Origin of the sequence: Nocardia sp. NPDC056611 (assembly GCF_042792755.1) — a bacterium.
GTDB lineage: Bacteria > Actinomycetota > Actinomycetes > Mycobacteriales > Mycobacteriaceae > Nocardia.
Genome location: NZ_JBHTVV010000001.1, coordinates 718636 through 831620 on the forward strand (window position 1 = coordinate 718636; position 112985 = coordinate 831620).

Genomic DNA, 112985 nt, shown 5'->3' on the forward strand with positions numbered 1-112985 from the left:
GGCCTCGCGGGAGCGGCGGCGGGTCTCACCGGACTGCCGGTTCGCCCCCACCCGCGGCGGTCCGGCGGCGACCCGGCCGGTGGCGCGGCGGGACGAAGGGGCGGAATCGGTTTCGGTGGGTTCGGTCACGCCCGCGCCCGTTGTGTCGTCGCCGGGCCGGAAGCGGCGTCTGGCGGGGTCCTTGGCGTCGGCGGGCCGGGTGCGCTGGGCGCGGGCGCCGCCGGGCCGGGTGGCGCGGCCCCGGAGCGTGCGGGCCTCGCCGTCGACGCCGTCCTTGCCCTCCTTGCGGTGCATGGCGATCCGGACCCCGCCGACGATCAGCACCAGGGTGGTGGCCAGCGCCATCGTGGGGAACCGGTTCACCAGCGGGATGGCCAGATTCAGCAGGATCTCGCGGAGCTTGAAGCTGCGGGCGGAGCCCAGCAGGAGTTGGTACGACACCGGCACCGCGATGAACAGCAGTAGCGGCGGCAGCACCAGCGCGGTGAACAGTCCTCGGAAGCGGACCGCGAGCACGGCCAGCAGGCAGCCGATCACGTACAGGCTGGCGAACGTGCCGGTGAGCTCGTCGCCGCCCATCGAATCGATCAGGAACCCGACGAACGTGCACGTCACGGCGATCAGGACCGCGATCGGAGCCGAGACGCCGGGAACCGACGGCAGGATCGAACGGTGCGGCGGGGGCACCTCGGTTCGCTCGCGTTGGGTAACTGCCACGTCAAGCACACTAAGGCATGTCGGTGTTTCACGAGGCAGGCGACATCGGGCAGGTATTCCGAATCGTGTGAACCAGGAGTTAGCTACGGCGTGTGCGCCCTGGGACCGAGCGGTTGCTCAGGCCTCATCCGCCTCGTCGCCGCGGAATCGATATTCGTCTCCGGCGAAGCCGACCGCGCGGGGCCAGCTGTCGATACCGCGGACCTCCGGCGGGGCGGCGTCCGCGACACCGAGATCGTGCATCTTGCGGGCCGTCACCAGCACGCGCGACTCCATCGACGCGACCGTGTGGTTGTAGGCGTCGACCGCCTTGCCCAGCTGGGATCCCAGCCGGTCCAGGTGGCGGCCGGTGGTGCCGAGCCGGGTGTAGAGCTCGCGGCCGAGCTGCTGGATCAGGGCCATGTCCGCCGACATCGCCTCCTGCCGCCAGCCCAGCGCCACCGTGCGCAGGAGGGCCATGAGTGTGGTGGGCGTCGCCAAGACCACATTGCGACCGAAGGCGTACTCGAGCAGTCCGGAATCGGCGGTGAGCGCCGCGTCCAGGAACGGATCACCGGGCACGAACAGCACCACGAAATCGGGGGAGGGGTCGAAGGCCGCCCAGTACTCCTTGGCCGCCAGCTGATCCACGTGATTGCGCAGGTGCCGCGCGTGCAGGGCCAGATGACCGGCGCGCTCGCGCGGGTCCTCGGTTCCCGCGGCGTCGAGGAACGCGGTGCACGGCACCTTGGCGTCCACCACGATCTGACGGCCGCCGGACAGCCGCACCACCAGGTCCGGCCGCACCACCGTGTCGCCGCGGCGGGTCACCTGGGTGTCGAAATCGCAGTGCCGGGCCATCCCGGCCAGCTCCACCACCCGCTCCAGCTGGATCTCGCCCCAGCGGCCGCGCACCTGGGGCGCGCGCAGGGCGGCCACCAATTGACCGGTCTGGGTGGACAACTGGTGTGACATCCGCTGCATGCCCGCGACCTGTTCGCGCAGGCCCGAATACGCGTTGATGCGGTTGTGCTCGACCTCCCGGATATGCCGGTCCAGGCTGCCGACCGCGTCGCGCAGCGGTTCCACCAGCGCGCCGATCGCATGCGACTGCCGCCGCGCCGCGTCCTCACTGGCCGCCCCGAGCGATTGCCGCAACAACTGCTCGTTGTCCCGCATGGCCGCCAGTCTCGCCTCGGCCATCGCACCCCGCTGCCCCGCCCGCGCGGCATGCCCCAGCCAGCCCAGGGCCAGCCCCGAAACGAACACCAACAGCAGCGCGAACAGCATCGGTGCGGTCATGGCCTGTGATAGTGCCGTACGGGACCGACAATCCGGTGAAGCTCGCCCGCCTCCCCGTGTCTTCGGCGGACGGCGGAGAGCCGTCGAGTGTGCCGGATCCGTGCCGTCGGCGGGGCGCCGAGCCGACTCCGGGCGTACCCGGCGAGTTACCCGGACCGTCGCGAAATCAGTTGTCTCCTCGGCAGACGCTGAATCGCCCGGGCATACATCGGCGTGTTTCAGTCGACTCGCCAGGGTGTAGCCCAACCTGTCGGAGCGATCGCCTAGCGTTCTCCGGCATGCGGATCCTGCACACCTCCGACTGGCATATCGGGCGCACCTTTCATGGCGTCGATCTGCTGACGGATCAGGAGTGCTCGCTGGCGGCCATCGCGGAATTGGTGCGGGTCGAGGGGGTGGACGTGGTCGTGCTGCCGGGGGACGTGTACGACCGTTCCATTCCCAGCGCGGATGCGATCGCGGTGTGCAATCGGGGATTCGAGGCAATTCGGGCAGCGGGGGCGGCGATTATCGCGACCTCCGGAAATCATGACTCGCCGACTCGGCTGGGTGCGCTCGGGAGTTTCGCGGCGGCGGGCGGATTGCATTTGCGCTGCCGGATCGCGGATGTGGCGCGGCCGGTCGTGCTTTCCGACGAGTTCGGTGACATTGCCTTTTACGGCATTCCGTACTTGGAGCCGGAGATCACCCGGGCGGAATTGGGTGTACCGCAGGCGCGTTCACACGCCGAGATTCTGGACGCGGCCATGGGGCGGGTGCGCGCGGATCTGGCGGGGCGGGCCGGGGCGCGCTCGGTGGTGCTGGCGCACGCGTTCGTGGTGGGCGGTGAGGCGACGGGCTCGGAGCGTTCCATCTCCGTGGGCGGGGTGGAGACGGTGTCGTTGTCGGCGTTCGACGGCATCGACTACACCGCCCTGGGGCATCTGCACTCGCCGCAGACGCTGTCGGAGTCGGTCCGGTATTCGGGATCGCCGCTGCCGTATTCGTTCGGCGAGCGCTCGCACCGCAAGGCCGTGTGGATCGTGGATCTCGACGCCTCCGGGCTCGCGGAGGTGCGGCGCCACGACCTCCCGGTGGTGCGTGGCCTGTCCCAGCTCACCGGACCGCTGGAATCCCTCCTGGAATCGCCGGAGCACGCCGAAGCCGAAGCCCACTATGTATCGGCGACCCTCACCGACGCCGCGCGCCCCGTGGACGCCCTGCGCCGGCTGCGCGACCGCTTCCCGCACGCCGTCCATGTGGAATGGCAACGCCCGGACGGCAACCCGGAACTCCGCTACCGCGAACGCGTCCACGGCCGCCGCGACACCGAGATCGCCCAGAGCTTCCTCTCCGACGTCCGGGGCGTCCCGACCGCGGGCGAGATGACCTGGCTCGAACGCGCCCTCTCCGCCGCCACCCGCGAAAAGGACGGCCTCCGCCGGGTTTCCGCGCCGGATGAGCGCCTGGCGTCGCCAGCCGTGGCAGCTCCACCGGCGGTGGCTGCCCCCGCGGAGAGGGCGACGGTAGCGGCCGAGGCCGTCGTTGCGGAGACGCCTGCGGTGCCGACCGAGCTGGGTGCCACCCGAAGCGCCTCCGTGTCGGCGGAGCCGGATGTCGCCGAGCCGGGGGCGGCGGAAGCGGAGCGGGTGGTCAGCGCGGCCGGGTTCGACGGGTCGGTGCGTGGGGCGGACGCGGCGGAGGCCGATGCCGCGCTCGGGCTGTTCGATGTGGAGGAGTTCGGTCTCGGGACGGGTGAATCCGGCGAGGCCGCGGACGGAATGACTGCGTGAGCCCTGTGGCACGGGGCATTTCGGCGTGTCCCGCCGCTGCGGGCGCGCGATCGGTTGTCGAATGGGTCGAAGCGTTGCGGGAAGGGGTCACGGCATGCGGCTGCATCGGCTGGAGCTGACGGCGTTCGGGCCGTTCGCCGAGACGGCCGTGGTGGATTTCGACGAGCTGGGCGCGGACGGGCTGTTCCTGCTGCACGGGCAGACCGGGGCCGGGAAGACCACGGTGCTCGACGCCATCGCCTTCGCGCTGTACGGGAAGGTGCCCGGCGCGCGCGAGGAGGGCAAGCGCCTGCACTCCGATCACGCCGACGAGCAGACCCCGCCCCGGGTGCTGCTCGAGGCCACGGTCGGCGGCCGGACCCTGCGCCTGATCCGATCCCCGGAATTCCAGCGGCCCAGCAAACGCGCCAAATCCGGCTGGGTGAAGGAGAACTCGGTCGCCACCCTGGAATGGCTCGACGGCCGCGGCCAGAACCTGTCCCGCATCCCCGATATCGGTGACGAGGTGCTGCGCCTGCTCGGCATGAGCGCCGACCAGTTCTTCCAGGTCGTTCTGCTGCCCCAGGGCGATTTCGCGCGCTTCCTGCGCGCCGACAACGAGGAACGCGAGAAGCTCCTCGAAAAGCTCTTCGACACCGAACGTTTCGGCACCGCCGAACAGTGGCTCATCGATAGGCGCCGCGCGAGCACCGCCGAACTCGACACCCGCAAGCACGGCATCGATGCCCTGATCGCCCGCGTCGGAACCGCAGCCGGTCTACCCGCCACCGACTCCGCCGCCATCCTCGAATCGGTCGCCTGGTCGCAGTCCCTGCTGACCGCCGCCCACGCCACGCTGACCGCCACCTCCGCGGAACTCCAACAGCGCCAACAGGATTCGTCGAAGGTTCGCGCCGCCGCCGAGGCCGAGCGCCGCCGCCACGACCTGTTCCGCCGCCGCGCCACGGCCCGGACCCAGCTCGCCGACTTCACCGCGACCGCCACCCACCGTGCGGCCCGCCAGTCCGAGCTCGACCGAGCCCGCCGTGCCGAACCGGTCGCCGCCGCCCTCGCCGAGGCCCGCACCGCCGCCGTCGCCCTGCGCCGCCGCGCCGACGACGCCACCCGCGCCGCCGAGCAACTGGCCGACCGCCTCCTCGACCCCGCGACCGCCGAACTCCCCGGAACCACGTGGGCCGCGGCCGACCTGGCCGCCGCCGAGCTCGCGGGCACCGACCTCGCCGCCGACCTGGCCGACCTCCCCGCGCCCGGAATCCAGCCGGGAACGGACGCCGGTCGGCCTGTCGAACACGATGCGCCCGGTCGTGACGGCGAAGCCTCCTGGGGCAGCGGCAACGTGGTGGACCCGGCACGGCCGTCGGCGGCCGATACACCAGGTCAGGTCGCCGGTGACGAGCCTTCGCACCTTCGCGCGAACCACCGTGGCACGCAGATCGATACGGGTTCGGGCGGCGCCGGTGGACTGAACGACCTGCCCCGGGCCGGTTCCGGTGGCGGGCTCGAGGCGGCGGTGCAGCGGTGGAGTGCGCAGGTGGGTGCGCTGGATGAGGTGCGCGCCGATGCCGAGTCGGCGAATCGGCTGACTCGGGAATTGTCGGGGCTGCGCACCGAGCAGAAGGACCTGGCGGGTCGGGCGGCGACGTTGATCGCGCGGCTGAGCGAGTTGCCGGAAGCTGTTGCGGGGGTGGAGGTCCGGTTACGTGGGGCCGCGGATGCGGCGGCCGCGCTGGCCGGGCTGGAGGCCGAGTGTCTGCGGTTGCGGACGTCGGCGGCGGCCGCGGTCGAGCTGGAGCGGAAGCGGGGTGAGCTGGCGCGGGCGGCGACCGGGTTCGAGCAGGCGAGGACCGCGCACGCGGAGGCGTGGAAGCGGACGCAGGCGCTGCGGGAGCAGCGAATGGCCGGGATGGCCGCGGAATTGGCGGAGGCGCTGGTCGAGGGGGAGCCGTGTGCGGTGTGCGGGTCCGACGCGCACCCGAATCCGGCGCGGCCCGCGGAACACGCGGTGTCCAAGGCGGACGAGGACGCGGCGCTGGCCACCGAACGGGCCGCGGAGGCCGCCCGGGAGCGAGCGGGGCAGCTGGTCGCGGAGCTGGAGCGGGCCGTCGAAGTGCTGGTCGAGCGGGGCGGCGACGTCGACAAGGCGGACCTGGCTGCGGCGCTGGATGATTCGACGCGTCAGTTCACCGCGGCCGAGCGGGCGGCGGGGCTGGTGGACGGGCTCACCGCCGAACTGAACACGCTGCGGGCGGATCAGACCCGGCTCCAGAACGAGGCGCGCGAGTGCGAGAGCCGTATGAGTGCGACGACCGAGCGGATCGTGGCCACCGATCGTCGGCTGGCCGAACTCACCGAGCGGCTGCGCGCCGCCGCCGGAGCCGACGGCACGGTCGAGCGGCGGCGCGCCCGGCTGGCCGCCCTGGTCGAGGAGGCCGGTGTGGTCCGCGCGGCCCGCGTCGACGCCGTCACCGCCCGCGAGCAGGTGGCCGCGGCCGCCGTGCGGGTCGAAAAGCTGTCGTACGAAGCGGGTTTGGTGGAATCCGCGCCCCCGGTGATGGGGGAGTCCGGCCCGGATTACACCGTGCTGGGCGAGTACGCCCGTGCGGTCGATGCCGCCTCGCGCACGACCGCGCAGCAGTCGGAGATCGAAGACGAACTCGTGGCCGCCGATCGCGCTCGGGCCCACGCCGAGGCCGTCCTCGCCGAGCCGGAGATCCGCGCCGCCGGGGACACGGAACCGGGTGATCCGGGTGAACTGGAAAACGCTGTGGCCCAGTCGGAATCGGAGCTGAACCGGGCGGTCGCGGCCCACGCCGAAGCCGAGCGGCGGGTCAGGCAACTCGCGGACCTCTGCGCGCGATTGCAGTCCGACGTCGAACACATCGCCCCGCTGCAACGCGCTCACGACGAACTGGCCCGCCTGTCCGAGGTGGTCGCGGGCCGCGGCGAGAACAACCGCCGCATGTCCCTGCGCTCCTACGTCCTGGCCGCCCGCCTGGAGGAAGTGGCCCTGGCCGGATCGGTCCGCCTGCGCCGAATGTCCGGCGGCCGCTACGAATTCGTCCATACCGACGCCGCGGGCCCCCGCGGCCGTCGCGGTGGCCTGGGCCTCGACATCCGCGACGACTACACCGGCGCGGTCCGCCCCGCCAAAACCCTCTCCGGCGGCGAGACCTTCATGGCTTCCCTGGCCCTGGCCCTGGGCCTGGCCGACGTCGTCTCCGCCGAATCGGGTGGTCTGGTCATGGACACCCTCTTCATCGACGAGGGTTTCGGCAGCCTCGACGCCGACACCCTCGACTCGGTCATGGGCGTTCTCGACGAACTGCGCTCCGGCGGCCGTGTGGTCGGCGTGGTCAGCCACGTCGACGAAATGCGCCAGCGCATCCCCAGCCGCCTCCACGTCATCCGCGGCCGCACCGGCTCCCGCCTGGAAACCTCGGTCGGCGTCTGACCGCCTGTCCGCGCGGCCCTCTCGACGTCGGACGTCGATCATGCCGTCGGCCTGATGTCCCTGACGTGTTCGATCCCAGGCCTCGCGGTGTCGGTCAGCTGCGGGCGAAGCGGACTTCGGCTCGGGCTCGGGCCTTGGCGGCTTCGACCTCGCGGTCCTTGGGCGGGGCGTTGGTGGTCAAGCCCTCGAGGAGGCGGATGGTGGCGGCGGTGATCTCCTCGACGGCGAGGTCGAAGGCTGCCTGATTGGTTTGGGAGGGTTTATTGGTTCCGCTGATCTTGCGGACGTATTGCAGGGCGGCCGCGTGCACCTCGTCCGGGGTGGCCGGCGGCTCGAAGTTGTGCAGGGTGTGGATGTTGCGGCACATGGTTGCGAGCGTACGCCGGGGCACCGACACCCCCGGTCGGAGCGATGTCGCAGGTCGGGAGGGTGCGGGTCAGGCGGCTTCGTGGTCGAGCAGCCAGCGTTTGACGGGCAGCCCGTAGCGGAAGCCGCCGAGGCCGCCGTCGGTGCGGATGACGCGGTGGCAGGGGACGAACAGGGCCGCGGCGTTGCGGGCGCAGGCGTTGGCGGCGGCGCGGGTGGCGGCGGGGCGGCCGGAGATGACCGCGAAGTCGGTGTAGGTGACCGGCTCGCCCGCGGGAACCTTGCGCAGGATCTCCCAGGCGTGGGTGAGGAATGGCCCGGAGACCTGCCGGACGGGAATGGCGTCGATGGCGGTCAGATCACCGGCGTGATAGTCGGCGATGGCCCGCGAGACCGGCCCGAGCGAGTCGCGGGCCCGCAGTTCGGCGGGCCGGATGCTGGGGTGGATGAGCACGCGCAGCTCCTCCGCGGAGGCGGTCCAGCCGGAGGCCAGGACCACCCCGTCGGCGTCCACTACGGCCGTGAACGGCCCGGCCGCGGTGGTCGTGGTGGCGTAATCCGCTGGTGTGTGGGTGTTTTCGGAGCTCATGAGGGGTGTCCTCCGGGTGGGAGTCGGCGGCGTGCTCATTGGGCGGCGCGTCGGCCGAGTGGTTCGATTTTCGCGGAGGCCCGTGGCTCGGGATTGGCCAGGGCGTGCTTCCACAGGTGCATGGTCAGGTAGGACCGCCACGGCGACCAGCGGGCCGTCGCGGTGAGGTCCACGCCGAGCAGCGCGGCCCCACGCCGCACCACCAGGTCGGACGGCAGCAGCACGTCAGGGTCGGCGAGCAGGCGCATCGTCACGTAGTCGGCGGTCCACGGCCCGACGCCGTCGAGGGCCAGCAGGTCGCGGCGCAGTTCGGCGGCGGTGCGGCCGGAGTGCAGCACCAGGTCTCCGGAAGCGAGGGCCTTGGCCGCGCCGACGATGGCGTCGATCCGCCGTCCGGGGCCGGTGAGCACCTCGGAGCCGTGTTCGGCGATGGCCTCGGCGGTGGGGAACAGGTGCGGGATGGGCCCGTCGATGGGCTCGCCCAGGTGCTGCACCAGTCGCGCGGTGTGGGTATTAGCGGCCGCCACCGAGATCTGCTGCCCGATCATGGTGCGCAGCAACAGCTCCGGACCGTCCAGGCAGCCCGGCACCCGGATGCCGGCGGGCAACGCGATGTCGTTCGCCCGGACACCGCCGTTCGACCGCGGCACGCGACCGTTCGCCGGCGGTACGGCACTGCTCGCGCCCGCGGCGCCGTTCGAGCGCTGCGCGGTCGGATCCGCCTCCGGAACCTCGCCGGGTAGGCCCACACGTAACGGCATCCCCGCCATACCCGCCGTCAACGCCTCGTCGATACCGATCGGATCGGCGTCGAGGTCGAGGAAGTGCCGGATGCGCGCCACGGTCGGCGCGAGGTCCCGCATGTCCTGCAACGACAGCGCCGCCCGCACGTGCCCGGGCTGAATCGACAGCCGAATGGTGGTGTGACCGTGGGGCGTTCGCAGGCTGCGCGTGTACACCCCGTTCTCGTACAGCTCCAGCCCGGGCGCCGCGTGCGCGGCGAGGAACCATTCCAGCCACGACCGGTCCAGCGGTTCGCGGTAGGGCAGGCGCAGGGTGAGCAGCCCGTTGGTGGCGGGCAGGGTGTCGCCGTTGCGGCGCCGGGATTCCTCGCGCAGCGCGGTGGGGCTGACCGCGAAGACCTCGCGCACGGTGTCGTTGAACTGCCGGATGCTGGCGAATCCGGCCGCGAACGCGATGTCGGACATGGGCAGCCGGGTGGTCTGGATGAGCAGGCGCGCGGTGTGGGCGCGGTGGGCGCGCGCCAAAGCCAGTGGGCCCGCGCCGAGTTCGCCGGTGAGTACCCGGGTGAGCTGGCGTTGCGAGTAGCCCAGGGCGTTGGCGAGGGCGGGCACGCCGCCGCGTTCGATGACGCCGTCGCCGATCAGCCGCATGGCCCGGGAGGCCAGGTCGGCGCGGGTGTTCCACAGTGGCGACCCGGGGGCGGCGTCGGGCAGGCAGCGTCGGCAGGCCCGGAATCCGCCCTGCTGGGCGGCGGCCGCGGTCGGCAGGAAGGTGACGTTGGCCCGTTTGGGGGTGATGGCCGGACAGGAAGGGCGGCAATAGATTCCGGTGGTGCGTACCGCGGTCACGAAGTGTCCGTCGAACCGGGAGTCCCGGGTGGCCACGGCGCGGTAGCAACGCTCGAAGTCCAAGTCGTTCGCACTCACGCATACCACCATGTCAGCCCCAGCCCGCCCGCGCTAGCGGAAATCGGCCATGAGCGTCGGCGGAAAACCGTCACCCGGGCTCAACAGCAGCGGTTCGCCGGATTTTTGTCCGCGGCCGCGTGCCGGTCGCGCCAGTAGTCCCGTTCACTGGGAATCTCGCAGCCGGGGTGGTGCAGGCGCTGATGCTGCACGTAGCGGGCGTAGTCGTTGCCGCCGAGGATCGAGTTGAACCACCAGGCAACGGCTTTCACGGCCCGGACGAGGGCGAGCCCCGTCCGCCGCAGCGGACCTGCGGTGGACGGGGCGTCGGGGGTGGTCATCGGCGCGTCAATGTCTCGCGCCGGGTGCGACGACCTTGCCCTCGGCGATCAGGGCGTCCCATTCCTGCTGGACCTCCCGCTCCGACTTGGTGGCGATGAACCCCTTGGGGCCGAACAGCTTCGAGGGCACTTCGTCGGTCTCGGTGGTCGAACTGCCGCCCGCGCGGATGGCCTTCACGCACACCCAGACGCCGACCAGGGCCACGATCAGCACCATCACCGCGAACACGATCGACAGCGTGCCCTGGATGAAGGTGTTGCGGATGATCTTGTCCATATTGCTGATCTGCACGTTCAGCGCGTCGACATCCTTGATGCCCTTCGGCAGCTGACCGGTGTCACGGGCCGCGATGTAGGCGTTCTGCTTGTCGATCGTGTTGTAGTGCAGCGTCCAGTAGCCGATCTTCGGGTCACCGGAGAAGATCTTCTGGAACGAGGCCGTCATGGTGACGATCAGGTCCCAGACCAGCGGAACCGCCGGAATCCAGGCCCATTTCAGCAGGCCCTTCTTCACCACGATCACCAGTACCACCGTCAGCGCGATGGCCGCGAGCAGCTGGTTGGAGATGCCGAACAGCGGGTACAGCGTGTTGATGCCGCCCAGCGGGTCGGTGACGCCCATCAGCAGCACCGAACCCCACGCGGCCACCACGAGTCCGGAGCAGATGAACACGCCCGGCCACCACGACGGGTCGCGGAACTTCTTGGCGACGCCGCCCAGGTTGCCCAGCGAGTCCGAGAGCATGAACCGCGCGACACGGGTGCCCGCGTCGATGGTGGTGAGGATGAACAGCGCCTCGAACATGATGGCGAAGTGGTACCAGAACGCCTTGAGACTGTCGCCGCCGATGAACTTGTGCATGATCTCGGTCATGCCGATGGCGAGGGTGGGCGCGCCACCGGTGCGGGAGTAGACGCGGGACTCGCCCGTGCCCGCCGCCACGTCGTTCAGGTACTGCGCGTCGATCGGGTTGCCGCTCAGGCCGAGCTTGTTGACGCTGTCGGCGGCCGCCTGCGCGGAGGTCATGTTGGGGGTGTTGATCGCGAAGTACAGGTGCTGGTCCAGGATCGACGCCGCGATGATGGCCATGACCGCGACGAACGACTCCATGAGCATGCCGCCGTAGCCGATCATCCGCGCCTGCGACTGCTTCTCCAGCAGTTTGGGTGTGGTGCCCGAGGACACCAGCGAATGGAAGCCCGACAGCGCGCCGCACGCGATGGTGATGAACAGGAACGGGAACAGGCTGCCCGCGAAGGACGGTCCGTTGGAGTTGCTCGCGAACTGGGAGACCGCGGGGGCCTTCAGCACCGGCATGGTGGCGAGCACGCCGAGGGCGAGCAGGCCGATGGTGCCGATCTTCATGAAGGTCGACAGGTAGTCGCGCGGGGCGAGCAGCATCCACACCGGCAGCACCGACGCGACGAAGCCGTAGATGATCAGCATCCAGGAGATGGTGGTGCCCGACAGCGTGAACAGGTCACGGCCCCAACCGGATCCGGCGACCCAGTTGCCGGAGATGATGGCCAGCATCAGCGCCGCGAAACCGATGATCGACACCTCGCCGACCTTGCCGGGGCGCAGGTAGCGCAGGTACAAGCCCATGAACAGGGCGATCGGGATGGTCATCGCGATGGAGAACACACCCCACGGGCTGCCGCCCTCGAGGACGTGGGTGGTCTTGTTCTCGGTCGCCGCAAGGGCATTCACGACGACGATGCCGAGCACGGCGAGCAGGATCATCATGATGACGAGCACGGCGACGATGGCCGCCACGCCGCCGACCACGCCGAGTTCGTCGCGCGCCATCTGGCCCAGCGAGCGGCCGCGGCGCTTCACCGACGCCCACAGGACCAGGTAGTCCTGCACCGCACCGGCGAGCACCACGCCGACGATGATCCAGATGGTGCCGGGTAGGTAGCCCATCTGGGCGGCGAGCACCGGGCCGACCAGCGGGCCCGCGCCGGCGATGGCGGCGAAGTGGTGGCCGAACAGGACCCGCCGGTCCATCGGCATGTAGTCCTTGCCGTTCTCCATCTCCTCGGCGGGAGTGGCGACATCGTCACGCGGCTTGGTGATCTTGTATTCGATGAGCCGGGCGTAGAACTGGTACGCGAGCACGTACGTGCACAAGGCGGCGATGACGATCCACACCGCGTTCACGTTCTCGCCTCGCACGAACGCGAGGATGGCCCAGGCGATCGCGCCGACGACGGCGATGGCGAGGAAGATGCCCTTCTTCGCCGGTGTCATGGGTGTCCGGTCCACGACGCCCACCGGTGGCAGGTCGGGATCCGTCCGGAGGTACTCGATGGTCGCCATGCGCCAACTCTCCCGTGCGGTACAACGGTCACTGATTCAAATGGTCACAACGTAGCCCAACCGACATGCGTCTGAACCGGCTTTGACCAGCCGTTCACCTGCATCTCGTACCGCCGGGTTCGGTTGGCCCGGGGGACGCTGTACCGGGGTCGGCGGGGGTGTTGCGATCCGGTGCGATGCCCGCGAGTTCGCGTGTTTTCGACGTGTCGCGGGTAGCTCCCCGTATGCTGCCATGCTGGTTCGAGATCCACGTCACGGTGGTGGCATTAGTTCGTTTAGTTCACGGATATATCCTTCCGGCCGCCCCGTCGCCCGAGTCATGACCCCGCCGCGATCGTCCGCGACCCGAGGAGACGCGATGCCGCAGCACCCCCGCCCGGCCGGTGTACGGGAGATCGGCGGTGCGCGCGACGGTTTCGACCGGCGGACCCTGCTGCGCTCGGCCGCGGCCGGTGCGCTGCTCGCCGCCGGCGGCTGCGCGGGCGGGGACGACGACGCGGTCACCTTCTTCTTCCAGGCGCGGCCGGAGGAGGCGCGGGCGCGGCTGCGGATCATCGACGAATTCCAGCGGCGGCGACCCGACATCCGGATCCGCACCATCATGTCCGGGCCGGATCCGTTGCAGCAGATGCTCACCTACTGCGCGGGCGGCAAATGCCCGGACGTGCTGATGGCGTGGGAGCTGTTGTACGCGGGGCTCGCGGATCGCGGGGTGCTGGCCGACCTGCGTGAATTCCTGGATCGGGAACCGGATTACGCGGCGCGGCTGCGGGCGGACGGGTATGTCACGCTGCGTGACACGTTCGCGTGGGGCGGCGGGCAGTACGCGCTGCCCGAGCAATGGTCCGGGGTGTTCCTCTACTACAACCGGAAGCTGTTCGCCGACGCCGGGATCCAGCCGCCGGTGCGCTGGTCCGCGGCGTGGAGCTTCGACGAGTTCCTGGCCGCCGCGCGGACCCTCACCCACCGGGACGCCGACGGGCGCACTCGCCAATGGGGTTTCGTGGACGCGTGGGTGCCGTACTTCTCGGCGGCCTGCTTCGGGATGAACAACGGCACCGAATGGTTCAGCCCGCCGGTGCGGCCGGACCACACGAATCTGGGGGACCCGCGGTTCGCGGCCGGGCTCCAGTTCTACGCCGACCTCGCGGTGCGGCATCGGGTCGCGCCCAGTGTCGGCGACCGGCAGTCCGTTTCGGCGCAGGACCTGTTCCGCAGCGGGAAGGCCGCCATGCTCCTGGGCGGGCACTGGCTGTACTCGGAGTTCGCCGACCGGGACGGGCTGGACTTCGACGTGACCGTGCTGCCGGTCGGGCCGCACGGGGGACCCGGGGCGATCACCGATATCGGCAGCACCGGGCTGGCCATCGCCGCGAGCAGTCCGCGCCGGGAACAGGCGTGGGAGTTCGTGAAATTCGCGACCGGGCCGGAAGGGCAGGCCATCATCGCCGAATCGGGGCTGTTCGTGCCGGTGTTGCGGTCGGCCATGCGGTCGGCGGGATTCGCGGCGGCGCATCCGGGGGTCCGGAATCTGGAGGTCTTCACCGAGGGGCCGGAGAATTCTCGTCCACTGGCGGTGACGCCCTTGTGGGGCAAGGTGGAAGCATTGCTCGAGCGGGGCTGCAATCGCGTGTTGCGGGGTGCGGCGTCGGCGGAATCGCTGGGTGGGCAGACGTCTTCGGATATCGACCAGTTGTTGCGGGCGGCGGTATGAGACGGGGATCGGAGCTGGATCGGCGGCGGGCGCGGGCCGGGACGTTGTTCGTCGCGCCGAATGTGGCCGCGATCCTCGTGTTCATGCTGTTCCCGCTGGGGTTCTCGCTGTATCTGAGTTTTCACTCGTGGGATCTGTTCAGTCCGCCGCGGTTCGTGGGGGTGGCGAATTACCGGCGGTTGATCTCCGAGGATCCGCTGTTCTATATCGCGCTGCGGAATACGGCCGTGTTCACGGTGCTGACCCTGGTACCGACGGTGGTGATCAGCCTTGCTGTGGCCGCGCTGCTGAACCGGAAGTTGCGGGCCATCGGGGTCTTCCGCACCATCGCGTTCCTGCCGTTGGTGGCGTCGACCGTGGCGATGGCGGTGGTCTTCCGCTTCATCTTCGCCAGCGATGACGGTCTCGCCAATATCCTGCTGGGCTGGATCGGCGTGGGCCCGATCCCGTGGTTGACCGACCCGCACTGGGCCATGGTGTCCTTGAGTCTGGTCACGGTGTGGAAGTCGGTGCCCTTCGCGACGGTGATTCTGCTGGCCGCCATGCAGGGCGTCCCCGAAAACCTCTACGAGGCAGCGAAGATCGACGGTGCCCGTGGCTTCCGCCGGTTCGTCTCCATCACCCTTCCCCTGATCCGAGGCGCTCTGTCCTTCGTCCTCGTCATCACGGTCATCAACTCCGTCCAGGCCTTCGACCAGGCGTACGCCCTCACCGGCAGCAACGGCGGCCCCGAAACCGGTACCTATGTGCTGGGAATCATGCTGTTCCAGAACGCCTTCCGCTTCTACGAAGTCGGCTACGCGTCGGCCCTGGCCTGGGTGATCTTCGCGATCCTGCTGGCCTTCACCCTCATCCAGCAGTGGCTGTCCCGTCGCGCCGAGGTGGACCGATGAAACGCCGCCTGACCTCCGCCGTCCTCACCTACCTGGCCTTGATCGCCGTGGCCTGGTGCGCCCTCACCCCGATCCTCTGGTCCATCTCGGCCTCCCTGAAATCCGACGGTGAACTGACCGACGCCGCCCCGCTGCCGTCGCACCCCCAATGGTCCAACTACCGCGAAGCTTTCGCTTCCATCCCCCTTGGCCACATGCTCCTGAACACCGTCATCTACGCGGCCTGCGTGACCATCGGCCAAGTCTTCTTCTGCTCCCTGGCCGGCTATGCCTTCGCCCGCCTGGAGTTCCCCGGCCGCGAGGCCCTCTTCCTCGGCTACCTGGCCACCCTCATGGTCCCGCTGACCGTCACCGTCATCCCGCAATTCCTGCTGATGCGCGCGTTCGGCTGGATGGACACCCCCTGGTCCATGATCGTCCCCGGCCTCTTCGGCAGCGCCTTCGGCACCTACCTGATGCGCCAGTTCTTCCGAACCCTCCCAGTGGAATTGGAAGAAGCCGCCACCCTCGACGGCTGCACCCCCTGGCAAACCTATTGGCGAGTCCTCCTCCCACACACCAAACCCGCCGTCATGGTCCTCGCGGTCCTCACCTGGATCACCGTCTGGAACGACTTCCTCTGGCCCCTGATCATGATCCAACGCAACGACTACGCCACCGCCACCCTCGGCCTCGTCCGCCTCCAAGGCCAATACTCCACCAACTGGCCCCTCCTCATGGCAGCCGCCACCGTCATCCTCCTCCCCCTCCTCCTCGTCTACGCCCTCGCCCAACGCGCCTTCGTCCGAGGCATAGCCCTCTCCGGCCTCGGCGGCCGCTAGCCGATAACCCGCGTGCTCTAACGCGCCATTGTTCCTGGTCACAGCTATTGGTAACCTTGGGTATCCGACTAGGAGTTCCTGGATATCTGGAGGTTGCGACATGGCCGGCTCGAAGACTCCCATCGAGATCGATGAAGAAGCTCTGGCGATCGCTGCCGAGGTGCTGGGCACGAAGACCAAGAAAGACACGGTCAACGCCGCGCTTCGCGAAGTGGGGCAGCGGCTGGTACGCGTCCGTGCGCTTGCCCGGCTGGGCGAGATGGCTGATCGCGGCGACTTCGATGAATTCCTCGACAACAAGGCGGCCTACCGCAAGTGACTCCAGCCCTCTATCTCATCGACACGTCGGGCCTTTTTCGGATCCTGCAGGACAAGCTTCGTCAGTCATGGATGGATCAGCTGACGGCAGGAGTCATCGCGACCTGCCCCGCCGTCGAACTCGAATTCCTTTATTCGGCAAGGTCATTGGCGGACAGGCTGGAGAAGCAGCGACTGCTGCGGGACCTGTTTGGATGGGTTGCGATGCCGGACCGGGTCTACGAACGCGCGGAAGCCGTTCAACAGCTGATGACCGAGCATAGAACGCATCGGTCGGCCGGGCCCGTCGACCTGCTCATCGCCGCCACCGCGGAACATCACCGGCTCACAATCCTCTGTGACGACCATGATTTCGCCACCATCGCGCGCATCACCGGCCAGCCGGTTGTCTTTGTCGCCGACCCTCCTCGCTAGCCGAACGATATTGGATAGACGGCACCGATGCCAGGAACCTGAGCATGGAGTAACTCAGTTGGTAGAGGTCATCCAGGCTGTGTAGACGTCGCGGGTTTGATCCCGCCTCCATGCCCGCCCCACAAGTCGTCCCAGCGCTATCCGCGGTAACCGGTGCCGGGGATGCGGACCCGGTACTGCGAACATAGATAGGTTTCGGGGACCGCCTCGGTCGCCGGGACATTCCAGATGTCAGGCTCGGCCCTGACCGCCAGATACTGCTCCTTGGCCTCGCGATAACAACGCATACCCATGATCGGGCCGTTCACCGGAGAGTAATCGGCATACAGGCAGGTGTAGCAGCACACCAGCGATGTGCCCTCCGGCAACGCCGTGATCAGTTTCAGTAGCCCGGTTTCAAAAGTGTGGCAATCGGTTTCGTACGCTGTGCCGTTCAGCGCCAAGCTGAGCCGCAGCGTGTCGCGCTGTGTATCCGGCGTGAGATTCAACGTGAACCGGACGACCTCCGCTCGCCGAACCCCCGAGACCGCGACAGTGCACGGCAACTCGCCGGTGAGCCTGCATCGTGTGAGTGCGTCGAACCGATCATCGAGCGACAGCACCTCCCGCGCCCGGGGGTCCGGCGGATCCGGCTCGATGCAATCCAAATCACCCCCGCTGAGCGGTATCCCCCGAACCACCGTCGAAATCTCGTACCCTCCCGCCCACCCCGCCACCGCATACGGTTCGATCCGCCACTTGATCGCCACCCGCCCCCGCCCATCCTCGTAACTGCCAGGAAACGACCACGCCCGCATTCGATCCTCCACGAAACCAATTGTCCTGCTGTAGGTCTGGTTGCCGCTCGCTTTCGAACACGAATCCAGGCGGTCCGGTAGGGCAGGATTGGCGGATGTTCGCCACCGCGTTCCTCCAGTACTCCGGCAAGGGGCCGATGCGGCACGAGGAGACGCTGCTGGAGCAAGGGTTGGCGCGGCGCGGGATTCCGGTGCGGTACTACACGATCAAGCGGATCCATAGGCCGAAATAGCCTGAAGCAAGCCTGGCGAGTATAGTTATTTCTATACTTCTGCGGGTGGCAGACCAAGAGTGGGACATCTACGTGGTCGATGAGGTCCGTGAGTGGATCACACAGTTGGAAGAACCCGACTATCGGCGGGTGGTGCAGGCGGTCGATCTGCTAGCGGAGCTCGGTCCGGGTCTGGGACGTCCGCTGGTCGACACCGTCGTGGGTTCGTCGATTACGAATCTGAAGGAGTTGAGGTCGGGCACCGTACGAATCCTGTTCGCCTTCGATCCGTGGCGGTCGTCGATCATGCTGGTGGCGGGCGACAAATACAAGCGATGGCAGTCTTGGTATCGGGTGGCGATTCCACTGGCGGAGCAGCGGTACGAGAGCTATATGACGCAGCGGCGGAAAGAGATGGAGGGTCACGGATGAGCGGATACTCGCGGTGGAAGGACGTCCGCGGGGAGTTCGTCGAACGGGCGGGTGGCGAAGAAGCCGTTGCCGCCGGGAAAGAAGAGCTACTCGCGGAGATGATCGGCCATCGGCTTGCCGAGATTCGGCGCTCCAGAGGGATGACGCAGCAACAGCTCGCGCAGCGGATGGGCGTGACCAAGGGGCGTATCTCCCAGATCGAGCAGGGCAGCATCGCCGGCTACGAACTGCTCGCGCGCTACGCGGCCGCCCTCGGCGGCCGCCTGCACCAGTCGATTCACTTCGAGGACGGCGAGATATCGGCGATCGCCTGATACTCCGACATGGCTTCGAGCGATGGGATCCCATGCTCACTCCGATGCGAGCCGGTATCGCCTCTGAGGTTGCAGTTCGACGTGCCCGCGTGGTCCATTGAGCGGCCACCGCGGCCCCGAACGTGCCGGCCACGCCGACCCCCGCAACTGCCAGGCTGATCAGCTCGGACTCCATGCAGGAATTTTCAGGTCATTGTGGCCGGTCGCGCCCGGCTCATCAGTTCGTGGTAACTGCTGGGGGATTCCAGTTGCCGTCGATGATCTTCTGGTCGGGCCAGTAGGTTCGGAGCATCAGGTTGAAGTCGCCGGTGGTGGGGGCGGGGAGCCAGTTGGATTCTTTGGCGGGGCCCGGGGTTTCGCGTTGGATGTAGATGTCTACCGAGCCGTCGGGGTTCTTGGGGAGGAGTTCGCCGCGGAGGGCGTAGCGGTTGATGGGGTTGGGGACGAAGAAGCCCTTGCCGTCGTACATGGTGAGGGACCAGAAGCCGTGGACCGGGGGGATCTTGTCGGCGGGGAAGTGCAGGACGTAGTTGTGGTCGGCGTTGAGTTGGTTGTTCTTGTCGTCGACGTGGGCTCCCGGGTAGAGGGCGTCCTGGGGGAGGTTCGCGCCCAGGCCGGCGTAGGAGACGATGGCGCGGGCGCTGAAGTCGGTGCCGTAGTTGCCGATATCGGTGCGCGCGGTCTTCCAGCCGTTGACCGGCTTGTTCTGGATGTCGGTTTCGATCTTGCCGAGGGCCGTCGGATACGCCTGCTCCCAGCGGGTGCGGTCGGCGCTCGGCAATGTGGACAGGTCCAGTTTCTGGTTCGGGCTCCAGCCGATGTCGGAGAACTGGCGCAGCGCGTCCTTGTCGTCAGGGCGCGTTTGGGTGTGGGACAGGCTCTCGTAGTACAGGTCCCAGTACTGCTGCGGGGTCAGTTTGTGGATGTACTCGGCCACGGGCTGATTCGACGGCCACTCGGGGTGCAGGTCGGCGTTCTGCGGCGGGCTGTAGGGCTGGTTGTAGGAGCTGAGCGGGACCACGGTCATCTTGTCCTGGATGGCGGTCACGTTCGGGATGTCGTCGGGGCCGTCGATCTGGATCCGGCCGAGCATCCAGCCGCCGTCGGTCGGCAGCCGGTATTCGTGGACGCCCGCGGGGAGGTCGCCCTTCCAGTTCGGGCCGACGATGGCGAACTGGTAGCCCTTGCCCGCGTCGTCGATGGTGCGCGGTCCGGCGGAGTGGTCCACATTGGTCCACATGTCGAGAATCGGGAACAGGTGGTACCGATCGCCCATCGCGGGCACGCTGACCACCAGGGGTTCCTTGGCGACATCGAACAGCATCGACGTGTAGAGGGTGTCCACGTTCGGGCGGACGACATTCTTGAAATTCGCGTCCGGCAGGAAGTTCAACGGCGCCAGCTGATTCATCGGGGCGACGCCCTTGGCGGGATCCGGGGCCGGGACATTGGTCTGCTGCCGCCGAGTCAGCTCCATGGTGACCAGCGGGTAGGTGTAGACGTACGCGTTCACCGCGGCGTCGTCGCGATCGGCGGCGGTCGGCGACGTGGACTCCGAGGACGAGGAGTCCGACGAGCAGGCCGCCGCGGTCGCCGCTACCGCGACCGTCGCGAGTAGGGCGAGGGTCGTGCGAGCGGGACGGAACCTCAGTGTTCTGGGCAACGCATCCTCCATCGGTCGAGTGCGCAGGACCTGCACTTCTGACAAGTGCAGCTAATTTGTAGCAATGATATTGCTCGTTAATTGAAATCGATGAGATCGGCGCAGGCCAGCTGATCCAGCCGCCCGCGCGAGTGTATGCCTCCGCGAGTGTGCCCACTGGCGGGTGTTATGGCGATGGCGAACCAATGGCAATCGATCGCGGTGATCAATCCTGGTCGAGTATCGACACCAGTGCGGCCGTGATCGCGTCACGGAGGGCATCGTGCTGTGGACCGAGGAGATGTTCGGAGGCGTTGCGGGCCGCACCGTAGAGGTGAACCGGGCCGGTGCGGAGGTCGTCCTGTTCCCATCGGTAGCGGGCGTGGACATGGCCGTGGAGGTGGTGCCAACTATTGCCGAGGACTTCGTAATTGATACGCCAGAAGTCGGGATCGGCTGCACGGCACGCTGTTTCGATCGCTTCGCCGAGAATGATCAGGTCGTGCATGAAGGCCACACGGTCAGGACGGGGGAGTTCGGTGAGTTGATCGGCCTGGCCGTCATGGATCAGCAGGCAGTAGCCGGGGAGGTGTTGGGTGGAACCGATTACCGCCCAGCCGGTTCGCATGCGCGTGAGGACTGTCGGGTTCGTGCCCTGGCGAGCCGCGCCGAGCGGATTCGTACGGTAGTCGATAGGCATGCCGCTGATTTCGTCGCTCATTTCCCCTCCGAGCAAGGACGAATCGTCTGTCGAATCATTCCTCGAGAGCGAAATCGGCGCTCGCGGTTCAGGAAATCGATCGGTGTTATGGGAACGATCACGTTCGGGTTTAGACGCTGGTGGCAATGGCCGGCGACAGGGCATTCGAGGTCGCCGCGGTTTGTGGACGAATAGCGTGGGTATCGGTTTGTTACATGCGAGAGATGACGGAATCGAGCAACGCCGGGCTTCCGTTGCGGAGGTCGGTTGCCGCGAGTGCCATGGGCAATGCCACCGAGTGGTTCGACTACGGGGTGTATGCGGCCACCGCCGGATATCTCACATCCGCCTTCTTCCCGGGATCGCTGGGCACGCTCGGGACGATGCTGGGGTTCGCGGTCTCGTTCCTGCTGCGGCCGCTGGGCGGCATGGTGTGGGGACCGCTGGGCGATCGGATCGGGCGGAAAGCCGTGCTGGCGACCACGATCCTGATCATGTCGGCGGCCACCGGGGCCATCGGTCTGCTGCCGACTCACGCCGTGGCCGGGGTGTTCGCGCCGATTCTCCTGATTCTGCTGCGCGTCGTGCAGGGCTTTTCCACCGGCGGCGAATATGGCGGCGCCGCAACATATCTTGCCGAATGCGCGGAGGATCGCCGCCGCGGATTCCTGGGCAGCTTCCTCGAATTCGGCACCCTCGCGGGATTCGTCGGCGGTTCGGCGGTCGTGCTGGCCTGTCAGCTGGCCCTGGGCTCGGACGCCATGTACGCGGGCGGCTGGCGCATTCCCTTCCTGCTGGCCGTGCCGCTGGGCCTGACCGGCTGGTACCTGCGCGGCAGACTGGACGAGTCGCCGGTGTTCACCGAGCTGTCCGAGGCGGAGACCCCGCCGGGCGGGCTGCGCGCGGTGCTCACCACCTACCGGCGTGAACTACTCACCTTGATCGGCCTGGTCGTGGCGCTCAACGTAGTGAACTACACGCTGCTCACCTACCAGCCCACCTACCTGCAGCGGACCATCGGCCTGGGCGAATCCACCACCACCGCCATGATGTTGATCGGCCAGCTGGTGATGATGGTGTCGCTGCCGTTCTTCGGCCGGCTGTCGGATCGGGTCGGCCGGCGTCCGATGTGGCTGGTCTCGCTGGTGGGGCTCGCGGTCGCCGCCATACCCATGTATTGGCTGATGGGGCGCGGAACCGTCTGGGCTGTCATCGGATTCGTGGTGCTCGGACTGCTGTATGTGCCGCAGCTGTCGACGATCAGCTCCACTTTCCCGGCGATCTTCCCGACTCACGTCCGGTACGCCGGATTCGCCTTGGGCTACAACGTGTCCACCGCTCTGTTCGGCGGTACCGCGCCGCTGGTGAACGAGGCCGTCATCGAACACACCGGTTGGTCGTTGTTCCCGGCGGGCTATATGGTCGCGGCTTCTCTCATCGGACTGGTCGCCTGCGCCTTTCTCCGCGAAACCGCCGGAACCTCGCTGCACGGCACCGAGATTCCCGAAACCGAGCTCGTCCCCGCGATGGAAAGGTGACCGCGATCGCGAATTTCGCGGCGCGGCGGCTACGTGTCGGCAATCGGGCCTTGAATAATCCGGTGGATGGACATGATCCGCTGGAATCGGCGATCCGTACTGGCTTCGATCGCCTTGTTCTCGCTCGGAGCCGGGGTCGGGGCGCGGTCGGCGGTGGCGCGGGCAGCCGCGGGGACCCGGTACACGATGACCGCGTTCACCAACAGCAGTGACTCCGAGCTGTACGTCTATGAATCCCAGGACGCGACCAACTTCGAGCTGCTCGGTGCGAATGCCTATCGGCCCCCGGCCGGGCTGGTTCGAGACCCCAGTCTGCTGAGACATACCGATGGGTCGTATTACCTCACCTACACCACGGCCGGGGACGGCCATACGATCGGATTCGCGCGCAGTACCGACCGGATCAACTGGACCCATGTGTCCGACTACCCGGTGCCGGTGCCGGTTCCGAAAGCCGAAGCCGCGTGGGCGCCAAAGTGGTTCACCCACATGCCCGGCTTCGTCGGTGTACTCGTCTCCATCTCGCAGGGGCACGGGTTCACCCCCTACCTGATGATCGCGACCGACCCGGCTCGCCCGATCTGGAGCCCGCCGATTCCGCTGATCGGAATCGGACCGCAGCAGCCCGGTCACCTCGGCTTCATCGACACCACCATCGTGGCGAACGACGGGAGCTACTACGCGTTCGCCAAGAACGAATCCACCAAGTTCATCGAACTCGCGGTCGCCCCGCATCCGCTCGGGCCGTACCGGTTCATCGGCCTCGGCGACTGGGCCGGATGGGGCGCGCCCCGGGAAGGACAGTGCGTGGTCGCACTACCAAGTGGCGGCCATCGGATCTACTTCGACGCCTACACCGAAGGAAAGTACTTCTACAGTGACAGTGTCGACGGATTTCGCACCTGGACAGCACCCGTCGAGCTACCGGAACTGTCGGGAACGGTCCGTCATTTCACGGTGCTGTCCGAGCAGACGATCGCGCGGTAATCCTCACTCCGTGGCGGCCGCGTAGCGCCGGGCGAGGGTGCGCAGATGCGCGACGAGTTCCGGCGGCTCGGCGACGCGGAAGTCCATCATCAGCATGCTGAGGTAGATGGCGATCGTCTCCAGGCGGTCGGCCCCGGTCAACAGCAGGCAGGAGGAGTCGTCGAGCGGCTCCACCACGCCGACCGTCGGGTTGATTCGGGCGATGACGGTCTCGGCGGGCTCCAGCACCGTGACCCGGGCGTGGACTTGCCAACCGGTGGAGGCTATTTCACGCAGCACGAAGGCGACGAGATCCGAGTCGGGTAGCGCTCGTGCGGCGAAATGGCGTGTACCGGGCCGGATCTCGGACATCGACGCCACGGGCAGCGCCTGCCAGGCATGCGTGGCGAGACTGTAGGCGACCAGATACCAGCGGCGTTGCCAGCTGATCAGCCGGTAGGGCTCCAACTCCACACCATCGGCATGCAGGGTGGTGGCGCCGCGGATGGCGGTCGCCAGGGTGGCGAGGGTCTCGGCGGGCACGGGAGCGTCCGGCTCCCGGGAGCCGGTGACGGCCGGGCCGATATCGGTCACCGTGCGCAGGGCGGTGACCTTCCGCTGCAGCCGTTTCGGGAGGATGCGATCCAGCTTCGATTGGGCGCGTTCGAGATTGGCCTGGATATCGGTGATCCCGGTGCTGCCGTCGGCCGCCACATTCATGGCGACGGCCACCGCGACGGCCTCGTCGTCATCGAGCAGCAGCGGAGGCATGGTGGCCCCCTGTCCGAGTCGGTAACCGCCGACCGGCCCACGGGCGGCGTGCACTGGGTACCCGAGATCGCGCAGCCGAGCGATGTCCTGACGCAGCGTGCGGTCGGTGACATCCAGGCGTTCGGCCAGGTCACGGCCGGTATGGGTGCCTTCCTGAAGGAGCGTCAACAGGCGGAGCAAACGGGTTGTGGGGGAGGTCACATCGATTTCTTTCGCTCGGCTCCTTGATTAGGAAGAAATCTAGCCTAATCAGGTCATACCTTTATCTCAACGGATCGAAACGACCTGAGAGGCAAGAACAATGAACGCGAACCCGCAGACCGACAACTCGCCCGCCGCCGCCCTCGCCCCGGTCTGGCGCGACGTGCTCGCCGCCTCCCACCAGGCGCTCGCCGACGTCGTCGCCGGAGTCGGCCCGGACCAGTGGGACAACCCCACCCCCTGCTCCGACTGGACGGTCACCCAGGTGGTCCAGCACGCCGCGGGCGACCAGCTCGCCTACGCCAAGTTCCTCGGCATCGGCGACGGCCCCGCCTACAACCCCTTCGAGCCGTCCGGCAGCATCGACGGCGGCGCGGCCGAACTGGTCTCCGCCGCAATCGAACCCACCGCCACCGCCTGGGCCACCGTCACCGACGGCACCGAGACCGTCCCCACCCCGCTCCCGCACGGCGAACTCCCCACCCCGGTCGCCGCCGTCATGTGCGCCCTCGACGCCGCCGTCCACGCCTGGGACATCGCCATCGGCACCGGCCAGCCCTCACCCCTCACCGACGAGCTGGCCGCCCACCTGCTCACCGCGTCCCGCGGCCTCATCGAGCCGCTGCGCGACTACGGCGTCTTCGCCCCCGTCGTCACCGACGCCCCCGCGACCGATACCCCCGTCGTCGCCGAACTGCTCGCCTACCTCGGCCGCACCCCGCGCGCCTGAACGGCGTGGCAGCCCCGGACCTGGGGTGATCGCCCGGTCCGGGGCGACGGGTAGACTCCCACTCTCGTGAGTCTCACCCTCGGAATCGTCGGCCTGCCCAACGTCGGAAAGTCGACGCTGTTCAACGCTCTGACGCGCAATGACGTGCTGGCCGCGAACTACCCGTTCGCCACGATCGAGCCGAATGTCGGCGTGGTGCCGCTGCCGGACCCGCGGTTGGGCAAGCTGGCTGAGATCTTCTCCTCCGAGCGGCTGGTGCCCGCCGTGGTGTCGTTCGTCGACATCGCGGGCATCGTGAAGGGCGCGTCCGAGGGCGCGGGGCTGGGCAACAAGTTCCTCGCCAACATCCGTGAGGCCGACGCCATCTGCCAGGTCGTGCGCGTGTTCGCCGACGACGACGTGATCCACGTCGACGGCAAGGTCGACCCGCTGTCCGACATCGAGGTCATCGAGACCGAGCTCATCCTCGCCGACCTGCAGACCCTCGAGAAGGCCGTGGTCCGGCTCGAGAAGGAAGCCAGGGTCAAGAAGGACCGCAAGCCGGTCGCCGACGTCGCCAAGCAGGCGCAGGAGATCCTCAACGGCGGCAAGACGCTGTTCGCCGCCCGCGCGCAGATCGACACCGATCTGCTCAAGGAACTGTCGCTGCTCACCATCAAGCCGTTCCTCTACGTCTTCAACGCCGACGAGTCGATCCTCACCGACGAGGCCAAGAAGGAAGAACTGAAGGCCGCCGTCGCCCCCGCCGACGCCGTCTTCCTCGACGCCAAGGTCGAAGCCGAACTCCTCGAACTCGACGAGGAATCCGCCCTCGAACTCCTCGAGTCCATCGGCCAGACCGAACCCGGCCTGCACGCCCTGGCCCGCGCCGGCTTCCACACCCTCGGCCTCCAGACCTACCTCACGGCCGGCCCCAAGGAAGCCCGCGCCTGGACCATCCACCAGGGCGACACCGCCCCCAAGGCCGCCGGCGTCATCCACACCGACTTCGAACGCGGCTTCATCAAGGCCGAAATCGTCGCCTTCGACGACCTCGTCGCCGCCGGCTCCATGGCCGCCGCCAAGTCCGCGGGCAAGGTGCGGATGGAAGGCAAGGAGTACGTCATGGTGGACGGCGACGTCGTGGAATTCCGCTTCAACGTCTGAGCCTCGCACCATCGAAGAACGCGTAGTCGGCGGTCGAACCGCTACGTGCGCAGACTGATTGAGCCCCGCCCGGTGTTCCGGGCGGGGCTCGGCTGTGTCTGGGCTGTCGGTGGTGGCCGGTTCGGTCAGCGCGGTGTGCCGCCTTACAGCGCGCTCGCCAGCCTTGCCCGATGCGACGGCCCGGGCCCTGCCGGAGGGTTCCTGCATCGGGAGCCGATGGTGATGACGAACGCTACGCGTCGCAGTTCAGGTCACGCGGGTGGCTCGGCGGGGTGCATGACGGCGTCCCACCACGATTCGAGCCGACTCGGCTCCGGCCACACCACTGGCTCGTCGTTGTCGGAACCGCGGGTGATGACCGGGCGCTCGAATGTCACTTCCCTGCTCGAGGAACGGGTCCGTCGCGGTGTGGTTCATGGCCCTGTTTCTCGGAAGGAACGCACTGTCGTGGCGCCGGCGGCCATCCTGTTCTTCAGCGGGTTAGTCCGAGTAGTGCCGCGGTGATTCCGAAGTCGGGCCCGAAATCGTCGATGCGGCCCGTGCGGCAGCCGTCGGCTCGCATCTGGATGCGTTCGCAGAAGAGGCTGAGCATCTCGCCGCTCCCGATGGCGGTGCCGAGCAGGGCGTGGCTGCGGACGTAGCGCTGGTCTCGGTTCACGGATCGGTCGATGTTCTCGAAGAGCAGTGGCGTGATGTCGACGATGTCGGTCAGACCGGCGGCGTTTGCGCGTAGTTGGGCGGTGACGGTGGTGAGTGCGGAAAGGGTTCCCGCGAGCTGATCCTGGTATTGGCTGAATGCTCCGCTGGTGTTGCCGAGTGTCGCGTTGAGCTGATCGAGGGTGGCCTGCAGGCCTGGGGATTGCTGGGCCAGTAATGTCACGAGCTGCGTCATCTTGTTGCCGAACTCGCGGGCTGATTGGTCGTTGTCGGCCAGCATGGTGGTCAGCTCGTTGAGCTTGACGATGATGCCGGCGATCGCACCGCCGTTGTCGGCGCCGGCTTTCAGCGCCCCGGACAGAGCCGCGAGGGTATCTCGGATCCTTTCGCCCTGCCCATTGACCATCGGGTAGAGCACCCGTCCCGAGAGGGGCCCGTCGTCGGAACCGGTCTCGGGTTTGAGAGCGGCGGCGAACTCATCGATTGTCTTGATCATCGTGTCGAGCTCGACGGGAGTGCGGGTCTGCTCAACAGGCAGGTGCGCGTTGGTCGGCAGTGTCGGGCCGCCGGTGTATCGGGGTGTGAGTTCGATGTGCCGGTCGGTGATGATCGAGGGTGAGACCATTGCTGCCACTACATGTTCGGGCAGCTGAACGGAGGGATCGATGCTCATGTAGACGTCGTTGTAGGCCCCGTGTGAGACGATCTTGTCCACGGTCCCGACCTCGAGTCCGAGCACCGTGACGGGGTTTCCCTCGAAGATGCCTGCGGTGTTGCGGAAGTCTGCCGACAGGTGATTCGAGGGTCGGATCGGCCGATCGCGCGCCGAGCCCCAGTACAGCAGGGCCGCGGCAGCGACCGCAGCGACGAGGCCGATGCGGAGCAGTGGAGTTGGGGCATGCGGTATGGACATTGCGGGTGAGCCTCTCGCCGGCCACAGCGCATGGAGAACTCACCACCGGTAGGCGATGGTCGGTGAGCTGCGGCTCGCATGGTGTTCTTGGAGTGTCGAATCGATCGATGAAGCCGCTGCTGCGAGATTCAACAGCGGCTGTGTGAAACCGTCGGGGTGTGAACAGATTCGGCTACCTGATGCCGCATCCGGCAAGGCTTGTTCGCGGAACGGACGGCTCGGCGCTTCCGATCACGGTCCGTTGAACAGCCGTTCACACGGCAGGCGTGGTAGCACAGGACTGGCGTCGATGGCGTCAGGTATCAACTCGATTGTGCACCAAGGCTTTCGTGTCCAATCGAGGATCAAGTTGCGTACCGCCGCCACGGTGGCGGCGTAGTCGAAGACTATGCCAGCCAACCAGATTCGCACGTGCACATCACCTTCGGGCGATATCCAGTCCTCGGCAGTCACGGCCGATCGCCGTCCCAAGCCATAAGCGTGTCGACCTTTCCGGGCGAGGCGCCGGCCGGCTCTCGAAGCACGGCGGCCGGGCTGGTTGCGGCGGGGGATCAGGCGTCGATCGCCTGGTAGAGGGCGCGGACGTAGGCCTCGCTTCGAGGTGAACCGATGAGGCCGGCGCCCATTTTGTTCATCGCGTAGGTGATGGTCATGCGGCGGGTCAGATCCATCACGACCATCGAGCCGCCCCAGCCGCCCCAGAAGCAGATCCGTTCATCGGGGATGTACGGGACGAGTCGCTTGTGCGGCAGGCCGTACCCGATGCCGAAGCGCATCGGGACGCCCAACACCATGTCGGGTCCGTTGCTCTGTTCTTCGAAAATCAGCTCGATCGTGGCCGGGCTCAGCAGCGTGATGTCGTCGACGGTTCCGCCGCGTGGAATGACGGACATGATGCGCGCGAGTGAGCGAGCGTTGCCGTGGCCGTTATAAGCGCCCAGGTCCGCGCGCCGCCACGCTTCGGTGTTCGCGGCGTCCGCGTCCAGCGGGGGTGTGCCGAGGGTCTTGCGCAGCAGGTTGTCCTCGGGCAGCGCGGTGAGTTCGAACGGAAGCGGCGGCGGGGCCACGACATCGGAGATGCGGGGCCAATCGGCTTCGCGTGCACCGATCTGGAAATCGGCGTCCAGGGGACGGGCGATTTCCTCGGTGACGAACTGCGCGAGGGTCTTGCCTGTGACCCGGCGAACGACTTCCCCGAGCAGCTGTCCGAAGTTCTGGGCGTGGTATCCCGACGCGGTTCCTGGTTCCCACCACGGTGCCTGCGCGGCCAGGTGCGAGCTGGCCAGATCCCAGTCGTAGAGGTCGTCGAGGCCGAAGGGGGGCTCCCAGCCCGAGACACCGGAGGTATGCGAGAGCAGGTGGCGCAGTTCGATGTGTTCTTTGCCGTTGGCGGCGAATTCGGGCCAGTACGTCGCTACGGGTGCGCGCACGTCGAGCAGGCCGCGGTCCACGAGCATCAGCACTGCCAGGCTGGTGACGGTCTTGGTGCAGGACCAAACATTGGTGATGGTGTCTTTTTCCCAGGGTCTGGTTCGTTCGCTATCGCGGTAACCGCCCCACAGATCGACCACGGTCTCGCCGTCGATGTCGATAACGATCGAGGCGCCCAGTTCTTCGCCCGAGGCGATGTTCTGCTCGAATGTTGTTCGTAGCTGGTCGAATTGGGGGCTACAGTGCCCGGACGCAGTCATGAAAAGATTCCCTTCGGGGTATAGGTCGGATCACCCAGCAGCGCCGCCACCGCGAGAGCGGCCTTGGCTGCGTCGGGGTTGTCGCCGGTGATCAGGTCGGCGTAGATGAACGATTCGCCGATGCGCGCGATCAGATAGGCCAGGTCGTGCGCGGACAGTGGATGGATGAGATGACCGCGGTCCAGTTCCTGCTGGACGACGCGCTCGATGGCGTTGACGATTTCGTGCTGGACCGGGCTGTCCTTGGTGGTGAGCAGCCGCAGCGCTCGCTCGGGTTCGCGGCGCAGGAACGTCCTGAAGAACGGCGCGTCGATCAACGCTTGCCCGAACACGCGCGTCACGTCGGCGATCCGGGCCACGCCGGTGCGGTTGGTCGCCTCCACCGCGGCGCGGTGAGTCGGTTCGGCCAGCGACCACAAGATCGTCGCGAGCAGCTGGTCGCGATTGCCGACCCAGCGGAACAAGGTCGACCGGTCGACACCCAGTTCGGTGGCGAGTTTCTGCATGTCCAGCCGGTCGCCGGCGAGGAATTTGCGCCGTGCGAGGGCAACCGCCTGGTTGCCGAGAGCATTGTTGTGACCGAGACCACTCATAGATGCAACATACTCACATCTGATGCAACGAATCAAGTATTTGTTGCGCGAGGGCTCACCCCCGAGGACGTAGTCACCCGCCCGCACGGGCGTCAGTGGACGAGCGGCGATCAGGAGATCGCGCGGATCCATGTACGGATCCGGGTGCGTTACCTCGACGCAGTGGCCCGGTGTTGTTTCGAGCGCTGTCGTTCAGAGTCAAATTCTTGTCGCGTGCAGACAAGTTCTTGTTGCCGGTGCTGCCAAAACTTGGTGGTCATCACCGCTTCGGTGGCAGCCAGGAAGGCGATGGCGCCATTCCCGGGCTCGAGCCGAGCACCGGCTCACCTGCCGCACCGCGGACGATGCGGCGCGGCCGATGTACGAAGGAGACGCTGACCGATGTTGAGCACCATGCATGACGAGCCGCTCTCGCTCGCGACGCTACTGAGATACGCGGCGACAACCCACGGTGAGAGCACCGTGTCCACTTGGACCGGTTCCGGCGTGCGGACCATGACCTACCGCGAGATGGGTTCGGAGGCGGCACGCCTGGCGAATGCGCTGCGCGGCTTGGGCGTCGGGGTTGGTGACCGGGTCGGCACCTTCATGTGGAACAACAACGAGCACATGGTCGCCTACATCGGTGTGCCCGCGATGGGTGCGGTGCTGCACGCCCTCAACATTCGGTTGTTCCCCGAGCAGTTGGTGTATGTGGCCAACCATGCCGAGGATCGGGTTGTGATCGTGGACGGCTCACTGGTGCCGATGTTCGCGCAGTACCTGCCCGACTTGAAGACGGTGCGCCACGTGATCGTCGCGAACGGGGATGGTGCTGCGCTCGCAGCCCCCGAGGGTGTTCAGGTGCATTCCTACACCGACTTGCTCGCCGCCGCGGCCGGCACTTTCGACTACCCGATCCTGGACGAAAAGTGCGCCGCAGCAATGTGCTACACCTCCGGCACCACAGGGGACCCGAAGGGAGTCGTGTACTCGCACCGCTCCAACTGGCTGCACGCGATGCAGGTCTGCTCGCCGATGGGCATGGGCTGCAACGATTCCGATCTCGTGTTGGCGATCGTGCCGATGTTCCACGCCAATGCCTGGGGCCTGCCTTACGCGGCGTTGATGTCGGGCGCGAACCTGCTCATGCCCGACCGCTTCCTGCAACCGGGACCGCTGCTCGAACTCATCGCTGACCAGAAGCCGAATTTCGCGGCGGCCGTACCTACCATCTGGGGTGGCGTGCTGGCCGCACTCGCGACCGCACCCCAGGACATTTCGTATCTGCGTAGTGCGGTGGTGGGCGGATCAGCAGTGCCTCCATCGATGATGCGTTCCTTCCAGGAACAGCACGGCGTGCGGATCCTGCAGGCATGGGGAATGACCGAAACCTCACCGCTGGGCAGCGTCGCTCACCCGCCGGCCGAAGCCCGCGGTGAGAGTGAGTGGGAATTCCGCTACACCCAGGGCCGTTTCCCCGCCGGCGTGCAGGCGCGCCTGGTCGGCGACAACGGCACCGTGCTGGCACATGACGGACAAGCAGTGGGCGAGTTGCAGGTCCGCGGACCGTGGATCACCGCGTCCTACTATTCACCTGAGGGCGCGGTCGTCGACGCGGACAAATTCGATGACGGCTGGCTACGAACCGGCGACGTCGGCACGATCAGCCCCCGCGGATTCCTCACCTTGGTTGATCGCGCTAAGGACGTGATCAAGTCCGGTGGGGAGTGGATCTCTTCGGTGGACCTGGAAAACGCCGTCATGGCGCACCCGGGCGTCGCCGAAGCTGCGGTCATCGGGGTGCCGGACGACAAATGGGACGAGCGGCCATTGGTTGCGATCGTGCTCGAGGCGAACACCGACGCCACCGCCGAACAACTGCGGGAATTCCTCACCGGCAAGTTCGCCAAATGGCAGCTTCCCGAGCGATGGACGTTCCTGGCCGAGGTTCCCAAGACCAGCGTCGGCAAGTTCGACAAGAAGCGTTTGCGCGCCCAGTACGCCAATGGCGATCTGACTGTCACCACCTTGCCCTGACCTCAGGTCCTCGCCCCTGCTGACCCCGATCGAGCCGAGCTGGTCGGGGTCGAGAGTAGATCCGGCGATCACCCCGGCGAGCCGCCGGAACCTGCTCGACATCACCACAGTGAATAGCCCCTCCCCGAAACCAGTACGCGCGGAACGGAGTTCACATGTCTCAGGAACATCAGGACAGCGACGACAGCCGGTGCCAGCACGGCCACAACGTCGAAATCATCGCCCAGATCAGCCATCCCAGCCTGCGCCGGCTCACCGCGGCGGCTGAAGGGCTCTCCGATACCGCGCTCGAGCAGATCATCTCGATTGTGGACATCATCCGGGTCATCGAAGGCGTCCACATCTGCATCTGCGATATTTGACGAACGCGCGGACCATCCGCAGACAATCGTCGACAGCCGAACCAACACCGGCGACATCATCGCTCAGCGGATCAACCGGCCTGCAGAACCATCGGGGCGATGACGCCGCTCGCGTCGTCGCGGGCGGCGTCATCGCCAGACCTTCAGAGCATGCGCGCCGGACGGCGTTTACGTTTGCGGCCAGGGCTCAAGCGCTGCAGCACCGACAGATACGAGGCCGGGAACAGCCTGGCTACGACATCAGCCGTGATGGCGGAGGAAGCGATCAGCACGCGGGGTTTGCGATGCTCGACGCCGTCGAGGATCTGCTCGGCGGCCTTGTCTGCTGGATAGGTCAGGAATTTGGTGAACGTCGCCCGACCGGCCCGTATCTGATCGTCGTCGGTTGCTCCGGCGATGTGGGCGGTTTCGGCGATCCGGGTGCGGATTCCGCCGGGATGCACGGTGGTGACGCCGACGTCCTGATCGGCGAGTTCGTGTCGCAAGGCCTCGCTGAATCCGCGCAGCGCGAACTTACTTGCAACGTAGGCGCTTTGCCCTGGTGGGGCGATGAGCCCGAACAGGCTGGACACATTGACGATGTGGCTGCCCGGTGTCGCGAGCAGGGTCGGGAGCAGTAGTCGGGTCAACACAACCGGGGCGCGGAAGTTGATGTCTTGAACCCATTCGAATTCGTCGGGCGTGAGATCGGCGAAGCCTCCTCCCATTGCCACTCCAGCGTTGTTGATCAGCAAGGTGATCCCCCGATGCCGGGCCAGGATCGCCTCGACCATCACCTCCACGCCGTCGAGGTCGGAAAGGTCGACCGTGTAGGTATCCACCACGAGGTCCGGGTGGGCCTGTCCGAGCACGTCCTCGACGTCACCGAGGCGGTCGCCGTCACGGTCGACCAGCACGAGATTGGTGCCGCGTTCGGCCAGCCGGTATGCCATCTGCTCGCCCATACCGCTCGCGGCGCCGGTGACCAACGCGGTGGCCCCCTCGAATGCGTAGGGGGGTAGTGACATTGGTTCTCCTTCAACAGTCGCGTGAGGTTACTTGGCCCCCAGTCTGTTGTGGCGAACCTGCTGTTACTTGATTGGAGATGACAACTATTTAGCCCTGAGCGACAGCGCAGGGCAGTCTGGCCAACTATCCGAACCGCGATAACGCCAGTTCAGTGTGTTTGAGTGCCGCGGCGCACTTCCCGGGGCGTGGCGTCCCACCATCGTCGGCAGCATCGAGTCAGGGTGGATTGTTCGGTCAGCCCGATCATGGCGGCTATCTGGCTCATCGGCAGGTCGGTGGTAGTGAGATAGCGGCGGGCCTGCTTGCGGCGGACCTCGTCGAGAATGGCGGCGAACGAGGTGCCCTCCGCGGCCAGCCGCCGTTGCAGCGTGCGCGGATGCACCGCCAAAACCTTGGCTACGACACTGATCTCCGCCGGCGTAGTGCCCAGCGACTGCCGCACCGCATGCTGTACCTGTGCGGCGACGGTCGGCGCGGGACGGAACGGAGCCTGCTCGGCCAGGAAGGTCAACGCCGAGCGCATCAATGCCTCGTCCGCGCCAGCCAGGGGCAGGGTGGTGATACTGCGTGGCACCCGCAACATCGCCGCCGGACGAGCGATCTGCACGGGAGCTCCGAAGAACCGCTCGTACCGCTCGATCGGCGCGCGAGGTCGATAAGGCAGGTCCACCGACCGCAGCCCGTATCGGCCTCCCAGCAGGAATTCGAGGGCGCGGTGCAGGAAGCCGAGTCCCAGATCCATGCCTTGGGCCGAGACGACCCGCTCATCCGGCGAGACCCCATATCGCAGAGCCAATACCCCTCGCGCCCCGTTGGGGTCGGCCTCCGCTGCGACGCTCATTCCCCGGGCGTGCAGGAACAGGTACCGCGATGTGCATTCGAGCACCGAAGCGACGGTTGGCGCGTTCCGGATCGCCAGGGCCAGCGGACCCAGTGATCCAAGGTCTTGGCGCGTGGCCACCCGCAATCCGAAATCAGGGCAGTCCAATTCGCGCGCGGCGGACTCGAGGACCCTGGCAACAGCGAGGTCCGCGACGAGTACGTCGTCACTGTCGAGTGCGACCGGCGAAAGCCCTGCCTTCGCCGCCAGTTCGTCCGCGTCACCACCGAGCTCGGCCACCGTGGTGCGGAACCCCCGCAGCGCGGCGGAACGGATCGTGGACATGTCGCCCAGTATCAGATCTCGGTCATTCCAGAGCAAGGAGCTCGCCGGCCATCGGGCGTGCATCGGCAGGAGTTCGGTGGTCAAGGCTCGATCGGTGGCGCGTCGATGAATGTGGGTGTGTCAGATGGCCACTCACACCGAATGCCGCGGTCATGACGGAGAGGGTGTGCCAGGTGCTGGGCTCGCGGCGGGCAGCGCGCTTCCTCGCACCAATTTGAGACACTTGACTACTTGTGTATCATTTTCGGCGATGGCGGCGGGTTCCGCCTGACCGGTCGTGTCCGCAGGGGCCGTGGGGCCCTGAAATTGGAGGTCAAGGCTTGAAATTGGCACTCAACGACGACGAGCTCGTATTTCGTGACCAGCTGCGCGAGTTCTTTCGGAGTGAAATCCCGGCCGACATCCGGAAGCGGCACCGGCTCGGTGCGGAGCTCGGGAAGGCTCTGCGGATCGGGCGTTCCGCGCGGCACATCGGGCAGGAGGCCCTTCAGCTCCACGGTGGCATCGGTACGACCGCTGAATACCCGGTCGGCCACTACACGACCCGGCTCACCGCCATCGAGCATTCGCTCGGAGATTCCAGCGACCATCTGCGTCGGCTGAGCCGCTTTATCGACGACTGCCAGATGGTAGAGATCTGATGCGTATCACGGGAGCCGTGCTCGAGGAGAGCGGCCGCGAACGACCCTATGCCGCTTCGCGACCCATTACTGTCGGCGAAATCGACCTGGGCGATCCCGGTCCCACCGAAGTGCTCGTCGCCATCGAGGCGGCCGGAGTCTGCCACTCCGATCTGAGCGTGGTGAACGGCAATCGGCCGCGGCCGCTGCCCATGCTGCTCGGGCACGAGGCGGCCGGGACGGTCGTCTCCACCGGCACGAGCGTGACGGATCTGCGGCCGGGGCAGCGGGTCGTCATGTCCTTCCTGCCACGCTGCGAGAACTGCGATGCGTGCGAGCGGGACGGGCAACTGCCCTGTTCGGAAGGCTCGCGCAGCAATAACGCGGGGAAACTGCTGCACGGCATGGGGCGTCTGTCCCGCGCGGGTGATCCGGTTCGGCACCACCTGGGTGTCTCCGGCTTCGCCACACACGCCATCGTCGATCGGGCCTCGGTGGTCGCGGTCGGCTCCGACGTGCCGCCCGAGGTCGCTGCTCTGTTCGGGTGTGCCGTGCTCACCGGCGGCGGAGCCATCCTCAATGTCGCACGGCCCCAGCCCCGGGACGACGTCATGGTCGTCGGCCTCGGAGGGGTGGGCATGGCGGCCCTGCTCACCGCGAAGGCCATCGGTGTGGGACGCATCATCGCAGTGGATCGCATGGCCGACAAACTGGCCATGGCGCGCGATCTCGGTGCGACGGAGACCTATACCCCCGAACAGGTCCGGGACGCTGGAATCCGGGTTCGGTACGTCGTCGAATGCGCGGGTCATCCCGCCGCTCTCGAAACCGCCTACGCGGCAACGGCTCCCGGGGGCCTGACCATCACCGTCGGCCTGCCCGCGCCCGACACGAATATCACCCTGCCGCCGCTGAGCCTCACCGCAGAGGCTCGCACCCTGGTCGGCAGCTATCTGGGCTCGGCCGTGCCGTCCCGGGATATCCCGCGTTACGAGGACATGTGGTGCGCGGGACGGCTCCCGGTAGAGAAGCTGATCTCCGCACGCATCGAACTGACACAGATCAACGAAGCGATGGACCTGCTCGCCGACGGCGCAGCCGTCCGGCAGGTCATCGTCTTCGACCACAGCAACAATGGGATTCGATGACCATCGCGACCCCGACGTACTCACCGACCTTCCCGCCAGGGTCCGTGCGTACGTTCTCCGGCGGTGCAACCGGGTTCGGTTCCCTTATGTGAGTTGAGGTGTGAACGGGGTGTTTGACGTGCAGATATTGGACGGCGACGTCGTCGAGTCCCGAAGCGGGGTAGCGTCACCGTCGAAGAGCAAGTAGCTGCGGTCGAACCGCCACGGACGCAGACTCATTGAGCCCCTGCCCTGCGTTCTGGGCGGGGGCTCAGCTGTGTCGGCTGTCTGAGGTGGTCGGTTCGGTCAGCGCGGTATGCGGTGTGGGCTCAGGCAGTTGCGGACGTTTGGTCAGCGCTGGTCGCGGAGTTGGTCGCGTTCGGCGGTCAGGGCGGTGTTGGATTCGCGCAGGACGGTGTTGGCGTCTTCGAGGTCGAGGATGCGCGCGATGCCGGCGAGGTTGACTCCTTGCCCAGTCAGTGCGCTGATGCGTGCGACGCGGGCGAGGTCGGCGCCGCTGTAGCGGCGGGTGCCGCCACTGCTGCGGACCGGGGCGATCAGGCCGTGCTGCTCGTAGAGGCGCAGGGTCTGCACGCCCAGGCCGGACAACTCGGCGGCGACCGAGATCGCATACACCGCCAGCTCCGCGCCGGGCAGGTGGCCGAGTGGGTGTTGCTGGGGATCCATGGCACTCCTGTTCCTCGTCGCCATCAGATTACCTGCTCCAGGCCCTTGCACTCACTTAGCGAGAGTGCTAGAAATTATCTCTGTCAGATGACAGAGGTTATCTGAGTTGCCTTCAATCGAGAATGGAGTAACTGGAGGTGGCAACCATGTTGATGCGCACCGATCCCTTTGGTGATCCTTTCCGTGACCTGGATCGTTTGACCCGTGCTGTGCTCGGGACCCCGGCGCAGCCGGTAGTGATGCCGATGGATGCCTGGCGCGACGGCGACGAGTTCTTCGTGGAGTTCGACCTGCCCGGCATCGACCCCGACTCGCTGGATCTGGATGTCGAACGCAATGTGGTGACGGTGAAGGCCGCGCGCCCGGAGCTGGATCCGGGACGGTCGATGATCGCCGCGGAACGCACCCGCGGAGTGTTCTCCCGTCAGCTGTTCTTGGGTGAGAACCTCGACACCGAGCAGATCCGCGCCGACTACCGCGACGGCGTGCTGCGCCTGGTGATCCCGGTCGCCGAGCAGGCCAAGCCCCGCAAGATCGAGATCACCCACGCCGACCACGAGCGTCAGGCCATCAACGCCTGAACGGGCCTGCCTCTTGCTGAGTAGAGGGAGTGTGGTGATGACCATGTCGGCTGTCACGGGTGCGGGACTGGACCGGCTCGATGCGCGGCTGCTCGCGCTGGATCCCGACCTCGAGGACTTGTTCGCCGAGGTCGAGCAGATCCTGAACGCCACCGCGGTACCGCGAGTCCCACGACCGGGGACGATCCCTGCACCGGTGCCCCGATCGCGCCGGTCCGATCCTGCACGGACGGGCCCCGCTCGGCGGCGGGGCCGTCGGACCGGCCCGGGGCAGGGCATCGGGCGCGGTCCGCCGTACCGGATGCGCCCGCACCGACCGCGGCGGTAACCGCGGCGTGAGGCAGGAAGTGAGGTGATGCCCGTTCCGATATACAGCAAGAAGAGAGTGTTCTCGCGGGAGACGGTGGCGTACGACCCAGGCCTGCATCATCGGCACCATCCACTGTCCGAGCGTTTCGGACGGTGCGTGCACAGCCACTCGAGGTGGCAGCCGCAGGCAGGCATGTTCCCACACTTCCGCACGCACATCAGTTATTCGTTCCGTCGACGGGTGAGCCCGGTTGCCAGCGGGCTTGCGGGCTCACCCGGCCCCCTTTTCTCGACGACCGCGGCCTGTGAAGGCCTTGTGACGACCCGTTGGGAGGCAGAAGATGAGGACCGACACCGGCACCCTTTTCCCGAACGGCAGCGACGGCGACCGCGCTGAGCAGAGCCGCTACGTCTGCGACACCGACCGCGATATCGGCCTGGACACCACCGCGCTGCACCCCCTGGCCGAACGCGTGCGCGCCGCCTTCGACGCCGCCGCGATCGCCGACCGTTGCGACCAAGCCTGGATCACCCCACTGGATCTCGATGACGACTACACCCTCAGCTCGCACAGATTCCGGAACTCAGCGACCGGCTGGATCACCCGACGCGATCTCGCCGACGACTACGACTGGCTTGCATGCTGACCCCGACCTCACCCAACCCGCCACCGGCGTTCCCCGGTGGCGCAAGGGGCGCCTGACTCCCCCGACCATGATTCCGCCACCTGCGGGCTGCAGCCCCGAATATCGATTATGGCGGCACCGCGAATAGGCCGTTGACCAGCATTTCCGTTCTATCTGCGCGGACTGCAAACCCCTTAATTAGCCGGGAGCGCGGTCATCGGCTCGCGGTCTTCCGTCGCGCGAGGGGTGATCGTATGTTTGATCTGTGTCAGGTTTGCCGAAGCCACCGGAGTTCGGATCCCGGGGCGAGGACCCGCCGTTGTACTCCTCCGTGGCCCTGGTTCATCGCGATTTTTTCCTCGCGCCGGCGGTGGCGGCGGAGTCCGACGCCCGTGTGATCGTCGGCCCCACTGCTGCCTATCGGGAGGTGCTGGACCTGGTCGGTCAGGATCCCGGTCTACGCCAGCAGATCGACATGCTGCGTAGGGATTATTCGCTCGAGCTTTCACCCGTTCCGCGGCCAGCGGGGGGCGGTGCGCGCCGTCGCCTGGATTTGTGCCATCGTCCTGACTTTCGGCCTGGCCGTGATCGCCCTAGCCGCCTACGTGCTCGTCGTCTCCAGTCGCCAGGGCAGCAAACAGCGCCAAGCTCCCGGGTCCCCGCGGGAGATCCGCCGGGTACAGGTCAGCCAGTTCTGGGAGCGCGACGCGCAGATCGAACAGCTTTCCCCGGGCACCAGTTCGGTCCGGACCTCGCGCATTCGTATGGGAGTCACAGAGGAGCAATCCCGGGAGCTGACCGTGAACATGTGCCTACCACGGATCCCTTCTCTTGGTCCTGAGTTGACCCGCAAGCTCGGCAGCGCCACCAGCCTCGAGCACAGCCGGGAGGTCGAGACGACTATCCAACTGTCCAACGACCGCACGGGGTACTACCGAAGGATGGCCATCTGGCACCTGGTTGACGACGTGCGGATCGAGGCATTGACCGCCGGCTCCAGCGGGTTGGAATGGGCGCCCCGGACCGCTGTGCGCTATAGCGCTTCGGAGCGGGTGGCCACGTCCTACGTGGACATCGCGAAGGCCGATCTGTAGGTCAGCATCACATTCCGAACTTCGTTGGATCTTCGGCGGTTACCACCGGAAGCCCGACGAGGACGCTGGGGCGAGACCCTTGTCCATCCGCTCGATCGTGGCGGGAGTGCGTGGCGGATCCGGCTTAGTGCCTGGTCAGCGACGCGTACGCGATCAGATCGTTGCGGCGCGGTTCTGGTGGCATGCGAAATAATCGGGTGGTGAGCGAGTCACGGGATCCGGACAACAACGGCTATGTTCCGGAGTGGGTACAGGTCCCCGGGGTCCGGCCGATGGTCGGGAGCTTCCGGTTCTGGTTCACCACCGGCCGGTGGGAATGGTCGCCGGAGGTGTATGTGATGCACGGCTACACCCCCGGGCAGGTCGAGCCGACCACCAAGCTGGTGCTCGCGCACAACCATCCCGACGATCGCAACCACGTCGCCGAGGCGATCACCCGCTCGATCCGCCACGGTGAGCCGTTCTCGAGCCGTCACCGTTTCCTCGACACCGCTGGCGGCGAGCACGCGGCGATGAATGGGATGGCGGGGCGTCAGCGCACGACCGAGTAACGCACGCAGGCGAATTCGCCGTTGTGGGCGACTTCCGTGGCCTTCAGTTCGAGACGGCGGGGAAGCAGGGGTGCGCCCGCGCCCAGCGTGACGGGGGCGATGGAGACGATGATTTCGTCCAGCAGGCCCTGATCGGCGAATTGGCCGACCAACTCGCCGCCGCCCATCAGCCAGAGGTCTTTGCCGTCGGCGGCCGCGGCCATCTCCTTGTGTACGACCTCCACCGGCTTCGAGGTCAACCGGACGTCACGGCCGTCGTCGAAGGCCGGGAACTCGCGATGGGTGAACACCCAGGTCGGCATCTTGTAAGGCCAGGGCTCGGTGGAATTCTCATTGATCCATTGATAGGTGCTCGAGCCCATGGCGATCGCGCCCGCACCAGCCGCGAACCGGTTCAGTCCCAGCGGGCCGTCCCAGTCGACCTGCCGAGACAGCAGCCAATCCAGGTTGTGGTCGGTGGTCGCCAGGAATCCGTCCAAGCTGGTAGCGGTGTGGTAGACGGTCTTGAAGGTCACGTCATCCTCTCTGGTGTAGCCATTCGATGGGGTCGCCGTCTCCGATTTCGGTTCCGGCGATGGATAACTCGGTTCGCAGCCAATGCCGTACGAGATACCTGCGGTGGGTGGAGTAGCTGAGGATGTGGGCGATCACGCTGCCGATGACGAAGCTCTGCGGCGGCTCGCACAGCGCATCGATCAGGGTGTCGTCCCACCCGCCACGCCGGGTGAGATCGCGGATGGTATCCAGCCACCGAACCGCCACGCGCTCATGGCGTTTCACCAATTCCGGGAGGGCGTCGCCGGCGGCCGTCGGGATATCCTCGCCGTCGATCGCGGCCAGCCACACCTCCTTCGACTCGATGAGATGGGCGAGCACGGTGGCAATGGATTCCTCGGGCCCCCGGAACGACTCCACCAGCAGGCCCGGAAATCGCACCCGCCGGTACTGCGATTCATCGAGTTGCGTTGCCATACCGAGGAGTTCGCGGGTGTCGTCGACATCGTGATGGATCAGCAGGGTCGTGGGATCCCGCACGGCCTGTTCTTTCGGTGCACTCGTCACCCACAGCGACATGGGCGGGTGAAAGTGGATGCCATTGCTCGTGGGCAACCACCGTCGGCGCTCGTCCGCGGGAGTCAGGCTCGGCGGATGCCCGAACGCGGCGCTGAACGCGCGGCTGAAACCCTCCACCGAGTCGTACCCGGCCGCGAACGCGACGCTGGTGACCGACTTACCCGTCGACAGCTCCCACGCCGCTCGCTCCAGCAGCACCCGTCGCTTCAGCGCGACCGGCGGCTCGCCGGTACCACGCGAGAACTGCCGGGTGAAATGGAACGGCGAAACGAAGGCATCAGCCGCCATCGCACCGAGCGTGGTGTTGTTCTCGTCCAGCACCGCGTCGAGCAGTTCGCGTAGTCGATCTCGTCCGGTCTTGGCCACACGACGAGTCTGCCAACGTGGCCCCGAAACCCGCTTGACCGATCTTGCTCAGCCTCCGACTCCGCCTCGGCGTACGGGTTCAGGTCGGACTCACACTGCAAAATAATGCGTCCCGCCAACGACGGATCAGCAGGGCCAGTTGACCTTTCCTGCCTCTCACTGGCCGGTTCGGTCAGCGCGGTATGCGGCATGTCAGTGCGTTTTGGACATTGGAGGTGGTTGGGATGCTCGCGGGAAGATCATGGACATGGACTACGCCATCGACCTCGAATGTCCCAAGATCACGACAGCGGTGCAGTTCGGTGGGGTGCTCGACACCGCTGTCGCCCGTTTCCACGACACCGATCGGCCAACACGGAGGTAGTGGCCATACATCCAAGACTCGCTTCCTGCCACCGATCCCCTAGGCGCACTCAACTCGACATTCCAGTGCGCTCACCAGGTGCGCCCGATGCGGTGGGCAGCCTGACTCGGGTCCCGCATCCGGAGCCGATAGTGATGGCGTATCGGGTCATGTGGGTGGCTCGGTGGGGTGCATGACGGCGTCCCACCACGATTCGAGCCGACTCGGCTCCGGCCACACCACGGGCTCGTCGTCGTCGGAACCGCGGGTGATGACCGGTGCGATCGTGTGCCGTTTCCTTGCCCGGGGAGCGGGTCTGTCTCGGCGTGGTTCGGGTGGGGTTGCTGTCATGACGAGTCTCCGAATCTGTGCCCGACGCTGGGTTTCACCGGGGCGGGCTGGATTCTCAACTCGCGGCGGAGGTGTACGCCGAGGTCGGCCGCGCGAGGAATGCCACGAGGGCCCAAAGGCTATTGCCTTGGGGTCTGCGCCACCCGCAGAGGGGACCGACCTGCCTCAGGGTAGGCGTTCAAGGTCAACCTCAGGCCACGGCCGGACCCGGTTCCCCCGCGAACTGTCGCCGATTCGCCACCTTGGTACAAGGCTCGGCCGGTGGGGTGCGGGGGTACCGTGCATTCAGGGTTCAAAAAATAGCCTGGTCTCTCGCGGCTGCACCAGGGCGCTGACCGCGAACGGCGTCCAGCCACTGCGCCCCGAATCCAGGTGATGGTGATGACTCACCAGCCCAACCCTGCTCTGCTCACCACCTCGATCACGACCACCCTCGACGACATCCAGGTCTGCACCATCCGTGGCGAGATCGACATCCGGACCGCCCCCATGTTCCAGAACGCACTGTTCGACAGCATCGGCATCGGCGGATCGACCGTCATCGACATGACCGCGGTGACATTCTTCGGCGTGGCCGGCATCTGCGCCATGGTCGAGGCCCTCGAATTCGCCCACCGCCGCCAGTGCGAGCTGTGTGTCGAGGGCTCCCGCTGCGTCACCCGCATACTCGAAGTCGTCGGCCTGGCCACAGCGTTCGACATCTGCGAGTAGCCGAATCCCGGCCTGCGTCCGTCGCCTGAGCGTGGCCCCCGGCCGGGCGGGGCGGGATGGTCACGCGACAGTGCCGTCAGGGGTCAACCCTGGCGGCACTGTGCACCATGGTGCGGATCGCGGCCTTGGGAGCCGCACATGGCAGGTCAGCGAAACGGGAGGTAGTTTGTTTCACTGACCTGCGATAACAGTAGCGCCGGGCGCACCTCGCCGACCGGAATGGGTCATCAATCGGAACCTTTGGTCGCTCAGCGGATGAAGATCGCTCCTTATGGGTCGCGGGCGATTCCTCCATGCCGGGATATGCCCCCGCCCGGCCTGCGGACGGAGGCAGAACCGGGCGGGGTGTCATATCTCAACCAGCAGGCATCCGACCGTGGCCGTGGCCATTGCCGAATGACCGCAAATCATCGTAGGTGGGCGACGGTGCACCGGTCGCCCGCCGCGCCGTGGCTGAAATCCCGCCGCCGGCGCGCCATACCTATGAGTGGTTGGTCAGATCCTTGTAGTGCAGGAACTCCTCGAAGGAGATTTGCCCCTCCGCCCAGATGCGGTCTTCGTTGATGCGGCGGCCAACGACGTCCCGTACTTCCGGTTCCTGGGCCATACCCCACACGAGCGCGTCATCGAAGGTGATGAAACCGTCCTGATCCGTATCGATCTCGTCGAACTCCCGCCGGGTGGCAATGAACTGCTGCTGGTCCATATCTGTCTCCTCTGCCGGTTGGGTACCGCCGAACAGCAACGCCTTCGTTCGTCATCGATCCAGCGCACAAGGGTACGCGGAAAATTTGCTGTCACGTCCAGATTGCGGCTTCGGATTGGCTGAATCAGATCTTGGCCAGCGATTTTCTCCGTCACGCGTGTCCAGTGGAATTTGTCGATTCCGTTTGCTCATTCCGTCGCTGGGTACGTCGACACCGGATTACGCGTCAGACCGAAATGGGGAGAGAGCGGGCCCTGGGACTGCGAAGGGACGAAGGAGCACACGATGGGATTCGCCGAACAAACACAATCCCCACCGGGATCGCAATCGGAGATGCGGCCGGTGCCTGACTGCGGTGAGGACAGTTACCGCGGCTCGGGCAAGCTCACCGGGAAGATCGCCGTCATCACCGGCGCGGACAGCGGCATCGGGCGGGCGGTCGCCATTGCGTACGCCCGTGAGGGCGCCGACCTCGTGTTGTCCTACCTCAACGAACATGATGACGTTGATGCGGTACGGCAGCTGGTGGAAGACGCCGGTCGCAGAGTGCTGGTTGTGGCGGGGGATCTGTCCCGGTCCGAGCAGTGTCGCGCGTTGATCGACGCCGCCGTCGGCGAATTCGGCCGAATCGACGTGCTGGTCAGCAATGCCGCCTATCAGATGACCCACGCTGATCTTCAAGAGATCAGCGACGAGGAATTCGACTACACTTTCAAACTGAACGTCTCGGCCTTGTTCACCCTGGTCAAAGCTGCTCTGCCGCATATGAACTCGGGCGGATCCATCATCGGCAGCTCCTCGGTCAACTCCGACATGCCCTCCCCGACCCTGGCGCCCTACGCGGCGACGAAGGCCGCGATCGCGAACCTCTGCGCAAGCCTCGCACAGCTACTGGGCCCCAGAGGTATCCGCGTGAACAGCGTTGCACCGGGGCCGATTTGGACTCCGTTGATCCCGAGCACCATGCCACCGGAGAAGGTCGCCTCCTTCGGCGACAACACCCCACTTGGTCGCGCCGGAAAGCCCGCCGAGCTCGCACCAGCCTACGTTCTTCTCGCCAGCGATGACGCCAGCTACATCTCAGGCGCCCGTTTGGCCGTCACCGGCGGCCGACCCATCTTGTGAAGTCCCCTCGCGAATCCCGCATGCATCGCCACTATGCGGCTACCAGCGCGTACCCGTTGTGGACGGGCGAACCAACCAGCAAAGGAAGACACGATGAACCCAGACAACGATCCTGCAGGGACGGACGAAGAAGAAGCTCCTCGCGAAGGTCGTGACCCGGATTTCGCCGAGGAACACCAGGCGGTGACCACTGACCCTGATCCGGACACCAAAACCGAATCGCCGGATGGGTATGGCGGAATGGACCCCGAGCCCGGATTCCTCGTCTGAGGCTCTGAGCGAACTGCTGTCGAGCGCTGAAATGCGGCCTGGCCCGCGGATATTGCCGATTTGCATGAGCACTGGCACAACGCAGGGCCGCGCCGGCTTTCACCCCCACACTGAAAGGACAGGAGATCAGCCATGCCGAAGCAATGGACAGGCAAGCAAGAACGCCAGTACGAGCACATCAAGGACTCTGCCCGTGATCGCGGAGAAAGCACCAAGCGCGCTAAGGAGATCGCGGCCCGTACCGTCAACAAGAACCGTGCGCAGTCGGGGCAGAGCAAGACTTCCAGCCGAAGCTCCACCAACGACAAGTCGCCGCAACAGCGCGGAGGGCAGCGATCCGGACGTCAGGGACCGAAGGGCCCCACTCGCGACCAGCTCTACAACGAGGCAAAGAAACGCAATATCGACGGCCGCTCGAACATGAACAAAGCACAACTCGCGCATGCCCTCGGCCGCGACTGAACCAGAATCGGAACGCGGGATCGGCGGTATCAGATCGTGCCCATCTCGACTTGTCGGGCGGGCGGATTCGGGTATCCAGCCGGTATGGAACTACTAGTACTGCTTGCGATCCCCATCGCGGTGGCTGTGGTCATTCTGCGCCGCAAAGCCCGCGGCGAGCCCGCCGATCCCCCCGTGACCCCGGCCGAGCAGAACACGAACCGACGCGATGGATCCTGAACGAAACATCAGCAGATGTTGCGTCGGATTCGTTGCGCCTTCATCAGGCAGGCGGTGAGCCAGAGGCCGTCTAAGAGACCAGCCCGCGACGATATCGGCGGGTCGCCAGCGCTATCGACGATCACCGTGCCAGCGTCGGCTGTTTTCTGTCACGCCAGCACGGCCACTGCGACGATGAGGAACACGATCACCAGCACGGCAACGACCGCGATAACAGCGATCCCGGTGGGCGGGAAGTGGTTACGGGTGCGCGGCTCGGGCGCGGACAACCCTGATGTTTGCGGTGTCTCCGGCGGCGTCGACCCGGGCGCCACACCACCACCGGGCTCCAGATCAGGAATACGGGCAGGGTCAGGGTCCATCGACATGACGGCACCTCCGATTTTGGACATGATCCGCGCGCGATCCTGCTCGGCGAGGATCAGTAAAGCGGTACATCACAGGTATGCCCTGATCATGAACATGGAAACGCCGATCGAATCCGGGCGGCCGGGCCGGCCCGCGGGCCGAACGGGTGAGGCATCGGAGTCGGCGGCCTGGACGGAATCCTTCGCCGAGCAGTTGTCGCATCGCGCTCCCCGGATACCGAGTTGTGGCTGTGATACCGCGTGGGCGTGGCGCCCCCGGCCACGCGCCTGAGTGCACCTACGATGATCAGCGGTTATCGGGTCGGGCCACGTCCTGATGACCGCTGTGGAGATTGCCCGCCCCCGCCCGGCCCGTTCCGGCAGTTCCGCTGACCGGGCGGGGGTCGCGGATCGGCAGGTCCAAGTCGCCACGTATGCGGCAAAGTAGTGCGTTGCCCAGCAGTCATGCGGTTGGTCGCGCGGCTGGAGCCCGTCGGGTTGTAGTGGCCAGCAATGTCACGACCGCTTCTTGCGATTCCTGGAGACGGGCTGCGGGTATCGCTGTACTCGGATGCAGGAGACGGTCGTAGATCAGGCCGTCTATGAGGGCGGTGAGTGCCCCCGCGACGAGCTCGAGATCGGCGTGCGCACCCGAGTGTGCTGTCTTGGCCTGAAGGGCCGCGTGGACTACGCGGAGAAAGCCCGATCGCAGTTCGCTGAACAAGGCGGCGAGTGCGGGGATGCGTCGTGCCTCGAGTCCGGTTTCGCGCTGGGCGCGACCTCACGCATCGATGAGCAGTTCAACGACTTCCACGACCGCATCCATGCCACCGTGTTGACGACCCGCCTCGATGACGAGGAGTTCAACTTCGACCTGCGAGTATTCGGCCAGACCGTCGGTCACATCACCCACCGGTATCAGGAGGAGCGGGCAGGGCTGTGTTTCTACGCTGAGACGGTGATCGGCGTGAGTACCGGGCCACGACGGGTCCTCAATTTGATACGCCCCTGGGCGTACTCGACACAGACCGCCGAGAACTGGATCCGGCACAGCATCGAAGAAACCGGCCGATCCGAGCACATCGTCCCGGTGTTGTACCGGCACGCGATGGAGGAATCCGAGGCGACTGTCCAGTAATCGCCACTGACCTTGCGGGTCAGCGATGTTCGCCATCGTAGGTGAACCAGTCGAACGCGACGGTTCCGCTCGCGGCGTAGACGCCGGCGACGCGTCCGGTGAAGGCGGCTGCGGTGTCGGCTGTGAGGTAGCGCCCGTCCATGTCGGCGATTTCGGTGGTGTCGGGGCCTTGTCCGTATCCGAAGCCGACGGTGTCGCAGGACAGCGCGTGTGGGTCGAATCCGTTGGCGTGGACCGGGGTGGTGGTGATCCACAGGACGGTCGGGCCTGCCGGCACCCGCCGTTCCCATGTCTGTTCGACTTGCGCGAGGCGTACCCGTGCCCGCACGAGGTAGTCGCCGGTGTCGCGGTCGGGCTGGATTTCGATGTCGTAGTGGTGGAGTTCGTCGTAGCGGATGCTCAGGCCGCCGATGCCGTCGGCTGGGTCGATCAGTGCGGCGTAGCGGGAGCGGACATGCTGCTGGCGTCGGCCGAGGAAATGCGGGCGAGGATCGTCCATCGCCGGGCCTGGGGTGCCGGGGGTCGAGCCTTGCAGCACCAGCCACCCGGGGCGGGCGTCGAGGGAGGCCCAGTCGCGATTCGCATCGCGCACCGACACCCACTCGACGCCGAGGGGTTCGTCGAAGTCGGTGTGGGCCTTGGTACCCGGAAGGTCGGGGGTCAGTGTGATCGGGTCGATCACCGGCCACCCGTCGACCCAGTGCAGGGTCGACTGGAAGCTCTCGCGGCCCATCACTGCGAAAGCCTGGGTCAGACCGGTGGGACGGGTGCCGAGGAAGACGACTCGCCAACCGTCGTCGGTGCGGACCAGGTCCGCGTGGCCGGTGTTCTGGACCGGGTGGCTGGTGCTGCGGTGGCTGTAGATCGGGTTGGCCGGGCAGCCATGGAACGGGCCTTCGGGGTGGTCGGCGCGGGCGATGCTGATGCTGTGGCCGCGTTCGGTGCCGCCCTCGGCGATCAGCAGGTACCAGGTCCCGTCGATTTCGTAGAGGTGTGGGGCTTCGGGGAATTTCAGGCCGGTACCCGACCACAGTGAGCGCGGTTGTTCGAGAGCGCGGCCGGTGGTGGTGTCCATGCGCACTTGTTGAATTCCGTGGTGTGCGCCGGATTGTTCGCCGTCGAGGACGAGTCCGGAAAAGGTGATGTAGCAGGTGCCGTCCGCGTCCCAGGCGATGTCGTGGTCGATGCCTTCCACGCCGTGCAGCTCGATCCCGTCGCTCCACGGCCCGTCCGCGCCGTCGGCGGTGAACAGCAGCGGCCCGCGGCCGAAGGCGTCGGCGACCACGAGCCAGAATCGGTCGTCGTGGAAACGGATGGTCGGCGCCCAGACGCCGCCTGCGGTGGGCACGTCTTCGAGGGCGAGTTGGCCGGGGCGGGTGGCCACGTGCCCGATCGGGGTCCAGTGCTCGGCGTCGGTGCTGGAGAACAGGGGTACGCCCGGGAAGTACTCGAACGATGAACAGGCGAGGTAATAGGTCTGCCCGGCGCGGCAGATGCTGGGGTCGGGATGGAAACCCGGCACAGCGGGGTTGCGCATAGTCGTTCCTCTTTCGGTGTGTGATTCGGCGTAGTGGAAGTGCCGAACGAGACCGGATTCAGTGCCGCTGGAAGAGAAGACCTGTTCCCCGACCACGAGAGCATACTGACTCTTCAGTCGGCACGCTGCTGCGCAGGGTTGCCAGCTGGTCGAGGTGATCTGCTGCAGGCGTTCGGTCATCGGCAGTGCAGTGCGTTGGCCGGTGGCAGCTGGATTGCCCGCGCGTGCCGAGTTTGTTCTGCTTCAACGCGTGAGCCTCGCGCCATCGAAGAACACGTAGTCGACCGAACCGCTACGCGCGCAGACTGATTGAGCCCCGCCCGGCGATTCGGGCGGGGCTCAGTTGTGTCTTGGCGATCTGCGGTGGCCGGCGGCATGAGTATGTGTCTGGCCGATTGCGGAGGCAGGCGTCGGTGGCCGGTCCAGCGCGGGTGGGTTACTGCGCCCAGGGTGGGCTGACGCGGTCACCGCCGGGGGCCTGGGCGTAGGCGCCGACGGGGAGGATGGCCATGGCCTCGAAGGGTTCGTCGCCGGGGACGGAGACCTTGAAAACGGTGTTCGCCGGGATCACCAGGGCGTCGCCGGCGCGGAAATCGCATGTCTGGCCGTCTATCTCGACGCGGGCGGCTCCGGCGAGGGCGACGAAGATCTCCTCGCGGGACACTGCGTGCGCGTGACCGGGGTTGCCGGGGTGCATGGTGAAGCGCCAGACGCTGTTCTCTTCGGAGCCGCGGCTGGGTGCGGCCAGGCCGGTCGCGGTCATGAGCGGAGCTTCGAAGGTGGGGGCGTCGGCGGCTTTGATGAGTGGCATGATGCCTCCTAGATGTTCAACCAAGGTGTTCAACTACAGTTGAATATATGTCTTCGCGAAAGGAGCGTCAACACATGGATTTCGGCGTACTACTGGGCCAGGCTTATCAGTCGTTCGTGCAGCAGCTGCACGCCCACCTCGCCGAGCACGGTCATGTGATCCTCGGCGCTTCCTACGGGTACGTCCTGCGCGCGCTCGCCGAATCCCCCTGCACCGCAAGCCAGCTGGGCGAACAACTCGGCATCACAGCCCAGGGCGCGGCCAAGGTCGTCGACGAGATGGTCCGGCACGGATATGTGGAGCGCCGACCCGACCCGATCGACAAGCGTGCCAAACGGCTGCACCTCTCCCCGAGAGGGGACGACATGCTTCGCATCGTCCGCGAGTTCCACGCCGACTACGAGCGCCGGCTCGCCGGACGCATCGGCGCCGAACAGGTGGCCACCACCCGCGCCGTGCTCGGCGAAATCATGAGCGAAGCGCTGGATTCCGGGCGGGCCAAGACCTTCCGCCCGCTGTGACCTCGCCGGTCACGGCGGTTCATGCGCAACGGAAAGCGCGCTGACCGCTGCCGCGCCCGATACGACGTGGGTCCGCTCAGACGCCGGGAGTCAATTGCTTCCGGGCACGTTCGACGCGGCGTTCGACACCGTCCAGGTGTTTCTGCGCACGCTGCAGGGCCTCGCGAGCCGAACGCTCGGTGGCGGCCGTGAACCGGTGGCGGTGTTCGGCTTCGGTCAGCTCGCCGCGCAGGGCTTCGATGCGGTCGTCGAGATCAGCGAGATCGGCGGCCGCGGAATCGTGGTTGGATCGGGCGGAAGTCACAGCGGCGCGGGCGGATTCGACTTCGGCGAGCATCTCCTGGAGCTCGCGCCGCACCTCGGCCTGTGGATCGGGGGCGGGCCGCGCGGCCGATTTCTCAGCGCGATCCGCGGTGGGATCGGCTGTCATCGAGCGCGTTTCGAAGCTGCGAGGCACATCGCTGGGAACCGCGGTCAGCGCGGCGGGGCCGAATCCCTCGTAAGTGGCTGCGGCGGTGAGGGTTCCGGCGCGGAGCCCGTCGGCGACCGACTGATCCGCCAGGGCCCCTTGCAGGCTCGCGCCGATATCGCGCAGGACGGGTTCGGTCAGGCGCTGGCCCCGGCCCGCCGCCAGCTCGGCGGCCTTGCGGGTGACGGCGTTGACCACTTTCTGCCGCTGCGTGGTGAGGGCGCGCAGCTGTTCGGCCGACAGTCGGCGCTGGGCATCGCGCAGGGCATCGCCCACCTCCAGCAGTGCGCGGACATCATCGCTCGCCTCACGAGACAGCAGATTCAGCGCCCATGCGGCGACCGTCGGCCGCCGGAGCTTGCCGATGGCGGCGGCCAGGGCCTTGTCCCCGGCGTCGCGGGCCTGCCGCACCCGCTCGGTGCGGGCGGCCACGAACTCGGCGGGCGGGAGCCCGTAGAGTTCGGCCACGACCTGGTCGAGCGTCATGCCGCCCTAGCCTACGGGCACACCCGCCACCCGCCCGCAAGATGGCATGGTCAGCGATTGGCCTGCCCGGAAGCCCGGCCGATCAGCGGACTCGGCGGCTAGTTGTTGGCGCGTTGGATGGAGCGTCGAACCAGGCCGCGGATGCCGGGGAGCTGGATTGCGCGGAGCATCAGTTCGCCCGCCCACACATGTGTGCGTGACGGCGGGGCGAATCGGCTGATTCCCTTCCGCGCCAACGCCTGTCGCTTGTTCACCTCCGGCCGCACTGTCGTCTCCCAGGCGTCGAGGGCGGCGGGAATGTCGTCGCCGTGTGCCGCTAGCGCGGTGCCGAGCCGGTCGGCGCCGTCGAGGGCGAGGGCGGCGCCGTAACCGGCGAATACTGTTACGCACCAGGCCGCGTCGCCGAGCAGGACGACTCGGTCCTGGCTCCAGCGGTCCATCACGATCTGGCCGACCGAATCGAAGTAGGCGGTGCCGGGCTCGGCGTCGAGCTGACGGAGTGCGTCGGCGACACCGCCGCCGAGATCCCCGAACGCACGGGTGAGGGCGGGTGCGGCACCGAGGGCGAGTTCGGTGGCGGGGGTGGGGCAGCGGTAGGCGAAGAACGCCGAGGATCTGGCCGGTCCCAGGTTCATCACCGCGGCCGTACGTCCGGGGCCGATGTACGTGGTGCCGACACCATCGGGCATGTGAGCGGGAGGTGTTTCCAGCGGAAATGCGCCCACCATATGGCCCAGGTCCACGAAATACTCGGACTCGGGACCGAATACGAGCTCTCGAACCCGGGAGTGCACGCCGTCGGCGCCGACGAGGAGTTCGGTGTGGAGGTGGGTGTCGTCGCTGAGGGTGACGTCGACCTCCCCAGGGGTCTGGGTAATCGCCCGCACCGTGGTGCCGAAACGGATATCGGCGAACTCGGCGACGGCGTCGTACAGTGCCGACTCCAAATCGCCGCGGAACAAGCTCAAGGTCCGGTTCCCGACAGCGGCCTCGGTGACAGCGGCGGGAATCCTGAGCTTCTCCCGGCCGTCGGCGTGGACGAGGACCGAGGTGAAGAATCCGATATCGCGCGGGGTCAACGCCGGTAGCAGCCCGAGCCGCTCGGCAGCGGTATATCCGGGTCCGTGCAGGTTCAGCAGGTAACCGCTACTGCGGCGACTCGGCGCGTGTTCGACCACGACGACGTCCCAGCCCTGCTGACGCAATCGCAACGCGGCAGCCAAGCCGGCGATCCCTGCGCCGACGACCGTCGCCCGCCTGCCCGAAGACTCAGCTTGCCGGCGCGCAGCGCTGTCGAAGACTTCCATCGCGACTCCTCGGTTCGATGTGCTGTCGGCGAAAGCCACTCACGAACTATCGCCATGCGTCAACTAATAGTTGACTGCTAGCCAATCGTCAACCGTTGGTTGACTCCGCGTTACGTGCGGTTCCGCCAACCACGTCTGGTTCGAGCTGCACGAAGACCTGATAGGCACGCTGGGTATCGACAGGACACTCATCCCGCCCCCGTAAGTGGGCGATCCGGCCCTGCATCCGCGCATGATGGCGGTGGAGTAGCGCCACTGTCGAAGAACAAGCAGCCGCATTCGAACCGCCACGCGCACAAGCTCATTGAGTCCTTGCCTGGCGTTTTGGGTGGGGGCTCAGCTGTGTCTGGGCCGTCTGCGTGGCCGGTTCGGTGAGCGCGGCGAGTGGCGTGGGCGCGACACCGGCGGTCAGTCGAGCAAGAACTTCAGGCGATCGTCGGCTTGCCCGGCCGCGATCTCGACGATGTCGGCGGTCACGACGTCGGCCGCGACGAACGGGTCTTGCGCGACTCGCCGCTGGAGATCTTCCGCGGAGGTGTTGTGGGCCAGGACCGCTCCTCCGACACCCGGTTTGATGCTGCCGACCAGGAGGAACACCTCGTCGTCGAACCCCTGTTGGATCCACTGCTGGTGGCCGGGCAGGTGCTGCGGCGCATCGGCCTTCTTTGCGGAGAACTTCAGCAGCACTACGAACATGGTTGTCTCGCTTCTATTTTCGTGAGTTGTCGACGTGGGTGTCGAGCCAGTCGTGGAGTCGCTCGACCTCGCGGCAGATGAACCGCTCGTCGTGGAAGGCGTTGGCCAGCGTGGCCACACCCTGGCTCGCGGCCAGCAGGTGCATGGCCAGGTCGTCGGCATCATCGCCATGGCCGAGCTGGGTGAACTGCTCGCTCAGCCAATCTCGGAACAAGGTGAACAGCCCGCTGGCGGCATGGAGGGCGGTGTGGTCGAGTTTGGCCAGCTCGCTGGTCAAAGTGCCGACCGGGCAGCCGTAGGTCTGGATGTCGACACGATTGACCAGCAGGATGTCGATGAATGTGCGGATGCGGCCGGCCGGGTCGGCTGCCTCGGATTCCCAACGTTCGAGCATGGCGCGCGTGCCGGCGAGGCGAGCCACGATGACCGCGTCGAGCAGGTCGTCCTTGGCCTTGAAGTGGTGGTAGAAGTTGCCGCGCGACAGATGGACGACCTCGGCGATGGACGCGAACGAGGTCTGCTCGAAGCCCCGGTGGTAGAACAGCTCGTCTGCGGCGGTGACGATCTGTTCGCGAGTTGTCTTGCCGCTCAACGAAATACCCTGCGCGCCGTTTCTGTCAATCGTGAACTGTGCACCGTGGGCCTCCCTCGATTGGCGTTACGCCATGTCTAGGACGTGTGTCCTAGACATGAGGCTAGTACACACGACCTAATGGGTCAAGATCATGATTGCAGGCGGCCGACAACGGTGTTTCGGACATAGTTATCCGCAAGGGCGATCAAGCTCCGTCGTATTCCGCATGGCGCTCACAGATGACGACGAGTCGTGACAGTGACTACCGGCGCACCCACCCCTGGGCGACATCGGGTAGGTTCCACCATGAAACATAGTGGAGTGGAGTAGATTTCAGCTCCCAACCGTCCGAGAGGGCATCGAAGAAGGCGTCATCGCCAGTCTTGCCGCCCTTCGGCTCGCCGATGAAGATCAGCCGCTGACCTCCGTGCGCAGCGAACCTCGCAAGGGCTTGGGAGGCCATCGGGCTTCCCCATCCGGGCGGCCAGCACATCAGTAGCGTGTGATCGGCGTTCCCCGCGGTCCGGGCAAAGTATTGCTCCAAATCGCCGACACTGTGCCAGATGTCGCGTTGACCGGCAGCGCCAGGGAACGAGATGTTGTCGGTGATATCCGGCGGTTCCGAGTCATAGGCGTTTACCTTCATCCCCGCATGTTCCAGCTGCGCCGCCCAATACCCGCGTCCTGCACCGAGTTCCACTACCGGACCGGCTGCACAGAACTCCCGGACCCACGCGATCGTTTCGGGCGAGGGTATGGCGTACGCGTATGCGGCCTGGAGGATTGTCTGCGCGAACGCGAGCCGGGCGCTCCCGGACGGTTGGCCGCCATCCACGACCCATCGCCCATCTCGCTCCGAGACTGCCGACTCCACGATGTCCCAGTACGGGTTTCCGCTCGAAGACTCGCCGCCCGTCATGTAGTGCACAAACTTCAGGTCGAACGCTGCGTCGGCTTGCTGATCACCCGTGCCCGGCAGCATCGGTGCCGTCTCCAGGTACTCCGCGACCTTCGGATACTGGGAGCGCAATCGCTGCTCGTCACCGAGTAGAGCCGCGAGCTCACTCCGCCGCTCCGGGGTCAGCGTGAGATCAGCCATGCACCAATTCTGCCTCTCTGCTGATCGATCTCGGCTCGCTTCAACAGATGTCGGCCAAATCCGATGCTGCACAGCAGGATCGGATCGATCCGTGCTCGTCCGAACGAAAGTCGGGCCCTTCAGGAGCTACTTCTCGGATGGATGTCCCTCGGCCCCGATTACTCGGCGGGGTCATGGGTTTGGGCCGCCGCCCATACCGCGATCTGGGCGCGGGAGGTGAAGCCCAGTTTGGTGAGGATATGTTCGATATGGCCCTGCACGGTGCGCGGCGAGAGGACGAGGCGATCGGCGATCGCCTTGCTGGTCAGTCCTTCGGCGACGAGGTCGGCGACCTGGCGTTCGCGGGTGCTCAGGGGCTCGGGCGAATGATCGGCTGACGACGGGGCTGGAGGGCGCTCGCCGAGGGCGAAAGCGACTGCGGCGTCGAGACTCATCGAGGCGCCTTCTCGCCGCGCCGCGTCGAAGGCCCTCCCGCCGAGGATGCTGCGGCTGCGCTGCTCGCATTCGTCCTGGTAGGGGCCATGGCGGCCGAGGACGGTGGAGCTGCCGGCCAGGCGTCCCAGCGCATCGGCCGCGCCCAGGAGGACGGCCGCGCGCTGAGCATCGTGCTGCTCGGCGGCGATCCACGCCAGCGTCGCGAGACAGCCGGTGGCGACGAGCGGATCGGAGGCCTTGCGGGCCAATCGAATTCCCTTCGCGAGCGAGCTCGTGGCACGGTCGGGGTCACCGGCGCGCCATGCGGCGAATCCCATCGACCACAGTGCCCACGATCGATAGATCGTTTCGCCGGCGGATTCGGTCAGATCGAGCGCCTTGTCCAGACAGTCGAGGGCTCGGGCGGTATCGCCTTGCAGCGCATAGGCCCATCCCAGCGAGACCCGTACATCCAACTGCATGGTGCTTTCACCGCAGAGCTCGTAGGTGCGCAGCGCGTGTTCCAGATCGGCGATCGGGCCGGACAGATCACCCACGCTACTGGTGAGAGCGTAATTCGCCTGGATGTGTGCGAGCACCGCCGGGACTATCGGGTCGGTCGTCTGCTCGGCCAGGCCGGCCAGCTCCGTGACATGGCCGGCGGCGGCTGTCAGGTCACCCTGAAGCCCAGCCATCAAGGTGGCGGCGTGGAGCGCCTTGGCCCGGTCCGTCGGCCGGCCACCGGGAAGGCGGGCGAGAATCCGCTCATACCACCGGCGACCCTCGCCGATCCGGCCCCGCAACATCCAGAACATGTACAACGGAGCGGCGATCCGCAGTCCGCCCTCCTCGGCGTCGATCAGGCTGAACTCCAACGCTTTCGAAATGTTCGGTAGCTCGCGCTCGAGCCGTTCGACCCAGTCCAACTGGTGCGGCCCGATCCAGTCGACATCGGCCGCGTGCACCAGTTGCTCGCACCATTCCAGATGCTGTCGGCGCAGGAGCGGATATTCTCCGGACTCCTCGGCCTTCTGCTGACCGAATTCGCGGACTGTTTCGAGCATCTGGAACCGCACCGAACCGGCCACTTCCTTGCGGACGAGGATCGATTTGTCCACCAGACCCGACAACGTATCCAGCAAATCCGGCTCGGTCATGCCTGCCGAACACACCTGCAGCACCGCGTCGAGCTCGAACCCGCCGGTGAACACCGACAGCCGGCTCCACAGCCGCTGTTCGTCCGGTGTGCACAGGTCATGGCTCCAGTCCATGCAGTACTGCATGGTCTGTTGCCGTCTGGGTGCGCTGCGGCTGCCCCGAGTCAGGAAGGCGTAGCGGTCGTCCAGCCGGGCCAGGAGCTGTTCGATGGACATCGTCCGCAGGCGTGCCGCGGCCAGTTCTATGGCCAGCGGCAGGCCGTCCAGCCGGGCACAGATCTTGGCGGTGTAGGCCCTGTTGTCATCGCTCAGTTCGAACCTCGGCACCGCCGCGGCCGCTCGTTCCGCGAAGAGTGTCACCGCGGTGTCGCCTGGCACGGTCCGGACCGCCGGATCGGCGGCCAACTCGGGTATCTCCAGCGGCGGCAGCCGATATACCGCCTCGCCCTCGATATCCAGGGCTTCACGGCTGGTGGCCAGGATCCGCACGCCCGGGCAGGTTCGGATGAGTGCTTCGGCCAGCTGTGCGACCGGCTCGACCATGTGCTCGCAGTTGTCCAACACCAGGAGCAGATCATGGGGTGCCAGTAGCTCGATCAGCGTGTCGAGTGTCGATCCACCGCCGTGGTCGGACACACCGAAGATGGCGGCAACGACGTTCGGCAACGATTCGTTGGCACGCAGGTCGCCCAGTTCGATCAGCCAGACCCCGTTCTCGAATTTCCGCCGCAGGGTGTGAGCGACGCGCAAGGCGAGCCGTGACTTGCCTACGCCCCCGATCCCGGTCAGCGTCACCAGACGCGAGCCGGACAACAGGTTCCTGACATCGGACTGCGGGGTCCTCCGATCCACGAAGCTGGTCATCTCCAACGGGAGATTCCCCGTCCCCGCCCGCAAGCCGTCGCCGCGGAAATGCGTGACCGCGTGCGGCTTCGCCTCGGCCGACGTCGCGGCGGGTTGCGGCTCGGCGGGCAGCGCCATCCTGTCGACCGGGAGACCGTGGTCGTTTTGCAGCCGGCGCAGCTGCTCGCCCAACTCCGCCGCGGTGGGCCGGTCGAGCGGGTCACGAGCCATCGCCGCCTCGATGACCGCGCACATATCGGCGGGGATGCCCGATTCGCGCAAGTCCGGGATCGGCTGAGTGGTGATCCGCACGAATTGAGCCACCATTTGTTCGCCACTGCGGCGCTCGAACGCGGCGTGCCCCGTGAGGGCCGAGAACAGCGTGGCGCCCAGTCCGTACACATCCGAAGCCTGAGTCTGTGCCCGGCCTTCGAGAACTTCGGGTGCGGTGAACGCGGGCGAGCCGGTGATCGCGCCGGACGCCGTCTCGTATCCGCCTGCGAAGTGGGCGATCCCGAAGTCCGTCAGCGCCGGCTCGCCGTAATCGGTCAGCAGGATGTTGGCCGGTTTGACATCACGATGCAGAACACCCAGCCGATGGGCCGTCTCCAAAGCCCCCGCTGTCTTCACCCCGAGGTGGAGGACCTCGGCCAGCGGCAACGGACCGTCGCGTCGGATGCGTGCGTCGAGGGAGCCCCGGGAATGGTAGGGCATCACCAGATACGGGCGTCCGGTTCCGGTCTCCCCGATCTCGAGCATGTCGACGATATTGGGATGGCCGGTCAGCCGACCCATCGCGTGCTGCTCGCGCAGAAAGCGTTCGCGATTCTCCGGAAGTTCGCCGGTGAGAACTTTGACCGCCACCGTGCGGCTGGCGGCGATCTGACTGCACCGGTACACCGCGCCGAAACCGCCCCGGCCGATCTCCTCGGCGTCTCCGAATCCGGCCGCGTTCAAGTCCGTGATGACATCGACACGGACATCACGCTGCGTCTCGAATGGGTCGCCGTCAACCATCCGTCGCTCGCAACCGCGGCACGTCAGTCAGAATATCGCCGCCCGTCGCCTCCGGCCACGCCGCTCGTCGGGCAGCTCGGGTGAAGCAGACGCGACGCCCGGCGAAAGCATTACCGGAAAACACGTGGTCGGCTGTCGAACCGCTTCGCGCGCAGAGTGATCGAGCCCCGCCCTGTGGATCCGGGCGGGGCTCGATCGTGCCCGGCCGTCTGCCGTGGCCGGTTCGGAGGCGAGTCCTGCGCTACTTGCTGGACCCGAAGCCGCCGAGCAGCGAGCTGAGGCCCGCGAGAACGCCGTCCGCGCTGCCGGTGTTGCCCGTGCCCGGGGTCTTGGAAATGGTGATCGAGGGCCCCTTGGTGTCGAAGGTGTGGTAGCCGAGGCTCGACAGGTAGTTGAAGCCGGTCTCGAGCGCACCGGTCTGCTTCGAGCAGTCGGCGCCGACCTTGTACTGGGCGCTGAACGTGGGCGATTGGGCGCCACCGTGCTTCACGACCATCTTGAAACTGGTGGCGGTGAAATCAGCCGAGATGACCTCGTCGTCGACCATGAGGTTGTTCTCGACCGCGTGGTCACCGCTGTTGTCGGTCATCTTCGCCGATTTCGCGACATAGGTCAGGCACGACGGGCGGTAGTCCGCGACATAGTCGATCGTCTCGTCGGTGGAGCCCTTCTGCTCGAACTTGGTGCTGACGGTGATCGTCTCGCCGACCGCCGGCGTCGTGTTGCTCACCGTCCGGGTGTAGTGGCTCGTGCCGTCGTCCCAGGTGATCGTCGAAGGGGCCGCGCCGGCCGTGGCGGAACCCAGCAGCGTCCCCGCGCCGAGGGCGATGGTGGCGGCCGCACCGACAGCGATACGGGCGGTTGCGTACGTCATGGTGATGTCCTTTGTCGTTGAATGCATGGCTGCGGGATCTCGCTGATCGCTAATTGGTGCGGACTTTCAGGCCGGGGTTTGTCGCGAGAATCGAGTTGATCGGTTGCCCTACCGTCTTACTGCGGCTACCACCATGGCCGACAACCCGATAACAATGGACTATTTGACTCGAAGGCGCATGTATATCGGGTTTCCCGCTCATATCGGAAATGCTCCGACCCCACGAAAGGCGCAATTACTTAATTATAGTTGCTGTGACGTTTGTCAACAGCTCATCGGGTGGTTCCGGCCCGGGGGAGTACCGGACCGGAACCACCCAGGGCCGCGGTCAGTTCGGCTTTTGCGTACCGGCCGAGCCGCTGCTCATCAGCTTCTTCAGCTCCGCGAGGATGGCGTCCAGTCCAAAGTTGCCCAGGGAACCCATTTCTCGTCTCCTTCTATCAGGTGTTCTTTGTGAGCGAGCTGTGCTCACGCCGGAGACGTTAGTCAGGACTGGATTTCAAGAGAAATCACATTTTCGGGTCCACTCACAACCGTCGATTGTTGTTCTTTGCGAGTAAACCCACTGCTCAGGCGACAGGTTGTTTGACAATAATATTTGATGGATAGTCCGGTAAATGTTGTTTCAGTTTCTTTCCCGAGCTCTCTAACATTCATGCCGCCGAGCAGTACGACGCCGATGAGTCGGCGAGGCGAGCGAGAGGGCCGCGCGGACGAAATTGCCACGTGCACAGACTGATTGAGCCCCACCCGATGATCCGGGCGGGGCTCAGTCCTGTGGCTCTCCGTGGCCGCGGGGTCGGTCAGTGGTCGGCGACCGGGGTGTTCTGGCAGAAGGTGAGCAGCCAGCGGCCGTCTTCCTTGGTCATGCCGTACAGCGGCGAGCCCTGGGCCTGGAGTTCATCGGCGTGGTTGAAGTACTGCTGGCGGACCTTCACCGCGGCCACGTCCGGCCGGATGAAGCGGATGAAGAACGGCTCGTAGGTGGCGTAGCCGTCCTTGGTGGCGCCGGGGAGTACGGCGCGGGTGAACTCGGAGATCTCGGTGAGGCCGTTGAGGAATTTGCCGCCGCCGGTGGTCCAGATGGCATCGGGGTGGAACAGGGCGAGGAAGGCGTCGGCGTCCTCTGCGCGCTGCGCCTCGGCCACCGCGGCCACGACGGCGTGGATGGCGGTGATGTCTTCGGTCCGATCGAGTTCCGTGGTTGTCATGTCACAATCTTCGAACCCCAACCCCACTCGAGGTCAATGACCGAGATCGGTGGCTTCGGTTACAGTGTGAGGCGATGACTACCGGGACTGGCTTGCGCCGCACACGGATTGGTTACCCGGTGCTCCGCTGAGCGCCGCACGGGCTCCGCCCTCGTCGTGTTGATCACAGCACATCAACTACGACAAGAGGATTCGACGATGACTCACACGCGCGGTATGTCGGTCGACGTGCACACACCCGATGGTGTCGCCGACGCGTATCTCACCTGCCCGGACGATGGCGCCGCCCATCCGGGAGTGCTGGTGATTCAGGACGGCTTCGGACTGCGGCCCAGCCTGCGGGCGCTAGCCGATCGGATCGCCGCCCACGGCTACACCGTCCTGCTGCCCAACGCCTACTACCGGCACGGGCGGGCACCGGTGATCGAGCTGCCGGACCTCATCGACCCGGTACAGCGGCCCGAGATCTTCCAGCAGCTCTTCCCCATGATCCGCGAGCTGACACCGGACGTCCTGCGTTCGGACGTCGGCGCCTACCTCGCGTGGCTGGCGGTGTCGCCGCAGGTCACCGAGGGGAAGATCGGCGTCACCGGCTACTGCATGGGTGCGCGGCTGGCGGTCGTGTCCGCCGCCATGTTCCCGGACAGGATCGCGGCGGTGGCCGGATTCCACGGTGGCCCACTCGTCACCGACACCCCGGACAGCCCGCACCTGACGGTCGGAAACATCACCGCGGAACTGTATTTCGCCCACGCGGGCGACGATCACCACATGACCCCGGAGCACATCGCCCAGTTCGACAAGGCGCTGGACGCCGCCGGCGTCCGCCACCGCACCGAGGTCTACGAGGGCGCCCAGCACGGCTACACCCAGGCCGACACCGCGGCCTACGACTCCGAAGCCTCCGAACGGCACTACCGCGAACTGCTGGCCCTGTTCGACCGCACTCTGATCCGGTAGCGGAGGAAACCCGATCAGCTGAGCCCCCACCCGGTGTCCGGACTGGGGCTCGGCTGCTGACGGTCCGGTTCAGCGGTGGCCGCCCACGCCGCCTTCGTCGTGACCGTTGCCCATATCGCCCTCGTTGTTGTGATCGTCGGGGAAGGACGTGCAATACGGATTGTTCACATCGGGGTACGGGCAGAGCTCTGAGTCGGGGCCCGTGCCCGCGGTGCCGGGATCGTCTGGATCGGCGGCGGCGACGCCCGCGCCGAACGCACCGCGAGAATGGCCGTGGCCAGCCCCAATGCCGCGCGCTTGGATCTCATGGGATGCCTCCTGGTATCGAGTGCCCACAGCGACCGCACCCTTCGGAAGCTAGCCCAAAGTTCGCCCGATGTGCATGGATGTTGCAGCACTGTGCTTTGACGAGCCCAGGTCAGCGGCGGCGCTCGCGGCGATCTCCCGGGTCCGCAGGGCGCGCCGTTCGCGCGCCCGGCCAGCTCCGCTGGAGCGGATTCGAACGAATCCTGCACCAGTGCAACAGGATCGGCGGCCGCCGGAGCTGCCGCGTCACTCGTGAACATGCAGATCGCCATCGTCGAGACGAGCCGAGGCGGCGCAGCCATTCCCGAGATCGATCCCATTCGCTCGAATCGTTCGATGAGTTCGCGAGCGAGGACTACTTCCGAGCCCCCATCCGGGGGCCTCGGACCTCGCGGCCGGAGCGCCGCGCGCCGACCCGGTGGGTGATGATGGTGCGATGAACCCCGGTTCGCAGGAGAGCTTCCCGACCGACCTGGATACCCGTCTTCTCGCGGCCGCTATCGCCATTGCGGGGAGGGCGCGGGAACGGGGTAATCACCCATTCGGGGCGTTGCTCACCGGGCCCGATGGGACGGTGTTGCTGGAGGCCGAGAACACGGTGGTGACCGGACGGGACGCGACCGGGCACGCGGAGACGAATCTGGTGCGGGCGGCCACTGCGGCTTACGATGCCGAGTTTCTGCGTGGCTGTACGGTTTACACCAGTTGTGAGCCCTGTGTCATGTGTGCCGGGGCGATCTATTGGGCGAATATCGGGCGGGTGGTTTATGCACTCGGGGAAGACCAGCTGCTGGGGCTGACCGGGGCGAATCGGGAGAACCCGACGATGGCGCTGACGTGCCGGGCGGTATTCGCGGCGGGGCAGCGGAGGATCGCCGTGGTGGGGCCGGTCGAGCTCGCGGAGGCATGGGCCGTCCATGGCGGGTTCTGGCGCGGAACGACGGCGTAGTAATACCTTCCAGCGCATAGGTATTCGACGTTTCCGGAGGTCGCGACGGGGTCGCCGGATGGTAGCGGACGGTCGGCTCGGAATCGGCTGAATGACACCTGTGAAAATAGCGGCGCGACGCGCGGAAAAGCGCTCGAAATTTACATGCCGCCTGCGGCGCGGTGCGCTGGTGTTCCGCTATCGTTCATCCCACTATCCGATGCTGCTACTGGCGCGCCAGGGCTGGTTCGTCGATTCCGGAGTGGGTGGCCGGGGCGGCCAATGCCTGACGCGACCCCCGACCGTCTCCGAAAGATCGAGGGAACGTGCCCGTACCCGTTACTCTGACCGGCCGTCTGGTACGGCTGGAACCCCTTGCGCCGCAGCATGCGTCGGGTCTCGCGGAGGCCGCGGCGGGGAATCGCGACGACTATGCGTTCACTCCTGTCCCGCACGGTGTGGACGAGGCGCTGGAATACATCGCCCAGGCACTGGCCGGGCATGCCTCGGGCACCTCGGTGGCCTTCGCCATCGTGGCCATGGCCGGCGGCCGGATACTGGGCTCGACCCGGTTCACCCGCTTCGACTATTGGCAGGGTCCGGTGGTGTGGCCGCTGGTCCACGGCGCGCCCAGTGACGATCCGCTGCTGGCGGTGCCGGACGCCGCCGAGATCGGGAACACCTGGCTGTCCCGGGAGGCCCGTGGCGCGGGCATCAACCTGGAGTCCAAACTGCTGTTACTCCAACACGCCTTCGAGGTGTGGCGGGTGCGGCGCATCGCCATGCGCGCCGACGTCCGGAACCTGCGCTCCCGCATGGCGATCGAACGGCTCGGAGCCACCAGCGACGGGGTCCGGCGGGCGCATTCGCGCGGGCTGGACGGCGAGGTGCGCAGCACCGCGTTCTATTCGATCCTGGAGGACGAGTGGCCCCATGTCCGGGCCATCATCGAGGGCGAACTGGCGGCGCTGCCCGCGCCGGGGACGCGCAGTCGTCTGGTCGGCGCGTAGGCCGGAGAAGCGCCCGCGAACCCGATCGGACCGGCCGAAAGACCGGTCGGTCCGATCGATGGCCGGCGACTATAATTCCGGGTGTTGCACCGGTCGGGCGTCGAGGAGGGATCTGTCCGAGTCTGGTCACTCGACGAGCCGGCACCACCTCGGATGACCATGCCAGCAACCGTTCTCCCGAAGGAGCGGCGCATGCCCGACCCCATGCGCACGAAAGTCTGCCTCTCCGACAGCGTGTCCGGATCCCCGGTCCTGAGCCTGTTCCTCGTCCCCGAACCCCGCGTGCCCGGAGCCGGAGTCCTGCACCTGGTCGAGCAGACGCCGCTCGCCGCCGGACCCCGCTGGTCGCCCGACCCGATCCCGAGCCCCAACCCCCACCTCGTCGAGTGGTTGCACGCGCACGGCGTACCCAGCATCCGAACCCGATTCCTGGCCTTCACCGCCGGACAGCACGACCCGCACCGGATGCACGTGGTCCTGCACGATCACTTCATCGCCGATCCGGAGCCCCCCATCGGGCTGGACGCGGACGATCCCGACGAGCTGGCCCGGCTCGAACTGCTCCCCGAACACTGGCTCGGCCCGCGCCGCATCGACGACTTCCACAACTACGCCGTCCGGTCCGCCATGCTCGCCGTCTACCGGCATTTCGGCGTCGACCGGCGCATCCCGCTCATGTACCACGGATACGCCGAACCCGAGGACGGCTGGTTCGAGATCCCGGCCGCGGAGGCCTAGTCGAACGGGACCACGGTCAGCAGCCACCATGGCCGCTGCGGCGACCGGAACTCGAAGGTCTGCACGTACATCCGCCGCTCCTTGCGGGTCAGCGGATCGTTCATCAGCACTGTGCGCTCGTAGGGCGCGGCCGGGACGACCCCGCTGTCCCACAGGCGATCCCAGTCGGGGGAGCGGCGGGCCAGATTGACGATCTCCTCCACCCGATCCGGCCGCAGCTCGGGGGCGGCGGCCCGGAACGCCGACACCATCACCTGCGCCTCGGCTTCCCAGTCGCCCAGCCGATAGCGGGCCATGGGTTCGAGCAGGATCGCGGTCATCAGATTCGCGCCCGGGCCCGTGCCAGGGAACAATTTCTTGAAGGCGTCGTTGGCTGCGACCACGTCGTAGCCGCCGTCGTGCAGGCAGGCCGGATGCGGGAGGCTGTGTAGCACCGCGAGATCGGCGTCGGGCGGCGGAGAGGGGTCGAACACCCTAGGCAGTGTGCGGGATAGCTCTTCGGAATGACTTCGTATCGAGTTAAGCCGGATCACAAGACTGGGTACTGCCGCAGAATTTCTGCCATATTGAGAGGATCCTGTTTGGTTTTATTCGAAGTGGGTACGGGGGTCGGACACCGGCTATGGCGCTGATACGGATCGGGGTGCTGGGCCCGCTGCACATCAGCATCGATGGCCAGCGTGTGCCCCCGGGCGCGCCCATGCAGTGCGCGGTACTGGGCCGGCTGGTCGCCGCCGGCGGCCGCGTGGTGCCCACCGAACGGCTCATCGACGACCTCTGGCACGGCGACCCGCCCGCCAAAGCCGTTGCCGCGCTCCAGGTGTACATCCACAACCTGCGTCGCGTCTTCGAACCCGACCGGCCCCGCCGCGCCCACTCGCGCGTCATCGTCTCCGAATCCCACGGCTACGCGCTCAACCTCGAACCCAACCAGGTCGACTCCTGGCTCTTCGAACAACTGCTGCACGGGCACGAGGCCGCCATGCGCGATCCCGCCGGACGACCCGAACCCCTCGAACAGGTGCGGGTGCTCGACTCCGCGCTCGCCTGCTGGCACGGCGGGGCCTTCGAATCCTTCCCCGGCATGACCTGGGCGACCCAGGAGACCGCGCGGCTGCAGGCGCTCAAGATGACCGCGGCCGAACTGCGCGCCCAGGCGGCGCTCGAGATGAACCGGCCCGCCGAAGTGGTGCTGGCGCTGCGGCCTATCCTCGAGGAGCACCCCGGCCGCGAGGAGACCGCCCGGCTGCTCGCCCTCGCCCAATACCGACTGGGACAGTCGCTGGACGCGCTCGCCACGGTGCGCCGCAGCCGCGAATTCCTCACCCTCGAATTCGGCGTCGACCCCGGACCCGCGCTGCGTGACCTGGAAACCGCCATCCTCACCCACTCGGTGGACGCCGAGACCGCGCCGCCCGCCGTGGTGGTCCGGCCCGCCGAACCCGAACCCCTGCCCGCCCCGGAACCTTTGCCGGACAGCGGATATGCCGCCCAGCGCGACGCGGTGCTGGCCGCCGCCGAAGCCGCCGCCGAAGGCCACGTGCGGCTGGTCTGGCTGTCCGGCGAGGCCGGGGCCGGGAAGACCACCCTCGCCACCGCCATCACCACGCACCTGAGCGAACGCGGCTGGACCACCGTCTTCGGCCGCTGCCCCGAGGTCGACTCCGCGCCGCCCGCCTGGTCCTGGGCCGAAGTGCTCACCGGACTCGACGCCGCCGACCCCGAAACCTTCACCGCCGCCGACGCTTTCACCCTGGCCCGCCGTGTGGTCCGGTCCTGCCGGGAACGGTCCGCCGGGACACCCGTCGCCATCGTGCTCGAGGACGTGCACGGCGCGGACACCGCCACCCTGCAGGTCCTGCGGCAGGTGGTGAACTGGCTGCGCGACAGCCCGATCCTCATCATCGCCACCCTGCGCGGCACCGAGGCCGGACCGGGCGTCCGCGACACCGCCGCCGCCCTGGCCCTGTTCACCGCCGACCGCATCGAACTCGACGGACTCGACATGGCCGGGACCCGCCGCGCCGCGTCCGCCGCCGGACTCGCCGCCCTCGACGACCGCACCGTCGAACTGCTGCGCCGCCGCACCGGCGGCAACCCGCTGTTCGTGCGCGAACTCGCCAAACTCGTTGCCACCCAGGGCATCACCGACGCACTGCCGGACAGCGTGCGCGACCTGCTCGGGCGCCGGATCGCCCAGCTGCCGCCGGGCGTGGTGGACCTGCTGCGCCACCTGTCGGTCTGGGGCGACAGCGATATCGCCACGCTCGCGGGCTCCACCCGGCAGTCCCACGACACCGTCATCGACCTCGTCGCCACCGGCGAAACCGCGCGGCTGCTGCGCACCGACCGGGCCGGGCGCGTCACCTTCGACCACGCGCTCGTCCGCGAAACCGTCTACTACGACCTGCCCGCGCTGCGCCGCACCCGAATGCACTGGGCCGCTTTCGAATACCTGCGCCACGACCCCGGAGCCGAGACCCGCGACCCGTTCGGCTCGGGACATGAACCCGATGCCGGAAGTTCGTCGGCCCGTCCCCGGACCGACGGTGCGGGCTTCCCCCTCGCGGCGGACCGGGCGCTGTCCGCACTGCGCGGGGCCGACGAAGTGGTCGCCGCCCTCCTCGGAATGCCGGAGTACCCCAACGGATCTCGCATCGATCGTGCGTTGTCGGCGCTGCGCGGCGCGGACGAGGTGGCCGCGGCAACCGGCAACGTCCCAAGTCCGCGCGCGCCGAAACCCGATCCGTCGGCGCTCTCGGCGGCTTCGCTACGGATGGCGGGATTGTTCCAAGCCGGAATCAAGTACGCCGCCGGTGACACCGGCGCTTTCGCGCACGGAAGCGGTGCCAACGCGAGTGGATTGACCGGTACCGCGAGCGGAATGCCGAGCGCGACAAGTGAAATGTCTGGCCCGGCGAGTGGAATGTCCGGCGCGACAAGTGGCGTGCCCGGCAGGGTTGGTGGCGGTCCCGGCGTGGCGGACGGCGTGCGCGGCGCGGTGAGTGGTGTCCCGGGCGTGGCGAACGGCGTTCCCGGGACGGCGAGTGGCATCCCCGGCGCGGCGGGCGGGGTGACCGGAGGGCTGGGCGCGGCGTCGGCGCGCGGCACCCGGGATGCCGCGTACACGTCGGCCATGACAGCTCTGAGTACGTCGGCGATCGGTGGGTTCGCGGCCGAGTTCCCGTTCGCCGGAGCCTATTCCGACATCGAGGAGCCTCGGGTTCCTCGCGGCCGGGATATCGACGAGCTGGCGCATCACGCGGCGCTCGGGGCCGACGGTGAGACCGCGACGGTGGCGCTGCCCTATGTGCGGGCGGCGGCACGGCGGTGCGTGGAGCGGCGGATGCGGGCCGATGCCGTGCGGCGGTGGCGGTCGGTGCTGGCCTTGCACGATCTGGCGGGGCACACCGGGGAGGGTGCGGCGCAGCGGGATCGGCTGGCGGTGCTGGAGGCGCGATGCGAGCTGGTGGTGGCGCTGGCCTACGACGGGCAGCACATCGCGGCGCGGGCGGCGCGGGCGCAGGCGCTGGATCTGGCCCAATCGGTTGGTGGGACAGCGGTTCTCGCGCACGCGGTCACCTGCTGGCCGACGCCGCTGATCTGGTCGGTGCACGACTGGCACACACCGGATCCGGGGCTGCGGGGGCCGTTGCGGGCCGCGTCGGCCGATCCGGTGCAGCCGGTGCGGACGCGAATCATGTTGCAGGTCACCGCTGTCTTCGATCGCGCGGTCGAGGATCCGGCCGCCGCCTGCGTGCTGGCGGCCACCGCGATGGCGCTGGCCGAGCCGCTCGGCGATCCGGATCTGCTGTGCACGGTGCTCAACGCGCAGGCGTTCGCGGCCTTCGCGGCGGCCGGCTTCCTGCGTGCCCACGACCTGCGGCGCTACGCCACCCACCTGCTGCGCATCTCCACCGAGGCCGAGCTCACCGAATTCCGCGCGCTCGCACACTATCTGCTGTTCCGCGCCACCCTCGCCGACGCCGACCTGGTGGCCGCCGCCGAACACGCCGCCCAGGCGGGGGCCTACGCCACCGACGGGCAGCTGCGGCACCTGCTCGACGCCATCGCGCCCTTCGGCATGGTGCTGGAGTTGTTGCGCGGCAACACCGATGAGGTGCTGCGCCTGCTCGCTGCGGGCGGCCCGGGCGTCGACGACCTGGTGGCGCACTCGCTGGAGGGCGCGGCCGAACCGACCCGCGACACCAACGCGCTGCACGTCGGCATCGCCGTGTCCATCGGCTGGCTGCGCGGCGACATGTCGGAGTACCTGAACGACCTGCGCGAACGCACCGCGCTCAAACCCGAGCTGTTCGTCCACGGCTACGCGCTCGCGCTCGTGGACGCGGGCCGCCCCGAGGAGGCCCGCCGCACCCTCGCGGCCGCGCCACCCCTCGCCCCGCAGTTCTGGTCCACCTTCACCGCGGTGAAGGCCCGCCTGGCCATCGCACTCGACGAACCCGCCGAGGCGCGCGACATCTACGCGAAGCTGCTGCCGTACGCGGGCACCGTCTGCGGGCTGGAATCGGGAGCCTCGGCCATGGGGCCGATGGACTTCGTGCTCGCCGAACTGGCCGCCTACCTCGGCGATCACACGCGCGCCGCCGGACACCGGTCCGCCGGGACGGAACTCCAGGCCCGGCTGCGCACCCAGCTGGGCGAGCTCGCGCCCGCGGGCCTGGGCCTGATGCGGGCCGGGCGGCTGGGCGCGATCGGCCACGGCCGCCTCGACCCGGCCGCCGAATCGGCCGCGCGGGCGGCCGAGGGAACTTCCCAGCGGTGTGAGACGTCCTAATCCTCGAGGCCGATCATCGGCCGAAGGGGGAGGGCGATATGACGACGTGGGCGCTCGGTCGCCGGACGCTGGCAAGCGTTCTGGCGCTGGTGGTGGTCGGCGGCCTCGTGGCCGGGGGAGTGGCCGGGGTGCGCTGGTGGCAGCACGGACACCCTGGGGCGAATCCGTTCACCGGTCCGCGCGACCTGGCCGGCGGCCTGGTGCACGATTTTCCAGCCATCGATTCCACCGGGTTGACCGCCGCGCAGAACCGCGTGGTGGATGTGCTGCGGCAACAATTCGAGGAACAGGGCGGACGCGATAAATACTCCGAGGGTATTGCCGAACCGTGGTGTGCCGACTTCGTGAGCTGGGTGATGCGTGCCGCCGGGCAACCGCTGCACAATCCGAATTCCGGATCCTGGCGTATACCCGGCGTTTACACGCTGGAGGAGTACTACCGGGGTCAGCGCCGTTTCGAGGAGGCGAACGCGGGTTATCTACCGCGTGTCGGAGACGTCGTCCTGTACTCCGATTCCAGTGTGTTCCATCAGCACACGAATATTGTGATCGCGGTGGATTCGGATACGATCACCACGGTGGGTGGCAATGAAGCCGGAGAATCCGGTGGCGTCGCCATCCATGAATTCCGCCCATCCGGCACAACGGGGCTGGTCGGTTTCGGGCGATTGGGAACGCGCTGATTCCACATTCTGGAAACACGCGGGGCGGGGTGTACAACCGAGCGCATCTTCCGCCTACGATGGTTTCGGCGGCGCCCGGCAGCGTCGCCGATTGATCCCTGTCCTGCTGCCCCCTCATCGGCAGGACAGGGGTCCCCGCCCGACGAAAGAGCTGGATGACGTTGCCCGACGCACCGACCTGGATCGATTACGCCGAATTCGGCGAACGTTTCGTGGCGGCGGCGGTGACGGAATCCCGGATCGAATCCGCGGTCTCCAGCGTGGCCGGGCGGGGAATCACCATCGGGCCCTTCGGAATCGGGCCCGCCGGACTGGCCCGCTTCGTGGCCAAGGGCAGCATCGGCAAGCCCACCATCATCCGGCGCGCCCCCCACGTGCACTTCGACGTCATGCTCCCGGTCACCCTGCGGGTCGACGTCACCCTCGGCGGACAGCGGCTGCGGCTGGAGGCGGTCGTGGAGATCGACCTCACCATGCACGCGCGCACCGCCGACCCGCTGCTCATCGTCATCGACATCCCCCCGGTCACCGGCCGCGACGTGAGCTTCGTCATGCGCGCGCAAGCCATCGGCACCGCTTGGGAAGTCCTGCTCAACCCGATCGCGCAGCTGGTGCAGCGCGAGGTCGCCAACCGGATCAACACGATCCTGGCCGACCCGGACTCCCAGCGCGGCCGCACCTTCGACGTGCAGGCCATCCTGGACGGCACCCGCTCGCCCTACAAGGGCCGCCCCACCCATGCATGGATCGGCTACGACGAGTTCGGGCACCGATTCTTCGACCTGATCGTCACCGCGGACCGGGTCCGGCAGGTGGTGGAGTCGATGGCCGGAAAACCCATCGAGGTCGGGCCGCTGCGCACCGGCCCCGGCAACAAGGCCGAGGTCTGGGTGCAGGGCAGCGTGCGACTGCCCAAGGTGGCCGCCGCCGCGCCGGCCGCCCCGGCGGCACCGCCCGCGCCGCGGATCGCCGAATTGCCCAGGGCCGCCGCCGAATCCGCCGCGGCCGCGCAGGCCGCCGAAGCCGCTGCCGCCGAAGTCCACGATCCCGCGCTGGTGCGCTTCGACCTCACCATTCCGGTCAGCCTGGACATCAGCGTGGACGTGCTGAAGACCAACCGCTACCGGGCCGAGGTGAACGTGCCCGTGGCCCTCACCGCGCGCGCCGCCGAACCGTTGCTGATCGTCATCGACGCCGCCCCGCCCCGGGCTCGCGACATCGATCTGGAGATGACCGCCGAGGGCTGGCGGGCCGCCGCCCTGGGCAAGCTCGCGGGTATGCGCAAGCAGATCGCCGCGCAGGTGGCGACGGTTGTGCGGACCGAGGTGGCGGACGTATCGCGCCGGACCATCGACGTGGGCGCGCAGCTGAACAAGACCCGCGTCTGACGGCTGCCGGCGGCCACGAAAATTCATAGCTATTTGTTCGCTGTCGGCCGGTCGTTGCCTGGTTTTCCATCGATGTGACATATGGTGCCGATGTGCTCGATGAGTCTGGCGATTCCAATGTGAATATGGTGAAATGAGGGCACGTTCAGGGGCTCCCGCGCACGGATGATCTTGTTGTCATCGGGGAAGGTGCGCCGGGTACGCCGCAGGTGGACCGAATAGGTCCAGAGCCAGACTCCTCCAGCACTCGATCGGAATGTTCGACCAGTGCGCGAAGGAGCCGTGATGAGTTCTGCCCCTGTCAACCGACGGAATTTCCTCTCCGGGGCAACGGCCCTGGCCGCCGGGGTCACCGCTGGAATGGCCCTCCCACCCGCCACCGCCGCCGCCAAGGAATCCCTCGGCACCCTGCTCGATTACGCGGGCGGCGTCCCCACGGCCCAATCCATCAGCGACGACGGCCATATGGGCGTCATCCGCTACGTCTCCGACCGGCGGCCCGGCGCGGAATGGATGGAAGGCAAACCGCTGCTCGCCCGCGAGGTCGACGCCTTGCGCACCGAGGGCCTGTCGGTGGTGTCCTGCTACCAGTTCGGCAAGGGCCCGACCGCCGACTGGCGCGGCGGCTACCCGGCCGGTTTGAAGCACGCCGCACGGGGATTGGTGCTGCACAAGGCCGCGGGCGGCCCGGACAGCGCGCCGATCTACGCGTCCATCGACGACAACCCCAGCGACGAGGAGTTCGAGTCGATGATCGAGCCCTACCTGCGCGGGTGGGAAACCGTCATCGGGCGCGGGCGCACCGGCGTGTACGCCAACTCGCCGACCATCGACAACATTCGCGACGTCGGGCTGGGTTCGTTCTTCTGGCAGCACAATTGGGGCACCCCGAAGGGCTACGTCCACCCCGCCGCCACCCTGCACCAGTTCGAGATCGACCAGCGCGAGGTGGGCGGCATCTCCGTGGACGTCAACTCCGTCCTGGCCCCGCAGTACGGCCAGTGGTGGTGACCACCCGACTCTCGCAGCTCTCGTGTCCCGCTGCCGGTGGCAGCGGGACACGAAGATGAACAGGGAGTGGGCTGGGAACCCGGTGTCCGCGTAGTGGCCCGACTTCAGCTGGTCGACGAAGTCGGCAACGGTCTCTAGGTCTGGCAGTGGCAGGTGGGGTCCCGCACCAGATCGGGCTCTTCGGGGACGACCCGGAGCATCAGGTGGGGATCGTTGTGTTCCTCGTCGGAGCCGTTGGCGAAGGCCTGCCCGTTGCCGTTCCAGGAGAACAGCGAGAAGCGGGACAGGCCGGAGAAGGCGGATCCCAGGCTGCCGAAGGACGCCGAGGAGATGAGAGAGCCGAACGAGCCCACCGACCCGATCGACAGCACCGAGCCCACGCTGCCGATGGACAGGATCGAATAGGCCGAGCCGATCGACAGGATCGATCCCTCCGAGCGAATCGAGAGGATCGATCGGCGCGAATGCAGTCCCCGCAGAGGGTTGGAAACAGCGGCCATAGTTAGCGGTCTACCACAGGAATCCGCTCCTGCAAACGATTTCGCCCCCGCCGCTCCCGGGCTTTCGCTCGGGAGGGACGGGGGCGAATTCTCGGCGTGCGCCGAGACTAGACCGTGAAGAAGCCGATGGTCGGCAGGAAGGAGCAGGTGATCGGCTGCGCCTCCGGGTCGGACTGGGTGGTCAGCGAACCCGAGACGACGGCGACCACGCGACCGGCGCCGGTGTTGGCGATGGCCGACAGGGTGGCCGGGCCGTCCGGGTTGATCTTGGCGTCGTCGGTCAGGTTCATGGTGCCGGTGGCGCGGGTGTCCAGGTTCAGCCACTGCACCGTCATCGGGACGGGCTGGGGGTCGGTGGGCCGCTTGGTGCCCAGCGCGGTGAACACGAAACCGGCCTGGCCCTGCGCGGGTCCCGGCGGGGGCAGCTGCGCGGGACCGGCGACGGCCAGCGCGGTGCCCACCGAGTCGGCGGACGAGGAGATGCAGCCCTTGCCGATGGTCGGCCACAGGAACTGCGAGATGACCGGGCCGTCCTCCGGAATGTCCGGGCCGCCGCCGCCACTGCCGTCGAGGAACTTGATGACCGCGAGCAGCGTGGTCTTCACCTGCGGCGGCAGATTGCTGTTCTCCAGCAGCTGCTTGGCCTGGGCGAGGATGGTGTTCTTCGGGCCGGCATCGGCGATATCGGCGGGCCCGGCGGCCGCTCCCACGATGGCGGGGATCAGCGAGGCCAGGGCGTCGACCGGAACCCCTTCGGGGATCATCGGAATCGACACCGCGCTCAGGGCGGGCGCGGGCTTCGCCTCTGCCGCAGTCGGCACGGCGACGGTGGCGCAGGCCGCCAGGGCCAGCGCGGAGACTGTGAACCGCGTTCCTCGGGTGCGAAGCACTGGTGTAGCCGTCCTTACCTCGGGTACAACTAGCGGCGATGGAGCCCCATCGCTCCGCGCCACTCTAGGGACCGGGCTGCCGTGTTGTACAGCCAGCGTGTGATCTTGGCGAACTTGATCAGCTGACGCTATCGAACGACCGACCAGAATGTGTGTTACCAATGGGGCTGGTGATGCAAATGTTACGCAGCGCGTCCGATGCGCGGCGCATTTCGGGCTACGACTAGGCTGGCCGCGGCCGTAGACCGCCCGAGCTGAAAGACGTGCCGTGAAACGACACTTCCATATGGCCGCCGCGGCACTGGGTATTTCGGTGCTGGCCCGTCTGCTGTGGGTCCTGCTATTGCCCAATGGCATGAACTTCGTGGACCTCCACGTCTACGTCGACGGCTCGGCGAATCTCGGCAGCGGCCACCTCTACGAGTACACCGACGCCAGTAAGACGCCGGACTTCCCGCTGCCCTTCACCTATCCGCCGTTCGCGGCGCTGGTGTTCTACCCCTTGCACTTCCTGCCGTTCGGCATGGTCGCCATCGGGTGGCTGCTGGCCACGGTGGCGGCGCTGTTCGGTGTGGTGTGGTTCGCGCTGGAGATGCTCCTGGGGTCCGAGGCCATGCGCGAACAGCGTTGGCGCACAGCCGCGGTCGCGTGGACGGCGGTCGGGATGTGGCTCGAGCCGGTGCGCACGACCTTCGACTACGGCCAGGTCAATGTCTTCCTGGTGCTGCTGGCCATGCTCGCCGTGCGCAGCTCGCGGTGGTGGGTGTCGGGCACGCTGGTCGGCGTGGCGGCGGGCATCAAGCTGACCCCGGCGGTCACCGGGCTGTACTTCGCGGCCCGCAAGCGCTGGTTCACCGCGCTGTGGTCGGCGGTGGTCTTCTTCGGCACCATCGGCCTGACCTACCTGCTGACGCCGGGGGAGACCAACAAGTACTTCCGGGAGCTGCTCGGCGACGCCAAGCGGATCGGCCCGGTGGGTTCGTCGACCAATCAGTCGCTGCGCGGCGCGCTCAGCCGCCTGCTCGGCCACGACGTGGTGTCGGGCCCGGTGTGGATCGCCGCGGTGCTGGTGACCGCGGTACTCGGGTTCTTCGCCTGGCGCGCACTGCGTTCCGACGACCGGCTCGGCACGCTGATCATCGTGCAGCTGTTCGGGCTGATGGTGTCGCCGATCTCGTGGTCGCATCACTGGATCTGGCTGGTGCCGGTGATCCTGTGGCTGGTCTACGGTCCGCTGCGCGATGCCCCCGGGGCGCGGGTGCTCGCGGGGTACTGGCTCGTGGTGACCTTGATCGGCGTGCCGTGGGTGCTCGGGTTCTTCCAGGATTCGATCTGGACCATTTCGCGGCCGGGCATCCTGTCCTGGCTGGGCGCGGTGGACGTGTTCGGCGTGCTGGCGCTGTTCGCCTGGATCATCTGGGCGGGTCGCCTCGCGAGTCGTAGCCAGGCCGACGCTGAAGTGAAAGTCGCGGTGTGAAATTCGCAATAGGCGGGTCCCGGTGCCCACGTTTCTTGGGTGCGCGAGATATTCGTTACTACGGCTACGCTTATCCGCGCGCCGTCAGGCGAGATCGCCAGCCGTGAACTCCGGTCGGTGACCAATCCGACCCGAAAGTCCGTTTTGTGAATCGACGTTTCCAGCTGGCTGCCGTCGCCCTCGGCATCTCGGTGCTGGCTCGTGTGGCCTGGGCGCTATTCTGGCCCAGCAACCTGATCCTCGTGGACCTGCACGTCTATGTCGAAGGCGCCGCGAATCTCTTCGGCGGGAACCTCTACGAATGGACCGATTCCAGTCGGTCACCACAATTTCCGCTGCCGTTCACGTATCCGCCGTTCGCGGCGCTGCTGTTGTATCCGTTGCATTTCCTGCCCTTCGACGTGGTCGCCGTGGGCTGGTTGCTGGCCACCGTCGGGGCGCTGTTCGGCATCATCTGGATCGCGCTGGAGATGATCCTCGGCCCCGAGGCCATGCAGGAACAGCGCTGGCGCACGTCCGCGGTGGCGTGGACCGCGGGCGGCATGTGGCTGGAACCGGTGCGGTCCACCCTCGACTACGGCCAGGTCAACGTGTTCCTGGTGTTCATGGCGATGGCCGCGGCGCGCAGCACCCGGTGGTGGCTGGCGGGCGCGTGGGTCGGCCTGGGCGCGGGCATCAAGCTGACCCCGGCGGTGACCGGGCTGTACTTCGTGGCCCGCAAGCAGTGGCTCGCGATCGCCGCCTCGGTGGGCGCGTTCGTCGGGACCATCGGGCTGACGTACCTGCTCACGCCCAACGAGACCAAGAAGTACTTCGGCGAGCTGGTCGGCGACCCGCACCGCATCGGGCCGGTCGGTTCGGTGGTCAACCAGTCGCTGCGCGGCGCGCTCAGCCGCCTGGCCGGGCACGATATCGGCGGCGGGCTGCTGTGGAAGTCGGCGGTGCTGGCCACGGCCGTGCTGGCCTTCTTCGCTTGGCGCGCACTGCGTTCCGACGACCGGCTGGGCACCCTGCTCATCGTGCAGCTGTTCGGCATGATGGCCGCGCCCATCTCCTGGTCGCACCACTGGATCTGCCTGGTCCCGCTGGTGCTGTGGCTGCGCTTCGGCCCGCTGCGCGATGCGCCGGGCGCGGGCCTGATGCGCACGTTCTGGCTGTTCAACACGATCGTCGGCATCCCGTGGCTGCTGGGCACGGTGCAGACGAACATGTGGGAGATCTCCCGGCCCTGGTACCTGGCCTGGGCGGGAACGGCGAACGCGGCCGGGGTGCTTGTGCTGTTCGCCTGGATGATCGCGGTGAAGCGGCTCAGCCCTGCGCCCGCAGTCGATCGATCTCCCGTGCGAGAGCCATATCCAGTGGCGTGAGGCCGCCGGCGGAGTGGGTCGAGAGCGTGAAAGTGACCCGCCGCCAGCGGATATCGATGTCGGGATGGTGGTCGGCGGCCTCGGCCGCGGCCGCCACCCGGCGGACCAGCTCGATTCCGGCCAGGAACGAGTCGGCCTTGATGGTGCGGCTGATGCTGTCGCCCGTTCGGGTCCATTCGGGCAGGTCGGTGAGGGCCTTGGCGATCTCGTCGTCGGAGAGCAAGACAGGACTCATAAGTCCTGGTCTACTCCGATTTCAGGCGGCGCGTGCGGCTTTGAGGCACTTCTTGAGTTCCTTGCCGCAGCAGCCCGCGGCCTCCGCCTTCTTCATCTTCATGATGACCACAGGGCATTTCATGCACCGCGTTTTCTTGCGGCAGCATTTCTTCTTCGGCTTGAGACGCGAGACGTCCTTTGCCTTGACCTTGCCCATGTTGGTTAGCTTAACCTAACCTCTGGCCGTTGAACAGGTGACCCACGTCGCCCGGTAATGTGTAGCTCGCCGCATGCCCGGTGGAGTTCGCCATGTCTCGTCGTAGGCAGCCCCACGCATGAGACCCATCCGGGTCGGCAACAGACTTTTCACCAGGAGGAATCAAACGTGTCGTCTGTCGAGTTCCGCAACGTCGCCATCGTGGCGCACGTCGACCACGGCAAGACAACACTGGTCGACGCCATGCTCCGGCAATCCGGTGCGTTCGCCGAACGCGCCGAACTCGTCGACCGAGTGATGGACTCCGGTGACCTCGAGCGCGAGAAGGGCATCACCATTCTCGCCAAGAACACCGCTGTTCACCGGCATAATGCCGACGGATCGGTCACCGTCATCAATGTCATCGACACCCCCGGCCACGCCGACTTCGGTGGTGAGGTCGAGCGCGGTCTGTCCATGGTGGACGGCGTCGTGCTGCTCGTCGACGCGTCCGAGGGTCCGCTGCCGCAGACCCGCTTCGTGCTGCGCAAGGCCCTCGCGGCCTCGCTGCCCGTGATCCTGGTGGTCAACAAGACCGACCGCCCGGACGCCCGCATCGAAGAGGTCGTCGAGGAATCCCACGACCTGCTGCTGGACCTGGCCTCCGACCTCGACGACGAGGCCTCGGAAGCCGCCGAGCTGGCCCTCGACCTGCCGGTGCTCTACGCCTCCGGCCGCGCGGGCGTCGCCTCCACCAGCCGCCCCGAGAACGGCCAGGTGCCGGACGCGGAGAACCTCGACGAGCTGTTCGAGGTCCTCATGAAGTACGTCCCGGCTCCGAAGGGCGACCCGACCGCCACCCTGCAGGCGCACGTCACCAACCTCGACGCCTCCCCGTTCCTGGGCCGTATCGGCCTGGTGCGCATCCACAACGGCACTCTGAAGAAGGGCCAGAACGTCGCGTGGATGCACGGTGACGGCGTCAAGACCGTCAAGATCACCGAGCTGCTCAAGACCATCGGCGTCGAGCGTCAGCCCGGCGAGGAGGCCGTGGCCGGTGACATCGTCGCCATCGCGGGCATCCCGGACATCATGATCGGCGACACCCTGGCCGACCCGGAGAACGCGGTCGCGCTGCCGCGCATCACCGTCGACGAGCCGGCGATCTCGGTCACCATCGGCACCAACACCTCGCCGCTGGTCGGCCGGGTGCAGGGCCACAAGCTGACCGCCCGCATGGTGAAGACCCGCCTGGACCAGGAGCTGGTCGGCAACGTGTCGCTGCGTGTGCTCGACATCGGCCGCCCGGACGCCTGGGAGGTCCAGGGCCGTGGTGAGCTCGCGCTCGCCATCCTGGTCGAGCAGATGCGCCGCGAGGGCTTCGAGCTCACCGTCGGCAAGCCGCAGGTGGTCACCAAGGTCGTCGACGGCAAGACTCACGAGCCGTTCGAAGAGCTGACCATCGACTGCCCCGACGAGTACCTCGGCGCCGTCACCCAGCTGCTGGCCGCCCGCAAGGGCAAGATGGTCCAGATGAGCAACCACTCCGCGGGGTGGGTGCGCATGGAGTTCATCGTGCCGTCGCGCGGCCTGATCGGTTTCCGGACCGACTTCCTCACCGAGACCCGCGGCACCGGTATCGCCAACGCCGTGTTCGACGGTTACGCGCCGTGGGCCGGCGAGATCCGCGCCCGCCACACCGGTTCGCTGGTCTCCGACCGCAACGGCTCGGTCACCCCGTTCGCCATGATCCAGCTGGCCGACCGCGGTCAGTTCTTCGTGGAGCCGGGCGCCGACACCTACGAGGGCCACGTGGTCGGCATCAACCCGCGTGCCGAGGACCTCGACATCAACGTCACCCGCGAGAAGAAGCTGACCAATATGCGGTCCGCCACCGGTGACGTGCTCGAGACCCTGGCCAAGCCGCTGCAGCTGGACCTCGAGTCCGCCATGGAGTTCTGCACCGACGACGAGTGCGTCGAGGTGACCCCGGAGATCGTGCGCGTGCGCAAGGTCACCCTGAGCGCCACCGACCGCCAGCGCGAGATCTCCCGCCGCAAAGCGCGCGACCGCGCCGCGCAGTAACAGGAAACACGCCACGCCCGAGGCCGAAGGCAAGCCAGCACGCTGGCTCGCCTTCGGCCTCGGCTGCGCTGTGGTGATGTGCCGACCACGAACCGAGGGCCGCACCGGCCTGGTCAGACCTGCCTCGGTGTTCGCGGCCCGCCCCGGTCTGGACTGCGGCTCGATAGACCTCCGCCTCGGAGCGGGGAGCGAAGCCGAGGAGCGAAGACCGGGGTTACGAGGGCCGCGAACCGCCCGGAGCGAAGCGGAGGGCCGATTGGATATAGAGTGCCGAACGTGATGACGGGGGCCCGGAGGCGCGCATCGGTGCGCGCGGTGCTGTTGATGGTGGCGACCCTGCTGGCGGTCGCGACCGGCTGCACCGCGAATCCGCCGCCGCCCATCGAGTCCACGGACTCTCCCAAGACGCAGCCCGCGAAGCCGGGCAAGAATTCGGTCGTGGTCGCGGTGGATGACATCGGGATCGGGTTCAATCCGCATCTGCGGTCGCAGCAGTCGCCCGCGACGGCGGCCGTGGCGTCCATGGTGTTGCCGAGCCCGTTCAAGGCCGCGCCGACGCCGGGGGTGCCGGGCGCGACCGACTGGATGCTGAATCCGGCGCTCATGGTGTCGGCGGACGTGACCTCGCAGGAGCCGTTCACGATCAGCTACCAGATCAAGAACGAGGCATCCTGGTCCGATGGTGCGCCGATCGCGGCCGAGGACTTCAAATACCTGTGGCAGCAGATGATCACGCAGCCGGGCACGGTGGATCCGGCGGGGTACCGGCTGATCTCCGATGTCAGTTCCGCGGCGGGCGGCAAGACCGTGAATGTCACGATGACGCAGCCGTATCCGGCTTGGCGGCAGCTGTTCACGGATCTGCTGCCGCAGCATCTGGTGAAGGACAGCGGTTTCGAGCAGGGCCTGGTCGACACCATCCGGATCTCGGGCGGTCAGTTCCGGATCAAGCAGGCCGATCGCGGCCGCGAGGAGATCCTGCTGGAACGCAATGACCGGTACTGGGGTCAGCCCGCGGTGCCGGATCAGATCCTGTTGCGGCGCGGCGGAACTCCCGCGCAGGTGGCGGAGTCGCTGCGGGTGGGGGACGCGCAGATGGCGCTGGTGCACGGCGGGGTGGCGTTGCAGGCGCAGCTGGCGGCGATCCCCTCGGTGCGCACGGCCGTGATGGCGCAGTCGCGGGAGATGTCGCTGGTGCTCAACGGACGCAGTGGGGATCTCGCCGATGTGCGGGTGCGGCGCGCGGTGCTGGCGCTGCTGGATCCGGTGCTGCTGGCCACGGTCGGCGCGCAGACCGGCAGCTGGGTGGAACCGGTTCGGGCGCAGGTGCTTTCGCCGTCGGATCCCGGGTACGCGGCCACGCAGCCGCCGCGGCTGCCGGTGGAGGAGGCGTTCGCGCTGCTCGCGGAGGCAGGTTTCGCGCGGGCCGCGGAGACGCCCGCGGCGCCGTCGGCGACGTCGCCCGCGCCGCAACCGCGTCCACTGGCCAAGAACGGCAAATCCCTGACGGTGCGGATCGGCGCGGTGGACGGCGACACCACGTCGCTGGCGGTGGCCAATACCGCGGCCGACCAATTGCGCAGTGCCGGAATCGATGTCATCGTCCGCAGTGTCACCGCGGCGACGCTGTACGGCAAGGAACTGACCGACGCCGGGATCGACGCGGTGGTCGGCTGGGAGCGCACCGGCCAGGATCCGGCCACCGTGCTGGCCTCCCGGTACGGGTGCGCGCCGGTGGCCCCGCCGGGCGACAACGGCGACACCACGGTCGCGGACGGCGCGAAGAAGTCGCCGTCGAACCTGTCCGGGGTCTGTGACGCGGCCTTGCAGCCCGGTATCGACGCCGCGCTGCGCGGCCTGGATCCCGGCAAGGTGATCGCCGAGGCCGAGCCCCGCCTGTGGGAGATGTCGACCGTGCTGCCGATCGTGCAGGACACCCAGGTGGCGGCGGCGGGCCCGCGGGTGGACGGGGCCTCGCTGAGCGGCGCCATCCAGACCGGCATCTTCGCGGATGCCGCCAATTGGCGGAGGTTGCCGTGACCATCGATTCCGCGCGCCACGGCCTGCTGTTGGTGCACGCGCACCCCGACGACGAATCCATCACCACCGGCGGCACCATCGCCCACTACCGCCGCCGCGGCGTCCCGGTCACCGTGGTGACCTGCACGCTCGGTGAGGAGGGCGAGGTCATCGGCGAGGAGTACGCGCGGCTGGTGGCCGGGTCGGCCGATCAGCTGGGCGGCTACCGGATCGCCGAATTGACCAGGGCCCTGGACGCGTTGGACGCGGGCCCGCCGCATTTCCTGGGCGGCGCGGGCCGCTGGCGGGACTCCGGTATGGCCGGGTCGCCGTCGGCGCGCGATCCGCGGGCCTTCGTGAAGTCCGGGACCGCCGCCACCGACGCGCTGGTGCGGGTGCTGCTGGAGCTGCGCCCGCGGGTGGTGATCGGCTACGACCCGCGCGGCGGGTACGGGCATCCCGATCACATTCGCGCGCACGAGATCACCATGGCGGCCGTGGACGCGGCCTCGGACTGGGGCTGGACGGTCCCGAAGGTGTACTGGACGGTCACCGACGCCGCGGTGCTGGCCATGCACACCGAGGCGTTGAAGCGCCGCACCGTGGATCAGCTGCCGGGTGCGCTGCCACGGGGCTGGCGGCTGCCGCACGAGGGCGAATTGGCTTGTGTCCCGGCGGAATCGGTTACCACCGCGGTGGACGTGTCCGATGTGCTGACGGCCAAGCGGGCGGCGCTGCGGGCGCACGCCACCCAGGTGACGGTGGCGCCCTCGGGCCGGGAGTTCGCGCTCTCGAACGATGTCGCCCAGCCGGTGCTGCCGGAGGAGCATTACATTCTGGTGCGGGGTGAGCGCGGCCCACTCGGCCCCGACGGTCGGGAACATGATCTCTTCGGCGGGCTGGAATGAGAGACTGAGGCTATGTACAACTGGGACCTCCAGAACGCCATCGCGGCGTTCGTCGAGAGCCAGCGGCCCTACTTCGAGTGGCAGCACGAGCTGTACCTGTCGGTGCTGTACGGCTTCGTGGACATGCAGAGTCACCTGCTGACGCTGCTCGGTTTCCCGCCGGTGCCGTGACGGCCGCCGTCGGAGCCCGCTCGGGTGACGCGGTGGCGAGCCCGCGCCCGGGCCGCGTCGTGTTGAACGCGGTGATCGCTGGGCTGCTGCTGATCGACGCCGTGATCACGCTCGGCCTGGAGGTGCTGTTCCTGCCCCTCTACGCCGGGCAGGCGACCATTCCCGAGCCCGCCCCCGTGCTGGCTGCCGGCTCGCTCGCCTCGAGCATGACCTCGGGCGCGATCCCGGTGCCGGTGGCCGCGCTGGCGGCCGCGGTGGTGAACGTGCTGCTGGTGATGGGCATGGGCGTGGCGACCGATCGGATCGGTGTGATGGCGCTGCCGATCCTGGTGTGGGCGTTGGGCTTCCTGATCTGCGCGGGTTTCAGCCCGAGCGGTTACGCGCTGCTCATGGGTGACTGGCCCACCATGCTGCTGCTGATCTGCGGTCTGCTGCCCGCGGGCATGTACCTCTACTACCGCGCCACCGCGCGTCTGGCGTCGGCCGGAGCCTGAGTCTCCGGGGCGCTGTCACACTTCGTCGTCGCGTCTCGTCCTTCTTGCGGAATCGCGTTCGCGAGACAGACGAGGGGAAGACGATGGGATTCGACGAACTGCGCAATACCGTCCGGGGCCGGGTGCTGGAGGCCGGCGCCGCGGACTTCGATCAGGTCGCGCGGCCGTGGAGCCTGGCGGTGACGCAGCCGGTCGCGGCGGTCGCCGAGGCCGCCGACGCCGAGGACGTGGCCGCCGTGGTGACGTACGCGCGCGCCGCGGGCCGTCCGGTGGTGACCCAGCCGACCGGGCACGGCGCGGCGGGCGGCGTCGAGACCGCCGTCCTGCTGCGCACGGGCGCGCTGGATCGCCTGGAGATCGATCCGGCGGGCCGGGTGGCGCGGGTCGGCGCGGGCGTGCGGTGGGGCCGGGTGCAGGCGGCCGCCGCCGAGCACGGGCTCACCGGTCTGGCGGGCAGCAATCCGGTGGTCGGGGTGACCGGCTACACGCTGGGCGGCGGCGCGGGCTGGTTCGGCCGCAAGTACGGGTGGGCGTCGAACGCGGTGCGCGCCTTCGAGATCGTGGACGCCGACGGCCGCCCCGCCCGGGTGACCGCCGACAGCGATCCGGACCTGTTCTGGGCGCTGTCCGGCGGCGGCGGCGATTTCGCGGTGGTGACCGGGCTCGAAGTCGAGCTGTTCCCCGCGCCCGAACTGTACGGCGGCCGAGTGATGTGGCCCGCCGAGCGGATGCCCGAGGTGTGGGAGGCCTTCCGGGCGTTGACCGCGCACGCGCCGGACGAGCTGTCGGTGTGGTTCCAGCGCTTCCAGTTCCCGCGGTCGCCGGAGCTGGTGGCCCTCGATGTCGCCTACCTCGGTGACGCCGGCGCGGGCCGGGACCTGGTGTCGGCGCTGGACCGGATCGGCGGCGCGGTCTCCGATTCGCGGGCGCCCATGACGGTCGCGGAGATCGGGACCATCACCTCCGAGCCGACCGATCCCAGCCCGGCCATCGGCCGCACCGAGCTGCTGCCCGAGCTGACGGCGGAGGCGGAGAAGATCCTGCTGGGTGAATCCGTTGCGCCACTGGCCAATATCCAGGTGCGCGGCCTCGGCGGCGCGTTCGCCGGACCCGCCGCGGGCGCGCGCGGTGCGCTGTCCGACGGGTACCTGGTGTATCTGCTGGGCATCGGGCTGCCGCAGCTGCGGGACGCGGTGCACGCCAAGGTGGACACCCTGGTCGCGCAGCTGGATGGTCAGGTCACCGGGCACAAGCCCTTCACCTTCCTGTCCCCGGGCGAGTCGGCGGCCGCCGCGTTCGACCCGGCGACCCTGGACCGGCTGCGGGCCGTCAAGCGAGAGCGCGACCCGCACAACGTGATTCGCGCCAACTTCCCGGTCCAGGGCTGAGCCGGATCACCGCCGAGCCGGGACGCCCAGCTGTCCCGGCGTGACCGCCTCGATCAGCTCCCACGCCTGCTCCAGCGGCAGATCGATGACGTGATACCGCTTCTTGCCCGCCGCCGACGCCGCCACCACGGTGGCGACGCCCGCGCGGCGCTGGAAGAAGGTCTGGCGCACGGTCCAGCCGATGACGCCGGGGGCTTCCAGGCAGTCGCGGTCGCGGTCCAGGCAGCCGCTGCGGGTGATGAGCCAGGCGGGCTGGCCGTCCGCGGCGGGCAGGACGGCGTGGCCGAGACCGCGGTACCGGTCCCACGCGAGGGCTACGGCGACCGGCACGGCGACGGCGAGCGCGATCCAGACCCACAGCGGAACTTGGCCTCCCGCAAGGGAAATCACCAGGAGAGCGACGGCGGCCGCGGCGAGCGGGCCCAGCGCGCGGGTGTAGCGGCGGCGGCGCGCGGCGGGTCCGTGGGGGAGCAGCGGCACGGTGACGAGTGCGGCGGCATCGGCGGCGCCCACCACCGCCACGACGGAGATCGGCTGTGTGGCAAGCGATGTCTTGTCGGCAGTTCCGGCTCGGCCGGCGCCGAGCAGGTGGGCGAGCGTCCGGTGCACGGCGGCGCGCGGAGCCTGCGGCAGGATCTTCTGCCGCGGGCTGGTGCCGGTCATGATGGCCTCGAGCTCGGCCGCCCCGGCCAGACGCAGCAGCAGCGGCTCGTTCACCGTCGCGCCGCGCAGGCGGGCCAGGTCGAGGGTGGTCTGGCGGGTGGTGAGCAGGCCGTGCCGGATGGTGAGGGTCTTGCCGTCGTCGTGGACCTGGAGCCCGAACCAGGTCAGCAGGTAGCGGGCGCAGGCGGCCACGCTGACCACGACCACGAGCAGCACGATCAGCAGCGCGATGACGCCCACGATGACGCCCGCGCTGCGGTGGCCGACATCCTGGACGGTGCCGGACTTCAGGAAGATCTGCGCGAAGCCGTACTGGAAGGCCAGACCCACGACCGGGGCGATGATGGCGAAGCCGGTCAGCGACAGCGGGGCGTACCGCACCCACTCCGCCTGCCAGTGCGCGATCTCCACGGCATTGCCGGCCACGGCCGGTGCGGGGGCTTCGGCCGTGATCGACTGCGGAGCAGCCGATTCCGCGCCCGTCCCGGTGTGCGCCAGCAGTGCGGTCCGCAGGTCCGGCACCAGGTTGGCGTCCAGGGAGTCCAGCTTGAACTGCTCCCGTTTGTCCACGTGTTGCCCGGTGCCGATGGACAGCACGGCCAGTCCGAGCGCCCGGTGCAGCAGATCGGACTCCACGTCCACCGAGCGGACCCGGTTGCGCGGGACGGAGAGTCGCTTGCGCTGGATCAGGCCGGTGCGGAGTTCCACATTGTCGGGCGTTATGCGGTAGGTGGTGGTGAACCAGCGGGTGAGCGCGAAGGCCACGATCACGCCGACCACGGTGAGGCTCCACAGCGGGCTGTCGGCGCGGGCGCCCGCGACCAGCGTGGCGATCAGCACCGGGATGAAGCGGATGAGTTCGGTGACCGGGTGTACCAGCAGCATGCGCTTGTCGAGCCGCTGCCAGCCCGCGCTCGCTGGTTCGAGGCTCGCGGGCAGCGGTGAAAGCTGTTCTGTCGGATAGGAATCGGAGAAGTCGTCCGGCTGGCGGGGCGGCTTGCTCACGTGGCGTCCCCGCGGTGCTGGGCGGCGATCGCGGTCAGCTGGGTGACGGTGTCCCGCGCGTCGGCCAGCGCCAGCGCGCTGATGTGCACCGCCCCCGCCGAGGAGGCGGTGGTGACGGTGACGGTGGCCAGCCCGAGCAGTCGCTCGAGCGGCCCGCGATAGGTGTCGACCGTCTGCACCCGGGTGATCGGCGCGACCCGGCTCTCCTGGGTGAACCAGCCGGTCCGGGTGTAGACGGCCTCGTCGGTGATCTCCCACCGGTGCACCGCGTACCGCCACAGCGGAATCACCACGATGCTGAAAATCGCTGCCAGCAGCACGATTCCGAGCACCAGACCCTGTAGCCCGCGCCGGTGCGAATCGAACAGCGCCCAGACTCCCACCCCGAGGACCGGCACCACCCAGGACAGGGCGGCGCTCAGCGCCCACAGCAGTTTGGCGCGGGGGCTGGGCCGCCGGGCCGGGTCGGCCAGCAGGCCGCCGGGAGCGAGGGGCTGGGACATGGTGCCCATGCTTGCACGAATCGGGCCGCGGAGGCGGTTGTTGCGAGCGAGTACCGGACGCTCGGTTCGGTCGCTGCCGCCGCCGCGGCGGGACTGCTACTACTTGGGCGTGACGCGGTAGAACCCGGTCGTGGTGCCCTGGTACTGGATTCGGCCGGGGGCGATGGTGCCGACCATCTCCAGGGTGTCATTGATCGTGGTCGCACCGACGTACTGCTCGGAGTCGACCTTGCCGGTATTGGCGTCGATCACCGCGAAGCTGTAGTTGTCGGTGACGCCGGCGCTGCCGCTGCCCAGACCCGCGCTACCGCTGCCGAGGGCGGAGCTGCCGCTACCGAGCGCACTGCTGCCGCTGCCGAGCAGGGAGTGCCGGGTGAAGGTGTAGATCTTGCCGTCCGCCACGGACAGTCGCGGCACCGCCGAGGACGGCACGGTGTTGGTCCACACCACGGTGCAGCCGGAGCCGGTGACATCGATGCGGGTCATACCGCCCGAGATCGGCGCGCTGGCGGGCTGGCTGGTGCCCGCGTTGGGCGGCAGCGCCGGGTACGGGTAGCCGTAGGTGCTGGCCACGAACACGCTGTTGCCGGATCCGATGGGGGAGTTCTCGGTGCCGTCGATGGCGGGCACCGAGCAGACGGGCGTGCCGGTGGCCGTGTTGTAGACGAGCAGGTTCTCCTTGGTGGCGGCATTGTCGGTGATGGCCAGGTATTCGGTGCCGTCGCCGGGGCCGAAGAAGGTCGGGGTGGCGCCGGTGCCCCAGCTCAGCTGGCCCGGTTTGCGGGCGGGGCCGCGGTCGTAGGCCTGCCGCCAGACGATCCGCGGGTTGCCGCCGCCGTCCACGTCGAGCAGGTAGAGCGCGTGGTCGGTGGCGACGGCCATGCCCTGGGGTCCGGTGGCGATGCTGTTGGCCACGTTCTCGCCGGGCGCGAGCACGAGGGAGCGCGCGCTGCCGTCGAGGTTGACGAATCCGGCGGCCGCGCCGTCGGTGGCGAACCAGACCCGGCCCTGGTAGTCGGGGGAGACGGAGCTGACCGCGTCGCAGTCGCCGCCACCGCAGTGGCCGGTGACAGCCTGTGTCACATCGGTTTTCGAGGCGATGGACAGCGACCATTTGCCGTCGGAGCCGCGCTGGTGCCCGATGCGCAGCAGGTTGCCGGAGCCGTCGACGGTGACCATCCGGTCCTGGTTGTCCAGGTAGGCGTAGACGCCGCCGAGCAGGCTGCCCTTGGTGAGGTCGAGCTTGGCGAGGGTGTTGCCGTTGCTGGGATCCAGCAGCAGCACCTCGGGCGCGCGGTCGGTGATCTTGGTGCACAGCGCCTGCGGGAGGCCGTCCGCGCCCTGCAGGATGGTCGGGCAGGCCGCGCCCTGTTCGTGGAAGTCGGCGCGCACCCCGCCGGTGCCGACGCCCGGCAGCGGGGTGGTGTCGGAGGCTTCCGAATCGCCGTGCATGGTCGCGGTGCCGACCGGTCCCAGATAGGGATTGGCCGGTGGGAGCGGCCCGAAGGCCGATGCGGTGCTGGTGGCGATGGTGAGCAGGGCGGTGGCGCCGAGGCCGGCGACGACGGCGGCACGTCGGATTTGCGCGAGCACGAAGATCTCTCCCTTTTCTGCTGGGAAGTAGTCGCCCGCGAGGCTATTGGATCGATTCCGAGATTTGAATAGATGTACTCGAGGATGCAAGTAATTGCATCGGAATAACCTCGGCGGTCCCGCGGGTTGCCTCGTTCCATGGCACCCGAGTCGGATCAGCGGGATGGATGGCGCATGATCGTGGACGTGACGGATCTACCCACCCCGAGCCTGCCCAGCGCACAGGGGGAGCAGGTGACACCCGATGCCGAGGCCATGCGGGCCGCACTGGGACGGGCCCGGGACGGCGCGACGCTCGACCTGGGCACGGCCGCGGTGCTGCTGCGGGCGCGCGGCGCGGACCTGGTCGAGCTGTGCCAATCGGCGGCGCGGGTGCGCGACGCCGGGCTGCGGGCATCCGGGTACGCGGGCGAGACCCTGCCGATCACCTACTCGCGCAAGGTGTTCATCCCCATTACCCACCTGTGCCGCGACCGCTGCCACTACTGCACCTTCGTCACCGTGCCCGGCAAGCTGCGCGCCCAGGGCAAGGGCATGTACATGGAGCCCGAGGAGATCCTCGACGTCGCCCGGCAGGGCGCCGAACTCGGTTGCAAGGAAGCGCTTTTCACGCTCGGCGACCGCCCCGAGGACCGCTGGCCCGAGGCCCGGCAGTGGCTCGACGAACGCGGCTACGACTCCACCCTGGACTACATCCGCGCCATGGCGATCCGGGTGCTCGAGGAGACCGGACTGCTGCCGCACCTGAACCCCGGCGTGATGAGCCATGCGGAACTGGCGTGGCTCAAGCCGGTGTCGCCGTCCATGGGCATGATGCTGGAGACCACCTCCACCCGGCTGTTCACCGAACCCGGTCAGGCGCACTACGGTTCGCCCGACAAGGACCCCGCGGTGCGGTTGCGGGCGCTGACCGACGCCGGTCGCCTCTCGGTGCCGTTCACCACCGGCATTCTGGTGGGCATCGGCGAGACCATCGTCGAGCGGGCCGAGTCCATTCTCGCGATTCACCAGTTGCACAAGGCTTTCGGGCACGTGCAGGAGGTCATCGTGCAGAACTTCCTGGCCAAGCACGACACCGCCATGCGGCACAGCCCCGACGCCGGGATGGAGGAGTTCCGCGCCGCCATCGCGGTGACCCGCCTGGTGATGGGCCCGGGGATGCGCATCCAGGCCCCGCCGAACCTGGTGTCGCTCGAGGAATGCCGGGCGCTGCTGGGGGCGGGCATCGACGACTGGGGCGGGGTCTCGCCGCTGACGCCGGATCACGTGAATCCGGAACGCCCGTGGCCGAACCTGGACACGCTGGCGCGGATCACCGCAGACTGTGGCTATGTGCTGACCGAGCGGGTCACCGCCCACCCGGAATACGTGCTGGCGGGCGAGCCCTGGATCGACCCGCGCATCGCGGGGCATGTCGCCGCGCTGGTCGACCCGGTGACCGGTCTGGCCGCCGACGTGCGGCCGAAGGGCCTGCCGTGGCAGGACTGGGACGACCTCACGCGGCCCGGACGGGGTCCCGAGGTGACCGCGCGAAGTTAGGGCAGGCTGTGCAAGAGTAATGTTGGCTGGCCGGGATAGGGTTTCGCCGGGGGGAGGTATCCCCCTCAGGTGTGGACAGACTAGGAGAGCGGCAGTGCCGTACATCATCGCTGAACCGTGCGTTGACGTGAAGGACAAGGCGTGCATCGAGGAATGCCCCGTGGACTGCATCTACGAGGGCGGACGCATGCTGTACATCCAACCCGACGAGTGCGTGGACTGTGGTGCGTGTGAGCCGGTCTGCCCGGTGGAGGCCATCTTCTACGAAGACGACACCCCGGATCAGTGGGCCGGTTACGTGAACGCCAACGTCGACTTCTTCGACGACCTGGGTTCCCCGGGCGGCGCCACCAAGGTCGGCAAGGTCGACTACGACCCGCCGTTCATCGCCGCGCTGCCGCCGATGGCGAGCGAGTAGGACCGAGATTTGACCGCGCGTGGCCGGGTCAGCGCACTGCTGCCCGATTTTCCCTGGGACACCATCGCTTCGGTGAAGGCGAAGGCCGCTTCGCATCCGGACGGCATCGTCGACCTCTCGGTCGGAACCCCGGTCGATCCGGTGGATCCGCTGATCCGCGAGGCGCTTTCGTCGGTGGCGGAGGTGCCCGGGTATCCGACCACGCACGGCACGCCCGAATTGCGCGAGGCCGTCGTGGCGGCCCTGAAGCGGCGATTCGGGATCACGGGGGTGGACCCGGCGGCGGTGCTGCCGGCCATCGGCACCAAGGAGCTCATCGCCGGTCTGCCGCGGCTGCTCGGGCTGGGCGCCGAGGATCTGGTGGTCATCCCCGAGGTCGCGTACCCGACCTACGAGGTGGGCGCGCTGCTGGCCGGTACCCGGTATCTGCGCGCCGACAGCACGGTGGCGCTGGGCCCCGAGCGGCCCGCGCTGATCTTCCTGAACTCGCCGTCCAACCCGACCGGCAAGGTGCTCGGCGTCGACCATCTGCGCAAGGTGGTGCGGTTCGCCCGCGAGCGCGGCGCGATCGTGGCCTCCGACGAGTGCTACCTGGGCCTGGCCTGGGAGGGCCGCGCGGTGTCGATCCTCGATCCCGAGGTGTGCGACGGTGATCACACCGGCCTGCTGGCCATCCACTCGCTGTCCAAGACCTCGAACGTGGCCAGCTACCGCGCGGGTTTCGTGACCGGTGACCCGGAGCTGGTGGCGGAGCTGCTGGAGGTGCGCAAGCACTCCGGCATGATGCTGCCGTTCCCGATCCAGGCCGCCATGACCGCGGCCCTCGGCGATGACGCCCACGAGGTTCAGCAAAAGGACCGCTACCGTGCCCGCCGGGTGGTGCTGCGAGATGCGCTGCAGCGCGCGGGATTCCGGATCGACGATTCCGAGGCGGGTCTGTACCTGTGGTCGACGCGCGACGAGCCGTGCCGCACCACTCTGGATTGGCTGGCCGCGCGCGGCATCCTGGCCGCCCCGGGCGAGTTCTACGGACCGCGCGGGAATCAGCATGTGCGCATTGCCCTCACGGCCACCGACGAGCGCATCGCGACTGCGGCTGATCGTCTGACCAGCTGATTTTCGGTTACCCGGGCCCGCGTGATACCGTCTACGACGTCGCCAGGCCGGATGGCCGAGCGATTCGTAAGGCCCTGTGGCGCAGTTGGTTAGCGCGCCGCCCTGTCACGGCGGAGGTCGCGGGTTCGAGTCCCGTCAGGGTCGCACGTGCACACAGCCTCCCCACCGATTTCGGTGGGGAGGCTGTGTGCTGTCCGCGCGTTGTCGCGTCCCCGGTTGCCTGTGGTTAGCGAGATATGTTGTCAGCTCTCGTTTTGTGAAAACTGACACACGTTCACTCCAGAACATCTATAACAAGTTCTCATCGCAACTCGATGAGGAGTATTTCAGTGCGTGGATTGTCTTATGAAACCCCCGGCAAGAGTGTTTACGGCAGCAATGTCAGCCGACGAGGGTTCCTAGCTGCAACGGGGGTTGTTCTCGGGGCGGCCGCGCTACTAGGGAAGCTCCCAGCCGCCCGGGCCTTACCCGCCGGGTCGATCGCCGACGGCGACCAGATGCCGGTCCTGGTAATTGGAACAGGTTATGGCGGCGCGGTTGCGGCCCTGCGGCTCGCGCAGGCCGGGCAGAACGTGGTCATGGTCGAGAAGGGCATGTCCTGGAGCCAGCCCGGCTCCGACGGCAAGGTCTTCTGCAACATGCTCAAGCCCGACGGCCGCTCGTTCTGGCTGCGCACCGAGACCGACCAGCCCGTCAACCACTTCATGGGCGCGCCCTACAACAAGTCCATCTCCCGGTACACCGGCGTGCTGGATTCCGAGCAGTTCAGCGGGATTCGCATCTACCAGGGCCGCGGCGTCGGCGGCGGCTCGCTGGTCAATGGCGGTATGGCGGTGACGCCGCAGCAGAGCTGGTTCCCGACCATCCTGCCCTCGGTGGACCCGGGCGAGATGTACAGCACCTACTACCCGCGCGCCAATGCCGGGCTGAAGGTGAACAACATCGACTCGAACTGGTTCGAGAGCGCCGACTGCTACCAGTTCGCGCGCGTCGGGCGTAAGCAGGCCGAGCGGTCCGGCTTCAACTGGACCTTCGTCCCCAACGTCTACGACTTCAACTACATGAAGCAGGAGCAGGCCAACACCGCGCCGCGCTCCGCCCTCAACGCCGAGGTCATCTACGGCAACAACTACGGCAAGAACTCCCTCGACAAGACCTATCTCGCGGACGCCTCGGCCACCGGCAAGGTGACCATCGTCCCGCAGCACGTGGTCACCACCGTGTCCCCGGCCAACGGCGGCGGGTTCTCGGTCGTGATGAACCAGATCGACACCAGCGGCAACACCGTGAAGTCGAAAACGGTTACGGCGCAGAAGGTCTTCTTCGCGGCCGGTAGCGTGGGCACCAGCAAACTGCTGGTCACCCAGAAGGCCACCGGCAAGCTGCCCAACCTGCCCGACTCGGTCGGCGCGGGCTGGGGCAACAACGGCAATGTCATGGTGGCCCGGCAGAACCAGGCCTGGGACGCCACCGGCAGCCTGCAGTCCTGCATCCCCTGCCTGGGCATCGACAACCTGGCCGATACCGGTGGCCCGGCCTTCGCCGAGGTGTCGCCGTTCCCGGCCGGGATCGAGACCTTCGCCAGCCTGTACCTGGCCATCACCAAGAACCCGAACCGGGCCAAGTTCACCTACAACTCGGGCAGCGGCGGCGTCGACCTGAACTGGCAGACCGCCTGGAACCAGCCCGGCATCGACGCGGCCAAGCGGATCTTCGACAAGATCAACAAGAAGGAAGGCACCATCTACCGGACCGACCTGTTCGGTACCTACAAGACCTGGGGCGACGACTTCGCGTACCACCCGCTGGGCGGCTGCGTGCTCAATGTGGCCACCGACAACTATGGCCGCCTCTCGTCCTACCCGGGCCTCTACGTCATCGACGGCTCGCTGATCCCCGGCTTCACCACCGTCAACCCCTTCGTAACCATTACGGCATTGGCGGAACGCAACATTGAGAAGATCATCGCCGAGGACTTCCACTGATGTAAAAATTCCGCTGTAGCGGCCGCCGGGGCGTGTTCTGTCCGGCCGGGCGGGGGCGATCGCGATAGTGTTGGATATGGACGCTGTCACGGTTGTCCCCGCTCCCGTCAATGAACCGGTGCACACCTACGCCCCCGGCAGTCGCGAACGCGCGCTGCTGGCCGGGCGGCTGGCCGAACTCTCCGCCGAAGCCGTTGAAGTGCCGCTGGTGATCGGCGGCAAACATCAGCCCGGCGCGGGTGAACGCCGCGATATCGTGATGCCGCACCGGCGCCGGCACGTACTGGGGACCTACGCCAACACCACCCACGACGAAGCCCGGGCCGCCATCGCCGCGGCGACCGCGGCCGCCCCCGGCTGGCGGGCCATGCCCTTCGAGGAGCGGGCCGCCATCCTGCTCCGCGCCGCCGACCTGCTGTCCGGCCCCTGGCGTGAGACCATCGCCGCCGCCACCATGCTCGGACAGTCGAAATCGGTGCAGCAGGCCGAGATCGACGCACCGTGCGAGCTGGTCGACTTCTGGCGGTTCAATGTGGCCTTCGCGCGGGGGATCCTGCGGGAACAGCCGCAATCCTCACCGGGCGTGTGGAATCGGATGGACTACCGGCCTCTCGAAGGGTTCGTGTACGCCATCACGCCCTTCAACTTCACCGCCATCGCCGGGAACCTGCCCACCGCGCCCGCGCTCATGGGCAATACGGTCGTGTGGAAACCCTCGCAGACACAGACGCTTTCGGCCTACTACACCATGAAATTGCTGGAGGAGGCCGGACTGCCGCCGGGTGTCATCAATATGCTGACCGGTGACGGCGCGCAGTTGTCGGAGGCCGTGCTGGCCGATCCTCGGCTGGCGGGCATCCACTTCACGGGATCGACGCGCACCTTCCAATACCTGTGGCAGACGGTGGGCTCGAATATCGGCCGATACCACGGCTATCCGCGGCTGGTGGGGGAGACCGGCGGCAAGGACTTTATTCTCGCGCACCCCTCCGCCGATCCGGACGCGCTGCGCGTGGCCATGATTCGCGGCGCCTACGAATATCAGGGCCAGAAGTGCTCGGCCGCCTCGCGCGCCTACATTCCGAAGTCGGTGTGGCGGCGGATGGGCTCGGACTTCCTGGCCGAGGTGGAGTCGCTGACCTACGGGGATGTCGCCGACCTCTCGAATTTCGGTGGGGCCGTGATCGACGACCGCTCCTACGCCAAGTGCGTGGCCGCCATCGGGCGCGCCCGTGAGCAGGGCATATCGATTCCGGCGGGCGGCGGCTACGACGACAGCGAGGGCTGGTTCGTGCGGCCGACCGTGCTGCTCTGCGACGACCCGGGCGACGAATCCTTCGAGACCGAGTACTTCGGGCCGATCCTGTCGGTCTACGTCTACGACGACGGCGCGCCCGACGCCTTCGAGGAGATCATGGACGTGGTGGACGGGACCTCCCCGTACGCCCTCACCGGCGCCATCTTCGCCCGCGACCGCCAGGCTGTCGAATCCGCTACCGGCACACTGCGATTCGCGGCCGGGAACTTCTACATCAATGACAAGCCCACCGGCGCGGTGGTCGGCCAGCAGCCTTTCGGCGGCGCCCGGGCCTCGGGCACCGACGACAAGGCGGGCTCCCACCTCAACCTGCTGCGCTGGGTCGCGCCCCGCACCCTGAAGGAGACGTTCGTCCCGCCCACCGAGTACCGCTACCCCCACATGGAGGCGTGATGAACCCGCTGCGCCCGGCGATCCTGGCGGCCGCCGGGTCGTCCCGGATCAAGGACGTCATCACGAAGGTGCCGGTGACCGCCGCGGTGGTGCGGCGGTTCGTCGCGGGGGAGACGCGCGCCGACATGGTGCCGGTCGCGCGGGCGCTGCTGGAGAGCGGGCGCTCGGTCAGCGTCGATTTCCTGGGCGAGTACACGACCGACCGCGCTCAGGCGGATGCCGCTGTGGCGGAATACTTCTCGCTCATCGACGACCTGGCCGAGGCGGACCGGACGGCCGCCGGGGTGCTCACCGACATCCCGCGGGTGGAGGTTTCGCTCAAGCTGTCTGCGCTGGGTCAGTCCCTGGGGCAGGACGGTCCGGCCATCGCCGCGGAGAACCTGCACAAGCTGTGCGCCAAGGCCGTCGAACGCCACGTCTGGGTGACCGTCGACGCCGAGGACCACACCACGACCGCCGACACCCTCGAAGCGGTCCGCAATGCCCGCACCGAATTCCCGTGGCTGGCGGTAGCGTTGCAGACCTATCTGCGTCAGGCCGAGGACAATGCCCGCGACCTGGCCGCCGACGGCACCCGAATCCGCCTGTGCAAGGGCGCCTATCAGGAACCCGGCACCGTCGCCTACCAGCGCCGCGCCGAGGTGGACGCCTCCTACCTGCGCTGCCTCGAGGTGCTGCTGCGCAACGCCTGGTACCCCATGGTCGCCTCCCACGACCCGTCCATGATCTCCGCCGCCCTCGCGCTGGCCGCCGAAAATCACCGCAAACCAGGCGATTTCGAGTTCCAGATGCTCTACGGCATCCGCGACGCCGAGCAGCGCCGCCTGGTCGGCGACGGCCACGCGCTGCGGGTCTACATCCCCTACGGCACCCAGTGGTACGGCTACCTCATGCGCCGTCTCGCCGAACGCCCGGCCAATCTCGGCTTCTTCCTGCGCGCGTTGGCCGAGCGCGGCTGAGGGCTCTCCGGCTTCGCCGGGCTCAGACCAGCGGGCGGCCGAAGCGGCGGCGCAGGCGCATGTCCGCCAGGAAGAAGTTGTAGGGGAACAGTCGCAGCATCGTGGGCATGCGGGTCCAGACCGCGGAGATCACCCGCAGGAAGCCGGTGAAGACGCGCTCGTCGCGGGCGCTCCAGGTCATGGACATCTCGTCGCGCAGATGCTGGGGGAGCAGCGCGGTGACGATGAAGCGGTGCAGGCCGCCCAGGGCGAACTGCACCGGCCACGACACCATCTTCAGATCGGTGAGGTCGTTGAAGTACTTGCGGGTGGGCCCGTCGATGGACTTGGTCGCGAGGTTCTCGTCCCAGTAGGCGTAGAAGTCCTCGCGGGTGGCGGGCCACATCTCCGGGCGCATCTGCAGCGTGGTGCCCAGGCGGGCGCAGTACTGGTAGAAGGCCTCGGCCAGTGCGGGATCCATCGGGCCGCGCATGCGGTGGTACAGGTCGTCGACACCCCAGTACAGGCAGGCCGCCACCCACAGCTGGAGCTTGGGGTCGAAGGCGTTGTACTTGACGGGGCTGCCCGGCTTGGAGTGGACGCTGCGGTGCGCGCCGTTCACGGCCTCGCGGTAGGTGGTGCGGTCCAGGTCGTTGCCGAGCAGGGCGACCGAGAGGTAGGTGAGGGTGGTGCGCAGCCGCTTGACCGGGTGCAGGGTCACCTTGCCGCTGTCGACGTCGCTCTCCATGACACCGTAGGCGACCGGCTTCAGCGAGAGCTGCATGACGACGTTGGCGGCACCGCCGAGGAAGGCCGCGACGCCGTCGATGTGCTCACGGATGTCCGCGGGGGTCAACGGCTGATAGGCCGGGGGAAACTCGTCGAACTTGCGCAGCGGGGCGGTCATCGTTGACTCGACTCCTCGGTCGTCACTCCTCGCCGGATGAGGAGAGTGTGAGAAATTTCGCCACTCACCTTCTCATCGTGGGGTGCCGGTGTCAATGTGCGAAGATTAGTGCCTCACCGTTTCTTCGTGACCGGAAAGGGCTCGGACCATGGCCAAACTGGCCAAACTGCTGCCGCTCGTTCGCGGATCCGGCCCCGAGGACCGCAATCAGGCGAAGGTCCTCGACGCCGCCCTGCTGGCTTTCCTGGACTTCGGCATCAAACGCACCAGCATGGTCGAGGTCGCCCGGCGCGGCGGACTCTCGCTGGCCACCCTCTACCGGCGCTTCGCCGGGAAGAACGATCTCATCCAGGCCGTCGGGCTGCGGCAGGCCCGCCAGTTCATCGACGACGTGGACGCGGCGGTGCAGGGTCCGATCGAGGCCGACGCCAGCGCCGAGGAGCAGATCGTCGCGCTGTTCGTGGCCTTCACCGAGGGCCTGCGCAACAACCAGCTGCTGGACCGGCTACTCAAGACCGAACCCGAGATCGTGCTGCCGTATCTGACCGTGCAGGGCGCGCCGGTGATCGAACTGGGCCGTGACTACCTGGCCGAGTTCACCGCCCGGCTCCAGGCGGAAGGCAAACTGCCGCAGTACGATCCGCTGCCGCTGGCGGAGATGACCGCCCGGGCCGCGCTCTCGCTGGCCCTCACGCCGCAGACCGTCATCCCGCTCGGCGATCCGGAGGCGCTGCGCAAATTCGCTCGCGAGCACGTGATTCCTGGCTTCCGAATCCTCTGACCGGCAACGGGTTTCACACCAGTTTCAGGCCCAGCCGGCGGCGCAGCCGCATATCGGTGAGGTAGACGTTGAGCGGGAAGGCGCGCAGCGAGGTCGGCACCACCGATTCGACCGCGCCCGCGGTCCGCAGCATGGCGGCCAGTACGCGGTCCTGGCGCGGCGTCCAGGTCATGCCCATCTCGTCCCGGAGGTGTTGCGGCAGCAGACCGGTCACGAAGAAGCGGTGCACGCCCGCGAAGGGCGGGCGCAGCGGGTGGGGCAGCATTTTCAGGTCGATGAGATCGTCGAAGTACGCCTTGATCTTCGGGTCGATGCGTGTCCGGGCGAGGTTCTCGGCCCAGTACCGGTCGAAGGCGGCGCGGTCGGCGGGCCACATCTCCGGGCGCACCTGCAAGGTGGTGCCCAGCCGGGCGGCGTGGTGATAGAAGGCGTCGGCGTCGTAGTCGTCCATCGGGCCGTGCATGCGCTCGTAGAGGTCACGCGCGCCCCAGTACAGGCAGGCCGCCACCCAGAGTTGGAGTCTCGGATCGAAGGCGTTGTACTTCACGGTGCTGTCCGGGCGGGATCGGACGTACTTGTGCACGGCGTCCACGGCCTCGCGGTAGGCGGCGCGGTCCTCGTCGGTCCCCAGCAGCGCGACGGCCAGGTAGGTCAGGGTGGTGCGCAGCCGCTTGAACGGGTGGATCATGACGTTCCCGGACTCCACCGGGCTCTCCACCACGCCGTAGCCGACCGGGGGATTGGAGAGCTGCATGATCACGTTCGCGGCCGCGCCGAAGAAGCCGGCCGCGCCGTCGAGGTAGCGGCGGACATCGATCTCCGGTGCGGGCGCGGCGGATTCGCCGGGGTGGGGCAGCGGCCTGGTCATCGTTGACCACATCCTCGATGTGAGAAGGTTGTACAGAAACTGTCTTACCCACTCGGGTGGTCTGTCAACCGGCGCGACGGCTTCGCAAGCGAACCGTTGCGCGTCGCGGCAGCAGGTCGGCGGACCGCGGCCTCGGGTAGCGTGAGCCCGTGTCGCCGCTGTTGCTGAGTTCGCTGAATCCGGCCGCCATCGCCGCCGGAGCCGATATCCCCGATGCCGTCACCATCGACGGCGAGACCCTGTCGCGCAGTGATCTGCTCGGCGCGGCCACCTCGGTCGCCGAACGCGTCGCCCAGGCCCGCCGGGTCGCGGTGCTGGCCGAGCCGACCGTCACCACCGTGCTCGCGGTGATCGGCTGCCTGATCGCCGGGGTCACCGTGGTCCCGGTGCCGCCGGACGCGGGCAGCGCGGAACTGGCCCACATTCTGCGCGACTCGGAGGCCCAGGCCTGGCTGGGCACGGCCCCCGAAGGCTCCGAGCTGCCGGTGATCCCGGTCCGCAAGCACGCCCGGTCCTGGCACCGGTACGCCGAACCCGCCGGGACCGCAACGGCTTTCGTGCTCTACACCTCCGGCACCACGGGCCCGCCCAAGGGCGTGATGCTGAGCCGCGCCGCCATCGCCGCCGGGCTGGACGCCCTGATCCAGGCGTGGGGCTGGACCTCGAACGACGTTCTGGTGCACGGCCTCCCGCTGTTCCACGTGCACGGCCTGATCCTCGGCCTGCTCGGCCCGCTGCGGGCGGGCAGCCCGCTGGTCCACACCGGCAAGCCCACCCCGCGCGCCTACGCCGACGCGCGCGGCACCATGTACTTCGGCGTCCCCACCGTGTGGTCGCGGATCGTCGAGGAGCCCGACACCGCACGGGAATTGGCGAAAGCGCGCATCCTGATCTCGGGCAGTGCCCCGCTGCCCGTGCCGGTGTTCGAGCGGCTGGCCGACCTCACCGGGCATGCCCCGATCGAGCGCTACGGCATGAGCGAAACCATGATCACCCTGTCCACCCGGCCCGACGGCGAACGCCGCCCCGGCTGGGTGGGCACCCCGGTCGCCGGGGTGGAGACCCGGCTGCGTGACGAGTCCGGCGCGCCGGTGCCGCACGACGGGGAAAGCGTTGGCGGACTCCAGGTTCGGGGACCCATGCTGTTCGACGGCTACCTGGGCAAGCCGGAGGTGACCGCCGAGAACTTCACCGCCGACGGCTGGTTCAAGACCGGTGATGTGGCCGTCATCGACGCCGCGGGCTTCCACCGCATCGTGGGCCGGGAATCGGTCGACCTGATCAAATCCGGCGGCTACCGGATCGGCGCGGGTGAGATCGAGACCTGCCTGCTGGGGCATCCCGCGGTGGCCGAGGCCGCCGTCATCGGCGTCCCGGACGAGGACCTCGGCCAGCGCATCGTCGCGTACGTGGTGCCGCGGGACGGCGCGGGTGAAGCCCTCGCCGACGAGCTCATCGCCCATGTGGCGGGGGAACTCTCGGTGCACAAGCGCCCCCGCGAGGTGCGTCTGGTGGACGCGCTGCCGCGCAATGCCATGGGCAAGGTGCAGAAGAAGCTCCTGTCTTGACCTGAAGCGCGGTCGAGGTTCTAGCGTGATCGCCATGACCGCATCCCTGTCGCCCGCCCAGATCGACTACCTGAACAGTCAGCGGCTCGGACGGCTCGCCACCGTCCGGCCCGACGGCTCCCCGCAGAACAATCCGGTCGGCTACCGCTACAACGCGGCGCTCGGCACCATCGACATCGGCGGCCACCACATGGGCGCCAGTCAGAAGTTCCGGAATCTGTCGAAGGAGGAACGGATCGCCTTCGTCGTCGACGACGTGCCGTCCGTCGACCCGTGGACCGTGCGCTGCCTCGAAATCCGCGGCACCGCACAGGCTCTGCGTGATGTCGAACCGTTCTACCCCGGCCTGTCCCCGGAGATCATCCGCATCACCCCGGAGCGCGTCATCGCCTTCGGGATCGACTGACACCGAGGTTCTGCTGCCGAGGGTTTCGGGGTCTGGCCGCGGCTCGGGGCCGCCCCTAGCGTCCTGGAGGTTGTTTCTCGTCATCCAGGAAGGCCGAACGATGCCCACCGCACTGCGCACCACCATGGCCGCCACCGCCGTCCTCGCCGGACTGCTGGCCCCCGCCGCCGCGGCGACCGCCGCGCCACTGCCGCTCACCCCGATGCCGCAACCCGCCGAGCCCGTCGCCGGGCCCACCGGCACCGGATCGGTGAACACCGGGCCCACCGGCACCGGATCGTTCGATCCGTCGGCGGCCGGTTCCTCGAACCTGATCAAGGCTCTCCAGACCGGCTCGGGCCAGTGCAACAACACCAGCCCGATCCCGCCGCTCGACGGACAGCCCGCTCCGTGGTGCGCCCTGTACAAATGAGCGCGGCCCGCGGCTGAGCCCGAAAATGACGAAAACCCCTGCGGCCCGAGCCGACAGGGGTTTTCGTTTGTTACATCTCAGTCGTTGGCGTGCAGGGCCGCGTTCAGTTCGATGCCGGTGCCCTTGCGCGGGCGAACCTCGACCGCGCCGGTCAGCGAGTTGCGGATGAACAGCAGGTTCGACTTGCCGGACAGCTCACCGGCCTTCACGATCTGGCCGTCGGGCAGCCCCACCTTGGTGCCCGCGGTGACGTAGAGGCCCGCCTCCACCACGCAGTCGTCGCCGAGCGAGATGCCCAGGCCCGAGTTGGCGCCCAGCAGGCAGCGCTCGCCCAGCGAGATGACCTGCTTGCCGCCGCCGGACAGGGTGCCCATGATGGACGCGCCGCCGCCGACGTCGGAGCCGTCGCCGACCACCACACCGGCCGAGATCCGGCCCTCCACCATGGAATTGCCGAGCGTGCCGGCATTGAAGTTGACGAAGCCCTCGTGCATGACGGTGGTGCCCGAGGCCAGGTGCGCGCCCAGGCGCACGCGGTCGGCGTCGGCGATGCGGACACCCGAGGGCAGCACGTAGTCCACCAGGCGCGGGAACTTGTCGACGCCGTACACGGTGACCTGGCCGCGGGCCCGCAGCTTCAGGCGGGTCAGCTCGAACTCCTCGGTCGAGCACGGACCGTGGTTGGTCCACACCACGTTCGCGAGCAGCCCGAAGATGCCGTCGAGGTTCGCGCCGTGCGGGCGGACCAGGCGGTGCGAGAGCAGGTGCAGACGCAGGTAGGCGTCGTGGGTGTCGATCGGCGCGGCGGCCAGGTCGGCGATCACGGTGCGGACCACCACGGTCTCGACCCGCCGGTCCTCGTCGACACCTGCCGAGGCGGCGAACTTGGCGTACTCGGGATCGGAGGCGTCCAGCCGCACCGTGCCCACCTCGTCGGCGGAGAATTCACCGAGCGTCGGGTACGGGTACCAGGTGTCGAGAACCGTCCCGTTGACGGTGATGGTGGCGATGCCGACTGCTGCTGCTCCCTGAGTACTCACGTCCCCACACGTTACCGGGCTGCGAATTCATACCGAATGCGGTGCCGATTTGTGCCAACGCAGCCACCGTGCGAAGAACTGCGGTTATTCCTCCTTTAGGGTGGATCGAGTGACCATCGATCTGAGAGCCGACCCGATTTCACTCACCGCCGCGCTCGTGGATATTCCGAGCGTCTCTCGGAACGAGAAGGTCATCGCCGACATCGTCGAGAAGGCCCTGCGCGAGCAGACCACCGGATACGAGATCCTGCGCCACGGCAATACCGTGCTGGCGCGGACCAATCGGGGCCTGCCCAGCCGGGTGATCCTGGCGGGGCACCTGGACACCGTGCCGATCGCCGACAATGTGCCCGGCCATTTCGAGACCACCGCCGACGGCGAACGGCAGCTGTGGGGTTGCGGCACCGTCGATATGAAGTCCGGCGACGCGGTCTTCCTGCACCTGGCCGCCACCGTCGCCGACCCGGTGCACGACCTGACCCTCATCTTCTACGACTGCGAGGAGATCGCGGCCGAGTACAACGGGCTGGGCCGCATCGAACGCGAACTGCCCGAATGGCTCGAGGGCGACCTCGCGATTCTCGGTGAGCCGTCCGGCGGCTGGATCGAAGCGGGCTGCCAGGGCACCCTGCGGGTGCGGCTCACCACCGCCGGCGTGCGCGCGCACACCGCGCGAGCCTGGCTGGGAGACAACGCCATTCACCGGCTCGCCCCGATCCTGGAACGGCTGGCGGAATATCGGGCCCGCGAGGTCGAGATCGACGGCTGCACCTATCGCGAGGGCCTGTCCGCTGTCCGGGTCGAGGGCGGTGTGGCGGGCAATGTGGTGCCCGACGTCGCCACCGTGGACGTGAACTTCCGCTTCGCTCCCGACCGCACCCTGGACCAGGCCACCGAGCACGTGCGCGAGGTGTTCGCCGGACTGGAACTGGATTTCGAGCGCACCGACGGCGCGCCCGGCGCCCTGCCCGGCCTGTCGAATCCGGCCGCCAAGGACCTCATCGAGATCGTGCACACGCACGGCTCCGGCGGGGTGCGCGCCAAGTACGGCTGGACCGATGTCTCGCGGTTCGCCGCCCGCGGCATGCCCGCGGTGAATTTCGGTCCCGGCGACCCGAACCTGGCGCACAAGCGCGACGAGCATCTGCCCGTCGAACAGATCACCCAGGTGGCCTCGATGCTGCGCAGCTACCTCACCGGCGAGAAAGGCCGATGAACTGTTCAGCACCACGCTGAACGAGCGACCGACAGCGGTCATTCGCTCGCTGTACGGTTGCCTCTATGTCTGCTGACGGCGAAAACGAGGGTGCGGGTTTGTCGAAGACACCACGGTTCCGGGGCCCGATCATGTTGCGGCGGGACCGCAAGAAGGGGATCGGGACCACCGACCAGCATCTGCTCGACGAGCGTGGCCCGGCCGACTGGGTGCACACCGACCCGTGGCGCGTCCTGCGCATCCAGGCCGAATTCGTCGAGGGCTTCGGCGCTTTGGCGGAGGTGCCGCGCGCCGTGGCCGTCTTCGGCTCCGCCCGCACGCCCGCCGACTCGGCCGAGTACCAGGCCGGGGTCGCGATCGGAAGCGCTTTGGCCCATGCCGGTTTCGCGGTCATCACCGGCGGCGGGCCGGGCGCGATGGAGGCGGTCAACCGGGGCGCGTCGGAGGCGGGCGGCTATTCGATCGGCCTCGGCATCGAGCTGCCGTTCGAACAGCACCTCAACGAGTGGGTCGACCTCGGCATCAACTTCCGGTACTTCTTCGCGCGCAAGACCATGTTCGTGAAGTACTCCCAGGCGTTCGTGTGCATGCCCGGCGGCTTCGGCACCCTCGACGAGCTGTTCGAGGCGCTGACCCTGGTGCAGACCCACAAGATCACTCGCTTCCCGATCGTCCTGTTCGGCACCAAATATTGGGCGGGACTGGTGGATTGGATCCACGACTCGCTGCTCGGCTCGGGCAAGATCGCCGCCGGCGACCTGGGGCTGCTGCACGTCACCGACAGCGTCGACGAGGTGGTGGAGATCGTCACCCTGGCCGCGCGGGCGCGCCAGGAGATGAACGAAGTGGGGGTGGAGGAGCAATGGTGAGCGATGCCTACGCGGTCTGCGTGTACTGCTCGGCCAGCGTCGACGATCCGGTGGCGCTGGACCTGGCCACCCGGGTCGGCGCCGAGATCGGCCGTCGCGGTTGGCAATTGGTGTCCGGCGGCGGCAACGTCTCCATGATGGGCGCGGTCGCGCAGGCGGCGCGGGCCGCCGGGGCGCACACCGTCGGCGTCATCCCCAAGCACCTGGTGCACAAGGAGGTCGCCGACACCGACGCCGACGAGCTGATCGTCACCGACACCATGCGCGAGCGCAAACAGGTCATGGACGAGCGCGCCGACGCCTTCCTCACCCTGCCCGGCGGCATCGGCACGCTCGAGGAGCTCTTCGAAACCTGGACCGGCGCCTACCTGGGCGTGCACGCCAAACCGGTGGTGGTGCTCGACCCGCAGGACCACTACCGCGGCCTGTTCGACTGGATCGGTGAGCTGCGGGTGCGCGGCTACGCCGGGCTGGAGGCCATCGACCGGGTGCTGGTGACCAAGAGCTTCGACACCGCCTTCGCCGGGCTGCGGCTCACCCGCTGACCGGAACTCCTCGGTTTCACTCGACAAGATCGGACGAATCGGTCAGGGTAGGCACACGAGAGCGGGGCGTACGCACGACCCGGTGAGGAGCACAACGAAGTGAGTACCGACGCCCGATCGACGGTGAGCCTGCTCGACCTGGTTCGCGCCCTGCCCGGCATGGCATTGCAAGCACCCGGCATGATCCGCAATGTCGGGCGCCTGGCGGTGAAAGCCGGCGACAAGGCGTCGATCGGGCTGTTCTTCCAGCGCGGCGCGGCCAAGCACCCGGACCGGGCCTTCCTGAGATTCGAAGGGCGCGAATACACCTGGGGCGAGGCCAACGCGCTGGTCAATCGGTACGCGAAGGTGCTCGCGGCGCACGGCGTCACGCGCGGCGACGTGGTCGGCATCCTCATGGTGAACCGGCCCGAGGCGCTGTTCACCGTGCTCGCCACCGTGAAACTCGGCGCCACCGCGGGCCTGCTCAACCACAACCAGCGAGATGTGGTGCTGCGGCACAGCTTCGGGCTGCTGAACTCGGTGCTCGACGTCATCGGCGAGGAGTGCGCCGACGCGCTGGAGACCCTCGGCGAGACGCGGCCCGCCCTGCTGTGGACCGAACAGCTGGAGGCCGAGGCCGCCACCGCCGACCCCTCGAATCCCGCTGTCACCGAACAGATCACGGCCAAGGAACGCGCCTACCTGATCTTCACCTCCGGCACCACCGGCCTGCCCAAGGCCAGCGTCATGACCCACATGCGCTGGACCAAGTCCATGGCCGGGATCGGCGGGCTCGGAGTGCGATTGGACGGCAGGGACACGCTCTACAGCTGCCTGCCGCTCTATCACAACAACGCCCTCACGGTGGCCCTGTCCTCGGTGATCGCGGGCGGCGCCACCTTCGCGCTGGGCCGCAAGTTCTCGGCCACCCGCTTCTGGGACGAGGCCATCGCCAACCGGGCCACCGCCTTCGTCTACATCGGCGAACTGTGCCGCTACCTGCTCAACCAGCCGGCCAAGCCCACCGACCGGCAGCACACGATCCGGTTGTGCGTCGGCAACGGCCTGCGCCCCGAACTGTGGGACGAGTTCCAGCAGCGGTTCGGCATCGCGCGGATCGTCGAGTTCTACGGCGCCAGTGAGGGAAACGTCGCCTTCATCAACGCCTTCTCCGTCGCCCGCACCGCCGGGTTCACCCCGCTGCCCTTCGCCATCGTGGAATACGACGACGCCACCGGCAAGGCGCTGCGCCACCCCGACGGCCGGCTGCGCCGGGTGCCCGCGGGCGGGGTCGGGCTGCTGCTGGCCAAGGTCACCGACCGCTCGCCGTTCGACGGCTACACCGATGCCTCCGCCACCGAATCCAAGCTGGTGCGTGACGGTTTCGCGGACGGCGACTGCTGGTTCGACACCGGCGACCTGGTCCGCGACCAGCGCTTCGGTCACATCGCCTTCGTGGACCGGCTCGGCGACACCTTCCGCTGGAAGGGTGAGAACGTGGCCACCACCGAGGTCGAGGGCGCGTTCGACGGCATCGACGAGGTCACCCAGGCGGTCGTCTACGGCGTCGACATCCCCGGCACGGACGGCAAGGCGGGCATGGCCGCGGTGACCCTGCACGAGGGCGCGCACTTCGACGGCAAGGTGGCCGCCAAGGCCCTCTACGACCGCCTGCCCGGCTACGCCGTGCCGCTGTTCATCCGGGTGGTGCCCGAACTGGAACAGACGTCCACGTTCAAGAACCGGAAGGTCGAACTGCGCAAGCAGGGCTTTGCCCCGGACGTCGAGAGCACGCTCTACGTCCTTGCGGGCCGCACTGACGGCTATGTTCCGGCCTATCCCGAGTACGTGGCGGACGTCGCTGCGGGCAACGTTCCGCGCGGTTGATTCTTGGACTCGCTGGGTGTTCGCGGTCCGTCTCGTTCCTGGACTGAGCGGAGGGAGGGAAGAACGAGACCTCCGGGGCCGCGAACCGCCCCGGAGCGAAGCGGAGGGGCAGATTGGACACAGTACAGTCGAGGGCATGTGTGCGCCGTTGCCGACATTGTGCGGGAAGCCGGTGGCGACGGATCGGGCGCTTGTCATGGCGATCGTGAACCGGACGCCGGACTCCTTCTATGACAAGGGCGCGACGTTCACCGACGAGGCCGCCCTGCGAGCCGTGGACACCGCGGTCGCCGGCGGCGCGGATCTGGTCGACATCGGCGGGGTGAAGGCCGGGCCCGGGTCGGAGGTGGACGCCGCGGAGGAGTCGCGCCGGGTGGTGCCGTTCGTGGCGGCTATCCGCGAGCGTTATCCCGAGCTACTCATCAGCGTCGACACCTGGCGCGCCGATGTGGCGCGGGCCGCGGTCGCCGCGGGCGCGGACCTGATCAACGACACCTGGGCGGGCGCGGACCCGGAACTGGTCGGCGTGGCCGCCGAACTGGGTGTGGGAATCGTCTGCTCACATACCGGGGGCGCGATTCCGCGGACCCGTCCGCACCGGGTGCGGTACGCCGATGTGGTGACCGAGGTCACCGAGACGGTGGTGGCCGCGGCCGAAAATGCTGCGGCGGCCGGGGTGGCCAAGGACTCGATTCTGATCGACCCGACCCATGATTTCGGGAAAAATACCTACCACGGGCTCGAATTGTTGCGGGCGATAGACGTTCTTGTGAAAACCGGATGGCCCGTCTTGATGGCGCTGAGCAATAAGGATTTCATCGGAGAGACTCTTGGTGTCGAGCTATCCGAACGATTGGAGGGCACATTGGCAGCGACTGCTTGGTCGGCCGCCGCGGGTGCCCGGGTCTTTCGAGTGCACGAGGTGGCCCAGACCCGCCGGGTCGTGGACATGATCGCCGCCATCCAGGGTCACCGCCCACCCGCCCGTACTTTGCGAGGTCTCGCATGAAAACAGACTGGGTGAACACCAACACCTTCGACCGTCCCGACTGGTCGGTCCCCGAACTTGTCGCGGCCAAGGGTGACCGCACCGTCTCGGTGGTCCTGCCCGCCCTCAACGAGGAAGCCACCGTGGCCGCCGTGGTGGCCAGCATCCGGCCCCTGCTCGGCACGCTGGTGGACGAACTCGTCGTCCTGGACTCCGGGTCCACCGACGCCACCGCCGTCCGCGCACAGGCCGCCGGGGCCCGTGTGGTCACCCGTGAGCAGGCCGTCCCCGAACTCGACCCGGTTCCCGGCAAGGGCGAATGCCTGTGGCGGTCGCTGGCCGTCACCAGCGGCGACCTCATCGCGTTCGTCGACTCCGACCTCATCGATCCCGACCCGAACTTCGTGCCCAAGCTGCTGGGCCCGCTGCTCACGGTCGACGGCATGCACCTGGTCAAGGCGTACTACCGCCGCCCGCTGCGCACCGGCGAATCCGTCGACCACCACGGCGGCGGCCGCGTCACCGAACTGGTGGCCCGTCCGCTGCTGGCCGCGCTGCGCCCCGAACTCTCGAATGTGCTGCAGCCCTTGGGCGGCGAGTACGCGGGCACCCGTGAACTGCTCACCGCGGTGCCCTTCGCCCCCGGCTACGGCGTGGAGATCGGCCTGCTGCTCGACACCTACGACCTGCTCGGCCTCTCGGCCATCGGACAGGTGAATCTCGGTGTCCGCCAGCACCGCAACCGCCCGCTGGCCGACCTGGGCGTCATGAGCCGCCAGATCCTGGGCACCGTCCTGGGTCGCAGCGGGATCCAGGACTCGGGCGCCGCGCTGACCCAATTCCCCATGGTGGCAGGCGAATTCATCGCGAACATGACCGACGTCTCGCTCGCCGACCGCCCGCCCATGAACACCCTGCGCTCCGAGGAGGCCGCGGCCTGACCCGCCGCGGCAGCCCGAAGCACGAACCCGCCCGGAGCGAAGCGGAGGGCAATCAGGCTCTGTCGTGGCGATAGATCGGCGTGAGCAGATCCGCTTCGATCGGCTCGCCCGTCGAGCGGTCGTAACGGACGCCGACCACCGCCGAGAACGGGTGGGTGGCCGCCCGCTCGTGCAGGGTCGCGAGCCGGGTGGCCAGCAGCCGGATCGCCCCCAGGGAGGCGGGCGGGTGCAGGCCGTCGATGACCAGCACGCTGCCCTTGCCGTCCGGTCGGGGGAGGCGGGCCAGGTAGGCGATGTCGTAGGGCTCGGTGCCGCCCGGGCGGTAGACCCGCCGCGCGGCCCGGTCCTCGATGCCCCGCCGCACCCGGCCGGCCCGCGCCACCGTGCGGCGCAGCCGGGGATCGGCGGCCACCAGATAGCGCAGACTGGGTGACAATTCGGGCCCGCCGAGCACGATCAGACCGTCCCGGTCCAGATCGAGCGGGCGACCGGGGAGGAACCGCTGGACATTCGCGGTGAAGCCGAGCTCGCGCAGCAGTTCCACCAGCCGGTGCGGCGCGGCCGCGTCGGGCGCGCCGACCAGGGCCATGGAGCGGGTGGTGCTGCGCACGTCCGGCGTGAGGATGGTGAGCGGACCGTGACCGAAGAACAGGCCCTCGGGCACCGGGCCCTGCGTGCTCACCTGATGGATGCGGGCGCGGGAAAGACCCGCGGCCGCACCGATTCTGGCGAACGTCCAGCCTTCGGCATGTAGTTCGCGGATGACTGCGCGGCGGATGCGCGTCAGCTCATTGATCTGCTGCTGCGCGGCTGCCACGCCTTCGGTGGCGGCTTTCAGGCGTTCGACCTTGTCCTCGATCGCGAATACCCGGGCCACCTCGTCGGCCGACATGTGCGCAGTCTAGATAGCTGGACAGCATCATGTGTCAAGTCCGGTAGACAGAATTGATCTCAGGTGGCGTCGGGATCCACCGGCGGACGTTCGTTGCGCTCCAGTGGTTTTTGTTCCGCCGGCATGGAAATAGGGCCGTATCCGCTATTGCTGGAACCGTTTCCGCTGTTCGCGGAGCTGCCCGGCTTGTCGAATTTGGTCAGGTCGGTGAAGCTGTTCAGGATCGAGTCGTCCCCGTCCAGCAGGTGTTTGGTCACCATGGACCGTGGATTCATACCCCGCAGTTCGTTCAACTGCTCCAATGGTTTACGGATCTCGTCGAATTCCGGGCCGAGCTCATTGCGCAATTGCTGGGAAGCGCCGGTCGCGTAATCGCGGGCCTGTTTCAAGGCGTGCGCGGTCCAGCGAACGGCGCCCGGCAGTCGCTCCGGACCCAGAATCACGAGGGCGGCGACAAGCAGGATGAGCATCTCGCCCCAGCCGATATTGCTGAACACGAGTACAGGCTACCTACCCGTTCTTCTTATCCGTTTCCAGCGTCACCGGAACATCGACCTCACGGCCGTCGCGAATGAGTTTCACGTTCACGGTCTGGCCGATCTCGTGCGACTGCACCGCCACGGTGAGCTCCTCCGGCCCCGACACGTCACGGTCGCCGACCTTCACGATGACGTCGCCCTCGACGATGCCCGCCTTGGCGGCCGGACCGCCGGCCTGCACGTCGGCCACCGCCGCGCCGCTCATCACGTCATTGGCGACCAGCTTGGTCTTGGCGCTCACGCCCAGCATGGGGTGGAACACCTCGCCGTTGTGGATCAGCGCCTGCGAGATGCGCTTGACCTGATCGACCGGGATCGAGAAGCCCAGGCCCACCGAACCGCCGCTCTCGGACTTGATGGCCGAGTTGATGCCGATCAGCCGGCCCTGCATGTCCACCAGCGCGCCACCGGAGTTGCCGTGGTTGATCGCGGCGTCGGTCTGCACGGCGTCCAGGGTGGCATCGGTGTCGGTGCCCTCGCCGCCCACCTTCACCGGCCGGTGCAGCGCCGACACGATGCCGGAGGTAACCGTCTTCTCCAGGCCCAGCGGGGAGCCCAGCGCCAGCACCTCGTCGCCGACCTGCACGTCGCCGGAACTGCCGAGCTGGATCACCGACAGGTTCTTCACGTCGACCTTGAGCACCGCCAGATCCGTCTTGGTGTCGCGCCCGACGATGCGGGTCGGCACCCGCTGGCCGTCGGAGAACACCACGTCCAGCTTGGCCTTGCCCGACTTGTCATTGGCGGCCAGCGAGATCACGTGATTGTTGGTGACGATGTAGCCCTCGCCGTCGATCACCACGCCCGAACCGGTGGAACCGGTGTCGCCCAGCCAGGCCCGGACCGTCACCACCGCCGGCATCACCGCGTTGACCACCTTGGTGATCTGGTTGTGCGATTCGGGGGCCGCGGGCGCGGACTGCAACGACACCTTGCGAGAGGTCAGCGCCGACGCCGACGAACCCGTGAAGGCCCCGACGACCCCACCGATCAGGCCGATCACCGCGGCGATGGCCGCCAGCAGCGACAGCGCCCGCCACGACACCCGGCCACCGAACAGCACCTCACGCGCACCCAGCTTGGGTCCGGGGGTGAGCGGCGGCGCCGGGGGCTGCGGCACCGCCGGACTGCCCAGGCGCGCGGCCGAATTCGGATCCCGCCACGGATCGGCGGGCGCGCTCGGCGCGGCACTCTCGCCCTTGGCTTCGGGATCACGCTGCAACAGCTCGGACGAACCCTCCGGACGTCCGAACGCCTCGGCCAGCACCGCGTCCGGCGGCCGGTTCTGAATCTCGGAGCCCCCCGGCGCCGCGGCGGCCGCCGCACCCGCGGTGCGGGCCGCGAACGAGCCGTTCTGGCCGTTCGGGCGGCGGAAAGCGCGCGCGGTGTGATTGTCCACGTGCGGCCGGTACACCGGCCGCGGCCCCAGCACCGGTGCGTCCGACGGCCGCAGGTTCCCCCGATCGGCCGCCGAATCGGAGGTCGCCTCCCGTTCGGGCTCGGGCCCGGTGTTCTTCGATTCGGTGGTCACGCTATGGACTCTACTTGCGCCACCATGAGGTCCACCGTCTGCTGTCGAACGAATCTTGGCGCAGCCCGAAGGAACTCATGCCGCGCGCCAGCGGACCCCGATCCCGATCGGCCGGATCCGGCGCGGGGTGATTGGCGCACTCCTGCAACAGCGCCCGCGGAATCCGGCTCAGCGTGTCGTGCAGGCTCAGCGGCGCGGAGATCTGATCGGAGGACTGCCGCAGCGCGATCCGCGCCTGCTGCTGGGCGTCCACCTCGGCCGCGCACTCGCGGCACACGGAAAGGTGGTGGGCGGCACGCAGATACGCGTTCATCCGTAGTTCGCCGTCCACGTAGGCGGCGATGGCCTCACTGGCCAGATGCTCGGTGGGGGCGAAACGCGGGGGACGACGGTGCGGTCGGTCCTCGCCGTTCATACGCTGCACACCCTTCCGGACGATTCGAGGTCTTCGGGCGAGCGCTGCCCGCGGGTCACCCGATCTGCTCGGCGGCGATGCGCCGCTCCACCCCATTATGCTCGAGTTGCTCGCGCAGTGCCTGACGTCCTCGGTGGATGCGGCTGCGCACGGTGCCCAGCTTGACCCCCAGCGTCGCGCCGATCTCCTCGTACGACAGGCCCTCGATGTCACAGAGCACCACGGCGGCACGGAATTCCGGGGCCAGCGAGTCCAGCGCGGACTGCAGATCCGGATCCAGGTTGGCGTCGTGGTAGGCCTGCTCCGGATCGGGACCCTCGGACGGGACGCGGTCGTAGTCCTCGGGCAGCGCCTCCATGCGGATGCGGTTGCGGCGGCGGACCATGTCCAGGAACAGGTTGGTGGTGATGCGGTGCAGCCAGCCTTCGAAGGTGCCGGGCTGATAGTTCTGCAAGGAACGGAAGACCCGGATGAAGGTTTCCTGGGTCAGATCCTCGGCGTCCTGCGGATCACCGGTGAGGCGGTAGGCCAGGCGGTACACGCGGTCGGCGTGCTCACGGACCAGTTCGTCCCAGGTGGGCATGACATTGCGGTCGCCGGTGGCGTCGAAGGCGGCGGTCCCGGTGAGGGCGGCCTCGTCGTCGGCGGGGGACAGCAGCAACGCACCGTCCAGCGGGGTGTCGCTGTCGTGCGGCTGGATCTGCGGGTGCAGGGTGTTGGCGTGTTCACGCGCCGCGTCGACCATGTGGATGGGGTTACCTCCTACTCGGGACCGTGAACCTCGGTTACCGGTGTCAACCCATCCGTTCGATCGGCTGTTCCCGTTCCCCGAGACCGCGGTCGCTGGCCTGGCGTGAGCATTACTCTGGTCGGTCGTGATGTGGCAGCTGTATGCAGAGGCTGAGGGACACCTGAGAAAAATCGCCACACCGGCCGGTCACCGCCACGCCTTACCGGTGTATCGCCATTAGCCTCTACTGGGTGAGCCTGACTCCCGCGGCACAGAACCTGCAGCGCAACCTCGAATACGTCGAGGAATCCGTCGCCGAGGACGACATCCTCGTCGGCGCGCGCGAACGCGCGCTCGAACTCGGCGCCGCCCCGGTCGCGCCGGCCGTCGGCGCGCTGCTCAGCATGTACGCCCAGTTGCTCGGGGCGCGGGCCGTGGTCGAAGTCGGCACCGGGGCGGGGGTGAGCGGGCTGTGGCTGCTCGACGGCATGCGCGAGGACGGCACGCTGACCACCATCGACTCCGAGCCCGAGCATCAGCGCGCGGCCCGTGAGGCGTTCCGGTCGGCCGAGATCGCGCCCGCGCGCACCCGGCTCATCAACGGCCGCGCCCTCGACGTGCTGCCGCGACTCGCCGATGGGGCCTACGACCTGGTCTTCATCGACGCCGCGCCGCTCGAGCACCCGCAGTACGTGGCGCAGGCGGTGCGATTGCTCCGCGAGGGCGGGGCGATCCTGCTGCACAACGCGCTGCTCGGCGGGCGCGTGCCGGATCCGAACCAGCGCGACCCGCAGACCACGGCCGTGCGTGCCGCCACCCGGGCGATCGCCGAGGATCCGGATCTGACCAGCGTGCTGATCCCGGTGGGGGACGGCCTGCTCTGCGCCTCGCGCGGCTGAGATCTCTGCGCCTCGCGCGGCTGAGATCTCTGCGCCTCGTGCGGCCGAGGATCCGGCGCGCGGGGCGAGAACCCCACGCCCGGTGATGATTTCGACGTCGCCGAGGTGTTCCGCCCGGCGATAGTCCACGCGGCGATCATTGCTCTCGGGCGTTTTTCCGCGCGCGGAAAATCCCCGACGCGCACGCCAGATTTCTCTGATGACCAATCGGACCGAATGTGTCCCGCGCCCCTCTTGCGCTCGCGTTGAACGACTGTTTAATCTGTTGAACGTGCGTTCAATCGACGATCTGACCACCCGGGCGCGGATTCGCGACGCCGCGATCACCGTGTTCGG

At 67.8% G+C, this 112985-nt stretch carries 108 protein-coding genes, 1 tRNA gene and 5 pseudogenes (2 of these 114 only partly in view); 63 read left to right on the top strand and 51 right to left on the bottom strand.

Annotation, left to right across the window (positions count from 1 at the left end; all coding sequences use genetic code 11):
* Nucleotides 1-717: the 5' portion of a DUF6542 domain-containing protein gene (locus ACFRAQ_RS03240; protein WP_379093455.1), read on the bottom strand. It extends 429 nt beyond the left edge of the window; 717 of the gene's 1146 nt are visible here — the first part of the coding sequence; the start codon lies at nt 715-717; its stop codon lies beyond the left edge, outside the window.
* A 117-nt stretch (nt 718-834) separates the two neighbouring features.
* Nucleotides 835-1998 carry a DNA recombination protein RmuC gene (locus ACFRAQ_RS03245; protein WP_379093458.1) on the bottom strand — a complete coding sequence of 388 codons (1164 nt, stop codon included), beginning with the start codon at nt 1996-1998 and terminating at the stop codon, nt 835-837.
* A 278-nt stretch (nt 1999-2276) separates the two neighbouring features.
* Between ACFRAQ_RS03245 and ACFRAQ_RS03250 the strand changes: the two are divergent.
* Nucleotides 2277-3407, top strand: a pseudogene (locus ACFRAQ_RS03250) (exonuclease SbcCD subunit D); the annotation flags it as partial.
* A 457-nt stretch (nt 3408-3864) separates the two neighbouring features.
* The gene (locus tag ACFRAQ_RS03255; RefSeq protein WP_379093461.1) at nt 3865-7221 is read left to right on the top strand and encodes an AAA family ATPase; all 3357 of its coding nucleotides are present in this window, start codon (nt 3865-3867) and stop codon (nt 7219-7221) included.
* 94 nt (nt 7222-7315) lie between these two features.
* Here the strand turns inward: ACFRAQ_RS03255 and ACFRAQ_RS03260 are convergent, their stop codons facing one another.
* The 5 genes from ACFRAQ_RS03260 to ACFRAQ_RS03280 form a co-directional block, all read right to left on the bottom strand.
* Nucleotides 7316-7588, bottom strand: coding sequence for a DUF2277 domain-containing protein (locus tag ACFRAQ_RS03260; RefSeq protein ID WP_379093464.1), 273 nt, complete (start codon nt 7586-7588; stop codon nt 7316-7318).
* 69 nt (nt 7589-7657) lie between these two features.
* Nucleotides 7658-8176 carry a methylated-DNA--[protein]-cysteine S-methyltransferase gene (locus tag ACFRAQ_RS03265; protein ID WP_379093467.1) on the bottom strand — a complete coding sequence of 173 codons (519 nt, stop codon included), beginning with the start codon at nt 8174-8176 and terminating at the stop codon, nt 7658-7660.
* Between the two features lie 35 nt (nt 8177-8211).
* Nucleotides 8212-9858, bottom strand: coding sequence for a DNA-3-methyladenine glycosylase 2 family protein (locus ACFRAQ_RS03270; protein ID WP_379093470.1), 1647 nt, complete (start codon nt 9856-9858; stop codon nt 8212-8214).
* A gap of 68 nt (nt 9859-9926) precedes the next feature.
* Entirely contained in the window at nt 9927-10166 is a 240-nt protein-coding gene (locus ACFRAQ_RS03275; protein WP_379093473.1) for a YbdD/YjiX family protein, read from the bottom strand.
* Nucleotides 10167-10173: 7 nt separating this feature from the next.
* Nucleotides 10174-12489 (bottom strand): carbon starvation CstA family protein, encoded by a 2316-nt coding sequence (locus ACFRAQ_RS03280; RefSeq protein ID WP_379093476.1) that lies wholly within the window; start codon nt 12487-12489, stop codon nt 10174-10176.
* 358 nt (nt 12490-12847) lie between these two features.
* Here ACFRAQ_RS03280 and ACFRAQ_RS03285 point away from each other — a divergent pair, with 358 nt between their 5' ends.
* The 5 genes from ACFRAQ_RS03285 (at nt 12848) to ACFRAQ_RS03305 (ending at nt 16649) form a co-directional block, all read left to right on the top strand.
* Nucleotides 12848-14203 carry an ABC transporter substrate-binding protein gene (locus ACFRAQ_RS03285; RefSeq protein ID WP_379093479.1) on the top strand — a complete coding sequence of 452 codons (1356 nt, stop codon included), beginning with the start codon at nt 12848-12850 and terminating at the stop codon, nt 14201-14203.
* On the top strand, nt 14200-15096 hold the full coding sequence (locus tag ACFRAQ_RS03290) for a carbohydrate ABC transporter permease (protein WP_379093482.1): 897 nt from the start codon (nt 14200-14202) through the stop codon (nt 15094-15096). The genes ACFRAQ_RS03285 and ACFRAQ_RS03290 overlap by 4 nt, the downstream gene beginning before the upstream one ends.
* Complete coding sequence (locus ACFRAQ_RS03295) at nt 15093-15917, top strand: carbohydrate ABC transporter permease (RefSeq protein WP_379093485.1); 825 nt, start codon at nt 15093-15095, stop codon at nt 15915-15917. Before ACFRAQ_RS03290 ends, ACFRAQ_RS03295 begins: the two co-directional genes overlap by 4 nt.
* Before the next feature lie 100 nt (nt 15918-16017).
* Nucleotides 16018-16236 (top strand): type II toxin-antitoxin system VapB family antitoxin, encoded by a 219-nt coding sequence (locus tag ACFRAQ_RS03300; RefSeq protein WP_357280055.1) that lies wholly within the window; start codon nt 16018-16020, stop codon nt 16234-16236.
* Nucleotides 16233-16649, top strand: a complete 417-nt coding sequence (locus ACFRAQ_RS03305; RefSeq protein ID WP_379093488.1) for a PIN domain nuclease — start codon at nt 16233-16235, stop codon at nt 16647-16649. Before ACFRAQ_RS03300 ends, ACFRAQ_RS03305 begins: the two co-directional genes overlap by 4 nt.
* A gap of 137 nt (nt 16650-16786) precedes the next feature.
* On the opposite strand, the gene ACFRAQ_RS03310 is transcribed toward ACFRAQ_RS03305, so the two are convergent.
* Entirely contained in the window at nt 16787-17446 is a 660-nt protein-coding gene (locus tag ACFRAQ_RS03310; protein WP_379095775.1) for a DUF6304 family protein, read from the bottom strand.
* A 95-nt stretch (nt 17447-17541) separates the two neighbouring features.
* On the opposite strand from ACFRAQ_RS03310, the gene ACFRAQ_RS03315 reads away from it, so the two are divergent.
* From ACFRAQ_RS03315 to ACFRAQ_RS03325, 3 genes are read left to right on the top strand one after another with little or no spacing between them, the layout of a single operon-like run.
* On the top strand, nt 17542-17679 hold the full coding sequence (locus ACFRAQ_RS03315; RefSeq protein ID WP_379093491.1) for a hypothetical protein: 138 nt from the start codon (nt 17542-17544) through the stop codon (nt 17677-17679).
* 45 nt (nt 17680-17724) lie between these two features.
* The gene (locus ACFRAQ_RS03320) at nt 17725-18090 is read left to right on the top strand and encodes a type II toxin-antitoxin system RelE/ParE family toxin (RefSeq protein WP_379093494.1); all 366 of its coding nucleotides are present in this window, start codon (nt 17725-17727) and stop codon (nt 18088-18090) included.
* Nucleotides 18087-18404: a helix-turn-helix domain-containing protein gene (locus ACFRAQ_RS03325; protein ID WP_379093497.1), complete on the top strand. Its 318-nt coding sequence runs from the start codon at nt 18087-18089 to the stop codon at nt 18402-18404. Before ACFRAQ_RS03320 ends, ACFRAQ_RS03325 begins: the two co-directional genes overlap by 4 nt.
* Nucleotides 18405-18621: 217 nt before the next feature.
* Here ACFRAQ_RS03325 and ACFRAQ_RS03330 read toward each other — a convergent pair whose 3' ends face one another.
* Together ACFRAQ_RS03330 and ACFRAQ_RS03335 are read right to left on the bottom strand one after the other, a co-directional pair.
* Nucleotides 18622-20067: a DUF1254 domain-containing protein gene (locus ACFRAQ_RS03330; protein ID WP_379093500.1), complete on the bottom strand. Its 1446-nt coding sequence runs from the start codon at nt 20065-20067 to the stop codon at nt 18622-18624.
* A 205-nt stretch (nt 20068-20272) separates the two neighbouring features.
* Nucleotides 20273-20767 carry a diadenosine tetraphosphate hydrolase gene (locus tag ACFRAQ_RS03335; RefSeq protein WP_379093503.1) on the bottom strand — a complete coding sequence of 165 codons (495 nt, stop codon included), beginning with the start codon at nt 20765-20767 and terminating at the stop codon, nt 20273-20275.
* Between the two features lie 203 nt (nt 20768-20970).
* On the opposite strand from ACFRAQ_RS03335, the gene ACFRAQ_RS03340 reads away from it, so the two are divergent.
* Together ACFRAQ_RS03340 and ACFRAQ_RS03345 are read left to right on the top strand one after the other, a co-directional pair.
* Complete coding sequence (locus ACFRAQ_RS03340; RefSeq protein WP_379093506.1) at nt 20971-22284, top strand: MFS transporter; 1314 nt, start codon at nt 20971-20973, stop codon at nt 22282-22284.
* 66 nt (nt 22285-22350) lie between these two features.
* On the top strand, nt 22351-23271 hold the full coding sequence (locus ACFRAQ_RS03345) for a family 43 glycosylhydrolase (RefSeq protein WP_379093509.1): 921 nt from the start codon (nt 22351-22353) through the stop codon (nt 23269-23271).
* Between the two features lie 3 nt (nt 23272-23274).
* Here ACFRAQ_RS03345 and ACFRAQ_RS03350 read toward each other — a convergent pair whose 3' ends face one another.
* Nucleotides 23275-24222: a helix-turn-helix transcriptional regulator gene (locus ACFRAQ_RS03350; RefSeq protein WP_379093512.1), complete on the bottom strand. Its 948-nt coding sequence runs from the start codon at nt 24220-24222 to the stop codon at nt 23275-23277.
* Nucleotides 24223-24322: 100 nt separating this feature from the next.
* Here ACFRAQ_RS03350 and ACFRAQ_RS03355 point away from each other — a divergent pair, with 100 nt between their 5' ends.
* Both ACFRAQ_RS03355 and ychF read left to right on the top strand, forming a co-directional pair.
* Nucleotides 24323-24952: a TIGR03086 family metal-binding protein gene (locus tag ACFRAQ_RS03355; RefSeq protein WP_379093515.1), complete on the top strand. Its 630-nt coding sequence runs from the start codon at nt 24323-24325 to the stop codon at nt 24950-24952.
* 66 nt (nt 24953-25018) lie between these two features.
* Nucleotides 25019-26098 carry a redox-regulated ATPase YchF gene (ychF, locus tag ACFRAQ_RS03360; RefSeq protein WP_379093518.1) on the top strand — a complete coding sequence of 360 codons (1080 nt, stop codon included), beginning with the start codon at nt 25019-25021 and terminating at the stop codon, nt 26096-26098.
* Nucleotides 26099-26349: 251 nt separating this feature from the next.
* Here ychF and ACFRAQ_RS03365 read toward each other — a convergent pair whose 3' ends face one another.
* The 4 genes from ACFRAQ_RS03365 to ACFRAQ_RS03380 all read right to left on the bottom strand — a co-directional run bounded on the left by ACFRAQ_RS03365 (nt 26350) and on the right by ACFRAQ_RS03380 (nt 30084).
* On the bottom strand, nt 26350-26475 hold the full coding sequence (locus ACFRAQ_RS03365; protein ID WP_379093521.1) for a hypothetical protein: 126 nt from the start codon (nt 26473-26475) through the stop codon (nt 26350-26352).
* Nucleotides 26476-26570: 95 nt separating this feature from the next.
* Nucleotides 26571-27668, bottom strand: coding sequence for an MCE family protein (locus ACFRAQ_RS03370; RefSeq protein WP_379093524.1), 1098 nt, complete (start codon nt 27666-27668; stop codon nt 26571-26573).
* A 551-nt stretch (nt 27669-28219) separates the two neighbouring features.
* Nucleotides 28220-29359 carry a serine hydrolase domain-containing protein gene (locus ACFRAQ_RS03375; protein WP_379093527.1) on the bottom strand — a complete coding sequence of 380 codons (1140 nt, stop codon included), beginning with the start codon at nt 29357-29359 and terminating at the stop codon, nt 28220-28222.
* Nucleotides 29356-30084: a QsdR family transcriptional regulator gene (locus ACFRAQ_RS03380; RefSeq protein ID WP_379093530.1), complete on the bottom strand. Its 729-nt coding sequence runs from the start codon at nt 30082-30084 to the stop codon at nt 29356-29358. Before ACFRAQ_RS03380 ends, ACFRAQ_RS03375 begins: the two co-directional genes overlap by 4 nt.
* A 74-nt stretch (nt 30085-30158) precedes the next feature.
* Here ACFRAQ_RS03380 and ACFRAQ_RS03385 point away from each other — a divergent pair, with 74 nt between their 5' ends.
* From ACFRAQ_RS03385 to ACFRAQ_RS03395, 3 genes are all read left to right on the top strand, one after another.
* Nucleotides 30159-30353, top strand: a complete 195-nt coding sequence (locus ACFRAQ_RS03385; RefSeq protein WP_379093533.1) for a hypothetical protein — start codon at nt 30159-30161, stop codon at nt 30351-30353.
* A complete protein-coding gene (locus ACFRAQ_RS03390) occupies nt 30334-31971 on the top strand; it encodes a long-chain fatty acid--CoA ligase (RefSeq protein WP_379093536.1) in 1638 nt (545 codons plus the stop codon). The genes ACFRAQ_RS03385 and ACFRAQ_RS03390 overlap by 20 nt, the downstream gene beginning before the upstream one ends.
* A 155-nt stretch (nt 31972-32126) precedes the next feature.
* Nucleotides 32127-32333, top strand: coding sequence for a hypothetical protein (locus ACFRAQ_RS03395; RefSeq protein WP_379093539.1), 207 nt, complete (start codon nt 32127-32129; stop codon nt 32331-32333).
* A 143-nt stretch (nt 32334-32476) separates the two neighbouring features.
* Here the strand turns inward: ACFRAQ_RS03395 and ACFRAQ_RS03400 are convergent, their stop codons facing one another.
* Nucleotides 32477-33301 carry an SDR family NAD(P)-dependent oxidoreductase gene (locus ACFRAQ_RS03400; protein WP_379093543.1) on the bottom strand — a complete coding sequence of 275 codons (825 nt, stop codon included), beginning with the start codon at nt 33299-33301 and terminating at the stop codon, nt 32477-32479.
* Between the two features lie 188 nt (nt 33302-33489).
* Nucleotides 33490-34590 (bottom strand): AraC family transcriptional regulator, encoded by a 1101-nt coding sequence (locus ACFRAQ_RS03405; protein WP_379093546.1) that lies wholly within the window; start codon nt 34588-34590, stop codon nt 33490-33492.
* A gap of 359 nt (nt 34591-34949) precedes the next feature.
* On the opposite strand from ACFRAQ_RS03405, the pseudogene ACFRAQ_RS03410 reads away from it, so the two are divergent.
* Both ACFRAQ_RS03410 and ACFRAQ_RS03415 read left to right on the top strand, forming a co-directional pair.
* Nucleotides 34950-35147, top strand: a pseudogene (locus ACFRAQ_RS03410) (acyl-CoA dehydrogenase); the annotation flags it as partial.
* Entirely contained in the window at nt 35147-36274 is a 1128-nt protein-coding gene (locus ACFRAQ_RS03415) for an alcohol dehydrogenase catalytic domain-containing protein (protein ID WP_379093549.1), read from the top strand. The pseudogene ACFRAQ_RS03410 and the gene ACFRAQ_RS03415, both read left to right, overlap by 1 nt.
* Before the next feature lie 330 nt (nt 36275-36604).
* Here ACFRAQ_RS03415 and ACFRAQ_RS03420 read toward each other — a convergent pair whose 3' ends face one another.
* On the bottom strand, nt 36605-36940 hold the full coding sequence (locus ACFRAQ_RS03420) for a MerR family transcriptional regulator (RefSeq protein WP_379093552.1): 336 nt from the start codon (nt 36938-36940) through the stop codon (nt 36605-36607).
* 131 nt (nt 36941-37071) lie between these two features.
* Between ACFRAQ_RS03420 and ACFRAQ_RS03425 the strand changes: the two genes are divergently transcribed.
* The 4 genes and pseudogenes from ACFRAQ_RS03425 to ACFRAQ_RS03440 all read left to right on the top strand — a co-directional run.
* On the top strand, nt 37072-37521 hold the full coding sequence (locus ACFRAQ_RS03425; protein WP_379095778.1) for an Hsp20/alpha crystallin family protein: 450 nt from the start codon (nt 37072-37074) through the stop codon (nt 37519-37521).
* 650 nt (nt 37522-38171) lie between these two features.
* Nucleotides 38172-38477 carry a hypothetical protein gene (locus tag ACFRAQ_RS03430; RefSeq protein ID WP_379093555.1) on the top strand — a complete coding sequence of 102 codons (306 nt, stop codon included), beginning with the start codon at nt 38172-38174 and terminating at the stop codon, nt 38475-38477.
* A 512-nt stretch (nt 38478-38989) separates the two neighbouring features.
* Nucleotides 38990-39550, top strand: coding sequence for a hypothetical protein (locus ACFRAQ_RS03435; protein ID WP_379093558.1), 561 nt, complete (start codon nt 38990-38992; stop codon nt 39548-39550).
* 200 nt (nt 39551-39750) lie between these two features.
* Nucleotides 39751-40065 (top strand): annotated as a pseudogene (locus ACFRAQ_RS03440) (PAS domain-containing protein); the annotation flags it as partial.
* 17 nt (nt 40066-40082) lie between these two features.
* On the opposite strand, the gene ACFRAQ_RS03445 reads toward ACFRAQ_RS03440, so the two are convergent.
* Both ACFRAQ_RS03445 and ACFRAQ_RS03450 read right to left on the bottom strand, forming a co-directional pair.
* Nucleotides 40083-40616, bottom strand: coding sequence for a dihydrofolate reductase family protein (locus ACFRAQ_RS03445; RefSeq protein WP_379093561.1), 534 nt, complete (start codon nt 40614-40616; stop codon nt 40083-40085).
* Nucleotide 40617: 1 nt separating this feature from the next.
* Nucleotides 40618-41541, bottom strand: a complete 924-nt coding sequence (locus tag ACFRAQ_RS03450; protein WP_379093564.1) for a helix-turn-helix domain-containing protein — start codon at nt 41539-41541, stop codon at nt 40618-40620.
* 1075 nt (nt 41542-42616) lie between these two features.
* Here ACFRAQ_RS03450 and ACFRAQ_RS03455 point away from each other — a divergent pair.
* Complete coding sequence (locus tag ACFRAQ_RS03455; RefSeq protein WP_379093567.1) at nt 42617-42946, top strand: STAS domain-containing protein; 330 nt, start codon at nt 42617-42619, stop codon at nt 42944-42946.
* A gap of 481 nt (nt 42947-43427) precedes the next feature.
* Here the strand turns inward: ACFRAQ_RS03455 and ACFRAQ_RS03460 are convergent, their stop codons facing one another.
* On the bottom strand, nt 43428-43652 hold the full coding sequence (locus ACFRAQ_RS03460; protein WP_379093570.1) for a hypothetical protein: 225 nt from the start codon (nt 43650-43652) through the stop codon (nt 43428-43430).
* A gap of 285 nt (nt 43653-43937) precedes the next feature.
* On the opposite strand from ACFRAQ_RS03460, the gene ACFRAQ_RS03465 reads away from it, so the two are divergent.
* From ACFRAQ_RS03465 to ACFRAQ_RS03475, 3 genes are all read left to right on the top strand, one after another.
* Nucleotides 43938-44777 carry a glucose 1-dehydrogenase gene (locus ACFRAQ_RS03465; RefSeq protein ID WP_379093573.1) on the top strand — a complete coding sequence of 280 codons (840 nt, stop codon included), beginning with the start codon at nt 43938-43940 and terminating at the stop codon, nt 44775-44777.
* A gap of 93 nt (nt 44778-44870) precedes the next feature.
* A complete protein-coding gene (locus tag ACFRAQ_RS03470; RefSeq protein ID WP_379093576.1) occupies nt 44871-45047 on the top strand; it encodes a hypothetical protein in 177 nt (58 codons plus the stop codon).
* A gap of 132 nt (nt 45048-45179) precedes the next feature.
* The gene (locus ACFRAQ_RS03475) at nt 45180-45509 is read left to right on the top strand and encodes a plasmid stabilization protein (RefSeq protein ID WP_379093579.1); all 330 of its coding nucleotides are present in this window, start codon (nt 45180-45182) and stop codon (nt 45507-45509) included.
* A gap of 368 nt (nt 45510-45877) precedes the next feature.
* Here ACFRAQ_RS03475 and ACFRAQ_RS03480 read toward each other — a convergent pair whose 3' ends face one another.
* From ACFRAQ_RS03480 to ACFRAQ_RS03500, 5 genes are all read right to left on the bottom strand, one after another.
* Complete coding sequence (locus tag ACFRAQ_RS03480) at nt 45878-46096, bottom strand: DUF6480 family protein (RefSeq protein WP_379093581.1); 219 nt, start codon at nt 46094-46096, stop codon at nt 45878-45880.
* Nucleotides 46097-46538: 442 nt separating this feature from the next.
* On the bottom strand, nt 46539-46799 hold the full coding sequence (locus ACFRAQ_RS03485) for a hypothetical protein (protein WP_379093584.1): 261 nt from the start codon (nt 46797-46799) through the stop codon (nt 46539-46541).
* Nucleotides 46800-46856: 57 nt separating this feature from the next.
* Nucleotides 46857-47249, bottom strand: a complete 393-nt coding sequence (locus tag ACFRAQ_RS03490; RefSeq protein ID WP_379093587.1) for a hypothetical protein — start codon at nt 47247-47249, stop codon at nt 46857-46859.
* Nucleotides 47233-48750 carry a glycoside hydrolase family 43 protein gene (locus ACFRAQ_RS03495; protein ID WP_379093590.1) on the bottom strand — a complete coding sequence of 506 codons (1518 nt, stop codon included), beginning with the start codon at nt 48748-48750 and terminating at the stop codon, nt 47233-47235. The genes ACFRAQ_RS03490 and ACFRAQ_RS03495 overlap by 17 nt, the downstream gene beginning before the upstream one ends.
* A gap of 436 nt (nt 48751-49186) precedes the next feature.
* A complete protein-coding gene (locus ACFRAQ_RS03500) occupies nt 49187-49561 on the bottom strand; it encodes a cupin domain-containing protein (protein WP_379093593.1) in 375 nt (124 codons plus the stop codon).
* Nucleotides 49562-49635: 74 nt separating this feature from the next.
* Here ACFRAQ_RS03500 and ACFRAQ_RS03505 point away from each other — a divergent pair, with 74 nt between their 5' ends.
* On the top strand, nt 49636-50082 hold the full coding sequence (locus ACFRAQ_RS03505) for a MarR family winged helix-turn-helix transcriptional regulator (RefSeq protein ID WP_379093596.1): 447 nt from the start codon (nt 49636-49638) through the stop codon (nt 50080-50082).
* 76 nt (nt 50083-50158) lie between these two features.
* Here the strand turns inward: ACFRAQ_RS03505 and ACFRAQ_RS03510 are convergent, their stop codons facing one another.
* From ACFRAQ_RS03510 to ACFRAQ_RS03545, 8 genes are all read right to left on the bottom strand, one after another.
* Nucleotides 50159-51037, bottom strand: coding sequence for a hypothetical protein (locus ACFRAQ_RS03510; RefSeq protein WP_379093599.1), 879 nt, complete (start codon nt 51035-51037; stop codon nt 50159-50161).
* Nucleotides 51038-51135: 98 nt separating this feature from the next.
* Nucleotides 51136-52344, bottom strand: a complete 1209-nt coding sequence (locus ACFRAQ_RS03515) for an FAD-dependent oxidoreductase (protein WP_379093602.1) — start codon at nt 52342-52344, stop codon at nt 51136-51138.
* 408 nt (nt 52345-52752) lie between these two features.
* Entirely contained in the window at nt 52753-53031 is a 279-nt protein-coding gene (locus ACFRAQ_RS03520) for a YciI family protein (RefSeq protein ID WP_379093605.1), read from the bottom strand.
* Nucleotides 53032-53053: 22 nt separating this feature from the next.
* Nucleotides 53054-53632 carry a TetR/AcrR family transcriptional regulator gene (locus tag ACFRAQ_RS03525; RefSeq protein ID WP_379093608.1) on the bottom strand — a complete coding sequence of 193 codons (579 nt, stop codon included), beginning with the start codon at nt 53630-53632 and terminating at the stop codon, nt 53054-53056.
* A gap of 244 nt (nt 53633-53876) precedes the next feature.
* The gene (locus tag ACFRAQ_RS03530) at nt 53877-54713 is read right to left on the bottom strand and encodes a hypothetical protein (protein ID WP_379093611.1); all 837 of its coding nucleotides are present in this window, start codon (nt 54711-54713) and stop codon (nt 53877-53879) included.
* Nucleotides 54714-54871: 158 nt separating this feature from the next.
* Entirely contained in the window at nt 54872-58144 is a 3273-nt protein-coding gene (locus ACFRAQ_RS03535) for a protein kinase (RefSeq protein WP_379093614.1), read from the bottom strand.
* 241 nt (nt 58145-58385) lie between these two features.
* The gene (locus ACFRAQ_RS03540; protein ID WP_379093617.1) at nt 58386-59018 is read right to left on the bottom strand and encodes a hypothetical protein; all 633 of its coding nucleotides are present in this window, start codon (nt 59016-59018) and stop codon (nt 58386-58388) included.
* Nucleotides 59019-59821: 803 nt separating this feature from the next.
* A complete protein-coding gene (locus tag ACFRAQ_RS03545) occupies nt 59822-60229 on the bottom strand; it encodes an SgcJ/EcaC family oxidoreductase (RefSeq protein WP_357283247.1) in 408 nt (135 codons plus the stop codon).
* A gap of 198 nt (nt 60230-60427) precedes the next feature.
* Here ACFRAQ_RS03545 and ACFRAQ_RS03550 point away from each other — a divergent pair, with 198 nt between their 5' ends.
* Nucleotides 60428-61189, top strand: a complete 762-nt coding sequence (locus ACFRAQ_RS03550; RefSeq protein WP_379093621.1) for a dienelactone hydrolase family protein — start codon at nt 60428-60430, stop codon at nt 61187-61189.
* 69 nt (nt 61190-61258) lie between these two features.
* Here the strand turns inward: ACFRAQ_RS03550 and ACFRAQ_RS03555 are convergent, their stop codons facing one another.
* Entirely contained in the window at nt 61259-61525 is a 267-nt protein-coding gene (locus ACFRAQ_RS03555) for a hypothetical protein (RefSeq protein ID WP_379093624.1), read from the bottom strand.
* Nucleotides 61526-61931: 406 nt separating this feature from the next.
* Between ACFRAQ_RS03555 and ACFRAQ_RS03560 the strand changes: the two genes are divergently transcribed.
* From ACFRAQ_RS03560 to ACFRAQ_RS03570, 3 genes are all read left to right on the top strand, one after another.
* Complete coding sequence (locus tag ACFRAQ_RS03560) at nt 61932-62444, top strand: nucleoside deaminase (RefSeq protein ID WP_379093627.1); 513 nt, start codon at nt 61932-61934, stop codon at nt 62442-62444.
* A 305-nt stretch (nt 62445-62749) separates the two neighbouring features.
* Nucleotides 62750-63433 (top strand): GNAT family N-acetyltransferase, encoded by a 684-nt coding sequence (locus ACFRAQ_RS03565; protein WP_379093630.1) that lies wholly within the window; start codon nt 62750-62752, stop codon nt 63431-63433.
* Between the two features lie 192 nt (nt 63434-63625).
* A complete protein-coding gene (locus ACFRAQ_RS03570) occupies nt 63626-64171 on the top strand; it encodes a hypothetical protein (protein WP_379093633.1) in 546 nt (181 codons plus the stop codon).
* Here the strand turns inward: ACFRAQ_RS03570 and ACFRAQ_RS03575 are convergent.
* Complete coding sequence (locus ACFRAQ_RS03575) at nt 64168-64644, bottom strand: hypothetical protein (protein ID WP_357283257.1); 477 nt, start codon at nt 64642-64644, stop codon at nt 64168-64170. The two genes, ACFRAQ_RS03570 and ACFRAQ_RS03575, sit on opposite strands and share 4 nt — an antisense overlap.
* A gap of 149 nt (nt 64645-64793) precedes the next feature.
* Between ACFRAQ_RS03575 and ACFRAQ_RS03580 the strand changes: the two genes are divergently transcribed.
* The 4 genes from ACFRAQ_RS03580 (at nt 64794) to ACFRAQ_RS03595 (ending at nt 72051) form a co-directional block, all read left to right on the top strand.
* Complete coding sequence (locus ACFRAQ_RS03580) at nt 64794-68969, top strand: BTAD domain-containing putative transcriptional regulator (RefSeq protein WP_379093636.1); 4176 nt, start codon at nt 64794-64796, stop codon at nt 68967-68969.
* 38 nt (nt 68970-69007) lie between these two features.
* Nucleotides 69008-69652: a CHAP domain-containing protein gene (locus tag ACFRAQ_RS03585; RefSeq protein WP_379093639.1), complete on the top strand. Its 645-nt coding sequence runs from the start codon at nt 69008-69010 to the stop codon at nt 69650-69652.
* Between the two features lie 155 nt (nt 69653-69807).
* On the top strand, nt 69808-71040 hold the full coding sequence (locus ACFRAQ_RS03590) for a hypothetical protein (protein WP_379093642.1): 1233 nt from the start codon (nt 69808-69810) through the stop codon (nt 71038-71040).
* 285 nt (nt 71041-71325) lie between these two features.
* On the top strand, nt 71326-72051 hold the full coding sequence (locus ACFRAQ_RS03595) for a DUF1906 domain-containing protein (protein WP_379093645.1): 726 nt from the start codon (nt 71326-71328) through the stop codon (nt 72049-72051).
* Between the two features lie 134 nt (nt 72052-72185).
* On the opposite strand, the gene ACFRAQ_RS03600 is transcribed toward ACFRAQ_RS03595, so the two are convergent.
* Both ACFRAQ_RS03600 and ACFRAQ_RS03605 read right to left on the bottom strand, forming a co-directional pair.
* Nucleotides 72186-72551 (bottom strand): hypothetical protein, encoded by a 366-nt coding sequence (locus ACFRAQ_RS03600; protein ID WP_357283263.1) that lies wholly within the window; start codon nt 72549-72551, stop codon nt 72186-72188.
* A 107-nt stretch (nt 72552-72658) separates the two neighbouring features.
* Complete coding sequence (locus ACFRAQ_RS03605; protein ID WP_379093648.1) at nt 72659-73441, bottom strand: hypothetical protein; 783 nt, start codon at nt 73439-73441, stop codon at nt 72659-72661.
* A 247-nt stretch (nt 73442-73688) separates the two neighbouring features.
* Between ACFRAQ_RS03605 and ACFRAQ_RS03610 the strand changes: the two are divergent.
* Both ACFRAQ_RS03610 and ACFRAQ_RS03615 read left to right on the top strand, forming a co-directional pair.
* Nucleotides 73689-74918, top strand: a pseudogene (locus ACFRAQ_RS03610) (mannosyltransferase); the annotation flags it as partial.
* Between the two features lie 146 nt (nt 74919-75064).
* Nucleotides 75065-76285, top strand: coding sequence for a mannosyltransferase (locus ACFRAQ_RS03615; RefSeq protein ID WP_379093651.1), 1221 nt, complete (start codon nt 75065-75067; stop codon nt 76283-76285).
* Here the strand turns inward: ACFRAQ_RS03615 and ACFRAQ_RS03620 are convergent.
* Together ACFRAQ_RS03620 and ACFRAQ_RS03625 are read right to left on the bottom strand one after the other, a co-directional pair.
* Complete coding sequence (locus tag ACFRAQ_RS03620; RefSeq protein WP_379093654.1) at nt 76227-76520, bottom strand: 4a-hydroxytetrahydrobiopterin dehydratase; 294 nt, start codon at nt 76518-76520, stop codon at nt 76227-76229. The two genes, ACFRAQ_RS03615 and ACFRAQ_RS03620, sit on opposite strands and share 59 nt — an antisense overlap.
* 21 nt (nt 76521-76541) lie before the next feature.
* The gene (locus tag ACFRAQ_RS03625) at nt 76542-76718 is read right to left on the bottom strand and encodes a hypothetical protein (protein ID WP_357091493.1); all 177 of its coding nucleotides are present in this window, start codon (nt 76716-76718) and stop codon (nt 76542-76544) included.
* A gap of 168 nt (nt 76719-76886) precedes the next feature.
* Between ACFRAQ_RS03625 and typA the strand changes: the two genes are divergently transcribed.
* From typA to ACFRAQ_RS03655, 6 genes are all read left to right on the top strand, one after another.
* Nucleotides 76887-78782 carry a translational GTPase TypA gene (gene typA, locus ACFRAQ_RS03630; protein ID WP_379093657.1) on the top strand — a complete coding sequence of 632 codons (1896 nt, stop codon included), beginning with the start codon at nt 76887-76889 and terminating at the stop codon, nt 78780-78782.
* A gap of 279 nt (nt 78783-79061) precedes the next feature.
* Nucleotides 79062-80822 (top strand): ABC transporter family substrate-binding protein, encoded by a 1761-nt coding sequence (locus ACFRAQ_RS03635; protein ID WP_379095781.1) that lies wholly within the window; start codon nt 79062-79064, stop codon nt 80820-80822.
* Nucleotides 80819-81709 carry an N-acetyl-1-D-myo-inositol-2-amino-2-deoxy-alpha-D-glucopyranoside deacetylase gene (mshB, locus tag ACFRAQ_RS03640; protein ID WP_379093660.1) on the top strand — a complete coding sequence of 297 codons (891 nt, stop codon included), beginning with the start codon at nt 80819-80821 and terminating at the stop codon, nt 81707-81709. The genes ACFRAQ_RS03635 and mshB overlap by 4 nt, the downstream gene beginning before the upstream one ends.
* A gap of 12 nt (nt 81710-81721) precedes the next feature.
* Entirely contained in the window at nt 81722-81880 is a 159-nt protein-coding gene (locus ACFRAQ_RS03645; protein ID WP_167333469.1) for a hypothetical protein, read from the top strand.
* Nucleotides 81877-82374: a hypothetical protein gene (locus ACFRAQ_RS03650; protein WP_379093664.1), complete on the top strand. Its 498-nt coding sequence runs from the start codon at nt 81877-81879 to the stop codon at nt 82372-82374. Before ACFRAQ_RS03645 ends, ACFRAQ_RS03650 begins: the two co-directional genes overlap by 4 nt.
* 83 nt (nt 82375-82457) lie before the next feature.
* Nucleotides 82458-83762, top strand: a complete 1305-nt coding sequence (locus tag ACFRAQ_RS03655) for an FAD-binding oxidoreductase (protein ID WP_379093666.1) — start codon at nt 82458-82460, stop codon at nt 83760-83762.
* Nucleotides 83763-83768: 6 nt separating this feature from the next.
* Here the strand turns inward: ACFRAQ_RS03655 and ACFRAQ_RS03660 are convergent, their stop codons facing one another.
* The 3 genes from ACFRAQ_RS03660 to ACFRAQ_RS03670 all read right to left on the bottom strand — a co-directional run bounded on the left by ACFRAQ_RS03660 (nt 83769) and on the right by ACFRAQ_RS03670 (nt 87526).
* A complete protein-coding gene (locus ACFRAQ_RS03660; RefSeq protein ID WP_379095784.1) occupies nt 83769-85310 on the bottom strand; it encodes a PH domain-containing protein in 1542 nt (513 codons plus the stop codon).
* Nucleotides 85311-85426: 116 nt separating this feature from the next.
* Nucleotides 85427-85933, bottom strand: a complete 507-nt coding sequence (locus ACFRAQ_RS03665; protein ID WP_379093669.1) for a PH domain-containing protein — start codon at nt 85931-85933, stop codon at nt 85427-85429.
* A 99-nt stretch (nt 85934-86032) separates the two neighbouring features.
* Nucleotides 86033-87526, bottom strand: coding sequence for a hypothetical protein (locus ACFRAQ_RS03670; RefSeq protein WP_379093672.1), 1494 nt, complete (start codon nt 87524-87526; stop codon nt 86033-86035).
* A 174-nt stretch (nt 87527-87700) separates the two neighbouring features.
* Here ACFRAQ_RS03670 and cofG point away from each other — a divergent pair.
* The 7 genes and pseudogenes from cofG to ACFRAQ_RS03705 all read left to right on the top strand — a co-directional run.
* Nucleotides 87701-89020: pseudogene (cofG, locus tag ACFRAQ_RS03675) on the top strand (7,8-didemethyl-8-hydroxy-5-deazariboflavin synthase CofG); the annotation flags it as partial.
* Nucleotides 89021-89159: 139 nt separating this feature from the next.
* Nucleotides 89160-89483 (top strand): ferredoxin, encoded by a 324-nt coding sequence (gene fdxA, locus ACFRAQ_RS03680; RefSeq protein WP_040812194.1) that lies wholly within the window; start codon nt 89160-89162, stop codon nt 89481-89483.
* A 9-nt stretch (nt 89484-89492) separates the two neighbouring features.
* On the top strand, nt 89493-90599 hold the full coding sequence (gene dapC, locus ACFRAQ_RS03685) for a succinyldiaminopimelate transaminase (protein WP_379093676.1): 1107 nt from the start codon (nt 89493-89495) through the stop codon (nt 90597-90599).
* A gap of 70 nt (nt 90600-90669) precedes the next feature.
* Nucleotides 90670-90743 (top strand) — tRNA-Asp (locus ACFRAQ_RS03690).
* Between the two features lie 353 nt (nt 90744-91096).
* Nucleotides 91097-92584: a GMC oxidoreductase gene (locus ACFRAQ_RS03695; RefSeq protein ID WP_379093679.1), complete on the top strand. Its 1488-nt coding sequence runs from the start codon at nt 91097-91099 to the stop codon at nt 92582-92584.
* A gap of 76 nt (nt 92585-92660) precedes the next feature.
* Nucleotides 92661-94295: an L-glutamate gamma-semialdehyde dehydrogenase gene (pruA, locus tag ACFRAQ_RS03700; RefSeq protein WP_379093682.1), complete on the top strand. Its 1635-nt coding sequence runs from the start codon at nt 92661-92663 to the stop codon at nt 94293-94295.
* Nucleotides 94295-95254: a proline dehydrogenase family protein gene (locus tag ACFRAQ_RS03705; protein WP_379093685.1), complete on the top strand. Its 960-nt coding sequence runs from the start codon at nt 94295-94297 to the stop codon at nt 95252-95254. The genes pruA and ACFRAQ_RS03705 overlap by 1 nt, the downstream gene beginning before the upstream one ends.
* 22 nt (nt 95255-95276) lie before the next feature.
* Here the strand turns inward: ACFRAQ_RS03705 and ACFRAQ_RS03710 are convergent, their stop codons facing one another.
* Nucleotides 95277-96140, bottom strand: a complete 864-nt coding sequence (locus ACFRAQ_RS03710; protein WP_379093688.1) for an oxygenase MpaB family protein — start codon at nt 96138-96140, stop codon at nt 95277-95279.
* A gap of 148 nt (nt 96141-96288) precedes the next feature.
* On the opposite strand from ACFRAQ_RS03710, the gene ACFRAQ_RS03715 reads away from it, so the two are divergent.
* The gene (locus ACFRAQ_RS03715) at nt 96289-96921 is read left to right on the top strand and encodes a TetR/AcrR family transcriptional regulator (protein WP_379093692.1); all 633 of its coding nucleotides are present in this window, start codon (nt 96289-96291) and stop codon (nt 96919-96921) included.
* 13 nt (nt 96922-96934) lie between these two features.
* On the opposite strand, the gene ACFRAQ_RS03720 is transcribed toward ACFRAQ_RS03715, so the two are convergent.
* Nucleotides 96935-97789 carry an oxygenase MpaB family protein gene (locus ACFRAQ_RS03720; protein ID WP_379093695.1) on the bottom strand — a complete coding sequence of 285 codons (855 nt, stop codon included), beginning with the start codon at nt 97787-97789 and terminating at the stop codon, nt 96935-96937.
* A 158-nt stretch (nt 97790-97947) separates the two neighbouring features.
* On the opposite strand from ACFRAQ_RS03720, the gene ACFRAQ_RS03725 reads away from it, so the two are divergent.
* The 3 genes from ACFRAQ_RS03725 (at nt 97948) to ACFRAQ_RS03735 (ending at nt 100175) form a co-directional block, all read left to right on the top strand.
* On the top strand, nt 97948-99357 hold the full coding sequence (locus tag ACFRAQ_RS03725; protein WP_379095786.1) for an acyl-CoA synthetase: 1410 nt from the start codon (nt 97948-97950) through the stop codon (nt 99355-99357).
* A gap of 34 nt (nt 99358-99391) precedes the next feature.
* On the top strand, nt 99392-99763 hold the full coding sequence (locus tag ACFRAQ_RS03730; RefSeq protein WP_379093698.1) for a PPOX class F420-dependent oxidoreductase: 372 nt from the start codon (nt 99392-99394) through the stop codon (nt 99761-99763).
* 100 nt (nt 99764-99863) lie between these two features.
* A complete protein-coding gene (locus ACFRAQ_RS03735; RefSeq protein ID WP_357283292.1) occupies nt 99864-100175 on the top strand; it encodes a hypothetical protein in 312 nt (103 codons plus the stop codon).
* A gap of 77 nt (nt 100176-100252) precedes the next feature.
* Here ACFRAQ_RS03735 and dapD read toward each other — a convergent pair whose 3' ends face one another.
* Nucleotides 100253-101215 carry a 2,3,4,5-tetrahydropyridine-2,6-dicarboxylate N-succinyltransferase gene (gene dapD, locus ACFRAQ_RS03740; protein WP_379093701.1) on the bottom strand — a complete coding sequence of 321 codons (963 nt, stop codon included), beginning with the start codon at nt 101213-101215 and terminating at the stop codon, nt 100253-100255.
* Nucleotides 101216-101324: 109 nt separating this feature from the next.
* Here dapD and dapE point away from each other — a divergent pair, with 109 nt between their 5' ends.
* The 6 genes from dapE (at nt 101325) to ACFRAQ_RS03770 (ending at nt 107643) form a co-directional block, all read left to right on the top strand.
* Complete coding sequence (gene dapE, locus ACFRAQ_RS03745; protein ID WP_379093704.1) at nt 101325-102431, top strand: succinyl-diaminopimelate desuccinylase; 1107 nt, start codon at nt 101325-101327, stop codon at nt 102429-102431.
* A 65-nt stretch (nt 102432-102496) separates the two neighbouring features.
* The gene (locus ACFRAQ_RS03750; protein WP_379093707.1) at nt 102497-103300 is read left to right on the top strand and encodes a TIGR00730 family Rossman fold protein; all 804 of its coding nucleotides are present in this window, start codon (nt 102497-102499) and stop codon (nt 103298-103300) included.
* Nucleotides 103294-103845 (top strand): TIGR00730 family Rossman fold protein, encoded by a 552-nt coding sequence (locus ACFRAQ_RS03755; RefSeq protein ID WP_379093710.1) that lies wholly within the window; start codon nt 103294-103296, stop codon nt 103843-103845. Before ACFRAQ_RS03750 ends, ACFRAQ_RS03755 begins: the two co-directional genes overlap by 7 nt.
* A 99-nt stretch (nt 103846-103944) precedes the next feature.
* Nucleotides 103945-105714 carry a long-chain-acyl-CoA synthetase gene (locus tag ACFRAQ_RS03760; protein ID WP_379093713.1) on the top strand — a complete coding sequence of 590 codons (1770 nt, stop codon included), beginning with the start codon at nt 103945-103947 and terminating at the stop codon, nt 105712-105714.
* Between the two features lie 136 nt (nt 105715-105850).
* A complete protein-coding gene (gene folP / locus ACFRAQ_RS03765) occupies nt 105851-106723 on the top strand; it encodes a dihydropteroate synthase (protein WP_379093716.1) in 873 nt (290 codons plus the stop codon).
* On the top strand, nt 106720-107643 hold the full coding sequence (locus ACFRAQ_RS03770; RefSeq protein ID WP_379093719.1) for a glucosyl-3-phosphoglycerate synthase: 924 nt from the start codon (nt 106720-106722) through the stop codon (nt 107641-107643). The genes folP and ACFRAQ_RS03770 overlap by 4 nt, the downstream gene beginning before the upstream one ends.
* A gap of 52 nt (nt 107644-107695) precedes the next feature.
* On the opposite strand, the gene ACFRAQ_RS03775 is transcribed toward ACFRAQ_RS03770, so the two are convergent.
* From ACFRAQ_RS03775 to sigE, 5 genes are read right to left on the bottom strand one after another with little or no spacing between them, the layout of a single operon-like run.
* Nucleotides 107696-108535: a hypothetical protein gene (locus ACFRAQ_RS03775; protein WP_357091433.1), complete on the bottom strand. Its 840-nt coding sequence runs from the start codon at nt 108533-108535 to the stop codon at nt 107696-107698.
* 59 nt (nt 108536-108594) lie between these two features.
* On the bottom strand, nt 108595-109032 hold the full coding sequence (gene tatB / locus ACFRAQ_RS03780; protein WP_379093722.1) for a Sec-independent protein translocase protein TatB: 438 nt from the start codon (nt 109030-109032) through the stop codon (nt 108595-108597).
* A gap of 13 nt (nt 109033-109045) precedes the next feature.
* The gene (locus tag ACFRAQ_RS03785) at nt 109046-110605 is read right to left on the bottom strand and encodes a S1C family serine protease (protein WP_379093725.1); all 1560 of its coding nucleotides are present in this window, start codon (nt 110603-110605) and stop codon (nt 109046-109048) included.
* A gap of 10 nt (nt 110606-110615) precedes the next feature.
* On the bottom strand, nt 110616-111020 hold the full coding sequence (locus tag ACFRAQ_RS03790; protein ID WP_379093728.1) for a hypothetical protein: 405 nt from the start codon (nt 111018-111020) through the stop codon (nt 110616-110618).
* 55 nt (nt 111021-111075) lie between these two features.
* Nucleotides 111076-111765, bottom strand: a complete 690-nt coding sequence (gene sigE / locus ACFRAQ_RS03795; protein WP_379093731.1) for an RNA polymerase sigma factor SigE — start codon at nt 111763-111765, stop codon at nt 111076-111078.
* Nucleotides 111766-112001: 236 nt separating this feature from the next.
* Between sigE and ACFRAQ_RS03800 the strand changes: the two genes are divergently transcribed.
* Together ACFRAQ_RS03800 and ACFRAQ_RS03805 are read left to right on the top strand one after the other, a co-directional pair.
* A complete protein-coding gene (locus ACFRAQ_RS03800; RefSeq protein WP_357091424.1) occupies nt 112002-112649 on the top strand; it encodes an O-methyltransferase in 648 nt (215 codons plus the stop codon).
* Between the two features lie 271 nt (nt 112650-112920).
* On the top strand, nt 112921-112985 hold the beginning of the coding sequence (locus tag ACFRAQ_RS03805; protein WP_379093734.1) for a TetR family transcriptional regulator. The gene runs 571 nt beyond the window's last position; only the first 65 of its 636 coding nucleotides appear in the window; the start codon lies at nt 112921-112923; its stop codon lies off the right edge, out of view.

Bases quoted from the DNA above. Each gene is read 5' to 3' on its own strand.
- ACFRAQ_RS03245 (WP_379093458.1), bottom strand. From the start codon at position 1,998: ATGACCGCACCGATGCTGTTCGCGCTGCTGTTGGTGTTCGTTTCGGGG.
- ACFRAQ_RS03255 (WP_379093461.1), top strand. From the start codon at position 3,865: ATGCGGCTGCATCGGCTGGAGCTGACGGCGTTCGGGCCGTTCGCCGAG.
- ACFRAQ_RS03260 (WP_379093464.1), bottom strand. From the start codon at position 7,588: ATGTGCCGCAACATCCACACCCTGCACAACTTCGAGCCGCCGGCCACC.
- ACFRAQ_RS03265 (WP_379093467.1), bottom strand. From the start codon at position 8,176: ATGAGCTCCGAAAACACCCACACACCAGCGGATTACGCCACCACGACC.
- ACFRAQ_RS03270 (WP_379093470.1), bottom strand. From the start codon at position 9,858: ATGGTGGTATGCGTGAGTGCGAACGACTTGGACTTCGAGCGTTGCTAC.
- ACFRAQ_RS03275 (WP_379093473.1), bottom strand. From the start codon at position 10,166: ATGACCACCCCCGACGCCCCGTCCACCGCAGGTCCGCTGCGGCGGACG.
- ACFRAQ_RS03280 (WP_379093476.1), bottom strand. From the start codon at position 12,489: ATGGCGACCATCGAGTACCTCCGGACGGATCCCGACCTGCCACCGGTG.
- ACFRAQ_RS03285 (WP_379093479.1), top strand. From the start codon at position 12,848: ATGCCGCAGCACCCCCGCCCGGCCGGTGTACGGGAGATCGGCGGTGCG.
- ACFRAQ_RS03290 (WP_379093482.1), top strand. From the start codon at position 14,200: ATGAGACGGGGATCGGAGCTGGATCGGCGGCGGGCGCGGGCCGGGACG.
- ACFRAQ_RS03295 (WP_379093485.1), top strand. From the start codon at position 15,093: ATGAAACGCCGCCTGACCTCCGCCGTCCTCACCTACCTGGCCTTGATC.
- ACFRAQ_RS03300 (WP_357280055.1), top strand. From the start codon at position 16,018: ATGGCCGGCTCGAAGACTCCCATCGAGATCGATGAAGAAGCTCTGGCG.
- ACFRAQ_RS03310 (WP_379095775.1), bottom strand. From the start codon at position 17,446: ATGCGGGCGTGGTCGTTTCCTGGCAGTTACGAGGATGGGCGGGGGCGG.
- ACFRAQ_RS03315 (WP_379093491.1), top strand. From the start codon at position 17,542: ATGTTCGCCACCGCGTTCCTCCAGTACTCCGGCAAGGGGCCGATGCGG.
- ACFRAQ_RS03325 (WP_379093497.1), top strand. From the start codon at position 18,087: ATGAGCGGATACTCGCGGTGGAAGGACGTCCGCGGGGAGTTCGTCGAA.
- ACFRAQ_RS03335 (WP_379093503.1), bottom strand. From the start codon at position 20,767: ATGAGCGACGAAATCAGCGGCATGCCTATCGACTACCGTACGAATCCG.
- ACFRAQ_RS03340 (WP_379093506.1), top strand. From the start codon at position 20,971: ATGACGGAATCGAGCAACGCCGGGCTTCCGTTGCGGAGGTCGGTTGCC.
- ACFRAQ_RS03345 (WP_379093509.1), top strand. From the start codon at position 22,351: ATGGACATGATCCGCTGGAATCGGCGATCCGTACTGGCTTCGATCGCC.
- ACFRAQ_RS03355 (WP_379093515.1), top strand. From the start codon at position 24,323: ATGAACGCGAACCCGCAGACCGACAACTCGCCCGCCGCCGCCCTCGCC.
- ACFRAQ_RS03370 (WP_379093524.1), bottom strand. From the start codon at position 27,668: ATGTCCATACCGCATGCCCCAACTCCACTGCTCCGCATCGGCCTCGTC.
- ACFRAQ_RS03375 (WP_379093527.1), bottom strand. From the start codon at position 29,359: ATGACTGCGTCCGGGCACTGTAGCCCCCAATTCGACCAGCTACGAACA.
- ACFRAQ_RS03380 (WP_379093530.1), bottom strand. From the start codon at position 30,084: ATGGATCCGCGCGATCTCCTGATCGCCGCTCGTCCACTGACGCCCGTG.
- ACFRAQ_RS03390 (WP_379093536.1), top strand. From the start codon at position 30,334: ATGTTGAGCACCATGCATGACGAGCCGCTCTCGCTCGCGACGCTACTG.
- ACFRAQ_RS03395 (WP_379093539.1), top strand. From the start codon at position 32,127: ATGTCTCAGGAACATCAGGACAGCGACGACAGCCGGTGCCAGCACGGC.
- ACFRAQ_RS03415 (WP_379093549.1), top strand. From the start codon at position 35,147: ATGCGTATCACGGGAGCCGTGCTCGAGGAGAGCGGCCGCGAACGACCC.
- ACFRAQ_RS03420 (WP_379093552.1), bottom strand. From the start codon at position 36,940: ATGGATCCCCAGCAACACCCACTCGGCCACCTGCCCGGCGCGGAGCTG.
- ACFRAQ_RS03430 (WP_379093555.1), top strand. From the start codon at position 38,172: ATGAGGACCGACACCGGCACCCTTTTCCCGAACGGCAGCGACGGCGAC.
- ACFRAQ_RS03455 (WP_379093567.1), top strand. From the start codon at position 42,617: ATGACTCACCAGCCCAACCCTGCTCTGCTCACCACCTCGATCACGACC.
- ACFRAQ_RS03460 (WP_379093570.1), bottom strand. From the start codon at position 43,652: ATGGACCAGCAGCAGTTCATTGCCACCCGGCGGGAGTTCGACGAGATC.
- ACFRAQ_RS03465 (WP_379093573.1), top strand. From the start codon at position 43,938: ATGGGATTCGCCGAACAAACACAATCCCCACCGGGATCGCAATCGGAG.
- ACFRAQ_RS03470 (WP_379093576.1), top strand. From the start codon at position 44,871: ATGAACCCAGACAACGATCCTGCAGGGACGGACGAAGAAGAAGCTCCT.
- ACFRAQ_RS03475 (WP_379093579.1), top strand. From the start codon at position 45,180: ATGCCGAAGCAATGGACAGGCAAGCAAGAACGCCAGTACGAGCACATC.
- ACFRAQ_RS03480 (WP_379093581.1), bottom strand. From the start codon at position 46,096: ATGTCGATGGACCCTGACCCTGCCCGTATTCCTGATCTGGAGCCCGGT.
- ACFRAQ_RS03490 (WP_379093587.1), bottom strand. From the start codon at position 47,249: ATGGCGAACATCGCTGACCCGCAAGGTCAGTGGCGATTACTGGACAGT.
- ACFRAQ_RS03495 (WP_379093590.1), bottom strand. From the start codon at position 48,750: ATGCGCAACCCCGCTGTGCCGGGTTTCCATCCCGACCCCAGCATCTGC.
- ACFRAQ_RS03500 (WP_379093593.1), bottom strand. From the start codon at position 49,561: ATGCCACTCATCAAAGCCGCCGACGCCCCCACCTTCGAAGCTCCGCTC.
- ACFRAQ_RS03505 (WP_379093596.1), top strand. From the start codon at position 49,636: ATGGATTTCGGCGTACTACTGGGCCAGGCTTATCAGTCGTTCGTGCAG.
- ACFRAQ_RS03510 (WP_379093599.1), bottom strand. From the start codon at position 51,037: ATGACGCTCGACCAGGTCGTGGCCGAACTCTACGGGCTCCCGCCCGCC.
- ACFRAQ_RS03515 (WP_379093602.1), bottom strand. From the start codon at position 52,344: ATGGAAGTCTTCGACAGCGCTGCGCGCCGGCAAGCTGAGTCTTCGGGC.
- ACFRAQ_RS03530 (WP_379093611.1), bottom strand. From the start codon at position 54,713: ATGGCTGATCTCACGCTGACCCCGGAGCGGCGGAGTGAGCTCGCGGCT.
- ACFRAQ_RS03535 (WP_379093614.1), bottom strand. From the start codon at position 58,144: ATGGTTGACGGCGACCCATTCGAGACGCAGCGTGATGTCCGTGTCGAT.
- ACFRAQ_RS03540 (WP_379093617.1), bottom strand. From the start codon at position 59,018: ATGACGTACGCAACCGCCCGTATCGCTGTCGGTGCGGCCGCCACCATC.
- ACFRAQ_RS03545 (WP_357283247.1), bottom strand. From the start codon at position 60,229: ATGACAACCACGGAACTCGATCGGACCGAAGACATCACCGCCATCCAC.
- ACFRAQ_RS03550 (WP_379093621.1), top strand. From the start codon at position 60,428: ATGACTCACACGCGCGGTATGTCGGTCGACGTGCACACACCCGATGGT.
- ACFRAQ_RS03560 (WP_379093627.1), top strand. From the start codon at position 61,932: ATGAACCCCGGTTCGCAGGAGAGCTTCCCGACCGACCTGGATACCCGT.
- ACFRAQ_RS03570 (WP_379093633.1), top strand. From the start codon at position 63,626: ATGCCCGACCCCATGCGCACGAAAGTCTGCCTCTCCGACAGCGTGTCC.
- ACFRAQ_RS03580 (WP_379093636.1), top strand. From the start codon at position 64,794: ATGGCGCTGATACGGATCGGGGTGCTGGGCCCGCTGCACATCAGCATC.
- ACFRAQ_RS03585 (WP_379093639.1), top strand. From the start codon at position 69,008: ATGACGACGTGGGCGCTCGGTCGCCGGACGCTGGCAAGCGTTCTGGCG.
- ACFRAQ_RS03590 (WP_379093642.1), top strand. From the start codon at position 69,808: ATGACGTTGCCCGACGCACCGACCTGGATCGATTACGCCGAATTCGGC.
- ACFRAQ_RS03595 (WP_379093645.1), top strand. From the start codon at position 71,326: ATGAGTTCTGCCCCTGTCAACCGACGGAATTTCCTCTCCGGGGCAACG.
- ACFRAQ_RS03600 (WP_357283263.1), bottom strand. From the start codon at position 72,551: ATGGCCGCTGTTTCCAACCCTCTGCGGGGACTGCATTCGCGCCGATCG.
- ACFRAQ_RS03620 (WP_379093654.1), bottom strand. From the start codon at position 76,520: ATGAGTCCTGTCTTGCTCTCCGACGACGAGATCGCCAAGGCCCTCACC.
- ACFRAQ_RS03625 (WP_357091493.1), bottom strand. From the start codon at position 76,718: ATGGGCAAGGTCAAGGCAAAGGACGTCTCGCGTCTCAAGCCGAAGAAG.
- ACFRAQ_RS03635 (WP_379095781.1), top strand. From the start codon at position 79,062: ATGACGGGGGCCCGGAGGCGCGCATCGGTGCGCGCGGTGCTGTTGATG.
- ACFRAQ_RS03645 (WP_167333469.1), top strand. From the start codon at position 81,722: ATGTACAACTGGGACCTCCAGAACGCCATCGCGGCGTTCGTCGAGAGC.
- ACFRAQ_RS03655 (WP_379093666.1), top strand. From the start codon at position 82,458: ATGGGATTCGACGAACTGCGCAATACCGTCCGGGGCCGGGTGCTGGAG.
- ACFRAQ_RS03660 (WP_379095784.1), bottom strand. From the start codon at position 85,310: ATGCTGCTGGTACACCCGGTCACCGAACTCATCCGCTTCATCCCGGTG.
- ACFRAQ_RS03665 (WP_379093669.1), bottom strand. From the start codon at position 85,933: ATGTCCCAGCCCCTCGCTCCCGGCGGCCTGCTGGCCGACCCGGCCCGG.
- ACFRAQ_RS03695 (WP_379093679.1), top strand. From the start codon at position 91,097: ATGCCGGTCCTGGTAATTGGAACAGGTTATGGCGGCGCGGTTGCGGCC.
- pruA (WP_379093682.1), top strand. From the start codon at position 92,661: ATGGACGCTGTCACGGTTGTCCCCGCTCCCGTCAATGAACCGGTGCAC.
- ACFRAQ_RS03705 (WP_379093685.1), top strand. From the start codon at position 94,295: ATGAACCCGCTGCGCCCGGCGATCCTGGCGGCCGCCGGGTCGTCCCGG.
- ACFRAQ_RS03710 (WP_379093688.1), bottom strand. From the start codon at position 96,140: ATGACCGCCCCGCTGCGCAAGTTCGACGAGTTTCCCCCGGCCTATCAG.
- ACFRAQ_RS03715 (WP_379093692.1), top strand. From the start codon at position 96,289: ATGGCCAAACTGGCCAAACTGCTGCCGCTCGTTCGCGGATCCGGCCCC.
- ACFRAQ_RS03720 (WP_379093695.1), bottom strand. From the start codon at position 97,789: ATGACCAGGCCGCTGCCCCACCCCGGCGAATCCGCCGCGCCCGCACCG.
- ACFRAQ_RS03730 (WP_379093698.1), top strand. From the start codon at position 99,392: ATGACCGCATCCCTGTCGCCCGCCCAGATCGACTACCTGAACAGTCAG.
- ACFRAQ_RS03735 (WP_357283292.1), top strand. From the start codon at position 99,864: ATGCCCACCGCACTGCGCACCACCATGGCCGCCACCGCCGTCCTCGCC.
- ACFRAQ_RS03750 (WP_379093707.1), top strand. From the start codon at position 102,497: ATGTCTGCTGACGGCGAAAACGAGGGTGCGGGTTTGTCGAAGACACCA.
- ACFRAQ_RS03755 (WP_379093710.1), top strand. From the start codon at position 103,294: ATGGTGAGCGATGCCTACGCGGTCTGCGTGTACTGCTCGGCCAGCGTC.
- folP (WP_379093716.1), top strand. From the start codon at position 105,851: ATGTGTGCGCCGTTGCCGACATTGTGCGGGAAGCCGGTGGCGACGGAT.
- ACFRAQ_RS03770 (WP_379093719.1), top strand. From the start codon at position 106,720: ATGAAAACAGACTGGGTGAACACCAACACCTTCGACCGTCCCGACTGG.
- ACFRAQ_RS03775 (WP_357091433.1), bottom strand. From the start codon at position 108,535: ATGTCGGCCGACGAGGTGGCCCGGGTATTCGCGATCGAGGACAAGGTC.
- ACFRAQ_RS03790 (WP_379093728.1), bottom strand. From the start codon at position 111,020: ATGAACGGCGAGGACCGACCGCACCGTCGTCCCCCGCGTTTCGCCCCC.
- sigE (WP_379093731.1), bottom strand. From the start codon at position 111,765: ATGGTCGACGCGGCGCGTGAACACGCCAACACCCTGCACCCGCAGATC.